We start from the raw sequence: 109098 nt of genomic DNA on the forward strand, positions 1-109098 counted from the left end.
TGCCCTTATTTACGCCTATCACAGGAATGTTATTGTATATAGACATTTTTCTAGAAGCTTGGAGGAAGTTTCCATCGCCTCCTATGATAATTGCAACATCTTTAGTTAGTGCAATTTCTTCTAAAGTCATCACACTTTCTACTTTAATACTTAAATCTTCCGCAGATTCTTTTTCAATTGTTACAATAAAACCAAGTTTTGTCAGTTTATGATATAGACTTTCGATCATTTCACTTACTGTCTTTTTGTAATGTTTTCCAATTATAGCTACTTTCTTAAACGCTAAAGGTTTAGACATTTTTAAACTTGTTATCAAACAATCTTATGTAATCTATGATTATAACAGTAAAAATTATATTAATGAATTTAAAGATTAGTGGATTTCCTACAGAATAGAATATAAAGTTACTAATATAAAGAAAATTAAATCTCTTTGTCTTATGGCAGAAAAGAAATTTTTAACAAGCATTATAATCCCCGTAAAGGAAGAATCTGAAGGTTTAGATATATTATTCTCAAGACTTCTACCAATATTAGATGAATTACCAACTAACTATGAATTGGTTTTTGTAAACGATGGTAGTACAGACAATACTTTAGAGCTACTAATAGAAAAACAAAAATCTATACCTCAAATTAAGATAATTGATTTATCTAGAAACTTTGGTAAAGAGTCAGCTTTATATGCAGGTTTTGCGAACTGTAATGGTGATGCAGCTATATCTATAGATGCGGACCTACAAGATCCTCCAGAGTTAATATTAGAAATGGTACATTATTGGCTAGAAGGATATGAAGTTGTAACAGCTGTAAGAGAAAATAGAGATACTGATTCTTTAATGAAAAAGAGGTCAGCTGGGGTCTTTTATAAATTAATTAACAAAATCAGTGATGATACTAAACTCACTCCAAATGCTGGAGATTATAGATTATTAAATCGTGCTGCTATTAATGCCTTTCTAGAGTTAAAAGAAAAAGTTAGATTTAATAAAGGACTACTTAGCTGGATAGGTTTTAAAGAAAAAATTATCTATCATGCAAGAGAAGATCGTGCCGCAGGCAAAACAAAATGGAATTATTGGAAATTATTTAAATTCTCTATAGATGGAATCACTAGCTTTAGTAAAACACCTTTAGAAGTATGGTCATACTTAGGGGTTATAATTGCCATATCAGGTTTTTTATATGGCTCATTTATCGTCTTTAAGTCTATACTTTTTGGTGTCAATGTCCCAGGATATCCCTCTATAATAACTTTCTTATTATTTTTTAGCGGCCTACAAATGATCGGAATTGGTATGCTAGGTCAATATATAGGAAGAATATTTATTGAAACCAAACAAAGACCTCTATATATAATAAGAAAGATCTATGATGCTAGTGATGAGAAATATAATAATCATCAAAATAATATAGCATAAAACAAATCTATATTTTACACCTTAAAAGCTGCAACTTTTTCGATAACAAAGCAGACAAAACTTAAATATAAAGTTATAATTATCGTTAATTCTCTTTTTAATAAAAACTCACTGGAGCTTTTATGAAACAAACAACTCTTTTACTTATTCTAGATGGATGGGGGTATAGTGAAAGCGACTATTTTAATGCTATCAGAAATGCTAACACTCCAAATTGGGACAGCATATGGGAAACTTATCCCAAAACTTTACTAAATGCTTCTAGTCTAGATGTTGGATTACCAAAGGGACAAATGGGTAACTCTGAGGTTGGGCATGTAAATATTGGATCTGGACGAATAGTTTATCAAGAGCTTACCAAAATAGATAAAGCTATTGAGGATGGCTCTTTTGAAAAAAATGAAGCTCTCTGTAAAGCAATGGATGATGTTGTTAAAAATGGCTCAAACTTACACTTAATGGGTCTACTTTCTCCAGGCGGGGTTCATTCTCACGAAGAGCATATTTTTGCAGCAATAAAGATGGCAAAAGATAAAGGTGTTAAAAGAGTATTTTTGCATGCCTTCTTAGATGGTAGAGACATGCCTCCCAAATCAGCAAAAGAATCTATTGAAAAAGCTGACAAATTACTTCAAAAATTAGATTTAGGGTATATTGCTACAGTATCTGGCAGGTATTATGCTATGGACAGAGATAATCGTTGGTCTCGTGTTGAAATTGCATACGATGCTATAGTAAATGGTAACTCCGAATTTATTTGTGACTCAGCAATCGATGCTTTAGAACAATCATATTTAAGAGATCAAACTGATGAATTTGTAATTCCAACCTGCATAATAAAAAATGATGAATTAGTAAATATAACTGATGGTGATAGTGTTATATTTATGAATTTTAGAGCCGACAGAGCAAGAGAAATAAGTCATGCTTTTGTAGATCCTGAATTCTCTGGTTTTGATAGAGAAAAGCATCTAAACATAAATTTTACTACCCTCACACAATATGATGCGAAATTAAATTGCTCCGTAGCGTTTCCTCCCGAGCAGCCACAAAACACTCTTGGCGAAATACTTGCTAAAAATCACAAGACTCAATTGAGAATTGCTGAAACTGAAAAATATCCACATGTGACATTCTTCTTTAATGGTGGTAAAGAAAATGAATTTGAAGGGGAAGATAGAATTTTAATTCCTTCGCCTAAAGTCGCAACATATGATTTACAACCTGAAATGTCTGCTCCAGAAGTTACAGATAAATTAGTAGGCGCTATTAATAGTGGCAAATATGACTGTATAGTTTGTAATTATGCAAACTCTGATATGGTAGGCCATACTGGAAATTATGAGGCAACTATTAAAGCTATCGAATATTTAGATAAATGTATCGGAAGACTTAAAGATACTATATTAGATAATGGTGGAAATATGTTTATTACAGCAGATCATGGAAATGCTGATATGATGGTTAATCCAAAAACTCACAAACCTCATACAGCACATACCACTAATCTTGTACCATTTGTATATGTAGGTAGTAAAAAAGCTGAAGTAAACTTAGAACATGGAAAGCTTTCAGATATCGCTCCAACAATCTTAACTGTTATGAACTTAGATACCCCTAAGGAAATGACTGGCACTCCAATTTTTAAATTTTCAAAATAGGTAATTTTATGTTAGATGCAAAATATGTAAAAGATAACCTGCAAGAGGTTGCAGAAAAATTAGCTACTCGTGGTTATATACTTGATATAAAAAAATTCCAAAAACTCGAAGAGAAAAGAAAAGTCCTTCAAGAAAAAACTCAAGAGCTTCAAGAACAAAGAAATGCAATTTCTAAGGAAATTGGCAAAAGAAAAGCTAAAGGCAAAGATGCTAGTGATATTTTCAAAAAAGTTGGACAAATTAATGAAGAATTAAAAACTGTAGAGAAGAAGCTAAAAGAGTTATTAGATTCTATCAATGATTTAATGCTTGAAATGCCTAATTTACCTGCAAATGATGTTGCTATTGGTAAAGATGAAAGTGAAAATGTTGAAGTTAGAAAATGGGGAACGCCTCGTCAATTTCATTCAGAAGCTCCTGCTAAAGATCATGCTGACTTAGGTGAAGCTCTAGGAATGATTGATTTTCAGTCTGCTGCAAAAATTACAGGTAGCCGATTTGTTGTTATGAAAAATAAAATAGCTAGATTACATCGTGCGCTAATCCAGTTCATGCTTGATACTCATATAGAAAAACATGGATATGAAGAGCTATATGTACCATACATGGTTAATAATGACAGTTTATATGGAACAGGACAGCTTCCTAAATTTGCTGAAGATTTATTCAAATTACAAGGTGAATTTGAGTATAGTTTAATTCCTACTGCTGAAGTTCCTGTGACAAACTTAGTACGAGATGAAATCTTAGAAACAAGCTCTTTACCTTTACATTATACAGCCCACACTCCTTGTTTTAGAAGTGAAGCAGGTTCTTACGGTAGAGATACTAAAGGTATGATAAGACAACATCAATTTGAAAAGGTTGAGTTAATTCATATTACAACTGCTGAAACTGGAGAGGAATCTTTAGAACTATTAACAAATCATGCTGAAAGAATATTACAAAAACTAGAACTACCATACCGTGTAGTTAAATTATGTACTGGAGATATGGGTTTTAGTGCAAAAAAAACCTATGACTTAGAAGTATGGTTACCATCACAAAATACTTATAGAGAAATTTCTTCTTGTAGTTGGTGTGGTGATTTCCAAGCGCGTAGAATGAAGGCTAGACATAAAAATAAAGATATGAAAAAACCTGAGCTAGTTCACACACTAAATGGTTCCGGACTAGCTGTTGGTAGAACCTTATTAGCTATTATTGAAAACTATCAACAAGAAGATGGTTCAATCATGATACCTCAAGCACTTGTAAAATATATGGGAGGAATATCAGTTATAAAATAGACTGATACTTTAAAATGTTTAAATTAATAATATATTTGAAGCAATTCTTATATAGACTAAAAGCAAAACTATGGTTTAAACCTACAGCATATTGTTTACTTGCTATATTAGGAGTTTCTATATGCTACTTTCTTCAAGAGTTTAAGATATTTAATTTATATCCTAAAAGAGTCACAGCAGAAACAGTTACTACCCTTCTTTCAATAATAAATACTAGCATGTTAGTTGTAGTAACTTTTGCTGTTGGCTCTATGATTTCTGCTTATACTTCTGCAAGCAAATCTGGTACACCACGAGTTCTAACCTTACTACTTCAAGACAATATTTCAAAAAAAGCGACTTCTAGCTTTATTGGAGCTTTTATTTTTGGGATAGTTGCAACAATAGGTGTTAAGTCAAATTCCTTCAACCATTCAGGTATCTTCTTGATTTTTGTTTTAACTATTGGTGTTATTGGTTGGGTAATTTTCACCTTTATCTTATGGATTGATAGCATTGCTAGACTTGGACAAATTAAAATATTACCAATAATAACTGAAAAGCAAGCCAAATCAACAATCGAGAATTATATTAAAAATCCTTACAAAAGTTGTCATATATTAGTTAAAGACAAAATACCTGAAAATGCTATACCTATATATTCTAAAACTTATGGATTTTTAACTGATATAGATTTTGCTGCTTTGAATAAGCTTTGTGAAGATAAGGATACTAATATATATATAGTAAAGAGCATAGGATCTCACTTAACTGTATTAGATAAAATTGCTTATGTAGAAACCACAAAAAATCTTAAAGGTAATGATTTAGATGAACTCTTGAATAGATTCATTCTATCTGATGAAAGAATTTTTTCTAATGACCCTATATTTTGCCTTGAACTTCTAGATGAAATAGCTGGTAAAGCTTTGTCTCCTGGAATTAATGACCCAAGAACAGCTATTTATGTAATAGATTCTTCTACTAGATTAATTGATTACTTACTAAAAAATAATAAAGAAAATAGTGAGATAATCTATAACAAAATCTTTATGACTGAAATCCCATTAGAAAAATTCATCAAAAGCAGTTTTGAATTTATTAGAATTTATGGAAGCAATAATCTTCTAGTTAGTAAGAAATTACAAGCAAGCCTTCTACACATATATCAACAAGCCTCACTAGAGTCAGATAAAAAAATTATTCTAGAATATACAGATAATTGCTATAGCCAGGCCTTAAATGAACTTAAACAAGGTTTTGAACAATTAGAGTTTAAGAATTATAGAAATTCCATTACACCAACCAAATAACTATTTTTATTTCCTTTTGCTCGAACACTGTTAAAATACTTCTGAGAGATGAGGAGATTTAATATGTCGTTTTATTCAATTAGAAATGAACTTCTAGAACATTACAAATCAGAAGTTGAACTTAAATATAAAATGCTGAATGGACTTTTTTTAGGATTACCTCTTGATAAAGAACATTATGCAAATTCAAAACTAGAAGCTTTTTCAAATTTTTGTAAAACTGAATTAGCAAATGGTAAAAACTCAATAGAGATTGTTGAAAATTCATTTTCAGAATTATCTGAAGAGGAAAAGCTTAAAATCTTTATCAAATTTATTCGATTTATAGAAAGACAAATAGTTCTAATAGATGCTCTTGAAGAGGCTGCTTATGCAAAAACACATGATTTAAATGGCGAGTACAGCATAACTAGATTAATAAGAGAAGTTGAACAAAACAAAAAACAAAATACCTTTTCAAAAGAGCTAAAAGAATATAAAGCTCGATTAGTACTTACTGCTCACCCAACACAATTCTATGCAAAACTTGTATTACCTATTATTAATGATCTAAAAAAAGCAATCATCGAGAATGATATAAACAAAGTACGTGATATCTTCTTACAAATGGGAAAAACCAAGTTTAGTAATAAAACTAAACCTTCTCCAGAAAATGAAGCTAAATCTATAATTTGGTATTTAAAATATGTTTTTTACAATACTATACCCAAAGTCCAGCACAAATTAACAGATGATTATACAAACATTGAAATAGGTTTTTGGCCAGGTGGAGATAGAGATGGAAACCCTTTCGTTACAGCTTCAATAACTAAGAATGTTTCATCTCATTTAAGAAAAAGTATTTTTAATTGTTACAATAAAGATTTAAAAAAATTAATTAAAAAGCTTACTTTTGATAAAGTTCATGAAGATCTTGTAAAAATCAGAAAGCGATTAAAAACTGATAAATATAAAACAGTTGAGCAATTTATAAATGCTTTGAATAAAATTAAAGAAACTATAGAAACTCAATACGACTCATTATTTATTAGTAAGCTTAACAACCTTATTTTAAAAGCTAAAATATTTGGTTTTCATTTTGCAAAATTAGATATTCGTCAAAATGCTAAAATACATCACGAATTTTTCACTGAAATATTTAGAAAAAATTATAAGTTAGACTATAGTAAATTAACTAATGATGAGAAGATTGAAGCTTTAATAAAATTATGTAAAGAAAAAACTCTTAATGAATTAAAAATAAGCAGTAGTTTAGCTAAAGAACTAATTGCAACTATTGAGGCTATCCAATCAATACAAGAGCAAAATAGCTATCAAGCTATTGAAAGATATATTATAAGTAATGCCGACTCTACTATTAGTATCTTAGAAGTACTAGCTTTATTTAAATTATTCAATAAAGGCACCAAAAACAAAAAAATAAGAATTGAGGTTGTTCCTTTATTTGAAACAATGGATGATCTAGAAAACTCAACTACTATTATTGATGAGCTGCTTAAAATAAAACTTTATAGAGATAATTTATCTGTTTGGAAAAACACTCAAACTATTATGTTAGGATTTTCTGATGGAACTAAAGATGGTGGCTATTTTATGGCTAATTGGTCTATACTTGAAGCTAAAAAATCGCTTAGCGAATATTTTAAATCCAAAGGAATAAAACCTATCTTCTTTGATGGCAGAGGCGGCCCCCCTTCTCGTGGTGGTGGAGATATGTTCTTGTTTTATAAAGGTTTATCAAATGTAGTTTCAAACCATGATGTACAAGTAACGATTCAGGGGCAAAGCATATCCTCTAAGTTTGGGAACTCAGATACAGCACAATATAACTTAGAACAAATATTAACTTCTGGGTTATACGGTAAACTTAATTTACATAATGCTCAAAAGTTAAACGCTACAGAAAATAAGCTTATAACTGATATAGGTAAACTTTCATTTGATGCTTACTCAAAACTAAAAAACCATCAAAAATTTATGGGTTACTTAACAGAAATAACCCCTTTAAAATATATTAGTGATATGAATATTGGTTCACGCCCTGCCAAAAGAAATTCTGGGCAAGATATAAAATTTGATGATTTACGAGCAATTCCTTATGGTACATCTTGGATGCAGATGAAGCAAAATATTCTTGCCTTCTATGGATTAGGAACTGCTATTGATACGTTAGCGAAAGAAGATCAAACAAACCTAGATATTCTAAAAAGAATATATAATCGTTCATTAATTATTAAAGGTATTTTTGATAATGCTCTGCAAAGCATTGGTCAAACCAATTTTGATTTAACTAAACATATAAGCAAAGATAATGAATATAGCGACTTTTGGAAAGAGCTGCATAATGAATACACTTTAGCCAAAAAATATTTATTTTCTATTACAAATAAAGATGAATCTTTTTTACATCCAAATCCTGTAAAAGAAAAGTCTATTCAAATGAGGGATGATATAACCTTACCTCTTGGAATTTTGCAACAATATGCCCTTAACTGCTTAAGAAACGATCCAAACCACCGTTTTGCAGAACTACTAAAGACTATAATAAAGAAATCTCTAGCCGCAAATATTAATGCAAATCAAAACTCTATATAAGCTTTTTATTCTTATATTCGTGTAATGTTGATAAAATTATTAAAACTCTAAAATTAAAAAGAAAAATCTTGATCAAACGTATACTAAATAATCATATACTTTCAAAATCTTTACTCACCATGTTTGTTCAGGCCTTAGGGCAAGGCTGTGCATTTATTACAGCTATACTTTTAGCTAGAAGTATCTCTATGACAGATTATGGATACTATATATTTGGTATTACTCTTGCAACTATATTAGCAGTAATTGCAACTATGGGGGCTGGTGGTATTTTAGCACGAACTTGGGGAAGATCTGATAAACAAGGCTTTGAAAGAGATCAGGAAACTTTTGAGACACATAACTGGTATTTTAAAAGAGGTTTTACAATAATAATCATCACTATGGCTCTTGCTATCCTATATGGTTATTTTGAAGATAACTTTAATTATATTGAACTCTATGCTTTAGCCTTTGCTATACCTTTCTTTATGGCAAATATTTTACAGTCCTTTTTTGTAGCTAAAAGATTGGTAGTTTTTGCCAACCTTATTCAATTAGGATTACGAATCTTAATGTTAATATCAATCTCAGCTTTCTTAGCTCTAAGTCTTCAAAATGTAACCTCCTTAGTTGCTTCGATGTTTATACTAATGTTTTTTTATATATTCATTATATGGTCAAAGCAAATAGTGAAGTTTAACTTTAAGAGCCTAAAGCCAATAGGAAGTAATATGTCTTTTGCCTTAATGCAATGGGGACTATTATTGCTTTCTCAAGTAGATATATTAATATTAAAAGGTATATCCTCTGCTCAGGATATAGCGATATTTGGTGTCGCATTACAACTAAGTGCTCTAGTAGCTTTTGTTTTAAATGCAGTCAACTCAAACGTACTCTCACATATAGCTGACGATTATAAAAACTGTCCTAGAGAAGAGTTTCAAAAGAGAGTTACATCATATACTAAGATTATATTTTTCTTATCACTCATAGCTATAATTGGGTTACTAATTTTTGGCTACCCAATAACTTTATTGTATGGAAGCAAATATATTCCATCATATTATGTTTTCTGTATATTAATGATAGGCCAATTAATAAATATTTTATCTGGATGTGTTGCTACTATTTTAAATATGGCTGGTTTTGAGAAAAATACTTGCGTGGCTTTTTATATCGCTCTAACTATAAATGTAATTTTAGGTATAATCCTGACAAATTTTTATGGAATATACGGCTTAGCAATAGCATCTTCAATTTCTATGGCATATTGGAATATGCATTTATTGATTGAGGTAATGTTAAAGATTAAAGTAAACCCCACTATTATAAAGGGGCTAAATAGATTTATAAAATAAAATTAAAAACCGCCATTATCTACTGTTTGCTTAGTAGACTGTCCAGCCTTTTCTAAAGTGTTACCTGCAGCATTTCCTACATCTTGAGTTTTATTTTCTGCAGCATTCCCTACATCTGTTGCTGTATCTTTAGTAGCATCCCATGCATCTGTAGTTGTATCTTTTGTAGCATCCCATGCATTTGAACTTGTATCTTTAGTAGCATCCCACGCATCTGAACCTTTATCTTTAGCAACACCCCAAACATTTGATGCCGAGTTTTTAGTAGCTCCCCATGCATTAGATGCTGTATCTTTAGTAGCTCCCCAAACATTTGATGCAGACTCTTTAGTAGCTCCCCATGTATCACTAGCATCTGCATTTACAAACAATGGCAAACTTATAACACAACAAACACCAGCTAATACTAACTTTTTAGTTTTACTCATACTACATACTCCTATTGCTTATATGCTATATATTTTATCATATTACTAATAACTGGATTAAGCTTATTTTTATATAATACTATCTTTCAACATTTTGTATTTTGAATGCTATAATTTAGCAGTAGTGGAATTAAACCTATATAAGATCAATTTTTGAGAGATAGATGTCTACAGATATATCAAAAGAAAATAAAAAAACTGCTAGTTCATGGTTAAGACACATATCAAAACCAGCTAAAAAATGGATAAATTTAACTGTATTAATAAGTTTTACAAGTGGTTTATTATTAATTGGTCAACTATATTTATTAGCACATATTTCTTATGAAGCTTATATTAAACAACACACACTAAATCAGCTTATTAACTATTTTATAGGAATAATAATTATTGTTATTTTAAGAGCTATACTTAGTTGGGCTAAGGAGATTGTAAGTTATAAAGCTGCTTCAATAGTGAAAAAGCAACTTAGAGAAGACCTTATAGAACATATAAATAAATTAGGTCCAATAAAAATATCTAAAATGTCTAGTGCTGAGCTTACGAGTACTGTCATGGAACAAGTTGAAGGATTAACAGGATTTTTAACAAAATTTTTACCACAAATAACCCTTTCTGGACTTATGCCGTTAGCTATCTTAGTTTTCATTTTTCCTCAAAGTATAGTCTGTGGTGTAATACTATTAATATGTGCTCCTTTAATTCCTTTATTTATGATAATTGTTGGTTTAGGTGCAGAGTCAGAAAGCCAAAAACATTTTAAAACCCTGGCTAGAATGAGCAGCACTTTTCTAGATACTTTGAGAGGATTAACAACTTTAAAACTTTTTGGAAAAAGTAAATCACAAAGCCAAAAAATATTCGAAGCTTCTGATGTATATCGTATAAGAACCATGAAAGTTCTAAGAATTGCTTTTTTATCTTCAGGCATCTTAGAAATGTTCTCTGCAGCCTCTATTGCTATTGTTGCAGTATATTTAGGTATGGGATTCATTAATGCTGGAGAAAATAATAATATTTGGTGGGCTCTGAATAACATGACGCTACAAGGAGCTTTATTTATATTACTATTAGCTCCAGAGTTTTTTATGCCTCTTAGAGAACTTAGCACTCACTATCATGCGAAAGCAGAAGCTATAGGTGCAGCTCTAGAAATTGCAAAAGTCTTTGAAATAACAGCTATGGATAATAATAAAAAAACTCCCATAGCAGATTCTATTAATAAAATTACCATAAAAGATTTAGAGGTTATGTATGATGATAAAACTGCCCTAGACAAAATCAGCATATCAATAAAAGATAAAGAAAAAGTCGCTATCGTTGGTGCAAGTGGTGCTGGCAAAACAACATTAATAAATACAATCCTTGGATTTATAGATTATGAAGGATCAATTAATATTAATGATAAACAAGAGCTAAGAGAGATAGATGAAAAATCTTGGCTAAAAAATATTTCTTGGCTTGGACAAAATGCGACTTTATTTAAAGGTTCTATAAAAGATAACTTACTAATAGCAAATAAAAATGCCTCTGATGAAGACCTAAATAGCGCTTTAGAAAAAGCTAACCTTCTAGCTTTTATAAACTCTTTGCCTTTAGGAATAAATACTGAAATTGGAGAGCAAAATATAGGTTTATCAGGAGGGCAAGCTCAAAGACTAGCCTTAGCTAGAGCATATTTAAAACAACATCAATTACTTATATTAGATGAGCCAACAGCTAGTCTTGATAAAGAAAGTGAAGGAAAAATTATTAACTCTTTAAAAGATTCTTGGCAAGAGAAAACTGTGATAATCCTGACTCATAAATTAAGCTTCTTAAATTGTGTTGATAATATTATCGTGCTCGATGAAGGAAAGATTATACAACAAGGATCATTTAATGATCTTGTAAATGATCAAGATGGAGCATTTTATGGTTTTTATAAAAATGAGGTGACCGAATGAAAAACCTTTTACCTTTTATAAAACTTTTCAGAAATCAGTCTCAGTGGATGTTATTTGGGACATTGCTTGCTTGGTCAGCTATACTGATGGGGATTGGACTGATGTCTCTATCTGGCTGGTTTATTTCATACACAGGCTATTTAGCAACTACAAGTTATGCTGTTGCATCAACATTTAATTTCTTTTATCCTGCTGCTGGGGTCAGAACATTTTCTCTAGGTAGAATCGTCTCTCGTTATGGTGAAAGAGTTTTTACTCATGAAGCAACTTTTAAGATTCTTTCTGACATAAGAGTATGGTTTTACAAAAAACTTGAACCCTTAGCGCCTTCTCACCTACTCAAGTATAAAAGTGGAGATCTCCTAGGTAGACTTGTAAATGATGTTGCAGCATTAGACAATCTATATGTAAGGATCATTTCTCCTACTATAGTTTTTATTTTAGCTTGTTTATCTATTTCTATTTTATTTTGCTTTTTCAGTATTAAACTAGCTTTGACAACTCTAATCCTAAGCCTAATAACTGGCTTTGGGACACCATTCATAAGTGACCTATTAGCTCGTAAAAAATCTCAGCAATTAAATGAAAATAGTTCAGCTCTAAAAACTCAAGTAGTTGAGCATATATCTTCTTTAGCTGAACTTAAAATTTTTGATTTAGATGGTTATCACTTTAATAAAATTAAAGAGCAAAACTCTGAACTTATAAATAGTGAAATAAAGCTAAGTACAGTCTCTGGTACTGGTGCAGCCATTATGACTTTTTGTCTAGGTTTTATAATAATAGTTACTACAATGATAGCTGTATCGCTAGTTGAAAGTGGTCTTTTAAACGGAGCATTTATAGCCTTAATATTTTTGGGAATTCTTGCGTTATTTGAGTCAATTATGCCTCTTCCATTAGCTTATCAATATTTAGGAAAAACGATATCTGCTGCGAAAAGAATACTTAAAATAACAAACTCTAAACCTGACATCATTTTCGATAATTCAAATTATATTCAATTAGAATCTTATGATATAAGCTTTAAAGATGTAGATTTTGGATACACTAATGACAATTTAATTTTAAAAGATTTTAATTTAGAAATAGAAGATCAACAAAAAATAGCCTTATTCGCACCTACAGGATCAGGAAAATCTACAATAGTAAATTTACTAGCTAGATTTTGGGATATCAATAAGGGCTTTTTAACTATTTGTGAGCACTCTATAAAAGATTTTAGTGAGAGTCAACTTAGAGATATGATGACCATAATAAATCAATCTCCTCATATATTTAATGGAGGTATTAGAGAAAATTTACTATTAGCAAATGATAAAGCAACTGATGAACAATTATGGAATGCTTTAGAAAAAGTATATATGAAAGATTATGTCCTATCACTTAAAAATGGTTTAGATACATGGACTGGTGAGTATGGTAAACACCTTTCTGGAGGACAACAAAAAAGGATAGCGTTAGCTAGAGCATTTTTAAGAGAGTCTCCAATTTTGATTATGGATGAACCAACAGAGGGCTTAGATAAAGAAACAGAAGTAAAAGTTTTTGAAAATATTAAAACTCTAATGCAAAATAAGACTGTCATATTTATAACTCATAATAAGAATTTACTTAAAAATTTTGATATAATTATTAAGCTTTAATCTAATAAAACTGTAAAATGAGTCATATAAAATATAGAAAAGATATCGATGGCTTACGAGCTTTAGCTATTATTCCAGTGATCTTATTTCATTTAGACATTAGCTGGATTCGAGGAGGCTTCTTAGGTGTTGACATTTTCTTTGTAATATCGGGATATCTTATTTCTTCAATTATTCTTAGAGATCTTAAAACAGGTACTTTTTCTATTAAGAATTTCTACCTTAGAAGAATACGAAGAATATCTCCAGCGCTAATAACAGTTCTTTTAGTTTCTTCTATTTTCGCATGGATAGTTCTTTTACCACAAGATCTTCTAACGTATGCAAAATCAGTAATAAGCACTATTCTATCTGTTTCAAACTTATTCTTTTTTTACACTCTAAATTTTGGATACTTTAGTTCTGACTCAAATGTTATACCTTTACTACATACTTGGTCTCTTGGTATTGAAGAGCAGTTTTATTTTTTTTGGCCTATAATACTTATTATAGTTTTCAAATTTAAATTAAATTCAAGTAAAAAACTTTTCTTTATTTGCTTATCTCTTTTAATCATTTCTCTTATTTTATATTTCTTTTCTGATGCTCAATACTATTACTTTCCTCTAACAAGAGCTTTTGAGTTATTATTTGGTTGTCTTATTGCAATAATAATCAATTTAGGCAAACCCAAATTTCCTAAAAATGAGAAAACAAATAGTTTTTTTAGTTTCATCTGTTTTCTTTTTATAATAATTTCATTATTTGCAGATGTGAAGTATGGTAGTGTTTGGCCAGTTATTATATGTATAGGCACCGCAGGATTTATATATCTAGGAGCCAATCAAAAATATTTCTCCTTTTGCCATAGAATATTTTCAAATAGAGTCCTCGTATCAATAGGACTTATTTCATATTCATTATACTTATGGCACTGGCCTATTATTGCTTTTATTAACTACCTTAGTATTGAGAAAGCTATCTTAGTTGACATAGTTATTATTTTTCTAACTTTTTTATTAGCCATACTCACATACTTTTTTGTGGAGAAACCTTTCAGATATCGGAAGTCATCTTTATTTAAGTCTTTTAACCTACTAATAATTTTACCTTTACTATTGTGCGGCCTTTTCTTTATTACTATAAAAGAATATCCAAATGCCGTTTTTAACAATACGAACACATCAAGCACTTCAGATCCGAATAGTTTAGATAAGATGATTAATTGCTGGAATAGAACTCCTTTAGAATTAACAAAAGAAGATATAGAAAAATGTGTAAATAATAAAAAAACTGATGTAGTTCTATTTGGAGATTCTCATGCTATGGCAAGTAGCCACATGGTTAATATTTGGTTAAGGCAACGCGATCTCTCTGGCGTAATATTTGGAACAGATGCTCTTAATACTGTCAATGGAATGTACAATCAAAATATAAAGCAAAAAATTCAAAATATAATAGACATTACTCACCCCAAATATATTATTTTTGCTGGATGGTGGACTTATTATACTAAGGATACTATGAATGGATTTAACGGTTTAGAAGAAGCCATCAAAACCTCCTTAAACAATAATATAAAAACTTTATTAATTCTTGATGCTCCATCTTTATTTGAAAAGAAACCCTATTGTAGTGAACTTAAATTATCAAAAATTCTTAATATTAATTGCGATATGCCATATAAAAATGTGATCAATGAGCAAAAGGAATCACTGGAACAAATAAAAAAAATAAAGAAAGACTTTCCTTCTTTAGAGATAATCGATATAAAAAAAATTACTTGTGATAAAAGTACTTGCTTTAGTGCTATAGAAAATAATCCAATATATCTAGATAATACTAAAATGAAATGGAATTATCATAATTGCCACCTGAATACTTTTGGATCACAAATAATAGGCAAATTATATATGGAAAAATATGGTAACCCATTAAACTAATAAAATATGAGCAATATAAAATATAGAAAAGATATTGATGGTTTAAGAGCTCTTGCTGTTATAGCTGTTATCCTATATCACCTAGATATTTCGTGGATTAGAGCAGGCTTCCTTGGCGTAGATATTTTCTTTGTGATATCTGGCTTTCTAATAACTTCTATTATAATTAGAGACTTAAATAATAACTGTTTCTCTATTAAAAATTTCTATCTTAGAAGAATCAAAAGAATTTTACCCGCTCTATTAATTGTACTTATAACAACAACATTCTTCGCTTGGCTTATTCTATTGCCTGAGGATCTATATAGCTATGCTCAATCACTTGTTTCCGCTATAGCTTCATTTTCTAATATCTTTTTCTTTGCAACTCTAAAATTTGGATATTTTAGTTCCGATTCAACTATTATCCCTTTATTACATACATGGTCTTTAGGCATAGAAGAACAATTCTATATCTTTTGGCCTATCATCCTCATAGTAGCTTTTAAATTTAATATAAAATCTAATAAACAAATATTTATTATTTCTAGCATATTATTAATCTCATCTTTAATTGCTTTCTTATCAATAAAAAATCAAATATTCTATTACTTCCCTTTTACTAGAGCTTTCGAATTATTATTTGGGTGTTCATTAGCAATTCTAATGAATTCAAGTAATATTAGATCTGAACCAGAAAAAAAATCTCTTTTCCTTAATATACTCGCTCTAACCTTACTAATTATCCCTCTTTTTGCAGATGTCCATTATGCAAGTTTATGGCCTGCTATAATATGTCTAGGTACTACACTATTTATATATCTAGGAAATAGTAGCCAGCCATCTCCTATTCATAAAGTATTTTCTTATAAAATATTTGTCTATACTGGGCTTATATCATATTCATTATACTTATGGCACTGGCCCATTATTGCTTTTATTAACTACCTCAGTATTGAAAAAACTATCTTAGTTGACATAATTATTATTTTTCTAACTTTTATATTAGCAACACTTACATATCATTTTATAGAAAAACCTTTTAGACAGAAAAAATACTCATTCAATAAAGCCCTTTCTTTTCTTTTCATTATCCCCCTTATTATTGCTTGTATATTATTATTTATAATCTCAAAATATCCTAAAATTGGATATAATTACGCAATTTCAGGATACTATACTGTCAGACAAGCAGTTACTTCGTATGGATATATTGGTGACTATAATTTCAATATAACTAATTGTAGAAACTCTAACCCAAATAGCATAAATATAAATAAAACTGAAATTTCTAATTGTATAAAAAATAAAAAACATTTTGATGTTGTGTTGTTTGGAGATTCTCATGCTGCTGCTTTTACTCCTATGGTATCTTCATGGACAAAACCATTAAATTTGTCTACAGTTTCTTTTGGTGAATCACAGGATAAAATTCAAGATCTTATATATAAAAAAGATATTGAACAAAGCATACAAAATATTATAGATTTAACACATCCTAAAATATTTATTTTTGCTGGATGGTGGTCCTCATATACAAAAAATACAACTGACACCATAAAATACCTTAATAAAGCCGTAAAAAAAGTGACTGAGAATAATATCCCTACACTAATAATCCTTGATTCTGCACCAATATTTGATAAAAAGCCAAATTGTGGAATGACGCGAATAACCTCATTATTGAATCAAGAGTGCTTTAACAATCTAGATTTAGTTAAAAAAGATCAAAAAGAATCTATTAAAGAGATTAACAATATAGCCCAAAAAAATAGCTTAGTAAAAACTATTGATATAAATAAAATTATCTGTGATGATAAAAAATGTTATTTATCTATAGATAATAAAATATTATATAGTGATAACGCTAAAATGACCTGGGGAATATATAACTCTCATCTCACTAATTATGGTTCTATGCTAGTTGGCAAATTATATATGGAAAAATATGGTAACCCATTAAACTAATAAAATATGAGCAATATAAAATATAGAAAAGATATTGATGGTTTAAGAGCTCTTGCTGTTATAGCTGTTATCCTATATCACCTAGATATTTCGTGGATTAGAGCAGGCTTCCTTGGCGTAGATATTTTCTTTGTGATATCTGGCTTTCTAATAACTTCTATTATAATTAGAGACTTAAATAATAACTGTTTCTCTATTAAAAATTTCTATCTTAGAAGAATCAAAAGAATTTTACCCGCTCTATTAATTGTACTTATAACAACAACATTCTTCGCTTGGCTTATTCTATTGCCTGAGGATCTATATAGCTATGCTCAATCACTTGTTTCCGCTATAGCTTCATTTTCTAATATCTTTTTCTTTGCAACTCTAAAATTTGGATATTTTAGTTCCGATTCAACTATTATCCCTTTATTACATACATGGTCTTTAGGCATAGAAGAACAATTCTATATCTTTTGGCCTATCATCCTCATAGTAGCTTTTAAATTTAATATAAAATCTAATAAACAAATATTTATTATTTCTAGCATATTATTAATCTCATCTTTAATTGCTTTCTTATCAATAAAAAATCAAATATTCTATTACTTCCCTTTTACTAGAGCTTTCGAATTATTATTTGGGTGTTCATTAGCAATTCTAATGAATTCAAGTAATATTAGATCTGAACCAGAAAAAAAATCTCTTTTCCTTAATATACTCGCTCTAACCTTACTAATTATCCCTCTTTTTGCAGATGTCCATTATGCAAGTTTATGGCCTGCTATAATATGTCTAGGTACTACACTATTTATATATCTAGGAAATAGTAGCCAGCCATCTCCTATTCATAAAGTATTTTCTTATAAAATATTTGTCTATACTGGGCTTATATCATATTCATTATACTTATGGCACTGGCCCATTATTGCTTTTATTAACTACCTCAGTATTGAAAAAACTATCTTAGTTGACATAATTATTATTTTTCTAACTTTTATATTAGCAACACTTACATATCATTTTATAGAAAAACCTTTTAGACAGAAAAAATACTCATTCAATAAAGCCCTTTCTTTTCTTTTCATTATCCCTCTTATTATTGCCTGTATTAATCTTTTTATATGCAGTCAGCAATCCCAATTAGATTATAAGATAGGATCTCTAGATCAGAAAATTATAAACCGTACAAAAGATCTCAATCATTCTGTTTTCTATTGTGAAGATAAAGTGTTTAATAAAGATGGAAGTATTAATCCAATTTTATTAAAAACCTGCTCACATAACAAAGAGATAGATATTGTCCTTTTTGGCGACTCTCATGCTAGAGCTATCTCTCAAATGATAAGATTATGGAGTGAAGATAAAAAATTATCTTTGCTTGAAATAGATAATAATGCTTTGTCGATCCTTGATGATGTTTATACAGAAAGATTTATAGATAAAGACTTATACCCAATAATAGATAATATAAAACCAAAAATCTTTATTTTTGCTGGTTTCTGGAAAACTTATACCAACTGGAAAGGCGACAACAAATTTAGCTATATTGAAAAAAGTATAGAAATATTACATAAAAAAGGAATTGAGCCAATTATTGTTCTAGATTTTCCTTCTCTTCTAAAAAATAAACCTACATGTGGCTTTAAAGATTTCGACTTAAAGAATAATAAACCTCTAGGCTGTATAAATAAACTTGATAAAATCTTAGATGATCAAAAAGAAAGTTTAGAAGAAATTAATAAATTGAAACAAAAATATTCATTTTTAAAAATAATAGACACAACGAAAATCATTTGTCCTGATAAAAAGTGTAAAAATGTATTAGATGGTAAGATTATTTATATGAACAATGATAATGGAAACAGTCATTTAAACTATATAGGAGATCTTCTTGTAGGAAAAATTTATCTAAAAAATGAAGGAAATCCTTTATAAAAAAAGGTTCATAAGGTCAGAAATATGTTAAAAAAAATACTATGTATTATTTCTTTAATACTTTTTTTATCTGTAACTAGTTTTGCTCAAGAAAATAAGTTTTTAAGAGAAAGTCCTATAAATAATCCTACTTACGATACTCCACCTAAAGAAAATAGCATAGGCACCATTCTAATGACACCAATAACAATTGCGGGTATCGCTGTTGCATCTGTAGTGATGATACCTGTTGGTTCTCTTACTGGTTTTTTTGGTGGCGCTGTCATGTCGCCCATGATTTTTGATAATGGAGACTACATAAGTGACAGAGAAATAGTAAGGGTATTTGAGATCCCTGCAGCTGCAGGAGGATTAGCTATGGGAGGAGCAATTTATATGACTGGTAAGCTTCCTGTTGAAACAGCTAAAAGTCTTGGAGAATCTGCTCAAGAAAATGGTTATATGGTTTAATAATGCAGTTAACAGATAATAAAATACGCTGCCAATGGTGCAATAAATCCCAACTATACCAAGACTACCATGATAATGAGTGGGGAACTCCTAATTATGATGATAACTACTTATTTCAAACTCTAATTTTAGAAACTATGCAAGCCGGCTTAAGCTGGTATACCGTGCTTCAAAAAAGAGAAAATTACCGCAAACACATTTTTTCATACTCAATTAAGCAAATATCTAATTTTGATAATGATAAGAAAGCAGAGCTCTTGCAAAATGAAGGCTTAATAAGACATAAACTTAAAATTGAATCGATAATTAATAATGCCCAAGCATTTTTAGAAATACAAAAGAATTATGGAAGTTTCTCTAACTATATATGGAGCTTCACAGATAAAAAAATTATAAAAAATGAGCTAAATACAATTAAAGAAATCGCCAATAAAACAGAGCTATCCGATCAAATCTCAAAAGACTTAAAGAAGAAAGGTTTTAAGTTTGTTGGAAGTGTTACTATCTATGCCTATCTTCAAGCTATTGGCATAGTAAATGATCATATAAAAAGCTGTTGGAAATATTAAATCCTATAAATTTAATATATTTATATTATATTATTTATAAATATACAAATTATCCATTTTTATCAAATATGACTAAAAAACAAAAAGGTGTACTACGTGGGATGGCAATAGGCTCATCTATCTCTATTGCTATCATATTAGTAGGGGTATATGTAAATATACTTTCAAATATTGATAATTCATTAACAATCGCTTTTAAAGCTCTCTTATTACCTGCCTTATTTTTGATGATTTCTATAGGTAGACTTGCTGGTCATCGTTTCTTTACACCAGAAGATATAGATGGTGGAGGTTTATCTGTAGGTTCTGAAAAAGCAAAAGTTCTTCAATCATTATTACAAAATACTCTAGAGCAGTTTTGTTTAGCATTAGCAGCTTATACTTCTTGGGCTGTAATCATGCCTAGCGATACTCTATCTGTGATTATTTATGCTGCAATTATGTTTGCTATTGGAAGAATCTTATTCTTTAATGGATATAATAAAGGCGCTCCGTCTAGAGCATTAGGATTTACCTTAACTTTTTATCCATCAGTTTTTATGTTATTAGGAACTGTTTTTTATAGTATAGTTAGTATTTTTATGTAAAAACTACATATCTTTTTTTACTTCTTCTGAAAGCTTTTCATGAACATTTCCTGTTGGATGCAAATTATCAAAAAATACATATTTTGCTAGATTTTTCTTACAATCACTAGTTTTATCATATTTCAACACAAAATTTAATTTATCTGCAGATAATGGAATATCTATACAAGGCTTATCAGAAATATAACTTTTATCATCAATCAAGTTATTTAAGAAAGTATAGAAATCAACTAGCTTAATATCTACTCCTTGATCTGAATATTTTTCAACAACCTTCTCTATTTGTGTATTAAGTTCTACTACTTTTTCATGTATTTCTTGCTTTTTTTCCTTATCTGATTTACTAAACATTGGTGCTTTACTTACATCAGGAATATTCAGATATATGATATGCTTAGCATCCTTTTCTTTTATTAAAGTATCAATAGCTTTATCTACATTTTTTGGAACATCTATATATTTTTTTTCACGTTCCATAATGTCATTTCCACCTATAAGCATTACATATAGCGTCTTATTAGGATCATATTTTTTATCTTTTTTAACGAAGTTATCTACTTGTTGTAAAAAATTAGTTGTTAGCTTATAGATCACTTCATCATTATACTTTACATTCTGATAACCATCAGAACTATAAGCCCCTCCATATGCATAATCTAAGAACTTACAGTCTTTATCAGAACTATATGAGCACAAATATTCTGCCCATGTGCGATCATTAGAAAATCTTCCTTTATACCAAGTATCTTTATCAGGAATATTTTCTAAAGATTTTTTATAAAGATTACCGTTGTCTGTCAGACTATCACCAAATGCTATTACTGTTGAATAATCTGGTTTTCCAAATGCATAGCTCTTACCATAACAAAAGCATATAAATACTAAAGCTAAAATCAGCTTAACTTGCTTTAACATATAATTAGATACTCACTAATGCTACAACTTCAATTTCAATTTTCACATCTTTTGGTAGTCTTGCAACTTCAACACAAGATCTAGCTGGAAAATTTCCATCAAAAAAAGATTTATAAACTTCATCAATAATAGCAAACTCTGTCATATCCTTTATAAAAATAGTAGTTTTTACAACCTCTTGTAAACTTGAACCTGCTGCTTTTAATACAGCTTCTAAATTTTCCATAACTTGTTTAGTTTGCTCTTTTATACACTCTCCTACTAAAGTTCCATCAGGTTTAAGACCTATCTGTCCAGATGTATAAACAAAATTACCAACTTTTATAGCTTGCTCATAAGCTCCTAAAGCCTTAGGTGCATTTTCTGTACTTATTTTTTGTTTTTTCATTATATATTCCTCGCAATTTTATAAGTTGGATCTGTCTCTTCAAATTCACAGTACGGTCCAGCATTCTTTAATACTTGACGGCAATCTTCACTCAAGTGTCTTAAAGTCACCTTCTTACCTAAATCTAAATATTTTTTTGTAACATCGTCAATAGCTTCTGCACCAGATATGTCCATAACTCTAGAGTTTGCAAAATCTAATATTATATTTTCAGGATCATACTTAATATCAAATAAATTTTTAAATGATGACGTTGATCCGAAAAAGAGTGGTCCAAAAAACTCATAAGCCTTAGTATTATCATCCTCTCTATGAGTCCTACTCTTAACTTGTGAGCTTTTCCATGCAAAAACTAAAGCAGAAATTATAACTCCGGAAATAACAGCTATAGCTAAATCGGCAAATACTGTAATTATAGTAACAGCAACGAGTACAAACTTATCAGAATTTGGCATATAACGAATACGATTCATACTTTCCCATTCAAAAGTATTAATACACACCATAAACATAATACCTGCTAAAACTGCTACTGGAATTAATGATATATATTTTGAAAGTACTACTACAAATGTTATTAGTAAAATAGCTGCAGTTGCTGATGATAGTCTTCCTCTACCACCATTTGTAAAATTAATAATTGATTGCCCAATCATTGTACAACCAGCCATGCCACCAAAGAAACCACAGAAAACATTCCCTGTTCCTTGAGCTATACACTCTTGATTACCACTTCCTCTTTTACCATCCATTTCATCTAAAACTGATAATGTAAGCAGGGATTCTATTAATCCGACCAATGCCACAATAATTGAGTATGGTAAAACAGTAATAATAGAGCTCCATGTCAAATGTACATGGGGTATAGAAAATGAAGGTAACGAACCAGAGATGTCTGCTAAGTCACCAACATTTTTTGTAGGTAATTTAAATGCCAAAACCACCACTGTTATTATAACTATAGCAACAAGCCCAGCTGGTATCTTATCTGTAAACTTCGGAAAAAAATACACAATAAGCATAGTTATCAGCACTAAAACATACATATATGCTCCTTCATTATAGAATAAAGGGACCTGTGCTAATGCTATTACTATTGCTAAACCATTTACAAAACCATACATTGCTGGTTGAGGAACTAAGCGTATTAACTTACCAAGCTTAAACACTCCTATAGTAATTTGAATAATTCCAGCCAATATAGTACATAATAAAATATATTGTAAAATATATGAGCTTAATTGATCTGATACTGTTAAGCTCTGTAGCATTTCTGGTGATAAGCTATTTTTTATGCTAACCCCCAGCCCTATTAAAACTACTGCCACTGCACCAGTAGCTCCTGAAATCATACCAGCTTTACCACCGATTAAAGCTGTAACTAAGCCTAATATAAAAGCTGTATATAAACCGACAGTTGGTGAAACACCAGCCATAATAGAGAATGCTATAGCCTCAGGTATCAAAGCAATAGCTACAACAATTCCAGATAAAACATCACTTTTAATATTTCTTCCAATAAAAGTATTTTTATAATCGAGCACGATTATTTTCCTTAACACACAAATTTGGATATAGGTTAGCACAAAAGCGCAAAGTATTTAAGTAAGCTCAAATGGCTATTAGATTGTATTTTTATATCTTTTTAACGCAACAAATGATACAACCACCATAAATATGAGAAGTGGATATATGCTACTTAAAATATCAAAGAGCCCTCCTCCTTTAAGTAATATTTCTCTAACAATATTTAAATAGTGAGTTAATGGAAGAATATTACCTACAACCTGTGCCCACTCAGGCATTCCATCAAAAGGGAACATAAATCCAGATAATAAAATTGACGGCAAGAAAAAGAAAAACGTCATTTGCATTGCTTGTAGCTGAGTTGCAGCAACTGTCGAAAAGGTTATGCCAACAAGTAGATTTGCCACAATAAAAGGAAAAGTTGCTATAAGCAATAAAGTTATACTTCCAAGTATTGTTATTCCAAATATTACTTTGGCAAACAAAATAATAAGCAATAACTGTATATAACCGACAACTATATATGGCGTAATTTTACCTAAAATTATTTCTAATGATGTTACAGGAGTAGCTAATAAAGATTCCATTGTGCCATATTCTTTTTCTCTAGTTATTACTAAAGATGTCACCATTACCATAGTCATAGTTAAGATAACTCCTGCTAATGCTGGTACAATATTATTTTGAGTCTTATTCTCAGGATTATATTTATTATGAACAACAAAATTAAATGGTTCTTTACTTACTGATGTTTGTGACTGAGTAGCAAAATAATTATTATATATGCCTTTTAACTTTCCAATAGCCTCCATTGCAGCTGCACTTGAAGTAGGATTAGCGCCATCTGTAATTATAAGAATATCTGGAGTCTCTCCTCTATAAACTTTTTTTGTGAAATTATGTGGGATTTCTATTATAAACTGCACTCGTCCTTTTCTCATCAAAGTCATTGCGTCATCGAGAGAAAGATTCTGATACTTCATGTCAAAATAGTTTGTGTTATTTATTTTTTCAACAAGAAAGTTAGTTTGTAACGTTCTATCAAAATCTATTAATGCTGTGCTTAAATGTTTTGGGTTCATATTTATGGCAAATCCAAAAAGTATCATTTGGATTAATGGGATCCCCAATACCAAACCAATAGTAACTCTATCTCTAAGCATATGAATTACTTCTTTAAGTAAAATTGCATAATATCTATTAATATCAAAATACTTCATGCAAAGTTATCCTTCTGACTACTCATAAGATAAATAAAAGCATCCTCAAGAGAAGTATCTATTTCTTGCCATTCAAATTCTTTATACTGAGACGCTATTGGAGATATATCTACATCTTTTTTAATACTTAAATGTGCACTACTTCCAAACATTGAGATCTGCTCAACATCTGGATGCTCTTGCAACTCTGCTATTAATTTATAAACGCCTTTACCAACTATATTATAAGTTTTGATGTTACATCCAGAAATAATGTCTTTTTGTGTGCCACTTGAAAGTAGCTTACCATATGCAATATATGACAGTTTATTACATCTTTCAGCTTCATCCATATAGTGTGTAGAAACTAATGTAGTTATTCCTCTACTTGATAATCCTGATATATAGTCCCAAAACTCTCTTCTAGCCTTTGGATCAACACCCGCTGTAGGCTCATCTAACAATAGCAACTTAGGATCATGTATCGTTGCAACACCTAAAGCTAACCTTTGCTTCCATCCACCTGATAATTCATAGGCTTTTTGATTTGCTCTAGCTTTGCCAATTTGTAGATTATCCATAGTTCTTTCTACAGCTTCTTTGATATTTTTTAAGCTATGAAGTCTTGCAAAAATTTTTAAGTTTTCTCTAACTGTTAAGTCTGGATAGAGAGTAAATTTTTGTGTCATATAGCCAACTTGTTGCTTAATAGCACCTGAGTGAGTTCCTATATCATAACCAAGACAAGTCCCTTCTCCTTTTGTTATCGGAAGAAGTCCGCAAACCATTCTTATAGAAGTAGTTTTTCCTGAGCCATTAGGACCTAAAAAACCATATATATCACCTTTCTGAACTTGAAGATCAATATTATCAACTACTGTTTTTTCACCATAAACTTTAGTTAAATTCTTAACATCAATTATGAGCTCTTTTTCAGCATCCATTACAATGTCACTCTCACAGGCTCACCAATATGAATAGTCGACTCTTCTTGCGAATATTTTACTCTGGCCTTAACTTCAAAAGAAATTTCTGAATCAGAATTTATTCCATATAGCAAAGGAGGTGTGTATTCTGCTTTTTGAGATATGTAAAAAATATCTGCTGACACAATAGAATTATTTGTAGTTTTTATTTCTATCTTTTGATTTAAATGAACTTTGTTCAAATCTTCTTTTGAAACATAAAATACAACATAAACATCGTCCGGATTAATCATAGACATCACTGGGCTATATGCCCTAACCATTTCTCCTTTATGAAAAAATATTTGATAGATATATCCTTTTTCTAATGCTTTAACATTTGCTGAATTTATTTTATTCTCTAAATAAGAGGAGTTACTATAAATAGCCTTTGACATAGAGTCAATCGCAGATATTAGATCCTCTCTTGCTGGCATATTGTTAATAGTTTGCATGATGTTTAAAGCTTTTACTTGATTCTGTGATTTTATATATTGACTATATGCTTGTTCATATTCTCTTTTTGAAGTACTTGCAAACTCTAATAAGCCCTCTTGTCTTTCATACTCTAATTTCGCTGTTTCTAATGCAGCCTCAGCAGTAGCTATATCTGTAGTTGTTTTTGCAATATACGGTTCTGTCTTACCTTTTGAGAAATTTTCTTTTAATGCTAGTGCCGCTTGATAAAGAAAATCATTTGATCCTAATAAAATTTGATTATTTGCTGAATCTATAGAAAATAAAGGAGTTTCTTTGCTAACATACTGTCCTTCATCAACATTAATATCCAAAACTCTACCACTTTCATCTGATGAAATATATCTAACATTAGTGCTTATATAACCTGGAATAACTTTACTTTTAGAACTAAAACCAAAAACAAACAAAAATATAACAATGATGAATATTGATATTAAAATAATGATTTTACTTTTTTTATTTTTACTAAAATCCATCTGTCTCTAAGATAAAGAGTTTATATTTCTATTATAAAAAATACATAAAAATAAAAAAACAATATCCGCTATCAATTAGTAAAATTAATTGCGATATTATAAAAACTAAACTAGACTTTCTCTAATACTAAGTTTTGCAAAATATTTATGCTTAGAAATCTATTAAAGCCTGCTCAGGCTATAGCTCCCCTAGAACATAGTGAAATTATCAAAAAATATCCTCGTTGGCGCTTAAGAATGTTTTTAGTTGCCTATATTGGTTATTTCACTTACTATTTTGGTCGTAGTAGCTTTGATGTTTCAAAGCAATATATAACTACCCTCACCCCAGATCAACTAGGTCTAATAGGTGCAGCTTTAGGAGTTGCATATGGTCTTAGTAAGTTTTTTATGGGCAATGTTTCCGATAGAAGTAATGCTAAATATTTCTTGGCTTTAGGTTTATTTATTACCGGTCTGCTTAACTTACTTATACCATCATTTCTAAGTGCTGGTGTACTTGTAATGTTTGTAATAATGCTACTAAATGGCTGGGCCCAAGGAATGGGCTGGCCAGCATGTGCTAGGATTATGACACATTGGTTTTGTGACAATGAGCGTGGTACAAAAATGGGTATCTGGAATACAGCCCACAATGTAGGCGCTGGCTTTCTAGCTATTGCTGTAGTGCCTATTGGACTTTTTATATTTAATAATAATTGGCATGGACTTTTTTATGTGGCTGGTACTCTATGTATTTTTGTAGCGATATTAATAGTAATCTTCGGCGCAGATACGCCACAATCAGTTGGTTTGCCTTCAATTGAAAAATACAGATCAAATGATCTTAATTCTGACTATCATGAGAAAGATTTTAGTGCTAAAGAAATATTCTTCGAGCATGTATTAAACAACAAATGGATTTGGACTATAGCTATAGCAAATGCTTTTGTATACTGTGCTAGATATGGCTTACTTAGCTGGTCAACATATTATCTAGTACAAGTAAAACATATGTCTACAGCTACTGGACTATGGGGATTTGCTTTATTTGAACTACCTGCAATTCCAGGAACAATCTTAATAGGTTGGATAACAGATAGGTTTTTTAATAGTCGTAGAGCACCTGTTGGCGTTATATGTATGATTTTATTTATTGCTGTTTTATTTGTTTACTGGCAAAGTGATACAGCATGGTTATCATTACTATGTCTATCTCTTATGGGTGTATTCATATATGGGCCTGTGGCCCTAATTGGAATATTAGCTTTAGACTTAGTACCTAAAAAAGCAGCTGGAACAGCCGCTGGATTTACAGGCTTATTCGGTTATTTCATTGGTACTGTTGGTGCCCAAGCAGTTATTGGCATAATAGCTACATATATGGGATGGAATGCGGTATTTATTTTCTTAATTTCATCAAGTGCCATAGCTACTGTACTGCTGATTTTCTGCTGGAATCTAAATCATAAAGACAAAAAATAATGAAGTTTCATCTAAAAAAAACTATATCCCTAGCTCTAATATTAGGTATAGTTTCTCTTTCTTATGCTTCATATCAGTCGGGAGGATATTTACCAGAAAATGAAGTAGTAAATACAACATCAATTATTGGTCTACCTCCTTCAAACAATTCTATTGCTTTTTTGAATGACAAAGCTATATCTGAAGCAACATTTAGTCTAGATAAAAACTCTCAAGAATATATTAAAGCTATACATGATGCTTCAAATGATAGTGACATTCATATAGCTGACTTTAGTAAAGCTTTTGGTCAAAAATTAAGTAAAGAAGATACCCCAGCAATTTATAATCTTTTACAAAAAGCTATTGTTGATGCTAATAACGCAAAAAATATTGATAAAGATTACTATAAAAGGAAAAGACCTTTTATATTTTTTGATAAAAATCCTTGTGACCTTTCAGAGGATCCAAGTAGCTACTCTTACCCATCAGGTCATACCACTAGGGCTTGGACATATGGACTTATTCTAACTGAATTAAAGCCACAAAATGCTATAGAAATATTAAAAGTTGCAAATGGTAAAGGTCAGAGTAGAGTCATTTGTGGAGTGCACTGGCAAAGTGATATAGAAGCTGCAAAAATGGTCGCAACTATTAATTTCACTATTTTACAAACTAATGAACAGTTTAAAAAAGATTTTAAGAATGCTCAAAAAGAAACTTCTAAAAGATAAAGGAGAATATATGTTAAAAAAATCCATAATTACAATCTTACTTGCTGGTAGTATATCAAGCTCTTTTGCTGATGTAATAGATATTTATGCGCACCGTGGATTGCGTCCATTAGCACCAGAAAATAGCTTACCAGCTTATACTCAAGCAATGCGTATTGGTGTAGATGTCATAGATATGGATATAAATATGACTAAAGATAAAGTTTTAGTTGTAACACATGATTTAACACTAAATCCAGATCTTACTAAAGACAAAGACGGAAGTTGGATAGCTGAGAAAACGCCTATTAAAGATCTAACTCTGGCAGAGCTACAGCAATACACTGTTGGATATATTAAACCTGATACAGCCACTGCTGGAATGTACCCTAACCATACAGGCATGGATAACGTCCACATGCCAACTCTAGAATCAGTTATTAACTATGTTAAGTCACATGTTGGTACCCGAGTACGCTTACAAATAGAAATTAAAACTAATCCATACGATCCAGCAACTAGCTGGTCAGCTCAAGAAATGGCTGAAGCTCTAAACAAACTACTAATTAAAACTGACTCTACAGATATGGTTGAGGTTCAATCATTTGAATGGCAAGCTTTAGTTGATTTACAAAAATTAAATCCAAGAGTAAAAACTGCCTATCTTACTGATCATACAACCGAACCTATGAATGCTGAAAGTGATAAGAAAATGTCTGACTATGCAAAATGGACTGCCCCTTTAAATCCAGCTGATTATAATTATGACTACCCTACTATGGTGAAAAAATTAGGTGGGACATTCTGGGAACCTTATGAAAAAGATTTAACGAAAGAAGATGTTAAGCATGCACATGAGCTAGGCATAAAAGTTGTAACTTGGGGCTGGACAGAAGATGCTGGAACGGATTTTAACTATAAAACAATCAATAATCTTATCGACTGGAAAGTTGATGGAATAATCACAGATAGGCCAGATATACTTAGAGGAATAGAAGCATCTAAAGGATTAGATCTACCGCCTGCTTATCCTACTTTGCCTTATCCAGAAAAATATTAATATACAAATAATTCATTTCTACAAATCATCTTTTTTAATACTTTAAAAAAACAATATACCAAAACTTAATTATAATTTTTTAAACAACCATGAATTTTCATTTTTATCAAATTTAGGCCAGCATGTTGCTGTATTTTGCAATGATTTAAAATCTACAATACCATATTTATGAATTCTCCATTTTCCATCAATTTTATGGAGTTCTGACTCGTTTTCAACAAACATCCAAGTAGCTGCACCATCGATATTTATAGGAATAATTTCTATTGCATGATATATAGCTTTATCCAGTGATTCATTTATTTCAACCTCTTGGTTAGTATAATGATGCAATGCCCAATCAATATTTTGTGAAAAAGCGGCTAGCTCTTCTGATACAGTCTCTGCACCAGGTCCCCACTTACCAAAAGGAAACTCCATAAAACCATCTTTAGTAAATAAAGTTTTATAAAAATTACTAGCATCTTCTTTTGAAGCAGTCATTTCACAACGATCAAACCATCTACCAGCAGTTGCTATTACTTTCTTAACTGTTTCTATATCTTCTAGTCTTTGAATTCTTTTTTCTAAACTCATTACTATACTCCTTTTACTTATTTTATTTTTTATATCTAAATCATATATTATTCTAACTAATCTTCTTAGAATATTTTTTAATACTCTGCACAATTATTGTAGTTAATTTTGGCACTTCTCATAATAAAGTATAAATCACATTCACCCAAGTATCGCGAGATATAGTACCTAGCTGAAAAGCTATTATCTTGTTTAAGTTTGTATCCTTTTATAATTATAAATATCATAGTAATGGTCAGTTGGATTTATTAAATTATGAATATTAATTTATATTCGGAAGTAACCTTCTCAGACAAAACCGAAAAGTTTCTTAAAAAGAAATCTAAACTAGTGCTTTGACAAATAAGTCTTTTTACATTAAATTCTATTAATCATTTTAAAGCTTATAGATTGCTAATTTTAGCACTCCATAAAAATTACTTTTATTTTACTATGAAAAGAAATGAAGATTTCATGTGGTCACTTAGCTTGTATGGCACAGCTATTGGTGCAGGCGTGCTATTTTTACCTATTCAAACAGGAATTTCAGGAATCGTCCCTATACTTGTAGTATTAGTTTTTATCTTTCCAATGGTTTTTTTATCACACAGAGCATTATGTAGATTTGTTATATCAAACCCAAATACTAACTCTGACATTACTGTAGTTGCAGATGATTATTTTGGTAAAATTGGTGGAATAATTTTCAATATTCTATATTTGTTTGCTATCTTACCAATACTATTGGTATATAGCGTTGGGATAACAAATACTCTAGCGAATTTTTTTCAATATCAACTCCACTATGATATACACAATAGGTTTCTTTTAAGCTTTTTTACCATATTATCATTAACTTTTATCATTAACTTTGGACAGAAATTTATTATTCGTGTCATGAGTTTTCTTGTTTTTCCTTTTATCATTGCCCTACTAATACTCTCATTATGGATGATTCCATATTGGGATATGGGAATACTACGTAATAGTTTTGAGTATAATCATACTTTCTCTGGAGTTTTATTAGCTATATGGATAATTATGCCGATATTAATATTTTCATTTAATCATTCACCTATCATCTCTTCTTTAGCTGTTTATACAAAAAAAAGGTATAAACAAGATGCCGATATAAAAGCATCTAGGATAATAGCTTTTAGTAATATTTTAATGATTATCACAGTAGTTATTTTTGTAATTAGCTCTATGTTGACTCTATCACCTGATGACCTAATGAAAGCAAAAGAAGAAAATATCTCTATCTTATCTTACCTTGCCAGCCATTTTGATAATTACTCTTTAGACTATATAGCTCCATTAGTTGCATTAGTTGCTATGAGTAAATCTTTCTTTGGCCATTATTTAGGTTCAAAAGAAGGTATTGATGGAATAGTTTATAAAATCTCAAAAAATTCAATTAGTCAAAAGACTATAAAACCAATTACTCTATCAATAGTATTTATATCATGCTGGCTTGTAGCTTATTTAAATCCAAATATATTAGATATGATATCTAGTATTGGAGGCCTTGTTTTAGCCATAATTCTATTCATTATGCCTATTTATAGCATCTATAAAATCAAATATCTAAAACAGTATAAAAACCCATTAGGAGATATTTTCATACTCTTTGTTGGTATCGTTGCACTATCATCTGCAATCTATGTTTTACTATAGTTCTCAAAGGTATAAATCCATTATCTTGTTTTAAGCTTGTATCTACCCATAATTACCAATATTATTACTAATGTGTCAGTTAGATTTAATTAAGCAATGGCTATTAATTTATATTCGGAAAATGACTTTCTTAGACAAAACCAAAAGATTTCTCATAAAGAATACTTTTCAAATTTCAGAAGAGATTATGCTCGTGTAGTACATTCATCATCATTTAGAAGGTTACAATCAAAAACTCAAATCTTTCCAAACTTTGAAAGTGACTTCTTTAGAAATCGTCTAACACATTCTTTAGAGGTAGCACAAATTGCTAAGTCTATAGCTGTGCGATTAAATGCTGAGCATAATTTAAACATTGATTATGACTTGATTGAAACAGCTGCTCTTTGTCATGACATCGGCCATCCGCCTTTTGGACATAATGGCGAAGTTGCCCTTAATAAAAAGATGCAAGATTACGGTGGCTTTGAAAGTAATGCCCAAACACTTAGACTAATATCCCATACGGCAAAAAAGGATTTATTAAACAAACAAAATTTTGGTCTTAACTTAACTTATCGTACTCTTGCAGCAACAATAAAATATGACTCACTTATTCCAAGTAATGAGCCTGTAATCAAAGTTACAAAAGGATACTATCAAGAAGAAGCTAGATTAGTAACGGATATAAAACAAAAACTGTTAGAACCACATAATATAGATCCTAAAGAAATAAAGACTTTCAAAACTATCGAATGCTATATTATGGATGTAGCTGATGATATAGCCTATTCAACTTATGATGTTGAAGATGCTTTAAAAGGTGGTTTTGTTGATCCATTATCAATGGCAAGTATTGATAATCAATTAATAGAAAGAATACAAAAAGCTACAGAGTCTAAATTAGCTTTATCAAAAGAAGAAATAAGAGATATTCTAAAAAATATTTTTATTGGATATATGGATTTTGGTAAAGACCCAAGAGAGATATATCAAGATTCAAAAAGGATAGCTAATAACAGTTACCTAAGAACAAAAGTTACTTCAAAACTTGTAAATGATTGTATTTCAAATATAAAAATTGATATTAATCAAAAAGCTCCTTTATTATCTCGCGTGTATCTAAGTGATGAGACTGAGAAACAAGTTGAAGTACTGAAAAAATATATCCTTTTCAAAGTTATAACCTCACCTAAGCTAAATATTCTAAGGTATAGAGGACGTGAAATAATTTCTGAAATTTTTGATATATTAATAACCTCAGAACTTCATTCTAGTCTTCTACCAGATGATATTGGCGCTATTTTCCATGCTGCCGATACAGATCAACAAAAAGCCCGGATCATAAGTGACTATATCTCAAGTATGACAGACAGATACATTATAGAACTCTATAATCAGTTTAAATCTGATCCTTCAGCAATGATTTTTAAACCATTTTCTTAAGATTTTTTATTATAAACTCTATCTAAATAAACTGCTGCTGCACCAAAAACCTGAAAATCTCCATCTGAACTAGACCACTCTAGCTTAAGTTTCTTAGGCGATTGAGTATATGCAAAAGATCTAATTTCTTCCCACATTTCATTTTCAAAATACTCTCTTGCGGATATTATCGATCCAGCTAATATAATTGCCTCTGGATCTATAGTATACATAATGGACTTTATAGCATTACCTAAATGCTTACCAAATTGCTTATATATTTCTATAGCATCTGTATCATTGTTTTTAGCTCTCTTAAAAAGTTCAGCTCCATCAATACCTATTTTCTTTATAAAGAATTGACCACTACAATAATCTTCTAAGATTCCATCTAAATACGGTAACATCCCAAACTCTCCAGAGCCACAGTTAGAGTCTTGTAGTAGCGTACCATTATTAATGATTCCTCCACCAATACCTGTTCCTATAGTGATACCCACAAAGTTTAGATATTCTTTCCCTTTACCATACAACCTTTCGCCTATAGCAAAACAATTTGCATCATTATCTATATAAACAGGGACTTTAAACTCTTCTTCTAAAATCTTTTTTAGATGAACTTCTTTCCAAGATTTTATATTTTGAACATCATATATAGTGCCAGTTTTTCTATCTACTACACTAGGTATTCCTACGCCAATGCCTTCGACATCATCAGAAAAAACATTAGCTATAGTTTCCTTAATAACTTTAATGACTGATTGGGCGTCATATTCACCAGCTGCTGGAATTTTATTTAATGAGGTTTTGAGAAGTGTCGTCCCGATGACTTTTCCCGCATTTATTTTGGTTCCACCAATATCAACACCTATTATTACTTTATTTTGGATTTCAGTTTGCTCAAATATATTCATATTACCTACTTATTAAATAATTCTTTCAACTTCACAGTTTTATTATTTACTAATGGTTTTGCAGTTATCACTACATATAATAGAAATATTATTGTCAAATAGACAAAGCAAATACCTATTCTTAATCCAAATATATCTCCCATACTACCTACAACTAGTGGAACTATTGCCCCACCGATAATCCCTGTACAAAATATTCCTGAGATTGTTCCATGATGAGATTTTAATGAGTTCATACCTAATGAGAAAACTCCTCCATACATGACAGAAGTTAAAAATCCACATATAGGGAAAAATACTAACGCAAAGGTTGCAGATCCAAATAGTGCAAGCCCTAAAGATATCAATTGCAGAGTTAAAAATACTTTGAGGATATTTCTAACATCATATAGCTTCAATAAAACTATACCTAAAATACCTCCAACACATTGCATAATCCAGAATAATGCTACAGTCGTATTACCATATGTTTCCGTATTTAACCCATGATAATCACTTAAAAATTTAGAAATCCAGACACTAATACCTTGCTCTTGGCCAACATATGCAAATATAGCTAAGAAATATATTAAAACTACCTTATTTTTCAAAAGGCTTAATACTGTTGAAAATCCTTCAAGCTTTTCATCATCTTTAAGCTTAACTTCAGGGAATTTTATAAAGCCAATAAATATTACCAATAAAAACATTACTATTGCATTAAACCAATATATAGACACCCAACTAAAATTTGTTCCTATTAGTTTAGTGAAGAATAATAAGAAATAATTACTATCGCCATTATATGGTAGGTTTATAACTAAATATGATAATACGAATGGACTTACAAAAGATGCACTACCAAAGAACACTTGTTGTAATACTGAGAAAAATGAATAATTTTCCTCTCCACCAGCAACTCTTAATAAAGGCCAAAAAGCTACTTGTAATATTGCTGCAGCAGTGCCCACTGTAAATAAACTTATTAAATAAGTCATATAGCTAACTTTAAGACAAAATAATATAGAACCTAAAGAACCTAAAAAGAATGCAAATAGAATCATCTTCTTACTACCATATCTCTCTAGCATATACCCCGCTGGAATAGAAATAATATAAGCTATAAAAAATGCAAAAGGTAAAACCCCTGCTTGGGAAAGTGTTAGATGAAGATCTTGCGTAGCATCAGGGATTATTGGTCCTAGAATATTTGTAACAAATGATACTGCAAAAAAGCCAAGCATCACCACCCATACTATAAGATAATTCTTTTTCATAAGCTCTCTTAATTGTTATATAGCAGCTTTTCTACTAACTACTAAACCAAACATAGATATAACAATTGTAGCAACAATTAACAACATTGGGATAAAAATTGAGCCTGTCATGTTAATTAATAACATTGACACTAGAGGAATAGGTGAAGAAAAAATTAGATATCCAAAGTTATATGAAATACCTAGACCTCTGCACTTATAGCTAGGTTTAAACATATTAACAATAATGACATTATACGTAGGAGCTATGAACCCTAAAATTATTGAGATAGCAATAAATGGTCCAAATACATTATTTGCTTCTAATAAATTTTTATAGAATATAGGAACTATTGCTAATGTAATTATCAACAATAAAGCCATCATTTTCTTCTTTGATACATAGTCACTTATAAACCCTCCAATAATACAGCTTACTGTCATTACTATAGAGCCTATTAAAAGTAACTCAGATATATCTACACTTGCATTAACATATTCTTTATAGAAAGCTGGGAGAAACATATATAGTTGAGTCATCATCATCGCAACTGATGAAACTAAAGCGATACCTATAAAAATTCTTTTAAGAAATACTCCTATTTCTTCTTTTACTTCAGAACTCTTGTCAACTAAGAAGTCATAACTATCTGTAACACCCTTTCTTAGGAAATATATAAAAAATGTAAAAACTGCCCCTAATAAAAATGCAATTCTCCATCCATACTCTGCCACAAATTCAGAAGAAGTAAATTTAGTCATAATGAAGAAAACTAGAGTTGTCATCATAATACCTAAACTAAGACAGCTAAAAACAATACCCGTAACTAAACCTTGTCGATTTGGAAAGCTCTCCGTAGAATAAGTCACTGCAATAGGAATTTCAGCACCTATTGCAATACCTTGAATACATCTAAAAACCACAAAAAATACTGTTGCCCAAACACCAATTTCATTAACACTCGGTAATAATGCCATTCCTAATGTAGATATAAATAATAAGATTATTGTTACTCTTAAAACAGCAATTCGGCTATATTTATCCCCAAAATATCCAAAGAAAATAGCTCCAAAAGGCTTAACAAAATAGCTACCTGCAAATACTAAAAAAACCATTAGAGTATTAGTCACAGAATTAGAAAAATCAAAAAACCTAGAGCCTATAACACTTGCAAATATTGCATATATTGCAAAATCATAATACTCAAATGCTCCACCAAGACTAGCAAAGAGAACTTTTTTATAGTTATTCATCAACTTGATTTAAAAAAAATAGTTTACATTTAATGATAATTATAAAACTAATATTTTTCTAAAGAAACTATTTTAGAAACAAGATAATTGTTATAAATAATCTAATTTACATATGCTTGTGATAATTCTAATATCTCAACTGTATAAGCATATTTTTCAATTTCTAGCTTATTAGAGTCTAATATTTTTCTTACTTCTTCTTTAATATCTAATGCTATTTCTTTCAACAAATCTTCGGTCCGTCCAGATAATACTTTAATTGTTAAACCAATTAATTCTTTTTCTTGAGAGTTTGCCACTAAACAATAATCATATTTATAATATCTATTTTTAAAAGTCTCTATTTTTGTCGGTAATCTTTCTAACAAAATAGACTGGCTTCGATTTAATATATGCTTTGCTATATTAGTATCAAAAGAGTTTGGTATTTCTAATATAATATGAGGCATTATAACTCCTATTTTAAATATCTTTTTAATGGTATTGCTAAAGAAATAGTCCTAATAATATAAAAACCCAACATAGCTAACCATAACCCATAATTTCCTAAAAATGAAAATATATAAACTAAAATCATATAGAAAAACATTGATATAATCATAGCATTTCGCATAGCTCTAGTCTTCAACATCCCTACAAACACACCATCTATCCAAAAACTAAACGCTGCAAATATAGGAAGTAATATTGAAAAAATAATATATTTATTGATCTCACTTATTACAGCTGGAATAGATGTAAACATATTTATAATTACATTACTAAATATTGTATAACTTATAGAGAAAATAATGCTTATAACCATACACTGAACTAAAGTTTTTACTATGATCTCTTTCAATTTCTCTCTGTCTTGTCTTATATAAGATTCTCCTATCAGGGTTTCTGTTGTATTGGCTAAAGCATCTAAAATCATTGCAATAAAAACTGCTATCTCAACCAAAATAGCATTTGCTGCTAATGTATTTTTACCATAGTAACTAGAAAATATATAAAAAGAATTAAAGCTTACTAAAAGACAAAATGAACGGATAAAAATATTACTATTTACTTTTAAAAATGGAAGATAGCTTTCGATATTTAAAAACTCAAATTTACTAAATATTAATATAAGCCCTATACTTTTTGATTTCAAAAAACATATAGCAGAAATTAAGAGTATTAATAACAATAAGCCCTGTGAAATCAGCATTGAATAAGCTATTCCTTTTAAACCCATAGCTAGGATATTTATAAAGAAACAACTTAATAAAATACCTAGCATAGTACTCAAAAGTGATGAGACAAAAACTATTTTTGTTTTTTGTATCCCTATAAAAAAACCTAATAGCACATAATTCAATAATGCAAAAACAACACTATATATCGCTATATTATAGAACTCCTTTAATAAGAGTAAGACACTATCATCTGTATTTATTATTGAGATTGCCACCTTATAGATTAAACTCTTAAATATAAGTATTACAAGGGCCAATGATAAAGCTACAATAATTGCTCTAATTAGCAATTCGGCTATTAGCTCAAAATTTCTTTTACCTAAACTTTGAGCAATTAAACCTGTCATACTCATTCTAAAAAAAGTGAAGAGAAAGCATATGAGATTTACTATTGCTACTCCTAATGCAACAGCTGCAAGATAATCACTATTATTTAAATGGCCTATCAACGCCGTATTCACGATTCCAAATAAAGGAACTGTAATGTTGGAAATTACTAAAGGAATTGATAAAAAGAGTATTTTTTTATGCATTTGTATAAACTTTAAGCTAATGCATAACTAAGAAATGGAGATATTGCTAACATAACTCCGACAAATAAAATAAAATATAAACTCTTAGATTTATAACAATGAAGTGCTGGTATTTTATAAACCAAATAAACTGGTATAAAGCAACCTACTAAACAATAAATAGGTCCAGTTAAAGGAACTAAGAAATACACATTAAATTTAAAAATAACTGATAGCCAAATCATCATAAACATTATGATATTAGCTATAAAGTTTGTTTGTGTGTAATTACTTTCTACTTTAACTAGTTTAAATATTTTATATAGAATCCCTCTTAAAGATTCACTCATACCCGCTAAGATACTAAGAAAAGAAGTTAGTATTGCACATATATTTATAATAATTCCACATATATAAAGCATAAGATTAGAGTTATGAGTTTTATCTAAAATAACAAATACAGATTGATTTGTCTTAGAAGCTTCTACAGCTAAATCATGTGGTAAAACTAAAGCAAAAGAAAGTATAAAAAAACCTACAATAGCTAATAGAATATAGAAACTAAATTTCATTGTTGAAACAGCTTTTAGTTTAGCTAGTTCAGGATTGTTTTTATATTTTAATCTATAACTAATAACCATAGGGCTTATAGATCCCATAAATAATATAGCTGTTAAGGCAAATGGAATCATAACTATAGTTTTAGGCATTATTTGATTACTTTCTGGAATATATGTAATATTTTCTAAGCTCCATAAAGGTATCATTACTAAGCTAGTCACAACTATTGCTAATAATAAAACTATTACTAAAAAGCTTGAAACCCTAACAAGTAATTTTTGGCTCTTAATACCTATATAGACCATTATTAATATTAAGAAAAAACTATATATTATATTACTATCTAGATTTGGATTTGACGTTAGTCCAAAAATATGAAGATATGATGCTAATGATTCAGTTACGACTTCAGCATATATAATTGTCCAAATCACCATCATTAGAAAATAAACTATACTTAAGAAGCTTCCCCATTTAGCACCTAAATAGTCAGTTATAACTTCACTATAAACTTTAGGTTCTTTATTTGCACATAGTGTTTCGATATAAATCTTTTGAACTAAATAAGTACCTGGAAAAGCTATAATCGCAGCAAGTAAAAAGATAAAGAGCCCCACTACTCCTATACTAACAGGAGTGAGTACAATTCCAGCTCCAACAGCCATACCAAAACTGATAACTATCCAGCCGAAATCAAATTTATCTATTTTTTTTAATATTTGAACCATGAAACTAGTATTTAAAAAAACCTTAAAACTAACTATAACAAAAATAAGTTTAAGGGGATAGATATGTACTTATGAATACATATCTATTTTAAGAAGAAAGAAAGAAAGGAAGGAATATTAGATTTTTTTCCAGACTTGGCCAGAACCACTATTTTGTGCAGGGTTATTACCTTGAGTCCACCAGTTTGCTCTGTATTTTTGGCCATTATAAGTTACTGTATCTCCAGTATTATACACTTGGCCACTACTCCATGGTCCACCAGCTACTAGAGGAGTTTCCCATGGTCCACCATTTGCTGGGTTATCACCTTGAGTCCACCATTTAGCAGTATACTCTTTACCACTATAAGTTACCTTATCTCCACCATAGTAAACTGTATTAGAGTCCCATGTCCCATTGCTTGGCGCAGGTGTCGGAGCTGGCGTTGGCGCAGGTGTCGGAGCTGGCGTTGGCGCAGGTGTCGGAGCCGGTGTCGGAGCCGGTGTTGGAGCTGGTGTTGGAGCTGGTGTCGGAGCTGGTGTTGGAGCTGGTGTCGGAGCTGGCGTCGGAGCCGGAGCTGAACCTACATTTTGCCATGCATATTGGCCATAGATTCCAACCGGATTATAAGCTGCATTTGAACACCACCCACCTTCTGTACACTTATAATTATTACCATCAGAAGCTCTAACAATATCACCAGTAGCATATGTATTTCCTGCAACATAATCAGGATTATTACCACTAGGGGCTGGAGTTGGAGCCGGTGTTGGCGTTGGAGTTGGAGCCGGTGTTGGCGTTGGAGTTGGCTCTTCTTCATCACCTACGTTAGCAGTTGGAAGATTAGCATTACAATTATAAAGAGAATTATTATCCAATTTGAAAGCTTTACATGTTGCTTGTAAAACTTCACTAGGCGTCGGCCAATTGCTATCCCAATACCCCATATAATCTCTATCATATCTTTGATCTTTATAAAGATCCCACATGATCATACCTACTGATCTGCCAGACTGTGCTTCAGAATTTAAAATACTTGTCATCTGATCTTTTGAAAGTGGTAAATCATTACCAGATCCTTTAACAGGATAAGCTGGCTGACCAACCTCAAAACCAAACTGAATCTTTCTATTTAGGCTAAATGTTCCTGGAGTAATACTTTGGTTTTGTAACTTAGTAGGAGTATCAGAAGATGCCCCTAAGTAATGGTAATACTCATCCATATAGTATTTAACTTGGGCTGCTAATGTATAAGAGCCATTTAAATACTGACCATCATTTTTAGATAAATCATAACTCATAACAGATAATGCATCTAAATCTTGTGCCACACTCTTATCTTTTGCAGCAACATTATATACTAAGCCTTTCAAGTTACCATAATACCAAGGCCCACCATCTTGAAGGTGATTTTTTGAACTCCATGTAAGTACATTTGTAGGTACAGCACCAACAGCTGGTAAAGCTGCTGAAAGTTTAAGATTTGGATTAATTTTTTCAATCTTATCATGAACAACTTTGATTATAGCCGCAAATTTATCTACTGTTTCTGGCATTGCTCCAGGATTTCCAGTATCAATAGTACCTTGAACTTTACCATTAACATTTTTAAGCTGATTAGATATACCCATATCAGCCATCAAGTCTTGATATTGTTGATAAGTAATATTACCATCTTGAACAAAATCTTTTATTTGCCATTTATTATTTAAAAGTTTTGATAAAGAGTAACTATTTAAATCAGCATGCCAGAATTCTTCATAGTCAAGATCGATACCAGAAGCCCCTAAATCATTAGCCAATTTAACTAAGTTTTCATAAGCCTTATCTGCTTGTTGAGATGATGCTGGATCCTCAAACTCCCCTCTCTTATAATTTTCAAAGGCAGTTCCTTGAGTATTTTCAGGAATTGGATTAGGGAAAGTATCATACAACCCATCATCTGGACCACACATATTAGCTCTAGGAGTTTGTTGACCTAAAGCTGTTAAAGATTGAGTATATAAAGCCGGATCACAACTGAAGTTCCAACCACCAACAGCAATATATACATGAACACCTGCTGCCTCTAACTGAGATACAATAGCTTTAAGTTTTTGGAAGTCAGCTTTTGCTTTTGGATCATTCTGTGCTGCTGTTATTTGAGAACTTGATGCATTACGATCAATAAAATAACCAAATAAACCTGTTCCTGCTAAACTACCTGATTGATAGTAAAATAAACTAGGCTGAACAAACGATAATATAATTTTATTGAAGTTTGCACCTTGATCTGTAATTTCATCTGCTAAAATTTGTAATCTATCTAGTGAAGCCCATTTAGAACCACTGTCACTATCACCTAAGTAATAAGCTGTCACTAATGGTTGTTTTGCTTCATTTAATTCAGCAGCAGTTACTGCATTTGCAGCACTTATCCCACCAAATAAAGTAGCAGCTAACGCGACACTAAGCCTTTTTAATTTCATAAAACCCTCTCTTTGTGATTTTGTATCTTAAACTAATTTATAAGTATTTTATTTATCCTATTTCTAGCTGAATTTTATATTAAATGATTAAATTTAAATAGAAATTATACAGCAGAATATTAAATATTTATAAATATATATTAATTTAAAATTAACCAAATTGTCAAGTAGAGAACCTATTAAATTATTTACTATTTAGTCCCAAATATCTTATCGCCAGCATCCCCTAATCCTGGAATAATATATTTCTTTTCATTTAAATGGCTATCTATAGAAGCTGTATACAATTCAACATCTGGGTGAGCTCTTTCTAAGGCTTGCATCCCCTCTGGCGCCGAAACTAAAGTTATTATTTTTATACTTTTTGAACCTGCTTTTTTAAGTAAATCTATTGTTGCAATCATAGACCCTCCTGTTGCTAGCATAGGATCAACTATCAAAGCCGTTCTTTGATCAAGCTTGTCACATAGTTTAGAAAAATATGGTACTGGTTCAGCAGTTTCTTCATTACGATACATTCCCACCATACTTACTTTTGCAGCGGGAATATGTTCAAAGACTCCATCCATCATACCTAATCCAGCTCTTAAGATAGGAACTACTGTAAGTTTTTTACCTTTGATCTGTTTTATTTTAATTTCATCACCATTCCAAGCAACAATTTTAGTATCCTCAAGCTCAAAACTTTCAGAAACTTCATAGGTTAGTAAGCTTGCTATTTCCTGCGTAAGTCTTCTAAACTCTTGTGTACTTATATCTTTAGCTCGCATTAGTCCAATTTTATGCTGTACCATTGGATGTTTAACTTCTACAATTTTCATCTCAGATTTCTTCTTAAAAGTATTTTTACTATAAGAATTTTAGCAAATATATATATAAATCAGTAGATTATACTAATAATCCTTTAGACAAATTGTTTTTTTATCTTCATAATGTATTGTGAGAAATGAGAAAAAATGAGAAATTATGAGAAGCCTAGCTAATATATCAGAGGCTAATATATATGACTCTGTAAATTATATATCCTCTACAACAGATCAAGATTCATCAGCTCTAATTGCATTAGAAGCTAATGACTATCTTATTAAATCTAATAATAAAGATTTTGATTTGATTAAAACTCAGCTTAAAAACACAAGGAGTTTATACCAGAACAACCTTATTTCTGATCTAGATTATAAGAAATACAAGAACTATTACGAAATAGCTTGGCTAAAAAAAAGAATTAATGATTATAATGAATATTTTTCATCAAACTATAAAGATACGGAGAAAATATCTATTGCAATAGATGAAATAAAAAAATCTTGTCAGAATAAAACTATACTAAAACTACCCTACAAATATCTTAAAAAAATTACAACCCTCATAAATACATTGCAAAATGTTATAGAGAGATCATCAGACTTACAAAAGTCTAAACTCTTATACAAGCTTAACAAGCTAGTAAACAATCATCTTTCTAAAACTATTGCTTACAATGATATTTTACAAAAGCAAAGTATAACAGTTAATATAAGTCCAATAAATTCAGATTTTACTTTAAAGAATATTGATTTTTCTTCCACTGAAAACAAAAAAATCTTTAATGAAAAAAAACTAACTTTAAAAAATTTACATATTAAAAACTTAAAAATAAAAGAATCTTTATATGGACTGGAAGGAGCAATACATTTCCAACTAGTCTATCCAAATAACCATCCTGACTTTGAATTTCTACTAAATGCTAGCCAACCTATTTTATTAGATATACAAATAAAAGATACCTTTAATTTTCTGAAAAAAGATTCTAAAACTGATCGACATGAAAGGCTAACTCGTTTTGTTGTAATAGGAAATGTAACCGATCTCGTAGATATTGAAGAAAAATATGAATTTAGCATCTTTTCTCTCAATGGAGATAAGACAACAACAAATATGAAAGAATTTAAAATAGAGTTTAATGATCCTTTAAAATCACTATGGAGCCTACACAAGCCCATATATGTGGATGTTAAAAAAACTCTAGATGATGTAATTAAAGATAATTTCTTTTTTGAAAAACTAATCACTTTAGATACAAATAAAAGTGAAAATTTAAAAAATAGATTACCTCAGATATTTGTATCTACAATAAATAGAAACTTTTATGACTTTTTTATCGAACAATTACAAATTAATAAATGTGTAATCAAATACTTTTGTGATAAAAAAACTGGAAAAATAACTTACTATATTGTTGATAAAATTGATGATTCACTTAAAAAAAGTATAGCTAATACAGATGAAGAGTTAGAGCAAAAACTCTCTTCTTATGATATAAATAGCTTTAAAAATCAAAAACTTCTTCAACAAGAACTTATTTTTTATATAAAACAAAATGGAATTACTCCTGATATTACTTTAAATGGTAATAGAAAAATTACCAAATCTAATAATAACTCTTCGAAACCCTTTTCATCAGTATATGAAGATATTATAAATCCTACATTTTATCATCAACATGAAGAGCCTGATGAAAATAAAGAACAAGATTATTCTTATGTTCTTAAACTTAGTACAAAGAACACCCTTCCTTTTATTGATAGCGATATTAGCTTATCTAGCCTTCAAGCTGACGATCATATGCTTGGATCAAAGAATCTTAAAAATTTTTATATAAGTGAACGAACTATTGAATTTAAGAGAAGCCAATACGCTACACAAAAACTCTATGAAGATTTAAATGATTTTCACTATAAGTCTGATTCAGATTCAGACACTTATGAGAAAATTATCTTTTGTAGCTATCCTAGCCTAACTCACCAAGAATCTATAACATACAACCTATTAGACTATAAAGAATTGAGAGCTGAGTACCCTTATTTCAAACCTTTTGAATCATTAAATATAATTGGTAAAGTTACCATTGGTGATAATGTTAATAAAGATTCAAAAAAAGCTTATAAGTTTTTCAAAAACTTTAAATCTGAGGAAAGCTCTTTTTCAGAGTTTCAAGAAAATGGTGAAAAAGGCACACCAACGATATTTAATAGTAAACTTCAATTATTTTATGCAATAGAAATACCTAAAGAAATATTAGGTCCAAAATGCTCTGAAAAGCCTATTTTATATATGCCATCTAAAATAAATGTAAATTCAGCAAACAACCAATTTATGCCTTTACGGAATGACGATATAGTTATATCTCAGCTCCAATCAGTAGATACATGTGAAATTACCCAAATAATTTCTAATACTGCAATATCTACAGATAAAGCTCAGAAACAACTGTTACAAAGACAATTATTAGGAGCAAAAGAAAATTGCGAAATTGCCTACACACAAGCTAATGATGATGAAACTTACTCCGTAATTCAAGAAAATGAAAAAAATGAGAGTTCTTTTTTTATAAACAATAAAAATGGAATTTTCTTAAAATATAAAGCAAAAGGAAACTAATATGAACTTTATAATAGAATACCCTCTAATTACTCTATTAATAATACTTATATTTGTAGTAGGACTGTTCTTTGCCATAGCCTTTTTAAAGAAGATAATGTCTCGTCCTAAAAAACAACAATCTATTTCTACCAACATAATAAAAACGGCTAGAAAACTTATAAAAAGAAATGGTATAAAAAATAAATTAAGTGGATTATACATATTTTATGGAGATTTTTCCTCAGCAAAAGACTATTTGAATAAACTTAAACCTAATGCAAATATCTTAAACTATAATGATTTTACTTATATTGCTATTGACAGAACAAAAACAACGGTATTAGTAAATCATGATAATATATCTAATATAAGAGTATTAAAAAATAAGCTTAACCTTCAATACTTCAAGCTTAATGTATGTTTTAACATCTCAGGCCATAATTATTACGAAGAGAATTATCTAAAAGAGATTTGTAAAATATTCCCAAGACAAGAGTTTAAAACTTTAGTTATATCCTTTTATAGTAATGAATCATTAGAAAGTATTGATTCTTTTAATCAAGCCATAGGAAAAGATAACACCTTTAAACTAACTAAAGATCCTAATATAGATCATAAAGCTCTTAAAAATCTTGCTTCAAAAGTTCTAAACAACAAAGATATAACTACTAAAAAATATTTCAATATAGTAACTCTTAATAATATTGGGAAAACTATCTCAAATATATATCCAGAACTAAAAGCTGTTGATAAAGAGATTTATTTATATTTTGACTTGAATAAACCAAATAACGTGGCGATTAAAACAAGTATTAGTATCATTAGGTCCCCAAGATCTATGATAATCAATCTGATTTCATTGGCTTTTGCTTCTGTTTTTATTATAAATATTTTGCAAGACCTTAACTTAAAGCCAAAAATCACATTTAAAGATACTCAAGACGCTTCTAACGAAGACCTAACGTCGCTTTCAAATAAATTTAAAGATAGGTTAGATGGTGATGTCATATTAAGTAGCATCTACCCTAGCAATATAAAATATCATTATATTAATAAGCAATATGCTGATATTGCTGTAAGTCGCATTATTACAAAGAATTTTAATGAAACTACTGACTTATCAGATATTACGGCATATTTAATATTTTTTGAGTATATGGACAATAACTACATAAACAACAATACTAAAAATATTGTTAAAGTTATTAGTAGCTTGACCTCCATGTCAGAAGAGCAGTTAATGGCTGTAATAAAATACACTAGCCCTTCTGTTAAGCAAGATGTAATGAATAGTGTTTTACAAAGAGTTAATAAGCTGTATGATAGTGGTTTGATTCAAGTAGATCCAAAATCAAAGGATTATTTAACTACTAAAGGTTTCAACATAGAATACTTAGGACTATCAGATACACAAAGAACAAAGTTTATAAACCAAATTTACACAAGATATTTATATAGATGCACAATTGATAGTGTTATACCAGAAATGACAAAAAACTTTGTTCTTCCTACAGTTGTAAGCAACGTATTCTCAATTTATCATAAAAATTATAACCTAGCATCAAAAAGCTTATGTAACTCTACATTCATTGACTCAATGACAAAGAACATATCAGTTGTTTTAAGAGAAAGCGAGTCTAAACAAAACTTTACAAGTTTCAATTCTATGTTAAAAAATATTACTCACGTAGTATCGTCATTAGAAGAAAATAATGCAAACATACAATCTGAAAATAAGGATGCTTCACATAAGATAACCGTTTCTCTAATAAATTACGTTTTAAATAACATTGTAAACTCAACATATAACCGTGAAGAACTTCCTTTAACTGATCATGTGGAAAAAGAATTATATATGAGATTTACACCTAACTTTTACAGTAAAGAGATATTGATATCTCCTATTTATTCAAAAGAATATGTAAGAGACAATATAATTACTTTAAATAAAAGGTTCGACAAATTAATAACTAATTTAAAAGATAATTATGATATTAATCCTGATTTTATAGCTTCTATATATAAAAACTCTGTACAACATTATGAGACAAATTATATACAAGCATATAATAATATTATTGATGATCTAAATGCAGATAATAATTTTGAACAACAGATAAACAGTAAGGAAAGCTTAACCCTTTACTTATCTGTCATGACTTCAAAAGACTCGTCTTTTAATAATCTGATAAAGTTTTACCATGATAATACTGACTTAATACCTGATAAAGAAGATATTGAAAAAGGAAAAGATACTAAAAAAGATAAAAATGGCAAAGAAACGATATATGGTAAACTAACTGACTATTTTAAAGGTAAAAAGAAAGAAAATGAGTTTCCTTTATACTCAGTGATTGATAAAAGCTTTGATGAAAATAATACTTATCTTGATTCAAAATCTTATCAAGATTATAAGCAAATATTTAGTCAACTTGGGGGGCTCATTAAAGAAGAAGGATACACAAAGACATATAAAGAATTAGATAAAGGCTATAAACCTCTAGAAAAAGTATATTCAGAGCTTTCTTCTATTAATAACACAGATAATAACAGCCTATATCGCTTATTGAAAACTCACTTAGATGTGGCAGTTAAAGCGATAAAGATAATAGCAATAAATGATGCTATTACCAATTTAGATAATGCTGTAAGTCTGGAATATAATTTTATGAATAATCAATTCCCTTTAAATTACAATAGTGACAAAGTTATATCTAATGAGGTTCTTACAAAGCAATTAGATACTTCTGGTTATGTGTATACACAGATGAAAATTTATCTAGAGCCTCTACTTACTTATAATAAAGATACTGATCAGTGGGATAGTGTTGATCTAACTACCCCTAAACAACGAAGTTATGTAGAAAAATTTAATAAAGTTTATAAATTAAATAAATTTCTATGGGATGATAAAGGTAATCCAAAATCTATTGATTTTAAATTAATACCTATATCAAATGAAGCTAATGATTATACCTTCTTTAGTTTAATACTAGATAAAGAAAGTTTTATAAATTCTTTAAACATAGATTATTCTCATGGTATGAAGATACCATACAAATGGAACTCAAATGAGCCTACAACATTAATTATAAAGTTTAAAAATGGAACTACAGCTCAGAAAAGTTATACGGGAGACTGGTCTATACTTAAAGCTATTAAAGATGCTCAATGCAATGACCAAAATATTTGCACATGGACTCTTCAATATGAAGGAAGAAACTACTCTATTAGCTTCAAAGTAGAATCAGAATTTCTCAAAACACTAGGTTGGCAAAGAAAGGAGGAATCTTAATATGATGAAATATTTATCAAAAATATTTTTAATAGGAATTACAGTTCTTGGATTAAGTAGCTGTGCAAGTAGTGGTCTATATATTGATAACAATGTTCCTAAATCTAAAATTGTTTTAGAAGAGAATCCAGATCAGAATACTTTTTATGCTGATACTTACGAGTCTGTAAGCCAGAGAATATATGATACAAATGTGAAAGTCATAAATCTTCAAGATGGAGAGAATGACTTCCCTCTAAATAAAGACTCTAAGGAATATGCTGTATATTTCATATTACCAATAACAGATAACAACAAATTACAAAATTGGAAATTCTTAATAGATCCTACAGATAGTAACGAATTTACTATAGATAATGGAAATGTAACTAAAGACTAATAAGGAGATGCCATGTCGCATGCAGACCATCTTTTTAACCTTGAGGACAAAGGGTTATATATAGATATAAAAGACCAGGATAAAGGCTGCTCGACCAAACTAGAATCCGATGGCAAAATGACTACTAAAGTTACTGATACCATCGAATCAACAGCAGATAAGCAAATTTTAGCTAATGTCAAAGATTCTAAAATGTCTATAACAGAAAAAGAAATAGTCTTAGCAACTAAGAATGCTAGTATCATGCTAACAAATGACAAAATTATCCTAAAAATAGGCAACTCAACTATAACTATGCAAGACTCTAGCATTTCTATTGAATCCACAACTATAAATGTAAAAAGCTCTGCTGGAATCAATATAGAAGCTGGTCAAGATGTAGGAGTTAAGGGTTTAAATAATAATATTAAAGCTAGTGTAGCAACCAATGTAGAAGGTACAACAGTTAATATAAAAGGCAATGCTACAGCTAGTATTAAAGGAAGCGCAGCTACTATGGTGGGTTAATAATGTATAATGAATTACCAAAGAATCTAGAAAACTTATATATAAATATATCTCTTTATTATAAGCAAGAGTCTGGATTTGTATTGGGTAAACTAAATGACAATATTAATTATATAGATTCATTTTGTACAAAAGAAATTACTAGAAAAATTGATATCTATAACCTTGCATTCATTATCGAAGAAATAAAGTATTCAACAAATTATTTACTATCTTCTGAAGCAATTATATATAGCAAATTAATTGAAGATAATTTAGCTAAAATTGAAGCAATTAAAGATTATGACGACCTATATCAATCTTTAAAAATCTTAAAAATTCAACTATCTAAATACAAAACCATTTTAAGTAATGACTTCTCTAAAAAACTTAATGACCTAGAAAATAAAAATCCAAAAGAAACAATTTCTGACTTAAAATCACGTATTCCTCCTGATAATACTCTTCAGCTAAAGAACAAAGATATATTAATTGACTTATATATAAAAACCTTTAAGCATCCTGAAAGCCAACAATTAATTCAGAAATACAAAGATTTTTTTTCTGAAATTAAGAGTTTTACTAAAACACAACAAAATGTGAGCGAGTTTATACCATTAAATAAAAATCGAATTTTAAGCTTATTACGACTTGCTTATTTTATTAAGAATGGTGCTAATATAAGCAAGCCAATTTCTAGTACTGACTCTTTATTACTAAAAGCTTTTTTACCCTATGAACAAGATTTGTTAAACTTAGAGTTATTAAATAACTATTTAAATCTAACGACTTCAGATATATCTCTTAAAAATCTTTTTAATGAAAATAGTGATTTTATAAAAGAACTTAAGGATACTATAGATTTTGGCATATTCTCCTCCTCACAGTACTTTTCAGACTTTAAAATAAGCAATATATTTTTCCCTGAAAATAATATAGCTCAAAATGATAAATTGAATAACTTAGATGAGCTTATAAGTAGAACGCATGAGCTACCAAATTTACTTTTAGATATAAATACTCTTTACAAAAAATTAAATACTCAAAATGAAATATATCATAATTGCTTTATTGAGATAGAAAATGAAAGTAATATAGAGAAGCTACTTAAAAACTCTCCTGCAAAAATATTAAGTGATCTTGCAAACAAATATTTTTCTCTTCTATTAGATATAGCAACAAGTATAAATATTGCTCTTGCAAAAAGAGACTTTAACTTACTTGAACCTTTTATACAGTTTGAAAGCTACTTCGAAAATATATGCCAAGAGGTTTCTGTGAATTCATCTTTCAATAGCAATAATACCCTTAAATACTATATATCATCACTAAATAAAACTACTCCGCAAATTAATCAAAAGTATAGTACATTTTTAAGAAAAGAAGATAACTTAGTAGAGGAACTATCAAATAATATTATCTCTGATGATATATATAAAATGGAGCTCTTCTTAGCAAAAGCAAATAGCTTCCAAACCTATAAAGAAATAACCACTAAAGAACAACAATCTAATAAAGAAAAGTTTGATGTCGAAAAAAGTCTAAAAACTATAGATAAAGATATAGATAATAATAAGATAGAAAGCGCTAATACTACTGCAAAAAGACTAACTATCTACCTATTAAAGAATGCTTATTATAATGTGCCTAAATTAATATCAATACGAAACTTACCACCCTCTTCAAATAAGGTTTTTTCAATAATGCAGAATATATCTAATGACAATACTGTAATTAAAAACCTTATTAATAAACAAAACTTATATTGGAGTACCTAAAATGTTAAATACAAATCTTTTAGAAAACTCATTACAAAAGTTAAGCGAATTACAGCAAGATTGGGGTAGTAGTAAGGATTCTATAGATAACTTAATTTCAGAATTAAATAGTATAAAAAGTTTTTTATCACCTACTAAGCTTAACATTTCAAGTAGCGCCTCTACACTTACTCCTAGTATGACTGCCATGATAAAATGCTCATTTAGTATAGCACCAGGAACTTATTTAAGTATTAGAGTTAAAACATTAGCTGGAAGCTTACCTAGCTCTAATATAACAGATTCAAAACTTGGTGTTAATGTATTACCTTTTGCGGGCTGTACAAATCCAGCAAACCCGACAATGAACCCTTTTGTGTTCCCGTGGGTATGTATCCCAATGCTTACTCCTTTTATACCCACAAATCCAACAACGTTATTAGAGAATGCCCCCATAACAACGATAAATAGCAAGGCAATGTGTACATTTGCACCTGGAGGCATAGTTAGTTTTATTAATAGTGGGCAAATCAATGCTAAAACATCATGAGAGAAATATAATGGATAAATCAGCTGAAAAAGATTTAACTACAACTGAAGCTATTATACTTAAAAAAGCTTTTGATAGAATTGGCGAGGAAATAAAAGAAGATTTTGATAATAGAATATCTGACTATAGTAATAGCTTACTCTTTAAATATTATAGTAGCTTTTACTACTTCCTGCCTAAACTATATTTATTAGAGATAAAAGACAAGGGACATAATGGATATTATATTCCGCCACAAGAGTATTTTTTTATAGAAGATAAAAGAAATGCTAAAACTCTAACTTATACTACAAAATCAGAAACTGTCATTGCGCCTATAAGCAAAATTAAAACTATAAAAAATAATGATATTATAAATGTTTCACTAACTTTTGAGAATCATTTCGAATATGACTATCTAACTCTCTGGCTAGATCCTAACTTATGTGATGAAAACCCTTTTTTTGCAGCATATTTATTCAATCAAATCCTACAAAGTAATAAAAACGATGCTTTTGCTAGAATACAATTTACAAATGATACTTATGCAACTAAAGATATAACAATTGAAGCTGTAAACTTAGAATTAAAGCCTACTGAAAACATTATATTAAATTTATATGCTCCTAGCTGCATATATGGATTTAATGTAAAAATAAAAGATCTTTTTAAATATAAATCTAATACTGTAGAGAAGATAGACCTTAGTTTCAAAATCTTAACTGATAACTATAATCAAGAAAAAATTTCATCTTTATTCAAAGTAAACTTAATACCTATATTCAATAGCTTTTATGACTATTCTCATGCGACATTTGCTGCCATGAATTTATCTGAAAGCAAATTAAGACATCCCGAAATAGAGGATGCTTATGCAACAGATGTAATATCAATATATGAAAACAATAAGCTTTGTGATTTCAATGGCTATTACTTTAGTGGACAAAATGAATATTATTTTAACTCTAATAAACAAGCCCTTAACTATAATATAGTCTTTCCTCAGCTTGATAGAAATCTTTATGAAACCAAGATTCATACTTACTCAGCATGGTCTCAATTGACTAAAGTTTCAGATCTTATAGAAATCAATTCAAATGCTATTACATCAATAAATTGTAAAATATCTCCTTTAATCATAAGAAATGAGATTCAGAATTATAATCAGAATGCTGATTCAATATATAATATGATAGATATGCTAGTATCTGGCAATATTTACACAAAAACAACTTTTGTGGCTATAGCAAGGCTTTTAAAAGCTCATGATCACTATATATCATTATTAGTCGACTTATTACAAGACTTACACTTAGATACTCTAACCAATGAACTAATATTAACACCAAGTAAGAGGTATAACGATGAACATAAATACTTTCTACAATACTTTACTGAAATCATATGCAAATTCATTAATCAAAACACTTTTAGCTTTGTAAGAAAAGTTATATTAAACACAGCAGGTAGGTAATAAAAATGTCAGATTTAAAAGAAATAGAAATCATTCTAGAAATCATTAAGAAAACAGAAGACGTTATTAATAGTGAGAGTTATGATAATGAGCAAATTGCTTATTATCGAAATGATGTAAGAAAGCATGTTTTTTTCTTACAAGAAGAACTAATGGAAAAATACAGCGATATCATTTGTAAATATATAATATTTCCAGTTCTTGCCTATGTAGATGAGAAAATGATGTTAATCCGTGAAAAATCAAATAGAAATATCCAATGGGAACTTCTCCATTTAGAGTATTATGGAAGAAAAGATGGTGGTGAATATGTTTTTGAAATAATAGATAATATTACTTCAGACAATATATACCCTGAAACATGCTATCAAGTTATGTCTTTAATTCTACATAGCGAGTTTTATGGTCAATATTATGATAATCCTTATAACCATGAATTCCTAACTTACAAAAAGGATGTTGATAAATTTTTAAAAAATTTTACAAATAATTCTTTGGTTTTTATAGATAGCTCATCTGATAAATATATACCCACACAAAAAAGAAATAGAAATTTTCTAAAATATTTTTTAAGAGTAGGGATTCCTTTAGGCCTATTCGGTATAAGTGTATTAGTATTTTTAAACTGATTATTTTGGAGACGCCTTATGAGTGAACTTATAAATATTCTAGAAGACTCTTCTATAAATACTTTAGAAAGAATAAATCCAGTAAATAATTTACAGCTCTATGCTAAGTATGAAAATGCTGAGTACCAGGCTTTCTTGACAAAATTAATTGAAAATGTTGAAGACTCCAACAATATAGATATCTATAGTTTGTTTATAGCATTAAACTCAGAAATATGTCTAAATCTAGATAATCTTAACTCTATCCCAGACATTATAAACAAATATCTTATTTTTGTAGAAAATAACTTTGAAAATATCTCTCCTAAAGATAGCTCTCAAAAAAATGAATTATCTGAAAAAGGGATTAATTTATTCATTTCAGTAATAGATAGTAACTTTTCTGAGATATCTAATAACTTAGAGATATCAAACTCCTTTATAGAATTAGTTATCAAAGATATAGAAAGCCTAATAAGTTTTTTTGAAAGTAATTCGATTAAATACAATAAAACACTAAAGCAACAGCTTATTAGTACTTTAAAAAAAGTTGAAGCTTCTATAGTAACCGACACCTCTGAAGAGGATAACAGTAAAACTATAGAACCATCTAAAAAGAAAAATCTAAGAAATAAAGCGGATAGCAAGAGACAACTTAATTCGTCACAAAATCAAAACTTCCGCTCTCATAAATGGTTAACGTTAATAGAAAAAATTGAGGTTTTAAAAGAACTAATAGAAAATGAGAGAATATTTGAGACATCTATAGTTTATGATGATATCCAAAATCTACTAGTAAACTTTGATCCAAAAGAGTATTTTCCAGAGATATTTTTCCCTCTTTATAAGAAGGTAGCTCCTTATATTAAGGATATACACAAAAATATAGACCTTTACTCTAGCAGCATTCAATGGAGCATTGCTAAAAAAATGTACAATATTGATTATAATGAATTCTTAGAAAATTATGAAAAAATGCCTGAAAATAAACTTATAAATACTCCTTTGGCAGAAAGTCATTTTTATGGTACATCATCAGAAGCACAAGACTACTCTAAAGAAGAAAATAGAATTTTAAGTGATGAGGAAGCCTATAAAGAAGATATTAGTATAAATAATAAACCTTCATCTAAAAATAAAGAACTCTCCACTAAATTTAAACAATCTAATCAAGAGTATCTAGATAATAATGAAAATAATGTTGATGAAGATAGTTATTCTTATAATGATGAAGGTTATAATAGTAAGGAAGAAAGTGAGGAAGATTTGAACAAGCTATTTGATTTTTAATAACCCATGTACGCAGAGCCTATAAATTTAGATCAATTAAAAAAAGTTATAGAAAAAATTTCTATAAATAACTTATTGCATATACTTATTTATCATGGAATTGATATAAAAGATATAAAACTGATTCCTATATTAAAAAATAGTGTACCAGATTCTACCATATTAGGGATCTCATCAAATCGTGAAAGAATATATATAAAAATAAATGTATTTAAAATAAATATATTTTCTTCATTGGAAAGTAAATATCAACAATATATAAAAAATGGAAATACACAAGCTATAAATACTTTAGAATATGGTATACAAGCTTTACTTTATAGGTATGTTTTTGGTACTAAAAGCTTTCAATATCTTTTACAACAAAATGTATACAAAAAGATACCTCCTCTCTCTACAGTAAATGGCATTATAAATAGCTTATATAAACTATTTGCTGAAGACTTCTGCACTATTATTAGCTATGAAAAGAAATTTATTAATATTAAAAGAGAAGTTGCTACAGTAGGGCCAGGTAATATAGGTAGTATTTTCTTAGGTGGCTTTATACCCTCATTTGTTTACTTGATAAAAGTAAATATTATTTTCCTTAATCAGAATAGTAAAAATAAAAACATTTTGAACATAGAAGCAACAATAAAGAACTTTCATAAAAATATAAAGAATGATTTCATAGATATAATCCTTGTAGCTTCAATAGAGATGCCTAAAGAAGATATAATTTATCTTGGAGATTATAACTTAAGAAGCTAATATTTTTTAGGTGAATGCAATAAAGAACTCAAAATTTTGACTCTCAGGAAAGGCAGAAAATACGGCACTTCGGTCTGCTAAAACAAAATCCCACTCTGATCCTTTTTTAATCTCATATAGAGTATCTAAATTATTAAGACTTATAGCAAAGTTAGTCATAGAAGTATCCACTTCTTCGAGCTTAAGTCCTGATAGAGAAAGAGTAACAATACTCTTATTCCTACTAATACTTGTTATTCTAATAACATTTTTGTTATCAAATCTCGCATTATTAGGCGCATCATGTTTTCTCTTAATAACAAAATAATGTCTTTTTGCCACAAAAAACTCATCAGGAAAGTCTTCACAAATATACTTCTGACCTTGCAAATGAAATTGTACAAAATTACTAATCTTTTTATGTTTACATATATCAAAAAGTTTTTCTATTAATAATCTAAACTTACTAATTGGTTTATAAAAATCATATATAATATGTTGAATATTCTCTGCTCCATCATCAGTACTAACCTGCATCAAACTATAAATATCATGAATAATATTAAAAATATGTAAAGGATTTACATTTATCCTGTTTTTTTCAGAAAAACGTAACTCCCTATCTAATCTAGTTATTAGAAAACTTAAATATATCGAAGCATACGGTCTAGATATTGAAAAAACAAATTTATTAAAGGCTTTTAGTTCCGCCACTAATCTATTCATATTTAAAAAAAGATTATCCATCAAATAATGATCTAGTGTTAATAATGGAAAATCATAATCTACAGCTTCTAATTGACCATTATTAGACTTAAACAATGCTATTTGAATACTATATTTTACATTATAATCACGTTCTACGGATAGAGACAAATGATTAGTTATATATTTATTACCTTCTTTTTCCTTAACTTTTTCACTAATATTTAAAAAAAGAGGAATTGCGGCAGCTAACTCCTCATCTTTAACTTGAACAGATAAAGGATATGTTTTATCAAATAAAACTAAGCTTTTATCCTCTATGTAAAGCTTTAGCTCTTTAACAAGAATTAGCCCAGAACTTAGGCTCTCCATATCTAAATCGAAGCTAACTATACCCTGACGAAGATTAGATGGGAGAAAATTTGCATATGCAGCCTTCTCAGCTAGTGTAGTATCAGATTTATCTAAAACTTTACTATCTAATCTTAGGCCGTCTTCCCAATACAATCTTTCTAGAAACATTTTAGAATCCTTACTAACTAATAACTTAAGCAGATGCTGCAATATAACCTATTTTAGCTACACCTTTATCTGTACTAGCAGCGCTACATACAGGTAAACTTCCCTTATCAGTTGTAAGTCCATCAATAGATATAATATGATATCTCATACCATCTTTAGAAACACCCATAAGCTCTGTTGGCTCTATACTAATACTAAAAGCATCCGCACTTATAGGGTATAACTCAAGGTTAGATATATCTATTGTGATTCCCCATTTATCATCTGTTTTATACTCTTGCTTTTTATTAGAGCTTCCCAACTTAATTTTCATATCAGTAGCTCCTGCTTTTAAAATATCAGAAACTTTTTCCTGTATTTTTACTCGCGTACTAGAGTTTATTAAAGTTCCTAAAACAATACTTATAGTTGGATTTATAGAACCGGGAGTAATAGTTAAAGATATTACACTAGCTGCGGCCGTAGCATCATCAGCTTTAGTAACATCATCACCACCCTCAATAGCTACTATTTTTTTATCTACTTTTTCTCCTGCTATCTCTAATGAATCAATAAATATTCTAGGATTAGGATGCGAGCCTATACAAGCTGTTGTCCCAGTTCTCACAGATATTGTTTGACCACTTGTTACAGTTTGTCTTGATATTATCTCACTCATAATTATCTCTCCTCATTTCTTTATTTATGATGCAGCTTGACCAAATAGCTCTGGCTCAAGCCTAGTGTCTATAGTCATTGTAGTATCCATTCCCTCAAACTGAATATGAGGAATTACATTAACTTTACATGAATACCAGCCTGGCTTGCCAGGTATAGGCTTAACTTCTATAGACACATTTCTAAACGGATATCTGGCCATCTCTAGTGGCGTCGGTTGATATACCGTTGTTACAAATTCTGATATCCAATCAGAAAGTATTCCCTGGATTTCTTCTGCTCCAACTACGCTACCAATCTTATCCCTAATAACACACTTAATAAAATGTGAAATCCTTGATATACATAGAGTGTATGAAAGATTTGCTATTAGCCTTGAGTTTGCGGAATCAAAATCATCGACAAATTCCTCAACCTTCTTAGTTGAGTTTATGCTAAAAAAGCAAGCATTACTTGTTCCCTTTTCTCCAACAAATGGAATAAGTCCTATATTTGCTAAAGAAAGTTCCATATAGTCTGCAAATAAAACATTTAAAGGTGCTTTTGTTTCTAGAACGCCTTTATTATCATAAACACAAGAAGTTAGGTTCCTGACATACCCTCCACTTTCAACACCTCTTATAAACTGAAACCATCTTGTTTTATCATATGATCTCATCATGTTTTTAACTACGTGTATAGATGAAGGTCCCCACAAATAGCTGTTATTGTCTTGATAATCAACAAATTCATTGAAACCTTTCATAAGCTTTGATTGTACTGGATTATTCTCAGGATTATATGGTTGGCGAAGCATAAAATCTCCAACCGTTAAACCAATATAAGCAGCAACATCTAGGTTCCTAAAGTCATTCCATTCTTTATATTTAGGGTGCTCCAGAAGAGTCTCAAAACTCTTTATTTGAGTTATCTCAGATAGGTCTTCAACTCCAAAGAAAGATTTGTCAATTGATGCTACAAATGGTGCATGAGAATTTTTCGCCACCATTCCCATTCCTGTTAACCATGTAATATCATCCGTAGAGTTATTAAAATCATAAAGTCCTAATATAGCACCATATGGCTCTCCACCATATTGATCAAACTCAGAAACATAAACTTTCTTGAAGAAATCACTACTAGAAATATCATAAAGATTTCTCTCAAAATCATACTGAAGTTCTTCTTTTTTTACATCAAGGATACTGACTTCAACCATGTCATAGTCACCTTGACATACTTCTTGAACCTGTAACCATTCTTTCTCTAAAGCTTTAAATTCATCATTTGAAATGATTGCATTTACTTGTAAGTCTATGAGTTTATCTATAACTGATATAACTTTCTGTACATACTTTTGATTATAATTATTAATATCTTGATTATTCGCTAACACTAGCGAAAGAGCCATTAAGTTTCTAGCATTATAGTTTTCTGATAAAGAAAGTACTTTTGAAGCATCATCAGAAACGTTAAAATCAATATTTTGGAGAACTGTACTAACTTCTCCAGAACTCCCAAAATTACTTAAAAGCTCTTCTGTAAGGCTTACATTATTATCTGACATAGTATTCTCCTCTTATCTCTTACTTGTCTTATTTATCTTCTTTTTCTATACTTCCGATCTCCTTATCTTCAGAATCCTTTATAGAATAATTTGCTAATGCTGGAATTTTCTTTTTTAAAGCATCTAGTTCTTCCTTATTAGAAAAAACATTATCTATAACTCTTTTTAAATTTCTATTGTTATCTATATCTTTAGCAAATGAAGTCAAGATTTCTTTCATTTCTAGCAAAGCTTTAATTTCTGGAACTTTTTTTGCCACAGCATCAGGCTTAAAATCTTTAAGTCCTTGTAATGTATAATTAACTTTTAAATTACTCGGCTGCTTAGATACAAAATTAGGAACCTCAAAGTCAAAAGAAACTTTCATATCCTCAAGAGTTCTATCTACTCCGTTCTTGATTCTTCTTACTTCTCTATCTGCTAATTCCTTTTTAGCATCATCAGATCTTCCTTTTGACAAGTCACCAACTACCAATACTCTGTACGGAAGCTCTTTTTTCTTCAGAACCCCATCAACATTAGTTTCATAATTGATCATTAACCTAGAATTAGGAATTTTATTTTTAGCCATCTCTTTTCTCCTCTTATTATTTCTTATCTATATCTCATCTCTCATTAATGAATCTAACGCAAGATCTAGAATAGTGCAACATCATTTATGCCTTTTTTCTATAATTTTTTTTAAAAAAATTACTCCTATATATTGATTATAGGCCTTAATCTATGATTTAAATCCACCTTGTTATTTTTTGGAACATTTAACAATAACTCAAGGCAAATCGTTCCTTTTTCATTTGTTTGAGCTAACTCCAACTTTAATGATGCTTCAGCACTAGCTAGTTTATCTATAACCTTAGAAACACTAGGGACTCCTGTTAATGGAAAGCACCCTGGGATATTTATTTCATTTGGTACTAATGGAAGTGGAAGACCATGTTTAATGTTTAAATCCCCTTTTATTGGATTAAACGTTAAGCCAATTGGAAAAGTAACTGAATCGCTATTTTTATTTGCAGATGGCTTAAGAACTCTAAATCCAATATAAGCATTACCTACAATATCTTTCTTTGATTTAACAGCTTCTTTTATTGAAGCTGGTATTTTAGCTAAAATATTAGTAATTTCAGCTTCATTAATATTTATAGTTTTAGATTTATTAGTTACACAATTGATTACTTTCTCCAAATCACTATGTATTTTTAATAATTCAGAACAATCCCATATTGTCTCTAAAAATATAGAGTCCACACCCAAATTTTCATAGTTAAACAATATTTCAATTATTGTATCACTACTCTTCTTATTTTCAGTATCTTCCCCTATATGCTTTGAAAGGAGATTTAGAAACTGATCAATAGGTAAAGCTACATTAGAAGCATAGTCACCAAACTCCTTAGCAGCTAGAACACACTCTGATAACATACAGTACAACTCAAAAGTATTCTCTGAAGAATAATTTGTCTCTTCACTTACTGACGCCACCTCTTCTAAAAAAAGCTTTGCATGTGTTTCCGTTGCTATTCTTATAACATTTATTAGTTTTAAATGAGATTCTGAAATTGTGACATCATTCAATTTATTATTAATACCCAATAGCTTTATTTTTTCTAAAAGCGTAACAACTTTTTTATTTATACTATTATTCAAAAGGATACACTCTCTAACAGCCTTTAGAATAACATCATTATCTTCAACGGTAGCTAAAGAATCTTTATTTCTTGCAAGCTCCTTTGAGCATTTTGAAAGGGTTGATAGATATGTTTTAAATTCAGTCACGAGCAAATCATCCAATTTTCTTAAACGATCCTCTATCCAAGATCTAAAACTTTTATAATCTCTATTAAATATGTCATAGAAGGTTTTTTTAGCAAAATTTCTATCACTATCAAACTTAAGGTTATTAAAAATATTAGAGTAATCATTTAGTACAAAATTTATCCATTCGCGCATACATTTAAGATTTCTCTTTTTATACTCAGCATATTCTGCCCTATCTTCTTTTGTAACCCTATACAAGTCTTCATTTCCCTTAAGAGCGTTAAGGGTAACTGCCACACTAAAGTCGTATATTGCATAGGAGCTAGTTTTTTCCAGATCTAATTTGTTGAAAATTGAGAAAAAGTCAATATTATACTTATCATATAAATTATCTGCTTTAAGAAATAAGCTTTTAATTTTACTTATAGGAATACTTGAGCCTATAGTTAAACTACTTAGATTTTGATCAAAAATAGGATTACTACCACTCAAGTTCCATGCTCCATTAAAAGATATATAACCAGCTGAGTTTCTTTCAGTTGCGACAAAATAGCAATCCTTTTCCATTAGCTGATCTACATCATCTTTATCTTTTTTTTCATTAGAACCAATATTTAAATCTGTATAAAGAAATTTAGAAACCTTTTCTTTATCTCCTTTAAATTCTTGTATTTCTCCATTTTTAATATAATTGACAAAGCTGAATTGCTTATAAACAAAATCTGCTTCATCACTATTTATATTTATAGATTCATCCATAGGAATAATTGTCTCAGAACTCATTTGTTGATCATCAAGCTGAAACGAAGGATCAGCAATATTCACACCATAGTTGAGACCCTTATTCTTTAAAGACTCCGAACTTCCAGTCAATGCTGTTATAAAATCAATTTCATCACTTTTATCATGTATTTTCTCATTCTTAACAAATACATCAACATAATCAGCCATATCATTACGGTAAGATTTAAGTAAACTAGTTTTTTCACCACTATTTATCACATTATTTTCAGTTATTGATTTAAGCTTACCTGATGTTTTATATTGGTTCTGGAAAACCTTTCCTAAAGAATCAGTTGCAGATGAAAAATTTCTTTTTCCAGTAACTTGTGGATTAAATTTAGTACTAAATGGCAACGATATACTAATCGTTTTTGTAGATGATGCCCCTCCCATTCTATACAGCCCTAGAGTAACTGCAAGCTTAACATCAACATCTCCTATAAGATTAACCACCTCAGGAATATGCATCACTGGAAATTTGTTACTTTCCTCAACTTTTTCCTTATACCATTCTAAAACTTTTTGGTAATTATCAATATTAGATAAATCTTCTGAAATTTCTTTAGGCTTAGTACTTATTTTTGCGGATGTTTCCAATATCTTTAAGCCATATACCTTATCTGTCTTACTCTCCTTATAAAAAGGATATTTAAATATATCAGCTTCTCTATACTCTGACTCTTTCTTAAAAGTGGCAACTCCTTTACCTTTTAAGCTATCTATAACAACCTTCAACCTTGTTCTTTCTCTATAGCTTAATTGTAACTGTTTATTAAAAAAAGTAGCTTCAATATCAGGATAAGAATATTCCCTTGCTAAAACATTACTATTCTCAGAATCTGTAAAGATAAGATATTTATATTCATCACCAATATAATAATTGCTCTGATCTTGAAACATCTTCTTTCCAAGCTTTTTTTTATCTTCATTATCTGTTATCAAGGCATCATAATTTGATTTTTTATACACTGGACTAGCAACTAATGTTTTAACATGCTTACTATACATTGCGCTTATAAGTCTTGCGTCAAGGTATGATTTAGCAAACCCTCCATCCTCACTACTTATATCACAAACTTTACTACCTCCAATAGCTGCTTTAAATCCAGCAGCAGCATCTGCTTCTATAGTATGATCAACTATCAATGCAGGTATCTTTAAATAGACTGGGAACAAACTCATATTTCCAGAATTCGTAGCTAGAGTACTCCACAAAAGGATAGTCCCTTTTCCTTTAAAAGATCTTGCATAGTGTAAATTAAAATTAGTATAAGCTTCAGCCTTAAACTTAAGTTTATCGTTAATTTTGGCAGCATCATCACCAAATATTTTATCGAGAGTAGAACTTACCTTAGCACCCACTTTTGCAGATGCGCTCCAGTAATCTGTCTTAAAAGCTAGTGAACCACCACCAATAAAGCTAGACATTTCATCCTTAGAAAAAAATTTGAAAACATCAGCAACCTTTACGGTATTCCACAAACGAATCCTTTTTGATAGCATATCATCAGCACTTTTACTTGCAAATAATCGCTTTTCTTCAGCATAGGTTCCCGTATATTTATAATCTTTATATATAGTTTCAATTAATTTTTTGCGAGCATTTTCAATACCGCTAGTATATGCTTCCTTTGTTGATAATTTTGACTCAAGAATAATCTCATCTTCAATATACATATTCCTGGCACTTTCATTAAAAAGCTTTTCTTTAACCATCCCTTTAATTTTCTGGGTGTTTGAAAGCTTACCTAAATCTATAATTAGATTACTATCCATATCATAGACTTTTTCAAATTCTACACTTGCCTCTTTAATTCTCTCAAGATCCTTGGTAAAAGCTTTACTATAAGACTCACTATACGTTGCACCATCAATACGCTCCCAAAACTTATTTGGTAGTTTGGTATCTAACATCTTATTTATTTTAGATATGAGCTTATCATTTTCTTTAACTAAGTTTTCGCCATCTTTCATAAAAACACCTCTTCTTTTTTTAGATTATCAGTGTTGTATAAAAGACCACATATCTGATCTCATATACTCCTCACTTCATAATTTTTCTTCTCTCTCCTTTACTATCCCATATATTTTTTGCAATTCAACACATTCCATAGCTCTTTTTTAATTTTTTTTAAAAAAATCAACTTTTTCGCACCACAAAAAATGAAAAACAGGTATTCAAAAATAAGAGCATGTACGCCATGTAAACATTTTCCTGTATTTCTAATTCTTAATATACTAACTGTGAGATAAAAGATATTAGGAGAAAACATAAGTGGAAAAATCATATGATTATATTAGATTCACATCACTTGATAATATAAAAGATGCAATAAACCAAGGAGTAGACTCTTTTGTTGGCTTATATAAAATACAAGACAATAAAAATGCTGTTAGCTCAACTCTAGGAAACATTGCGATAAATACTAAATCTTTATTTAACCGTGACACCAAATTCGTTCACACAAATGAGCTTAAACATTCCGAGTTTGAAAAAGCTAATAGAATAAAAGCTCAGCTTAAATTATGTATGACTCCCGATGAAATAAATAAAGAACCTAAAGTAGGTACACCACTAATAAAATTCCTAAATGAGCTTGGAAATAAGTTCTTAGAAGTTAGAAATAGAAAAGGGCATAATAGTGGTAGTGGGTATATAAGCTCTCCCTACGGTTTTATAGTGCTATCTATTTTTCATAATGCCTGTATAGTTGTCAAGCAAAAGAGGGATCAAATAGAAGCAATTGAAAGACTTGAAGATGCTCCTTATGGATTACATACCCAATTACAAATAAAATCATCTCTATTTTATGATCCTACTGAGTTAATTAAATATTACTTAACTCCAGATACAAGGCATAAATCTGTTATAGATATTTTATATTATATTGTAGGTACCGCCTTAAGAAGTCTAATAAACGATGAGTATAGAAAAAACCTTTTGCTAAAAAAAGATACCCTTAATAGCCATGTGACAGCTGAAGACCTTGAGGTTCCAGATAAAGTTGCTGCTATTTTATGTGGTAATGGACGTTTTAATGATGAAGCTGACATTTTCTTTAGCAGTGAGGAAAAAGAAAAATATACAAAACTATTTGATACTATAAAAAATAATCATTTTAAATTTAAGTCACTCAAAAAAGATCCTAAAGACATACAAGTGGAAGATAATACATCTGATAAAATTAAAGAAGTTTTCAATTATACAAAAATATTCTTATCTAATACACAAGCATTGTCTGAGGGCTTAGAAGCATACAACCTAAAGTATGAATTAAATACTGGTAACCTAAGTGCAGGACGAGCTACAGCAAATATGATGGGAGAGCAAGCATACATGTTTGGTACTGGTACTGGAAGGACAGCTTTAAGTAATGAATTAACTAACTTAATGGGAGGAACTACTCCTACAGGCACGCTAGCCGCATTACAAATAGCTTTCCCACCATCTATCATAGCCGTACTAGCAGGTAACATCATTAACAAATTAATAGCAGTATCTTTTCAAACAAAAGGCTATGGCGTCATACATCGTCATGGCATTACTGGCCAAACAAGGTCATTTTTGCTTAAAACATACTTATCCTACGTCACAATTTTCATAAAAAACCAATATAGTTTTTTATTTAAGCAATTAGAAAATCTAAATGATCTAGATAATATAGTCTTGTTCTCACAAAATGAAGACGTTAAAACAGCAAATAGCAACTATATGAAAATAAAAGAAAGATTTGAAATACAAGAAAGGTTTTTCAGACAATTGAACACTAAAGATGATAGTAGCATAAGAGATGAGGATACTGTTGTCAGGGCTAATTCTTTTAATGGTCAAAGAGATATTAATCAAATGGTTACTGACCCCAAAGGCCAAGCAAAAGATCGAATGAATGAAACAAAAATTCAAATGAATGAAGCAAAAAGTAATTTAGTGGACAAAGCTATTCTCTCCTGCCTAAATATTATTATACGTGCCGAATCAGAAATTATGAAAGGCTATACAGACTCAATAAAAGTACTTCCTAATAAAAAAGAAAAAGGTAGTCTTGCTTTTTATCTTTCTATGTTTGCATCACAGAGTGGTCACTATGAAGGAAATGAAAATTATAATAACGTTAAAATTGGTGATGGAAATGAAGAAATAAATATTAACAGTAAGGTCGATGGTTTCCAAAAGTTTGGAAAAAATCAGCAACAAATTGACAGCTGGAGTAGAAATAAATTAAAAACAATTGTTAAAAATTAATCTGTCCAAGTATTACCTTTTCTTTAGCACCTGTTGCTGATGGAATATTATTATAAATTTTATGAAGCGTTTCATTACCTAACACAGCAAAAGCTACAGCTTCTTTAGCATCACTATTCTCACCAATATCTTCAAATATTTTGACCTTTGCTAATAATTTATTTCTCATATAGTTTATAAGAAACTTATTATAAGCCCCTCCTCCAGTAAATATTATTTCATCAAGTTTATATTTACTTTCAACAAAGTTTTTATATGCTTCTAAAATTGTTTCTGCTGTAAAAATAGTTAAAGTATGTACGATATCATACCTATCATTATTCTTATATTTTTCTAAAATAGAGTCCGTGTAATCTATCCCAAAAAGCTCTCTACCTGTAGACTTTGGGGGTAATCTTTTAAAATATGGATTTCCTAAAAGCTCTTCTAACATTGCTGAGATAATCTTACCTTTTGCTGCTATATTTCCATCTTCATCAAATGGTTTTCCGAATAAAACTTCTACAGCTCTATTTATCATCATATTACCAGGACCGGTATCAAACGCTATAATATCATTGACACTGCCACCTTTGGGAATAACTGTAGTATTAGCAATTCCACCTATATTATGTAAAGCTCTAGTTTTATTTTCATCTCTATATAGTAAATAATCTACATAAGGTACTAATGGTGCACCATCACCACCAGCAGCAATATCTCCACATCTAAAGTTAGAAACTACTGTAGTTTTACACTCATAGGCAATAGTAGCAGCATCTCCTAACTGTAATGATGATTTTACAAAATTACCCTCATCTTTATTTTGATGATAAATCGTCTGCCCATGATTTGCTATAAAGTTAACATCCTCAAGTGAAATACTCGCCTCTTTACACATTAGCTTTACAGCTCTAGCATATTCTTTACCAAGCTTAAAATTTAAACTACACAACAACTTTGAATTACTTTTTGAAATATCTAAAGCATCTTTTATATCTTCTAATACATTTTCAGAATACTTATAAGTTTTAAAATCTATCAACTTTATATCAGTATCTGTTGAAAATCCTCTTATTTTACACAAAGCAACGTCTATACCATCTAAAGAAGTTCCAGACATTAATCCTATACAATATTTATAATCATTCATAAAAAAAGATTTTTAAAAAGGTTAAGCTAAGTATATCTTAATAAAGATAAAAGAATGAAGATGTAGACGCCTATTTTATACTAATATATACATCCGTAACTTTAGGATCTTTCATATTTTCATAAACCTCATAACTAGGATTTTCTTTATTATATTTATAAATAGCTGCTTTACCATGGCATCTAACCATTCCGTATTTCCAAGCATTTCCTAAAAACTTCCAGTTTCCTATATGTCTAATTTTCAAAGCTTTTATAACCGGACTTTCACCCTTATAAATATCTTCTACTACTTGCATGCTTTCACAACCATTAAAACTAACTGCAGTTGTAAAATTAAATTCCATAGTTTTCATATTTGTTGAGTGATATATACTGAAAAATTTTGCGCTCTCTAGATTCTTCTCTCCAACAAATTCTTTAAGTTTTTCAAAATTCCTAGTCATTTCACCAGGTAAATATTTAAGTAAACAATTTTCTGTTTTTATACCAATAAAACTTTGCCCACCAAACTCAGCCGTTCCTGAATTCTCTATTTTAGAGTTCACTTTACCAACTTCAATTAAGGCTTTTAGCATTTTCAATCCTCTATCTAAATCACTTATTATCATATTAATAAAGATTTTCTTAAAGAATATTAAGAAAATTGGCAACTTCGTTTTCATATGCCAAAAAACCCTCGTTGCATTAGGTTCTGAATGGAATGTAATCAAAGATTTCGCTTTAGATTTGAAAGGTTTAAAAAATCTAAGTTCATAAAAAAAACCATGATCTACTTTTTTCGTCAACTCGATTTCACCTTCGCCAGTATATTTACTAGACCAACTCATGATACTACCAATTTCCTTACCATCTTTACTAATATGGTTTTCAGTATTTTCATCAAGTATTTTCCAAGGTGAAAACTCTTTCCATTTATTAAAGTCACCTATAATCTTCCTAACATCTTCTAGCTCAGCATTTATATCTATTGATGTATTTACATTAACTGTAAACTTTAAAAAATTCATACTACATCCTTTTATAGCTTTATAAAAATTAATAAAAATCTATCATTAAAGTTCTATTTTCTTATTTAAAAAATAACCTCTTATTAAGAGGATCACACAAATAACACAAAACAATGTATAAAAATGCAAAAATATAGCTTCCGATGGTATTATTTTTGCTTCATATAAGTTTATTGTAACTAATAATAAACTCCCAATTGCTAAAAATATAAATGATACTCTATAAAGTAAGGCTGCTAAAACTAATCCATACATGCATACAATATCATTAATCACAAATAAGCTAGACAAAGTAGCATTAGTTTCAAAATTAGCTTTAGTAAAATTAAAATCTACTAAACCAAGAATACTATAAGCAATAACAATAATTAATAATATAAAAATAGCATCTCTAAAATAGACATATTTTCTATTCTTAGAATTATTAATACTATTAACAGTTTTTTGAAATATTGCATATCCTAAAATAGCTATACATAGATATAGTATATTTATAGTTATTGCATAAGTATTATATCCCTCAGGGACAGCTGAAGAGCCTATATTTACAACCTCTCTTATAAGGGGTGCCATATAAGCAATTATTAAACATCCCCACGCTATTTTCTTTCTATTTGTTAAAAGTAAAATAAAAAATAATGTAAATAAATTTTCAATTATAAAAGGTAAATATATAAAAGATGTCCGTATCACTTTAATGCCCCAGAAACTTCTAATCGTTACTACTCATCATTAGTCATCTTTATATCTAAATGCTTAATATATGCTCGTGTCATAATAAACATAATAGCTATTGTGAAACACATACTTATAGCAGTAACTCCCATATAAACACCATTAAAAATATTATGATTCACTAATGCACTATAATAAAAATCTGAGAAACATCCAAATGCAAATAATAAAAAGCCTTCTAGTCTCTTAAACATAAAAAGTACTAAACTTGCCATATCTATTAAAACAAATATAACACCTATCCTCATATTACTCCACATAAAGCTTAAAGCCATTGGGTGCATAAAATAGTTATATAATAGAAATATAAAGGAAGAAGCAATAAGTACTCCTACTAGAAAAAGCCAACTACTTTGTTTAGGTTTGTAATCAACTTTAACATAAAGAATAAAAGCTATTATATTTAAAACAAGGTAGAAACCTATATCGCTTACCACTCCAAAAACATTTACCATGCCGATTTGATTATATTGAAAAGCTGATGCCACAATAATATATCTTATATTCCCTAGCAAATAAAAAAACCAAGCAGATGCTCGGAAATTGCTTATTTTTAAAGCAAACAGGACTAAAAAAAATCCTGAAATTAGATTTGATATTAGAAATAGTTTATATGTAAGCATATGAATAAATTATTAAAAATTATTAAAGAAATATTAATTTATCTAAAAAATAAAGTATACCTTTATAGTATATTTTGTTTAAAATTCATTAAATATCTAGCATAAGTCTTTAACATAATTAAAATAAATATTATTGATAAAGTACTATCTATAATACTAATTGATATCTGGACCTTACCAATTGAATCAACTAAGCTATCAAGCTGATAGAAAATAAAAATAAATTTATAATAAAAATCTGAAAAACAGCTAATTGCAAAAAGTAAAAACCCTTCAACTCTTTTAAAAAGAAGTAATATTAAGCCTGTAATATCAATAAATGAAAATAATAAAGCTATTTTCGCATTATCCCACATATAGTACAAAGCATTAGAGTTAACTAAATATAAATATGTTAATAATAGAATCGATGATGATATAAAAATTATAACTAGAAAAATCCAGCTACTTTTTTTAGGTATAAGTTTAAGTTTTAAATAAATCATAAACCCTACAATATTTAAGACTGTATAAAGCCCAACATCACCAACTGCGGAGGTGAAACAATCAGAGTTGCCAAAATAATAGTACAGAAGGCTTGTAGCAACAACATATCTAACATTCGCCAATAAATAAAAAGTCCAAGCAGAAGTCTTAAAATCTCTTATTTTTAGAACGAATAAAAGAATAAAAAGTTGAGAGATTATATTTGATACAGAATATAATTCAAAATTCATAGACAACTATCTCTTCAAGATGATCTTTTATATTACTTATAACAAAAACACTTAAACTTATCTAGAATATTCTTAACAATCTGGGATTCTGCTAAATATAAAGCAAAGATTATTAATACCATCGCTACTAACTGTAATTTAGTTAAGAATTCTCCTAAGAATATCATTGAGAATATTAATGCAAAAACTGGTTCAGATAACTCCATCAATTGCGCTTTATTTGATGATATATACTCTAATGCCTTAGTTGTAAAATAAAATCCTAAGATAGTTGGGAAAATTGCTAATATTAAGATATCTGCCAAACCACCACTACTTGGTATCACAGGATCTGAATAAAGTAAAAATGGTATCATCAGAAATAAACAACCAAACAATAATAGTAAGCACAAGAATGGAACAGTTGCTTTCATTTTAAAAAGTCTGGATAAAACTAAATATCCTCCATATCCAACTCCACTCATAAAAGCTATCATACAGCCTTGAACACTAACCTCTCCACCAATATCAGTTAGAAGAAATATCCCAATAAGCGCTAGAATAAGAGCCCCTATGCTAGTAATGCCTAACTTATCTTTTAACAAAATTGCACTAAGAATTGCTGAAGTTATTACCGACCCTACCATCAATAAAAGAACCACTTCCGAAACTTTCATATATTGATATGCACAAGTCTCAAAGAAATATAATACAAACAAACCTAAAAAAGCACATATTGCTATAGGTACTGGATTTCTAAGTAACTCTCTAAACTCTCTTCTCATTTTAGCATTTGACATACATATGAAATATAAAATAAAAAAAGCAACTACACATTTATAAAATGAAGCCTGATAATAATCAAAATCCATTTGAAACAAATTTTTTACAAAAACACCTACAGAACCATTAACTATTGAAGCTGAAATTGCAAAAAAGCTACCGATTATCGCCTTTCTGCCTCGCAAAATTCCTCCTACATTTATTCTAGGATTAGTGAACCATCTACTAATCTATAAATTTTATCCATTTTCTTAGCAAGATCTTCATCATGAGTAACTACTACAAAACTAGTCTTATACTCCTCACTTAATTCTTGCATTAATCTAAAAATATTTTCTGATCTTGTTGAGTCTAAATTTCCAGTAGGCTCATCTGCTAATATACAATTTGGCTTTGTAACCAAAGCTCTAGCAATTGCCACTCTCTGTCTTTCACCACCAGAAAGTTCAGACGGCTTATGATTTTCTCTCTTCTCAAGACCCACTTTTTCTAAAATTTCTTTTGCTAATTTTAACGCATCAGCTTTTTTGTATTTTTTAGTTATTGCTAGTGGAATCATTACATTTTCTAAAGCTGTAAATTCTGGTAACAAATGGTGTAACTGATAAATAAAACCCAAATGCTCATTCCTCATCTTCGCCCTTTTATTTGGAGATAGATTGTCAAACCTTTTATCCATCAAAAAGACTTCTCCATATGTTGCCTTATCTAATCCACCAAGTACATTTAGTAAAGTAGTTTTACCGGATCCAGACAAACCTAAAATAGCAACCTTTTCACCTTCATTAATATCTAAATTAATATCTTTTAATATTGAGATATTATTTTTAAATTCAGAATAATCCTTACTAATATTCTTACAACTAATAACCACTTTACTCATATCTTAAAGCCTCCACAGGTTGTACTCTAGAAGCACTCCACGCAGGATAAAGTGTTGCAAAGAAACTTAAAATAACAGATGCAATCATCACTTTTAGAACATCCGACCACATTAAAGTCGAAGGGATATAATCAATCATATAAACACTTGCACTAATTAATTGTTGTCCAAGCACTTTTTGAATAAAATTAACGATCTCGGTCGCATAAGTAGCTAACCCAATACCTAGAACAACTCCTATCAAAGTTCCAATAAGACCTATAATAAATCCTTGATAAATAAATACCGCCAATATCTGTTTAGATGACATCCCCATAGTTCTTAAAATAGCTATATCACTTCTTTTATCTGTAACTACCATTACCAATGAGGACAATAAATTAAATACCGCCACCATAATGATTAAAAGTAAAATGAAAAACATCATAGTTTTTTCCATTTTTAAAGCATCAAAGAAAGATCTATTTTCATCTGTCCAATCTTTTGCCATATAATACGGTGAAAGTAAGCTAGTATTTAAAGCATATTTTAATGAAGGCGCATCATAAACATTCTTCATAGCTAACTGTAAACTAGTTACTTTATCTCCCATTTGGAAAAGTTTCTGAGCATTTTGAAGATTTATAAATGCATAATATGCATCGTACTGATAGCTAACTGAGAAAATACCTGTAACAGTAAATTGCTTTATCCGTGGCATCATCCCAGCTGGAGTTAGATTAACCTGTGGAACAATTAGAGTGACTTTATCACCCACTATCACACCCAGACTATCAGCTAAAGCTTTACCAAGAACAACGTTATAGCCTTCATTTTTATCTAATGAATCTAAACTGCCATGAATAATATTATCAGCTATTGGTAAAACTTTAACTTCCTCTTTTGGTGATATCCCTTGAATCTGCACAAATGCTGTTGTACTTCCTCTTTCATTAGATGTTAAAAGACCCTGTGAACTAATAAGAGGAGCGGCTGCTGTAACTTGATCAGTTTTCTTTTCTATATCCTTAGCTAAGTTTTCCCAATTATTTAATTTTCCACCTACTTCATAAACTTTTACAGGTGGAACCATCATTAAAATTTTACTTTTAATTTGATCATCAAAACCATTCATAACTGACATAACTGTAATAAGAACAGCAACACCTAATGATATTCCCAAAAATGAGATTGCAGAAATTATAGAAATAAATCTATTTCTCTTTTTTGCACGAATATATCGCAAACCTATAAATAAAGGTAAATTTCTAAACATTAGTTGAATATAAATCATAAAGATGACTAGTATGATAACATATGGGAAAATTAAAAACAGTTTAAAGACTTTTAACTTTATTGAAAAGTGCTGACGATTACTTACTTTCACCTGGCGAATGCCAGACTATCATCAGCGTTAACCCGTTTCACTTCTGAGTTCGGAATGGAATCAGGTGGTTCCAGGTTGCTATTATCGTCAGCAGCTACAATGATACTCTTATAAGATAGGATGTCAACTATTGTTTCTTTAAAAAGAAATTTTTATACCTTGTTCTATATTTTGCCTAATATTATTAACAAATTCATAGATAGAAAATTTTTGACCCAATGTATCAAAAGTTGCTTCAACATCCTCACAATCAACTTTTATTTCTAAAAGCTTACTGCCACAGTTTTGATTTTTATTTATATTCACTTTCAATGCCTGTAAAGATTTCTGTAACTGATTGGTATCAACCTCAGAGCTTTTAATCTCCAATTTAACTTTAGAAAAGCTTTGATCAACATATTGTTTTATAGGTAAGACCTTATCAACGTTTAGCTTATTTCTATCACGTTGAATATCACGACTAATTTTGCCCTCTACTACTACAATGTCATCAACATTTATATTGTCTTTAACTGATGCGAAGATATCCTCACTAATCAGACAGTCTGCTCTATCAAACTCATCATCTATATTAAGAATATAAAGAATTCTACCCTGCTTAGTTTTTCTTCTGATCGCAGGAGTTATCATACTAGCAATAATTCTGACAGAATTACCGTCCATACTTGGATGTTGAATTTTCTCAAGATTGCTAAAGCTCACATAATTACGCCAATGATTTTCCTCATCAATAATATGACCAGAAAAATACATCCCTAAAGCTTTTTTCTCATTGATTAAGAGTTCTTTCAGATCCCACTCTTGTTGTAGGCACTCTTTTTCTAAATCTTTATCAGTATCATGCTCCTGCTCTGTAAACCCAAATAGATCATCCTGTCCAGCTTCTGTCATATCATTTACATAACTAGCATTTTTAATAGCAGTTTGGATTGAGTTAAAAGCTGTAGCTCTATTTGTAGATATTGATTTAACCGCTCCTGCAAAACATAATGCTTCTAGTGACTTTTTATTAACTTTTCTTATATCTACTCTACGACACAAATCAAAAATAGAACGGAATTTACCATCTTTCTCACGCTCATTGAGAATACTTTTTATTGCTTCTGTACCAAGACCTTTTATCACACCAAGACCCAAGAGAATCCTACTCTGACCAACAGCTTTACAATCATAAGAGCTTCTATTTATATCTGGTGACTCTACTGTAATCCCCATATCTTTACAGTCTAGGATAAACTTAACTATCTGATCAGTATTACCCATATCCCCAGACATGAGTGATGCCATGTACTCATCAGGATAACGAGCTTTAAGCCATGCCGTTTGATAAGCAATTAAAGCATAAGCTGCAGCATGAGATTTGTTAAAACCATACCCAGCAAATGCTTCCATCTGGTCAAATATCTCATCAGCAAGTCCTGCCTCGATATTATGATACTTTTCTGCACCCTCTTTAAAGATTTTTCTTTGTTGCTCCATCTCTTCAGGTTTCTTTTTACCCATTGCTCGACGAAGCAAATCTGCAGCACCTAATGTGTAGCCAGCTAGTATCTGAGCCATTTGCATAACCTGCTCCTGATAAACTGGGATACCGTAAGTTTCTTGTAAAACCTCTTCTAATAAAGGATGTAAGTATATTGTCTGTTTTCTACCATGTTTTCTATCTACGAAAGTAGGAATATTCTCCATAGGACCTGGTCGATACAAGGCAACTAAGGCAATAATCTCTTCAAAATTACTAGTTCTAAGATCTTTGACAATCTCTCTCATACCCTGTGATTCAAGCTGAAATATTCCAGTAGTATTACCTTTCTGTAAAAGCTCAAATGTTTTTTTATCATCTAGCGGAATATCTGAAATATCCAAAGGTTTCTCATCTTTAGACTTTTTAGCATTAATACTTTTTACAGTATTATTTATAACTGTTAAGTTTTTTAGACCTAGAAAGTCGAATTTAACAAGACCCACATCTTCAACATCGCCTTTGTCAAACTGAGTAACTATATCACCATCTTTATCTTCACAATAAATTGGTGCAAAATCAGAGATAACTGTCGGCGATATAACAATACCAGCAGCATGTTTACCTAAGCTTCTTGGCAATCCTTCAAGTTTTTGAGCTTTTTCTACTACTTCAGCAACATCTTCATCTATTTGCATTTCCTCGTACAAAGGCTCTCCTTCATGAAGAATTTTCTTAAATGTAGTACCTGGAGTTTCTGGAATAAGCTTAGCTATCCTATCTCCAAAACCAAAACTCTGTCCCAGAACACGCACTACATCTCGGACAACACCTTTTGCAGCCATTGTTCCATAAGTAATTATTTGTCCTACGCTTTCTTTACCATATTTCTGCTCAACGTATTTAATAACCCGATCTCTTCCCTCGATACAGAAATCAATATCAAAATCAGGCATTGATACCCTTTCAGGATTCAGAAATCTCTCAAAAAGCAATCCATAAGGTAATGGATCTAAATCTGTAATTAGAAGTGAATATGCGACAAGTGAACCAGCACCAGAACCACGCCCTGGACCAACTGGAATATCATTTTCTTTTGCCCAACGTATAAAGTCCTCAACTATTAAGAAATAACCAGGAAAGCCCATGTCACAAATTATATCGATCTCCATTTGTAATCTAGCTTTATACTTTTCAATAGTTTTCTCTTTATCCTCTTCAGATAAACCTTCTGTAATTTTCTCTAATCTTTTGTCTAAACCTTTATAACTTATGACTGAAAAGTATTCTCTTTCAGTCATACCATCTGGTATATCAACAGTTGGTAGACAAGGTTTTCCTAATTCAAAAGTTACATTACATCTTCTTGCTATAGCTAAAGTGTTTTCAACCACTACAGGTACAGCACTAAAATTTTTATGCATTTCTTCAGATGATTTTAGATACTGCTCTCTAGTGAACTTTGAAACTCTTCTTTCATCTAAGATAGTTGTTTTCTCGTTAATGCAAGCTCTTATTTCATGGATATCATAATCTTCTTGCTCCATGAAAACCGTGCAGTTAGTTGCTACAACTATTAACTGATGTTTACTTGCAAGCTCTAAAATCCCTGAGTTATACAAAGACTCATTTTCAAAACCTAATTTATGAATTTCTAAAACAAAATTATCTTTGCCAAAAATATCTAAATAACTTTGAAGGACTTCTTCAATTTTAGATTCTTGTTGTTGCAAAATAGCTTTACCAAGTTCTCCGTTTATCCCACCGGATAAACATATAATTTCTGATAAGTTATTCTTACTTAACCATTCTTTAGGGATAACTGGAACACCAGATGCACCTCTTTCAGCTTTTTGATAAGCAGCTGAGATTAGCTTTACAATATTTTGATAACCGATATTTGTTTCTGCTAAAAGGACTAAGTCACTAACACCAAATTCGGTATCAACTTTTAGCTCGACACCAAATATAGGTTTAACTCCAGTCTTTAAAGCTTCTTTATAAAACTTAACAGCAGAAAAAAGATTACAAACATCTGTCAATGCTAATGCAACAATGTCTTTCTCTTTAGCAGCATTAAAAAGATCAGAAATTCTAACAGTACTATCGACTACAGAATAGCCTGTATGAACTCTAAGATGAGAAATCATAAATCAGAAAATTTTTTAATTATAAAAATATTCTTAAATCTTACTATAATTTAGCTACAAAATCATATATCAGACAAAAACAAATTAACCATAAATTCATACATAAAGAAAAACTTGCAGATTAAATAAATAGCATAACTATAACTAGATCAAACAATTTGCATTAAATTTACTTATTTTCTGATATTAACTTTTCTAAATCTGAATAATATTGAATATCTTTAAGCTGTGTATTTGCCCTTGAGTTTACAGCCCATTGAGCATAACAACTCCCTGAAGGAGTACACTTACCCGCTACACCAAACTCATCCACTAGCCTAAACTGATTAGTTATATCTTGTAAATTATTTAATCTATCTGCTGTGGTATTGTATAAAACTCCCTCTTTTCTACTATCTAAATCAGAATTACCATACTGAGTGTTGCACGCTTTCTCAAAAGCATTAGTAGGCATACACCCTCTCACATTAAAATAGCCCCATGCATACTTTTGAATTCCTTCTACAAACCACCATGCATGAGTTGTATGGAAATCTCCTTTAACTTCGTCAAAGTAATTATCTATATTAAAACCTTGTGGTACTTTATAAGTTATTACTTCTAACTTGTAGCTGTATAAATGGAATGACCTTAGTTTATTATTAATAGACTCTATCATTTGAAGAGTCTTATATATCCCTTCCGTTGTCTCTGGAACATCTATAAATAAAGATATATTTCCTCTGATATAGTCATGTTTTACAGCTATCCACTCTTCTGCAGAACCAGTTTTAAACATATAAGCCAAAGAATCATTAACCTGATTAAAATATTTCTGCTGAGTTGCTTTGTCTTCTTCACCAGAACCTGGACTACCTGACCCTAAACCACCTATTATTAAATAATTTGTTCCCACCTTATCTATATAAGGTTTAAACATATCTTGCCATTGCTTACCTATACTACTCCACATATATCCTGTAGCTAATAATCTATCTGTTTTTGGAAAATACGAGCCAGAATACTCTGCATCACTCTTTTTATCACTGGGCTTATAATCAAAATTATATCCACCCAAATTATCTGAATAGCTAATACCTGATACATCAAATTTCTCACCATGATATTGCTGTTCGAGCTTCTGCTCTATTTTCTCTTTAACTTCAGGATATCCCTGTATCCAATCTATAAATCCACAATATCCCATCGCAGGTATTGCTAATGTTGTTGCTAGCAGTAGTTTTCTTAGCTTCATTTTTTATTCTCGCTTCCTAAAAATCACAAATAAAATTGAACGCAACATGTAAAAATTTACTATTCAATCTCTAAATTCAAAAGTATCAAATTATGAAACCTTTTCCTAGCAAGAAAAAAGCTTATAGACATTTAGTTAAGAAATTAATTAAGATGAAAAAGATATTTGACTAATAATTTAACTATTATTGTTTGCCACTCCAAACGATATCAAGCTCTTTTGCAGCTTTAACATCATCCAGGCGACGAACTGGTAAATTATAAGGAGCTTTTTTTAGATAATTTGGATCTTTTGCAGCAATGTCTCTTATTTCAATCATTGCTTGTATAAATTTCTCCATACTATCTATAGTTTCTGTCTCTGTTGGTTCAATCAGCAAACATTCTGGCACTAATAATGGGAAATACATAGTTGGCGCATGTACTCCTCTGTCTATTAAGCACTTAGCGAAGTCTGTTGCTGTGACTCCATACTTTTGCAGCTCTGGTTTTAGAGTAATTATAAACTCGTGAGAAGCCCTTCTTTCTGGATAAGCCAGAGTAAAACCCTCATCTCTAAGTCTAGCCATCATATAGTTTGCATTTAGAGTAGCCATTTCAGAAGCTCTAGATAAACCATCCCCACCTAATAAAGCTGCATAAACATATGCTCTTATAAGAACCCCAACATTTCCACCAAATGCCGAAAGTTTTCCTATTGTTTCTGGCACATCTTTATCTTCTAGCCATACATATTTATTTTCTTTTTTACCGACCACAGGAATTGGTAAGAATTTCTTAAGCTTGTCATTAACAGCAACTGGTCCAGCACCTGGTCCACCACCACCGTGAGGTGTCGCAAAAGTTTTATGCAAATTCATGTGAAGGACATCAAACCCCATATCACCAGGTCTTACTTTACCCATAATTGCATTAAGATTCGCACCATCATAGTATAAAAGTCCACCAGCTTTATGAACCATATTAGCTATAGTTTTTATCTCTCTCTCAAACACTCCAACTGTCGAAGGATTAGTTAGCATGATACCTGCTGTCTTAGGACCAAGAACTTTCTCTAAAGCTTCTATATCAATATCACCACATTTTTTTGTAGGTATCTCAATCACCTTAAGCCCACAAACTTTAGCAGTTGCTGGGTTTGTACCATGAGCAGCATCTGGAACTATAATCTCATCACGCTCATAGTCACCTCTAGAGTGGTGATATGCTTTAATCATAGCAACCCCAGCGAACTCTCCTTGAGCTCCAGCCATAGGTGCTAATGATACGCCAGTCATACCAGTTAAGTTTTTAATAACTTCTTGCAAATCGTATAGACAAGCTAATACACCTTGAGAATTCTCAACACTTCCATATGGATGTTTATTTAAAAACTCTGATAAAGAAGCAAACTTATGCGCAGCTCTAGGGTTATACTTCATAGTACAAGAACCTAGAGGGTAGAAATTTGTATCTATACAAAAATTTTTACGAGACAACTGTGTATAGTGTCTAACCACATCTAGCTCTGCTTGCTCTGGTAATAGTGGAGCTTTACTTCTCAACATATCCTTAGGAATATCTGAAACATCACCTCTTTTATTTGGCATTAACGGCTTGGAGTTTATTCCTTTAATCTTTTCAAAAATAACCATTCTCAATCTCCTAAACCTTAGCTAAAACTTCTTTCGCTGCTTGTACATACGTATCATGATCACTTTCATCATGTATTTCCGTAGAGCAAATCATTATGGAATTTTTTAATTCTGGATCATATTCACTTAAATAGTAGCCAGCCTCTATATTTTTGTCTGCCATTTGCTTAACAAACTCTCTTACGTCTATAGGTAAATCTAAAACTACTTCATTAAAAAAAGGATTATTAAATCTAATATTAATACCTTTTATCTCAGTTAACTTCTGTGCAAGATTCTTAGTATTCTCATGAGATTTACTAGCTACTCTATATAAACCCTCAGGACCAAGCAAGCTCATATATATAGTCGCTGCTGTTACCATTAAACCTTGATTCGTACATATATTAGATGTAGCTTTTGCTCTTCTAATATGTTGTTCTCTTGCTTGTAATGTTAAGCAAAATCCCTCTTTACCATCCATATCTATAGTTCGTCCAACGATTCTGCCAGGCATTTGTCTAACATGACTCATCTTACAAGCCATAAAACCAAAATATGGACCTCCTGAAGATAGAGGGATGCCTAAAGGTTGACCCTCACCACATACGATATCTGCACCATTATCACCCCACTCACCAGGTGATTTTAATATAGCTAAAGACATAGGATTCGTTACAGCTATCACTAAAGCTTCTCTACCATGAGCCCAATTTGTTAGAGCATCAACATTTGGAATTTGTCCCAAGAAATTTGGACTTTGGATAACTACAGCAGCGTAATTATCATTATATTTATCTAGAGTTTCTAAATCTGTCTTACCTTTTTCAGAATCTAGTTTTACAATATCTATTTCCACTTCCTGATGTTTTGTAACAGATTTTAAAACATCAACATAAGCAGGGTGTAGTGCATCTACTACTAAAATTTTTAAAGATTTAGCTTTTTTATTAGACCTTATAGCCATCAAAACAGACTCAGCTAAAGCAGTCGCCCCATCATACATTGAAGCATTCGATGCCTCCATACCTGTCAAAGAAGCTATCATTGTCTGATATTCATATATCAATTGAAGATTTCCTTGAGAAGCCTCCGCTTGATAAGGAGTATAAGCTGTATAATACTCACCTCTACTAACAACATCCCATATAGCTGAAGGTATATAATGATGATACGCTCCTGCTCCAATAAAATTTATCATCTCTTTATTTTCAGAAGCTCTATTTTTCATTATCCTAGCAAGCTTAATCTCGCTAATTCCATCTGGAATATTTTTCAAAGAATCAATTCTTAATGCGTCTGGAATTTCATCAAAGAGAGCCTCAACTGAATTAACTCCAATGATATTCAGCATTTTATTTATTTGTTCATCTGTATGTGGAATAAATGACATAAGCTCTCCTAATTAAGGCTTAAATTATTTGGAATTTTAAAGATAAATTTTAGTTATTACTCTTCAATACATGCTGAATATTCTTCAGCACTAAGCAAACCTTCAACTTCTGCTTGATCTGATATTTTTAGCTTAAATAACCAGCCACTTTCAAAAGGAGATTTATTAATTTGCTCTGGACTATCAACCAAATCTTCATTAACTTCTAACACTTCTCCACCAACTGGAGCATAAACATCAGAAGCCGCTTTTACTGATTCAACAACACAAGCATCATCACCCATCTCTAAAGTATCGCCTACCTCAGGTAGTTCAACATACACCAAGTCACCTAAAAGAGATTGTGCATACTCTGTAATTCCAACAGTTGCTACATCACCCTCTACTTTTACCCACTCGTGTGTTTTTACGTACTTTAAATTATTAGGGATATTTTCCATAGTTTTTAGTCTCCTAAATATACTTACAAAGTTAAATTAATGATTTTCCATTCTTTACGAATTTTGGTTTGACGATCTCTACAGGTAAATGCTTGTCTCTTATAACAACCTGAGGATTATTAGCTTCTTTGGGAACATATGCTAGAGCAATAGAATACTTAAGTGTAGGAGAAAAGCTTCCACTTGTTATAAATCCAACCCCACCATTATCAAATACTATTTGCTGACCAGCTCTTAAAACACCTTTGGATTTAAGCACAACTCCAACCCATTTAGTATCTACACCTTCTGCTTTTCTTTTAAGAACAGCTGATTTACCAATAAAATCTCTATTCTCATCCTTTAAATCAACACTCCAACCCAAACCTCTATCTAACGGAGAGGTTGAAGTATTCATATCTGAGCCATAAAGATGCATTCCAGCTTCTAGTCTAAGAGTATCTCTAGCTCCTAATCCACAAGGGTTAGCCCCATTTGCAACTAAATCATTCCAAAATGATACAGCTTCATCTCTTGGCACAGCTATTTCAAAGCCATCTTCGCCAGTATATCCCGTCCTTGCAAACATCCATTCATCATGGAATAAAAAGTTAAATGGATTTAAAGATAAAACTCTCTCTGATACGGCTTTATCTAAAGTTTTTGATAAAACTTCTGAAGCTTTTGGACCTTGCACTGCGATAATTGCCAAATTTTCTTTAGGTGTTATTTCAACATCATAGCCACTTGAATTTTGCTTAATCCACTCAAAATCACTAGCTCTATTACCTGCATTAATAACCAATCTAAAAAAATTATCATTAATTTTATAAACTATAAGATCATCAACAATACCACCATCTGCATTTAGCATACAGCCATATTGAGCTTCATTAGCTTGCACTTTATTTATATGATTTGCTAATAGGTATCTTAAAAAATCAGATGTATCTTTTCCCACAATATCTAAAGCGAGCATATGTGATACATCAAATATCCCACAAGCTTCTCTTACTGAGTTATGTTCTGCTATTTGTGATCCGTAGTTAATTGGCATTTCCCAACCTGAGAAATCAACCATCTTAGCACCACTTGAAACATGAGTATCATGAAGAACAGTTTTAAGCATAGTTTAGAAAAAAGTAAAGTGCTTATATGAAAGAATTTATATAATAGAGACTTAATTTGCAATCGCTTTTTTAGCGCAACTGCGAATTAGAAGGATTAACCATGTAAACTAATTTTTTCCATTTTTTGATCAATGTTTATCTCAGAATCTCTTAAAGAAACAAACAAATTCAAGTAGATAACAGATAATATAATTACAAGAATATGATCATATGGGAAAGGAATAAAATTTGCCTTAACAGAATATGAAATCAATAATAATAGCCCTAAGTAGCTAATAAACATGAAAGCATCTATTTTTGCTTTTCCATATTGCTTAACCATTGTAAACTGATAAATTATCAATAAAATTAAAGATAACACAAATAAACCTACTAGATTACTTAATCCTGACCAGTAAACAAATAGTGTACATCCTATAAACCCTAAATATCCAAATAACGCATATGCTTTTAATCTAAACTTCCTCTCTCCATGTGGTTTAATCTTTCTAAAAACCATTAATGATACAGGCCCAGATAAACAGATTAGCATTACAAGAGTAGATAAAAAATTTACAAGCTCTGCCCAAGTTGGTGCTGGAACTAAAAATAACAGAGCTATAAAAAAGTTAATCCACAAGGCTACAATAGGGGCATCATTCTTATTTAATTTCTCAAGCTTCTTCCAAGAAAACGTAGTTCCAACAGTTTGCAATATTCTTGCTGTTACAGCTGTATAAACATTAGCTGTACCAAGTGGAGAAACAACCGCATCGACAAAAAGTATTACAAATAGGTAATTTAAACCAAGCAAACTTAAAATACCTAATAATGGAGCTGTAGCATTAAAAACTTTACTAGTATCACCATCTAAACAAAACATATATATCATAGTTAATAGGATATACATTACTAAACCTATTAGAACTGGTGCTATTACTGATAATGGTAATGCTATGCGGGGATTTTTAGCATCCGCTGCCAAAATTAAACCATTTTGAAAACCCGTAAAAGCAAATGCCACTCCAGACGAAGTAATAGCAAACAAAATATTACTAAAATTAAAAGGTGTATTGCTATAATGAGCTGTTACATTATCAACTTTTCCACAGGTTACTATCACAAAAATAGCGATAGTTAGAGGTAATATTATTTTACAAATACTTACTCCAGCATTCGCATTAGCCACTCTTTTAACATGAGAAGAATTAAACATAGTCAAAATTATCATTATCAAAAATGATAATATCAAACCATATAAAGAAAGCGTTACCGTCCCAGCATTATTGTTTATCAAGCTTGGAAACCAAAATGCTATATACTGTGTTGCTCCTTGAGCTTCAATTGGTAAATATACAACATAGCTTAACCATCCTATAATTATCATCATGAACCCTAAGCTTTTTGAGTGTGTAATATCAAAAAACCTCATAAAGCCACCTCTGATAGTTATAAATGTTACAACTTCAGCAAAAGTAAAGGCTATAAAAAGAATTAAAACAGCCGCTATAATCCAAGAAAGGATAGCCCAAACTCCGGCACCTTGGAACACATAGTAAGGAGAGAATAACCAACCAGTTCCTACCATCCCCCCCATAGACATTAACACCAAATGAAATGGTGATAGAGATTTTTTCGTTGTTTGCTCCTTCATAATACCCTCTTAAAATTATCAAAACTATTTATATATAACCACATATCAAATAGAAATACTAACCTTATAGTATTATATTAATTCAATATTTTTCATAAATTCTTTATAGTTTTATTGATACTATACAAAAAGTTTAATACAAGTTAATATGCTTATAACCTTATTCAAATTTAGTGAAACTTCATGCTTCTAATTGCAATATGTTTTATATTGACAGGAGTCCTTGTAGGATTATTATCTGGACTATTCGGACTTGGTGGAGGATTAACTGTAGTTCCTGTTATGATAATTTTCTTGTCTGCCTATGAACCTTCATATTCAGCTAACTTCATGCACATAGCTGTAGCAACCTCTCTTTTTGTAATGATATTTACATCTTTAATTAGCACCTATGCACACCATAAAGCTAAAAACATAGTCTGGAAAGTTGTTTTACCATTAAAGATTGGCGTTATAATTGGAACGATATTCGGAGCAATTGCTGCAACTTTCTTATCTAGTAAAATCTTAAAAATATTTTTTATATTTTTTCTTATATTCACTATACTCAAATGGGCATACAAGCTTTTTACCAATAAAAAAACTAGTAATATTATAGAATTTGATGAGCCAAAGAAAATATTAGCTGGAATATATGGCTTTATAACAGGCAGCATTGCTGTTCTTCTTGGCATCGGCTCTAGTGTTATGATTGTACCATTCCTTAAACATCGTAACTTTTCGATGTCTCAAGCTGCAGCAATAGCATCAGCAATAACACCTTTCATAGCTCTTTTTGGAGCAATCACCTATATTATTACAGGATATAACAATGTAAATATTCCTTCATATTGTTTTGGCTTTGTATATCTTCCAGCTGCTGTAGGGTTAATATTAGGAGCTCTTATTGGAGCACCTCTAGGAACATTATTATCAACAAAAATACCTTATAAAATACAAAATATAATTTATCTTGGATTCTTAATTTTAATCTTATTTATAATGATTTCTTAAAAGGAAAAATATTTTCAAGCAATTCATAGAATCTAAATATATGATATAATCAGCATTCTATTTTGCTCTTGCTAAAGTTCCTAATATGCTACACAAGCTAAAACTTTCAAGTATATTTTTACTTCTAAGCTTACCTTTAGCAACATATAGTTTTGATACAATCACAAGTAATTATTTAAATATCAATAACTTAGATGATGTAACCAAAAGTACATTTAAGCCTACCCCTTATATAAATATAAATGGTGGATGGGGACAACAAACTAATATGCCAAATGGTGGTGGAACTTTCCTTGCTAATATTGGTTACAGATTTGTTGAATCCTTTGCATTAGAGTTTGGTTATCAAACATTCATTGTTGATGCATACAACACAACTCAAGTTAATAATTACTTCTCAGGAGCAGGAAAATTTTATTATAAAATCAATAATTATGTGACAGCAGCTGTTGCTACAAGTGTTGGTATAAGCTACACAAATGTTAATAACATTAGCAACCAACAAAATGCGCCTGCAAGCTACTTAAGTACAAATAATCAAATAGGTGGTTTTGTAGCTTTCCCTGTTGGACTAATGTTCCCAATAAAATATGTCGATAATTTAAGTTTAAAAGTAGATTATATATACGCTTTATCTTTTAGTGGCGCTTCGCAAAACTTTGTTACTTCTGGATTACAATACTCATTTTAACTATTTTCTAAAACTTTGCTCTTTAGATAACTCAACATCTAAGAAGTCACTAAGCTTATACTTATCTTGTTTAAATACAAAATTATTATAAATAATCATATACACCAATATTTTACGAATATAATAACGTGTTTCTTTATATGGGACGTTCTCTATCCATTGAGGCGCTGGTAATTTTTTATCAGTTAACCACTTAGATACATTACCAGGACCTGCGTTATACGCAGCTAAACCTAAAATCACATTTTTATCAAATAATGTGTCTAAGAAGTATAAGTTTGCAGCTCCTAGATTAATATTGTTGTATGGGTTAAATATTAACTCATCCATCTTAGCAGCTTTATCACCTCTTAATCTAACTCTATATTTTTTAGTAATAAATTCAGCTGTTGGAATAGTCAATTGCATTAAACCTTTAGCGCCTGCCCAAGATCCTGCATCAACGTCAAATAAAGACTCTTTTCTCATTACAGAATATATTAGAGCCTTATCAACACCATACTTTTTAGATGCTTCATTAACATCTGATTCAAAAGCTGCCGGAAAAAGTAAAGGAATATTAGAGTAATCACCCAATACTGCCATATTAAATATTGCTGCATGATACATTTTATTAGACTCTGCCACTTGAGCTAAGTCTTCAATTTTTGATCTTTCTCCTGCCTTAAGCTTATTTCTAATAGACCACTTCCATACATTAGAAGAATCCTTATACTGATCTATTTCGAAAAGATCTATTGCCTGTTGAATTGCATCTTCTTTTGCTAAGTCTTTTAACTCTTGTTTAGAAAGTTTTTTAGGCTGAACATAACCAAAGTTATAAGGCTTACCTAACTCATCTGAAGCTAAGAATGAATAATAATCTAGCTTCTCTTTTGTCAGTTCTTCCAAAATAGGTTTAGCTTTAACTTCTTGCCCAGTTTTTTTATAACTATATGCCAACCAATATTTCCAAGCCTCATCAGATTTTAAGTTATCCGGAAGCTCTGCATATGTTTTAATGAACCCTGAATAATTATCATTATATAATTCAATTCTTAAGATCCATTCCCAAGCAACATCATTCAAATATTTAGGATCGACTCTTCTTAACCACTGTTTGGCTGCTGGTGATTGAGAGTGAGCAAAGCTAACAGCTATCATTGAAATACTTTCATGCTTAACTTTTGTATTAAGTAGCTGCTTATTATTTAAACTATCCCAAAGCTTTGCATATTCCTCATCATCTTTTTTAACAAGGTCTTTTGATATATCTAAAAAAACATCATTAAAACGTCTATATTTGTAATACTTAGCTATAAAATTATCTAAAGTCGATGGTTTTTTAGAAGCTTCTTGCCATGCTGAAATATAGTTAACATAATCATCATTATTTTTTACATATTGCTTTAATAACCATAGCGCATCACTAAATTTACCAGCAAAGGCTAAAGTATAAGCTTTTGTAACTACATAATCCTTATTCTTATCAGCTGAATTATCCCAATATTTTTGTATAACATTACACGCTTTTGGTAAATACGTTCTATCTTGCCACAATTTACCAAAATTATTTAATGCAGCTTTCTTATCTCCTAATTCATACTCAGATTCGTACTTCCAACACTTTCCAGAAATACCCAAATTTCCATCATAATATTTATTAAACAAATCCCACTGGTTGTTCTCTGCATAGTGTTCAGCTAATTTCTCTGATAATGGAGATATCCAATATTGATCTTTATATTTAGTATAAAAGTCTTGTATCGTATCTTGACTAAATAGCTTAGGATCACTAGCAATTTCTTTATATTTTAAATATGGATAAAGATCAGTATTTTTAAGCCTAGCCTTTATTTGATAATATGCATCATAATTCTTCTCATCTAACAGTTTCAAAGCTTTTTTATATAATTCTGTTTGATTATCCGTAAGTGCATTAGCAAAGCTTAAACTCGAAACAACAAATGCCCCAACCAATAGTACTCTTCTGAAAAACATAATCTTAAAAATAAAGTATTTTGATAAAATCTTAACATATAGACCAACTTCTTTACTATTTTTTTATAGATAAAAAGCGCTCTCTACTTTAGAATAAAGTTATAAGCTCTTCAAAGCTCAATAAGCATCTATGAAAAGGCAAGTAATTATAATTTTTAGTATCTGCTATATAAGCATATTTCTTTTTTATTTAATGTTAAATAAAAATAATGAATATAAATTTCTTATTCCATCAGCCTTACCTAAAATAACTACCAAGATCAATGTCCAAAATATTGACACTTTATCTGACAATATATATAACCATGCCTCTGCCATTACTGAGCTGAACAATAAACTTTTTGTAACGTGGTATTCTGGAACAGTAGAAACTTCACCGAATACAAAAATACTATTAGCCACAGCAGATAAAGTAAACAATCAATGGAGTTTTTTTGATAAAAGAGTAATAATGGATAAAGAAAAATATCAAGCTATTTCAAAAAAATACATACATCACTTAGGTAATCCAAGCATATTTTCTCAAGGCAATAGACTATGGCTATTTTTTACAACCTCATCTGGAGGCTGGGTAACCTCATCATTAAACATAATGTATTCGGATAATCAAGGTAAAACATGGAGCTCGCCTAAAGTTATTTTATCATCACCTATTTTAAACTATAGTTCTCTAACTAGAGGTGCTGGTGTGACTTTAAATAATAATAACTTTGCACTTCCAGTTTATAAAGAATTTAATAACCTTACTGGTAGATGGTTTATATTTGATAATAATGGTCAATTAATAGATATATCTGAAATGACAAAAAATGGTATGACTTTGCAACCAACAGTAGTACCTATATCAGATACTCATGCTCTTGCTTTTTATCGTGAAATGTATAGTCAAAAGAAAAAAATCTATTTTAATGAATCTTTTGATGGGGGAAAAAACTGGACAACAGGATACTTTACAAAGCTTAATAATCCTGGTGCAGGAATTGCTGCGGTAAAAGTAAAAAATGGAATCCTATTAGCATATAATGATTCCACTGAGAACAGACAAAACCTTAGCTTAGCCTATAAGAGTAATAATTCTGAAAAATGGCAGAATATATACACATTCGAAAATGAAGAAAGGCATGACCTTTCATATCCATTTCTACTTACTAGCGATAAAGATATATTTCTAACTTTTTCTGCCGGAGCTCCTGGTAAACTTAAGATCAAAGTGGTTGAAATTAAAGGAGAAAACATAAATGCTTAATTATTATGGCCTTTTAGCTACAAACCTATTCATAATTTATTTGATTACACGAATTTTAGGCTTCTTACCTAAAAAAAATTTGACTATTTCAGTTTTTATTTTATTTCTATTGTTTAATACTATAAATGTTGAAAGTAATGTTAATATTGCTGAAATAGTTTTCGGATTTATTGGATACCTTAGTATATCTTCCAGCTTATTATTAATAATACTAATTTTTAATAAATTGTATAGTTCTAACAAAACGACTTTTACCTACACAAGCATCGCTTTCTTAATGATATTAACTATATTTTATGTATCTTTCTTTATAAACTCATATACTTTATATGATATTGGTTTCACTCCATACATTATTCTATTTTTCATATTCACATATGGTTTAATTTTATTAAAAGTATCTAAAAACTTTATATTATTTAATTGTATTATTTTAATGTCTTGTGTAATCAGCTTTACAGAACTACTTCAATTAAACATTTGGAACTATTTAGTTGATCCATGTCTTCTTATAATTTGTATTATAGAGTTAGTTAGAAGTTTAGTAATAAGATTTAGAAATAAACAAAGTAATTTAGTAATTAAAACTTTCTAATCATAGACATAACAAAATCAGCCGATTTATCTGCTGCTTCTTTTGCAAAAATATCAAAGTTTTCTGGAGCTGTTCCATCCGCCGTATCAGAAATACTTCTTAATATTAAGCAGGGAACTCCAAACTCATTACACACTTGATTAACACTACCACCTTCCATCTCTAAAGCCTTCGCCCCAAACTCTTTGGTTATAAACGACTTTTTCTCAGTGCCATGTATAAACTGATCTCCAGTTGCAATAACGCCCGTATGAAAATTAATATCTCGTTCTTGAGCTATTTCCTGAGCTTTAACTAATAAACCTTTTGAAGTTGGAATGATAACATCAGCACTAGGTATTTTTCCATATGGATAACCAAAAGCTGTAATATCAACATCATGTTGGACAGTAGCCGTTGCAGCAATCACATCTCCGATTTCCAGATCACCTAATCCTCCAGCAACTCCTGTAAACAATAAAACTTCTGCATTAAACTTCTCTATCATTACAGTTGCTGTAAGCGCTGAAAAAACCTTACCTATCTTACTATGTGCAATGACTAAGTCATGTCCTTTATATTCAGCCAAATAGTATTTATTATTTGCATATTCTACAACCTCATATTCATCAAAATATTTAAGTAATGGCTTTATTTCTATTTCCATAGCCCCAAGTACTGCTATCTTCATTGCTTCTCCTCAATAATCACTTTACTTATATTTCTAAAACCTTTAGGAAGAAGTAATCCTCCACCACTAGTTTTATCAGTAAAATACTCTTCAAAATTTTTATTATTAATTCTCATAAACCTTTTTCCAGAATTAAGTACGACTTCTTCTTTATTAGAATCAAATAAACAAACAAATTTAACTTTTTCTTTTTTATCTACTTTAATTACACTTTTACCCTTTCCTTTCTTCATTATAGCAAAACTAGCATGATCCCTTACAGCAACACGCCCTTCACTTGTTACAAAAACAGCTTTTTGGCTTATATCACTGTAATCCACCAAACTAAAAGAGTCATCAACATCAAATATATTTTTCCCTGTACTCTTTGTTGATATTAAGTCATCTCCAGGAATAATAAATCCTTTGCCACTTAAACTAGTTACGAGAAATTGTGACTTTGATGATGCGAAACAAATCCCGACTATTTCATCTGCTTTATCTAATGGAATATATGTAGTTATATGCTCACCATAACCCCTTGCTGATGGGAATTTATCAACATACATTGAGTATGACTTACCAAATTTAGTGAAAAATACAGCTTTTACGTTGCTATAACCTGTAGCTGAAAGCTTGAATGAATCTTCTGGCTTATAACTTAAGCTTGAGACATCTAAATTATCTCCTTTAGCACACCTTACCCAACCAGCTTTTGATAAAACAACTGTGATTTTTTCAGAAGGCATAATATCTTTTTCTTCTAAGGCTTCTGACTTTTCAACTTCTATTATCTTAGATCTTCTAGAATCCCCAAATTCTTGGAGGATTTCTTTAAGTTCTTTTTTCATTAAATTTCTAAATTTAATATCACTATTTAGATATCCTTCGAGCGTTTCTTTTTCCTTTTCTAACTCTTTTTGCTCTTTATTTATTTCGATTTCTTCTATTTTAGCAAGCTTTCTTAATCTAATGTTTAAAATTGCTTCTGCTTGAATCTCAGATAATTTAAATCTATTTTGCAACTCTATACTTGGTTCATCAAAGTTTCTAATAATAGATATAACTTCATCAATATTAAGAAACGCTATCAATAAACCCTCCAAAATATGAAGTCTATCGTTAACTTTAGATAAGCTTTCTTCTAATCTTCTTCTAAGAGTAATTCTCCTATACTCTAACCACTCTTGTAATATTTCTAATAAATTTTTAACTCTAGGTCTATTATCTAAACCAATCATATTCATATTAACTCTAAAGCTTTTCTCAAGATCTGTAGTCGCCAAAAGGTGCCCGATAAGTTTTTGCATATTCTTCTTTACAGTTCCAGAATATAAAACTATCTTTACAGGTTCTTTATCATCTGATTCATCTTGAATGTTCTTTATCCATGTAATTTTTTGCGACTTTAACTGGTTTGCTATTTGCTCCATTACACTAGAGCTTGAAACCTGATGTGGTAACTTAGTTATTATAATATTTCCATTATTATCAAAATGATATACTGCTTGTTGCTTAATTGAGCCACTTCCTGTTGCATATATCTCCCTAATCTCTTCTCTTGAGTTTATAATATTTGCTCCACCTGGATAATCTGGAGCTTCAACCAATTCTAAAACATCTTCTAAGTTTGCTTTGGGATTGGATATTACATATAAACAAGCATTTAAAATTTCAGATATATTATGAGGAGGAATATAAGTAGACATCCCAACTGCGATACCCATAGCACCATTTAATAAAATATTTGGCACCTGTGCTGGTAAAAGCTTAGGCTCCTCTAATGTTCCATCAAAATTTTTAACCCAATCTACCGTCCCTTTCTTAAGCTCATCTAATAGCAATATTGCATATTTAGAAAGTCTAGATTCCGTGTATCTCATTGCAGCAAATGACTTAGGATCATCTATAGAACCCCAGTTACCTTGACCATCAATAAATGGATATCTATATGAAAAATCTTGCGCCATTAAAACCATCGCCTCATAACAAGCACTATCCCCATGAGGATGATATTTACCCAAAACATCACCAACTGTACGAGCTGACTTCTTATATTTTGATAAATGGCTAAGTCCAATTTCTGACATTGCAAAAATTATCCGCCTCTGAACTGGTTTTAAACCATCAGATATATGTGGTAATGCCCTGTCTAAGATTACATACATTGAATAATTCAAATAAGCCTGTTCAGAGAATTCTCCAACCGTTTGCTGTTCTTCCAAACTAGATAATAGATCCATGAAAGTATTTTTATATGATAGATATATTTAGGCTAAATTATAACTTAACTGAATTGATGATTCTATAAACTTATTGAGGGCTATTTTGTAGTTGATGATATTCCATAGTTTCAAGCTCTTTAGAAAGTACGAATTTATTTCGTTTTAGGAAATTTAATGTTTTAAATATATTTGCAAACCCTGATAAAATCCATGTTTTTGTTGCATAGTCATAAGTAGTTTTAGCTTGCAGATATTTACTAGTTCCTCTTCTACATTCCTGAGTTAAATAATCAGTAGCTGGAAACTTTATTATAATATGTCCCCTTTTATCATATACAGCGACTTTTGCATAATTTGATAAAGACATCAATTGCTCTCTTGGAGATTTAAAATCATCCCATGACAATACATTCTTACTGAGACTCTCTTTTTCAAAACTTTTTACTGATTTAGCCTGAAAGTCTTGCTTAAGCTGATAGCTTTCATCTTTAAGTCCATTAAACTTTTCTAAAAGCTCATTATATCTTTTATTTAAAGTCAATATTGAGACTTCTAAACTATCATTTTTGCTCAATAACACTGCGGTCTTATCTTTATATTTTCTTGTAGCTTTATTTATCTCTTCTTGTATAAGGTTATTTAGATCACTTCTTAAGGAAAATATAAAATTACTATCTTTGATTTCGTACTTTTCTAAACTTCTACTCAAAAGCTCTAAGAATTCATCTTTAACTTGCTTAATCTCCGACGACTCTGTTTCTTCTAATGCTTTTTGTATAGCTGAGTCTTGGTTTTCTTTGAATAAAGATATTTTTTCAACTAAATCAATAATTGAAACTTCTCTACCAATAAGCTTTCTAACTTTATCAACTGTAACCTCTTCTCTTTGTGATTTTAATAATTCACACTTTTCGTTGACAATTGATTGAGCTACTTTTTCAGCCATGCTAAACCTTTTCTTCTTCTCTTAATGTAAGAACTTCATAGCCATCTTTAGTTACTAAAATAGTATGTTCCCATTGAGCAGATAAAGATCTATCTTTAGTTACAGCTGTCCACCCATCTTTCAAAATAGACACCGCCTTCTTCCCAATATTTATCATAGGTTCAATTGTAAAAATCATACCTTCTTTTATTTCCGCACCAGTACCAGCCTCACCAGAATGCATCACATGAGGAGCCTCATGAAAATCTTTACCTATACCGTGCCCACAGAAAGCCTCTACTATAGAATAACCAAACTGTTTAGCATGCTTCTCTATAACTGCACCTATATCTCCAAAATGCGCCCCTGGTTTTACAATTTCTATTCCTTTCCATAAACACTCATGTGTGACTTTAACAAGCTTTTCAGCCATTATTGATGTTTCACCAATAATAAACATTTTACTTGTATCTCCATGATAACCATCTTTTTTGACTGTAACATCTATATTAAGAATATCACCTTTCTTTAGTTTCTTTTCTGATGGTATCCCATGACACACTACATGGTTAATAGATGTACAAATTGATTTTGGAAAGCCATGATAGTTTAAAGGTGCTGGATAAGCATCTTGCTTAGTTATAATATAGTCATGACAAATATTATCAAGCTCCTCTGTCGTCACGCCCTCTTTAACATATGGCGTAATCATTTCTAAAACTTCCGCGGCTAACTTTCCAGCCATACGCATTTTTTCAATCTCTTCAGGAGTTTTTATAATTATTCCACTCATTATAATTAATCCAATTTTATATTATTCTTCGAAAATTACTTAGGACACATTATAAACCATAGCTTATATAATAGATAGTTGTTGTAAAAAGCTACTAAACTATTACAATTTTCAGTAAATCTAGAAAAAAATACTCCAATGAAAATAAAACAAGCTCAAATAGAAGTTAAGAAAATTCTAGGCGAAATAGAACATCCACGATTAGCTAGTTTCATTGCTCTAACTGAAGAGGTTGGTGAAGTTGCGAATGAAATAATGAAAAAAGAAATTTATGAAGAAAAGACTGACATAACTGATCTTAAAAATGAAATATGCGATGTTTTTTTATGTCTGCTAGAATTAGCTAATGTTTATAACATTGATCTTGAACAAGAGTTTACTAAAAAGCTGAAGAATATAGAGTGTCGAGCTAAAGAGTGGAAAAACATTAAAGATTTGCTACAAATTAAACGAGAAAAATTAAATTAATCTAATTTATAGACAAATATCTATCTTTTTATTTCTTTTTTGATTATCATCTACAACGTGAGGATTTGAAAATAACGAATGTTAAATTTTCTTATTTGCCTTTTATATAAAATTGTTTCAGTTTTAATATTTAAGTCTCTTTAAGCAAATTACTATATCCTATCCTACCGGACAATGTTATTGTTGTCTGAATGAAATTAAATAAATAAATAGTGAGTAAATAATAATGAGTAATAAAATACAAGGAACAGTAAAGTTCTTCAATAATCAAAAAGGTTTTGGATTTATTAGCCCTAGCAATGGTGGCAAAGATGTATTTATACATATATCAAAGTTAGACAAAGTTGGCGGTACTTTAAGTGAAGGTCAAAAAGTGTCTTTTGAAACTAAAGAAGGCATGAAAGGCCCTGAAGCTATTAATGTTGAGGCGTTATAATGCCTAGTATTAGAGTTGATGATCGCAAACCTTTTGATCTAACTTTAAGAAAGTTTAAACATGCTTGTGAAAAAGCAGGTATAAGACAAGAGTTAAGAGAAAGACAGCATTACGTCAAACCTACAGAAAAGAGAAAAATTGCTAAAAGGCTTGCTGTAAAAAGAGCAAAAATTGCTACTAGAAATGCTTTCTTATCTAAATACTAATAGTCCAATCTAAATTTTCTTATAATTCTTATTACATAAAATTATAAACTTTATTGTTTTATAGTTATTCCAAACCTATACAAATATTATTCATTACTAATAAATAGTTTGATAGAAAAATAATATAACAACTATTTTAGCCATTGCTCTCTATTTAACTGATACAAGAATTTGCCTTCTTTATCTGTATCTATCTTTAGGGCGCCTAGCTTTTCAACTGCCTTTTGAGATCTATAATTATACTCCCAAACATCAAAAAGAACTTTATCTAAATATTGAAAAGAATAATCTAACATAAGTTTTTTTATAGATCTATTAATGCCTGAACCCCAATATTCTGCTGAAATAAAAGTATAACCTATCTTTACAGACTGATCTTTTGGATCATATGTATAGAACCTTGTTGAACCCATTATTTGATTCTTTTTAAGGTCAATTATTACGAAGCACCCTTCTTTATTTGCTAATCCAACATCAAAATATTTCTGGAACACATCGGGCTTCCATCTCTCATCAAAATGTTGCTCCCAGATTTTTGGATCAGATGCTACTTTATATAAATCTGCAAAATGCTCTTTTTTCATTTGAGTAAGTCGGACATACTCACTGCTTAAACTTATCTTGAAATTCATATTTTACTATTCCAAAATTTCAATTCCCAAGTTGACAAGGTCTTATTATATTTTTCAGCAATAACTTTTTTTGCTTTTTTAATCACATCGTTATATTTTTCTATTTTTTCAAGCTGTGTCCACTTTATATCAAAACATCTATCTTTAGAGATTCTTTTTAACTCCCCAAGTACTATCCCATCTAATGGACAATGAGGAGGTTCTTTTATTTCACCCAAACACCATAAGTACTTTAGGTATAAATTAAGAACCTTTTGTGATACTCCTATACAAAAGCCTTTGTTTACTATCAATCTATCTTTAAATTTGTTAGTTGTTTCACTTGATATTGTTTTAATTAATTCAAAGTGATTTTTTTCATCTAACTCAATACTATCTTTTTGATAATCAGAGATATGACCATCTATAATTTTTTTAACGAACAGTTTAATTTTTAAACGTTCCTTTTCGCCAATTTTCCCCTCTTGGTAAGTATTAGACCTCTGAAGTCCTCCTTTCCAAGCAAGATTAAAGAGCTCCGATAACAGAAAATCTTTTTTCAACTCTTCTTCATCTACGTTCTCAATATCCATATTACTCAACCGTAACAGATTTAGCTAAGTTTCTAGGTTGATCAACATCAGTACCTTTGATTATTGCTACATGATAGGAAAGAAGCTGCAAAGGAATAGTAAATACTATTGGAGCATTAAAGTCATCACCACCATCTAAATCAAGCATTATACTATTTTCAAAATTAACTTTACTTTTTATTGCCTTATCAACAAATAGTATAAGCTTTCCGCCTCTGGCATATACTTCTTGCAGATTTGACAAAGTTTTATCTAAAAGCTCATCATTTGGAACTACTGCTACTATTGGCATATTTTTATCAACTAAAGCAAGTGGTCCATGCTTCAACTCTCCAGAAGGATATGCTTCAGCATGAATATAAGATATTTCTTTAAGTTTTAATGCTCCTTCTACAGCTATAGGGAACTGAAGACCTCTACCTAAGAAAATGGTATGTTCTTTATCAGAAAAATATTCACTTATTGCATCAATTTCAGCATCTAGTTTCAAAGCACCCAAAGCAAGAGCTCTTGTTTTTTTAAGTTCTTCAAGATGCTTACCTATCTGAGTATCTGACATAGTTCTTTTGGTCTTTGCTAAAACAAAAGTAAATATTGCTAAAGCGACTAATTGTGTAGTAAAAGCTTTAGTTGATGCAACTCCTATCTCAACACCAGCCTTTGTCATAAAAGCAATGTCTGACTCTCTAACTAAAGAGCTATTTGGCACATTACAAATACACATACTACCTAAATAGTTTTGTTTCTTACTTTTTCTTAAAGACTCTAACGTATCAGCTGTTTCACCAGATTGAGATATACTCAAAAACAAAGATCCATCAACTACGACATTATCTCTATATCTAATCTCACTTGCTATCTCAACACTACATGAAACTTTAGCATACTTCTCTAGCCAATATTTAGCAGTCATACCTGCATTATAACTAGTTCCACACGCAACTATACAAATATGCTTTGCTTTCTCTAAAAGTTCTAAAGCCCTGTCATTAAAGTTTTCTAAATATAGCTCTCCGTTTTGATCAAGGTTTGCATTTATTGTGTTTGATATTGCTTCTGGCTGCTCATATATTTCTTTAAGCATATAATGCTTATATCCATCCTTTGAAGTACTTGAAGAAGCATAGTTATACTCTTCTATTTCAATACTTTTTCTTGAACCTTTTTTATTATAAACTTCAAAAGACTCTTTAGATACTATAGCAATATCACCCTCATCCAGATATGCAAATTTATTTGTTACAGGAAGTAATGATAATGCATCTGAAGATACAAAATTTTCATCAATACCAACCCCAATAACTAAAGGAGAGCCTGATCTAACTACTACAAGCTTATCTTGAAATTTTTCAGAGATAATAGCTAATGCATAAGCTCCTTTTAACATCGCAGTTATTTGACTAATATTTTCGACTATTGTTTTATTGTCATTCCACTCTCTATCCAAAAGATGTGCTACTACCTCTGTATCAGTATCAGATTTAAAAGCATACCTATCTTTGATCAAAGATTTTTTTAGCTCTTCAAAATTTTCTATCACACCATTATGAACAATACAAAACTTATCAGATGCATGAGGATGAGAGTTTTCTTTCGATGGTTTACCATGAGTTGCCCATCTTGTATGGGCTATGCCTATAAAGCCTCCAAAATCAGTCAGACTTTCTACAGATTTTTCTAACTCAACAACCTTACCAACTTCTTTACAAATATCTATCTTATAATTATTCATAACAGCTAAACCTGCTGAATCATAACCTCTATACTCTAGTTTTTTTAGACCTTCAATTAATATCTTTGTAACATTTCTTGTCGAATTAGCGCCAACAATACCACACATGTCTTCACTCTCTTATTTTTCAATTTTTTTAACAGGCCTAACCCAACTATCTATAAGTTTTTGCTTAGCTCTAGATATAGCTAATTGATCATCTGCGACATCTTTAACAATTGTAGACCCTGCTCCGACAGTAGCGCCTTGACCAACCGTGACTGGTGCAACAAGTTGAGAATCAGATCCAATAAATGCATGTGATTTAATAATTGTCTTATGCTTATTAGCGCCATCATAGTTACATGTGATAACTCCAGCACCTATATTACATTTTTCACCAATTTCACTATCTCCAAGATATGTTAGGTGTGATGCTTTTGATCCTTTACCTAAATAAGTATTTTTAGTTTCAACAAAGTTTCCTATAACAGCTTCTGACTGAATATCACAACCTGGTCTTACCCTTGCAAAAGGACCCACTATAGCATTCTCTCTTATAATAGAACCATCAACCATAGTATTAGCTTTAATTTTTGCCCCACTCTCTATAGTGCAGTTCTTCAGTATACAATTTGCACCAACTACAACATTATTACCAACTACAACTTTACCTTTGATAATTACATTTATATCAAACCAACAGTCTTTACCAACAGTCAATTCGCCCCTAATATCAAATCGTGCAGGATCAGCAATACTAACTCCCTGAGACATTATGAGATGAGCTTGATTCTGTTGCCAAACTCTTTCTAGACTAGCTAATTGCGCCCTATCATTTACACCTAAAATCTCAAACTCTTCGATAGGATGACTGACATGTATAGCAACATCATCTCTTTTAGCAAACCTTACAATGTCTGTTAAATAATATTCTTTCTGAGCATTCTCTGCTTTAATTTGAGGTAACCATTGAGCTAGAAATTTTTCATTAACACAGTATATACCCGTATTAATTTCTTTAATTTGCTTTTGAATTTCTAAAGCATCTTTTTCTTCAACAATTTCTGAAACTTTACCAAACTTATCACGAATAATCCTTCCTAAACCAGTTGGATCTTTCACAAATGCTGTTAAAACACCAAGATCTGCCGCATGAGTTTTTAATAAATCATTCAACACTTCAACTGATATTAGTGGCACATCTCCATATAAAATTAAAACCTTATCATTTTTATTTACATGTGGTAAACATTGCAATACTGCATGACCTGTACCGAGCTGCTCTTTTTGATATACAAAAGTGACTTTTTTGTCTTCTAAGCATTGTTCTAATTGCTCACGCAAATGACCAGTTACAACAATTATATTATCTGCTTTTAGCTCCTCTACTGTATCTACAACATGTCTAATAAGTGGCTTACCAGCTAGCGTTTGTAAAACCTTTGGCTTATTAGAGTTCATTCGAGAACCTTTACCAGCTGCTAAAATTATTACAGATAAACTCATAAAATCTCCTTAACCTCTACTTTGACAGCTTTTCAGACAAAACTGTAATTATTTGATAGTGATCTTCTAGCATTCTATCACACATATTATTTAAAATAATATCTAAAGGAACCCATTTTAATGCCTTTGCATCATCTTGAGCTTTTGTTGCTGGTAACTCTGATAAACCTTGAAAAACAAATAAGCTTACATGAGTAATAGTTCTTCCTCTTACCGAACGAGCTGGATAATCAAAAACATAAGTACCTTGCCTTGCTAAAGCTAGTTGATCTCTTGTTAAATCTATAGCTGTTTCTTCATAAAGCTCTCTTATTACCCCTGCTTCTATAAATTCATCATTATCTAAAAACCCTCCAGGCAATGCCCATAAATCTTTACCAGGATGATTTTTTCTCTGAACAAGAAGTACATTATTATTTATAATAACTAATGCATCTGTAGTAACTAAGACTGGTTTATATGGTGCTGTAGACCATAACTTTTTATATGCCTCAACATATTCATACTCGTCTTTTAAGAAAATATATTGTTTAGTTTTTAAAAAACTATTCAAAAAACCATACGTTCCAACACTTGAAAAACTACTTACCATATAATCTTTTAGTATATAGCCTTTATAAAAACTCTCTCTGAAATTAGTAGCATTATAATTTTTATAATTATCTACAGAAATATACTCCCATTCTGGAAAACTTTTTAAATAATAACTTGTATCATCTTTTTTATGTCCAACTATAGCTACTGTACTATTTAAATTAGTATATTTATTAACATTATCTCTTAGATGCTGTTCCCACTTCTCTTCTTGGTAAAAATAGTCAGCCAAGTGCTCTATATTAACTCTTGATATATCTATATTTGCTACTTCTAAATCAGATATTATCATTTGTTTTCGTTGTTCAAATGAAAAAGGATTTTTTATATTTGGAGCACCAAATGAACTTCCAACATTTATGATTATTTTATTACTATGAACTAAAGCTTCTTTTATATTATGTAAATGTCCTACATGGAATGGTTGAAACCTTCCAATAAAAACTGAAAGATCATATTTTTTCATAATACCCTCTAGTTAATTTCATCCACTTTAGCATCACTATTATAAATTTCATTATTATCTGGCGCTGTTGGTTGTATATTATTTATTTCTGAAGCAGAAGGTTTTGAAGCATCTGTACTACCACTATTATCAATTGATTTATTATATGAATCTAATTGGAAAGAATGTAACTTATCCTTCTTACCTAATCCAAGACCTCCTGATAATCCACCTAAACCAGATTTACTAGACTTATCATTTATTTGTGATGTTTGAATTTCATCAGCTTCTGCTTGTAAATCAACATTACTCTCATCAAGCTCTTTATTATTCAAACTCTTTCTTATATCTGACAGAAGCTTTGAACTTTCAGTGATATTATCATCTGCTATAGTCTCACCATCACCACTTAAGACAACACTCATACTAACAAGGCTTGATAAATTATCAACTTTCCTAGCTTTAATTATGTATATAACGTCTTTTTTTAGAGCTTTTACTTTAATTAAATACCCTGAGAGCAACTGTTTTTCAGTAGACATTACTTCATACTCATCTGGTTGAGCATGAAAATAATCATCTAATAATTTAAGAGTCACACTTAATGGCTCTCTAAATACTAACTTCATATTATTTTTATCATCATAAACAACACTAATTGCAACTTTATATGTCTGTGCTCTAATAATTTTTGCCATATTATATGTGGCAGCAAAACTAGGTGGTAGCATATCTCTTTCTGCCTCAGCAACTTGTGATGAAGGAAACTCATTATCTCCATCAGGCATAGTAAATCTAGGCTTAATATCATCGCCATTTAATCCGGCAGGAACTTTTAATGGAGGGCTTTCTATAACTTTTCTACGCGCATAATCATATTTTCTATTTCGAAAAGGGGTTCCCTCTATAGTATCTGTCAAATTTTCATAACTAAAATCTGACTCAACACCATCTCCCGCACAACCATGAAGCGCCATTAAAGGCAATAATAAGAGTAAATATTTTTTTATTTTCTTCATCTATTTACTAAACATAAATTACTTAGGCAACATTATAACATAGTGATATACTAATATCTTAGGCTACATAATATATATTTAAATTTTCTACTTAGGAGACTTTTTATGAAAGAAACCCTTTTTATCTTACTACAACAGCTATTACCTCAGGCAATTTTATCTAGAATCGTTGGGAAAATGGCTGATTGCAAAAATAAATTATTAAAAAATTACTTAATAAATTTAGCAATCAAAAAGTTTAATATTAACCTAGATGAAGCAAAAGATAATGATATAGATAACTATAAATCTTTTAATGAATTTTTTATTAGAGAACTAAAAGAAGGTATTAGACCATTAAATAATGATTCTAAAATAATTTCATCACCTGCAGATGGTTGTTTAACTCAATTTGGTCAAATAGTTGATGATACAATTATCCAAGCAAAGAACAAAAACTTTTCTTTAAAGGCTCTTATTGCTAATAGCTCAGAAACTGATTTTAAACAATTTGCAACAATTTATCTTTCACCAAGAGACTATCATAGAGTTCATATGCCTATAGATGGTACTCTAACTAAAATGGTTTACGTTCCTGGGAAATTATTCTCAGTAAATGAAACTACTGCTAATAATATAGATGGTCTTTTTGCAAAAAATGAAAGATTAGTTTGTTATTTTGATACCAAAATAGGTGAAGTAGCAGTAATCTTTGTTGGAGCTTTATTAGTCGCTGGCATTGAAACTGTATGGTATGGAAAAATCGCACCAAATTATTATTCATCTACTCAAACATGGTTATATGATAAAGAAAAATATAACTTAACTTTTAAAAAAGGAGAACAGTTGGGTTGGTTTAATTTCGGTTCAACTGTAATTATTTTATTACCACAGGACAAATCTAAACTTTCTTTCAACTTTTCTGAAGAAAGTTCTATTATAGTTAATCAAGATTTAGCTTTACTAGATTTATAAAATTTTAAATTATTTATCCAACTTCTACTAAAAATATTATTTTTTGTTATGTCGTTCTTTTTACATTGCTTGATATAATCTTGTTCTTTTTTCGTCGAAAGAATATCTTCCTTTCTCTTAATTCTTGGAATTAATTTTATATCAAATCTTTTTGCCCATTTTCTTATAGTTACATGTTTAAAACCAAGAAATTTCTCAGCATCATAGTAACTAAAACCTCTCTTCTTACAAACAAGAAGGATATCTTTTGCAGAACATTTAAATCTATTTCTTATTATCTGTTCAAAATTTCCTGAGTACTGATTTGCCATCCTGGCACCTCCTATACAACGGTTAAATTAACCACTCAAAAATCTCTGTCGCTTCAGTATTACCGTAAAAAAAATTTTTATCAAGCTTTTATACAGCAACACCACCAAGTTCACACCAAACCTGATATGATCTGATATAACTTCATTATATAAGGCTTAACTTTTACAGTCTTTATTCTTTTTTAAATACCTGCTATTCATTATTTTCAATTTACATCAAACCCTATTGATTAACTATAACGATTAGAGACAACGACTCTTTTTTGTTATAGTTTATAAATAAATATCATTGAGGAGTTTCTATGCTAAAACATATATTAAAACCAAGAAAAAAGAATATTGGAAATTTCCCTGTTAATAGATTACTTCCATCAGCAAAGCAAAAAATGATTGGGCCTTGGATATTTTTTGATCATTTTGGTCCAGTAGAGCTTTCAGAAAATAAAGCACTAGACATCCTTCCTCACCCACACATTAATCTTGTCACAGTAACATATCTATTTGATGGAGAGATTGTGCATAGAGATTCTATTGGAAGTTTTCAAACTATAAAGCCTGGTGATCTTAATTTAATGGTTGCAGGAAAAGGAATAACTCACTCTGAAAGAGAACCTCTAGAAATACGTAAAAATAAAAGATTAATGCACGGATTACAATTTTGGCTAGCTCTACCAAATGAGTTCGAAGAGATTGAACCGGCTTTCTTTCATTATTCAAAAGAGAACCTACCAACTTTTGAAGTCAATGATGCTCAAATAAAACTAATTATAGGAACAGCATGGAACAAGTCATCTCCTGTGAAAACCTACTGTGATACTTTATTTGCAAAGATAAATATATTAAAAGGTAATAGTCTAACATTACCAAATGAAGAAGAAATAGGAATATATGTTCTTTCAGGAGAGATAGTGATTAACCAAGAGAAAGTAACTCAACATTCTTTAGGGATCCTAGATAAAGAAAGTACACATATATTAGCAAGTACTGATTGTGATCTTCTTCTTATTGGAGGGGAAAATATTGGTAAAAGATTTATTGAATGGAACTTTGTGTCAGGTCGCTCTGAAAGAATTTCTCAAGCAAAAGATGATTGGAAAGCACAACGTTTTAATAAAGTTATTGGAGATGAAGGTGAATTTATTCCCTTACCTTAATTAATCTATTAAATAAACTTCACCTTTTACTAACTAATTACTATAATCTATTCAAAAACATTTTTATAAGAGAAATATGGATTTAAACCAACTACTCCTTACTCTTTTAATGGCAGGTATTCCTCTAATATTTGCTATCACACTACATGAAGCTGCTCATGCCTATATTGCTAAATTCCGTGGAGATATGACAGCATATAACCTTGGGCGAGTCACATTAAATCCAGTACCTCATATAGACTTAATAGGGACTATCATAGTACCGGGGCTACTTTTATTATCATCAATGACAGTTGGATTCCCTTTTATTTTTGGATGGGCGAAACCTGTTCCAATAAGTTATAATAATCTAAAAAAACCTAAATTTGACATGGCACTTGTTGCATTAGCTGGACCTCTAGCTAATTTTATTATGGCTGTAGCATGGGCACTTTTATATAAACATATAACTCTACATCCATATATACAACAAATGGCTCTTTATGGAATGATTATTAATGTTGTCCTAATGGTACTAAATTTACTGCCCATTCCCCCTCTTGATGGTAGCAGAATAGTCTCAGCGATCCTTCCTCCCGCAGCAGCCTATAAATACAATGGTATTGAAAGATATGGTTTTTTTATTTTATTAGCCTTAATAATAATTCCTTTTCAAGGGGGTAATTTATTATTTTTCATATTAAACCCTTTTATTAGTTTTACTCTACAAATTATCCAAGCTATTACTTTCTAAAATTTAATATTTACTATACTGCTATATTTAGTGATATTCTTCTAATTAATTAGTCCGATTTTAGATAAAGTATGATTAAAACTTTAAGTCAACAGCCAAAAGGCCTTTGGATTTTTTGTGGGGTGGAAATCTGGGAAAGATTTAGTTATTACGGCATGCGCGCCTTATTAATCCTTTATCTCACTAGTGAATTTTGGGGTATGAGTGATACTCAAGCATACTTAACCTATGGAAGCTATGTTGCTTTTGTATATATGACTCCCTTAATTGGTGGCTATATCTCTGATACCTTCCTAGGACATACTACTAGCGTAAAATATGGATGTATATTTATCATGATTGGTCATATTTTACTATCAACTCAGCAATCATTTTTCTGGGGGCTTGCCTTTGTTGTCGTTGGAACAGGTTTTTTTAAATCCTCTATGGCTACGAATATAGGCCGAAATTATAATAACTCAAATGATCATCTAAGAGATAGTGGGTACACATTATTTTATATGGCTGTAAATCTAGGTAGTGGTTTAGCTCTAATAGCTGTACCACTTATTGCAAAATACTTCAGTTGGCATGCTGGTTTTGCAACAGCTGCTTTTGGAATGGCTTTAGGATTATTAGTTCTATTTATTGGAGAAGCCAGAAAAATAATCCCAAAAGATCAGATCCTAGTATCTAAAAGAACTCATATAATAACTATTATTTCTGCATTAATAGCTGTTTGTATATTTCAATACCTAATATTTAATGCAAAAAATACCGCAAATGTTTTATATATAATGACTGCCATTGTATTTATTTATCTAATTTATAAGGCTATAAAAGGTGGTAAAGAATATACTATTCCTATTCTAGCTGTATTAAAAGTATCAATTATCGTTATGTTTTTTTGGATACTTTTTGAACAAACAGCAACTAGTGTTTTACTATTTACAGAAAGATTTGTTAATTTAAATATTTTCGGCTTTTCAATATCTGCTGCCAATACACATGTCTTTAACAGCTTATTTATTATAATTTTAGCTCCTTTCTTCGCTATTATATGGGGAAAGTGGAATATCAGTATTTTTAGAAAGATGGGAGCTGGACTAATAATAACAGGATTAGCAATGGGTGCTTTTACTATTAGTGCAAATCTAGCTATTAAAGGATTTTCTCCATCTCTTCTTTGGATAGTTTTAGGATATATGCTTATTACTATGGGAGAATTATGTTGCAGCCCAACAGGGTTAGCAGCTATAAGCAAAGTAGCTCCCGCTGATATAGTTGCTTTACTATTTGGAGTATGGGGAATTAAATCCTCTCTCAGTAATTATTTTGCTAGCTATATTGCTACTTTCACAGATGTCGGTAATATCAAAGATACTTCTTCAATAATTCAAGCTAAAGCTTATTACCATTTATTCTTTAACTTAACAATTACAGCTATAATAATAGGATTAATTATTCTCATAGTATCTAAACAATTAAAAAGACTTTATAACATTTAAGAGAATATTAATTAAAGCTTTGCATACTATATTTAGGCTCTAAAAATTCATAAATACCATCATCAGAACCCTCTCTACCTAAGCCTGACTCTTTAACTCCTCCAAAAGGTGCTGACTCAGTTGAAAGCACACCAAAATTAATTCCAATCATTCCTGCTTCTATAGCATTTCTAACTCTTTCTATTTGTTTAACATCATTACTGAAAAAATAACTTGCTAACCCATAAGGGGTATTATTTGCTCGAGTAATTGCCTCTTCTTCAGTTTTGAATGTATAAATACTTACTACAGGTCCAAAAACCTCTTCACAACTTGTTTGCATGTTATCAGTCATTCCATCAATAATTGTCGGCTCAAAGAAAGTACCTCCTAGCTCATGACTTTTTCCACCAAAAATCACTTTAGCTCCATTATCTAAAGCATTTTTAATATGAGCTTTAACCTTAGTAACTGCTTGATCATTTATTAATGGGCCGACTGTGATACCCTCTTCTAGACCATTGCCAATCTTTAATTTAGACACTTCATCAATAAGCGATTTTAAAAATTTAGGCTTTATATTTTCTTGAACAAATATTCTATTAGGAGCAATACATACTTGCCCAGCATTCCTAAATTTAGAAGCTAATAAAGCTTTAACAGCAATATCAATATCAGCTGTATCAAAGACTATAAAAGGTGCATTACCACCAAGTTCTAATGAAACTTTTTTAACATTTTCAGCAGATTGGGACATCAACAGCTTTCCTATACGAGTTGATCCTGTAAAAGTAATCTTCCTGATATCAATATTAGATGTCATTTCTTTACCTATTTCTTTAGAATCGCCACAAACTACTTGAAATAAATTTTTAGGAATACCTGCTTCTTCAGCAAGTATTTTAGCAGCTAACGCTGATAAAGGAGTAAGTTCAGAAGGTTTAACAACCACCGCACACCCTGCTGCAAATGCAGGAGCTATCTTTCTAGTAATCATAGCCAATGGAAAGTTCCATGGAGCTATCGCTGCTACAACACCAACAGGTTCATAAGTAACTTTTATTTCTGTATTTGGAAAAGGGCTACTAATTAATTTACCATCTATACGTTTAGCTTTTTCTGCATACCATTCAATAAAACCTGCACTATAATTAACCTCTGCTCTTGCTTCTAGCAAAGATTTACCACTTTCAAGAGTAATAATTTGAGCTAAATTATCGATATTTTGAATCAAAAGTTCATACCATTTTCTTAGAATTTTTGATTTCTCTTTTTGTAGAGATCCATTCCATTCCTTCTGTGTATTTTTAGCTTTTCTTATTGATTCTTTTATTTCTATATTGGTATTGTTAGCTATAGTTGCTAATTTATCTTTATTAGCTGGATTTAGAACTTCAAATCCTTCCTTTACATTAAATTTTTCAACAACTTTAGTTAATAAAATATTCATCTTTATATTCTCATTAATTATCACATATTTAAATTATACGCTTATATGATAAGAAACAAATTTATTTATAGAAAAAGTTAAAAAGCAAACACAAACAATAGTTTAAGAGCCTTAAAAACGAAGAAAGCCCCGCTAAGAATTACTTAGAGGGGCTTTAAATGGAAAAAGATGGCGACTACCTACTTTCACCTAGCGAATGCTAGACTATCATCGGCGTGTTATAGTTTCA

General features: G+C 30.3%; 91 protein-coding genes and 1 rRNA gene (1 of these 92 cut by a window edge). 41 read left to right on the top strand and 51 right to left on the bottom strand.

Annotated elements, in window-relative coordinates; translation table 11 throughout:
• A protein-coding gene (locus DNK87_RS03515; RefSeq protein ID WP_119330178.1) for an NAD(+)/NADH kinase crosses the window boundary here: on the bottom strand, window positions 1-298 show its beginning. 599 nt of this gene lie to the left of the window's left edge; the window shows 298 of its 897 coding nt (coding positions 1-298); its start codon is at window positions 296-298; the stop codon falls past the left edge of the window.
• 142 nt (window positions 299-440) lie between these two features.
• Between DNK87_RS03515 and DNK87_RS03520 the strand changes: the two genes are divergently transcribed.
• From DNK87_RS03520 to DNK87_RS03545, 6 genes are all read left to right on the top strand, one after another.
• A complete protein-coding gene (locus DNK87_RS03520; protein WP_119330177.1) occupies window positions 441-1421 on the top strand; it encodes a glycosyltransferase family 2 protein in 981 nt (326 codons plus the stop codon).
• Between the two features lie 122 nt (window positions 1422-1543).
• Window positions 1544-3082, top strand: coding sequence for a 2,3-bisphosphoglycerate-independent phosphoglycerate mutase (gene gpmI / locus DNK87_RS03525; protein WP_119330176.1), 1539 nt, complete (start codon window positions 1544-1546; stop codon window positions 3080-3082).
• A gap of 8 nt (window positions 3083-3090) precedes the next feature.
• Complete coding sequence (gene serS / locus DNK87_RS03530) at window positions 3091-4371, top strand: serine--tRNA ligase (RefSeq protein ID WP_119330175.1); 1281 nt, start codon at window positions 3091-3093, stop codon at window positions 4369-4371.
• A 14-nt stretch (window positions 4372-4385) separates the two neighbouring features.
• Entirely contained in the window at window positions 4386-5663 is a 1278-nt protein-coding gene (locus tag DNK87_RS03535) for a DUF2254 domain-containing protein (RefSeq protein ID WP_119330174.1), read from the top strand.
• 63 nt (window positions 5664-5726) lie between these two features.
• The gene (locus DNK87_RS03540) at window positions 5727-8258 is read left to right on the top strand and encodes a phosphoenolpyruvate carboxylase (RefSeq protein WP_119330173.1); all 2532 of its coding nucleotides are present in this window, start codon (window positions 5727-5729) and stop codon (window positions 8256-8258) included.
• A gap of 68 nt (window positions 8259-8326) precedes the next feature.
• Complete coding sequence (locus DNK87_RS03545; RefSeq protein ID WP_119330172.1) at window positions 8327-9598, top strand: oligosaccharide flippase family protein; 1272 nt, start codon at window positions 8327-8329, stop codon at window positions 9596-9598.
• 2 nt (window positions 9599-9600) lie between these two features.
• On the opposite strand, the gene DNK87_RS03550 is transcribed toward DNK87_RS03545, so the two are convergent.
• Window positions 9601-10026, bottom strand: coding sequence for a hypothetical protein (locus DNK87_RS03550; RefSeq protein WP_119330171.1), 426 nt, complete (start codon window positions 10024-10026; stop codon window positions 9601-9603).
• Window positions 10027-10190: 164 nt separating this feature from the next.
• Here DNK87_RS03550 and cydD point away from each other — a divergent pair, with 164 nt between their 5' ends.
• From cydD to DNK87_RS03590, 8 genes are all read left to right on the top strand, one after another.
• Window positions 10191-11972, top strand: a complete 1782-nt coding sequence (cydD, locus tag DNK87_RS03555) for a heme ABC transporter permease/ATP-binding protein CydD (RefSeq protein ID WP_119330170.1) — start codon at window positions 10191-10193, stop codon at window positions 11970-11972.
• Window positions 11969-13618: a heme ABC transporter ATP-binding protein/permease CydC gene (cydC, locus tag DNK87_RS03560; protein WP_119330169.1), complete on the top strand. Its 1650-nt coding sequence runs from the start codon at window positions 11969-11971 to the stop codon at window positions 13616-13618. The genes cydD and cydC overlap by 4 nt, the downstream gene beginning before the upstream one ends.
• Before the next feature lie 17 nt (window positions 13619-13635).
• On the top strand, window positions 13636-15540 hold the full coding sequence (locus DNK87_RS03565; protein WP_159240202.1) for an acyltransferase family protein: 1905 nt from the start codon (window positions 13636-13638) through the stop codon (window positions 15538-15540).
• A 6-nt stretch (window positions 15541-15546) separates the two neighbouring features.
• Window positions 15547-17487, top strand: a complete 1941-nt coding sequence (locus tag DNK87_RS03570) for an acyltransferase family protein (protein WP_159240204.1) — start codon at window positions 15547-15549, stop codon at window positions 17485-17487.
• Between the two features lie 6 nt (window positions 17488-17493).
• Window positions 17494-19407, top strand: a complete 1914-nt coding sequence (locus tag DNK87_RS03575; RefSeq protein ID WP_159240206.1) for an acyltransferase family protein — start codon at window positions 17494-17496, stop codon at window positions 19405-19407.
• 24 nt (window positions 19408-19431) lie between these two features.
• A complete protein-coding gene (locus tag DNK87_RS03580) occupies window positions 19432-19857 on the top strand; it encodes a hypothetical protein (protein WP_119331296.1) in 426 nt (141 codons plus the stop codon).
• A gap of 2 nt (window positions 19858-19859) precedes the next feature.
• On the top strand, window positions 19860-20426 hold the full coding sequence (locus tag DNK87_RS03585; protein WP_119331295.1) for a DNA-3-methyladenine glycosylase I: 567 nt from the start codon (window positions 19860-19862) through the stop codon (window positions 20424-20426).
• A gap of 68 nt (window positions 20427-20494) precedes the next feature.
• Window positions 20495-21013, top strand: a complete 519-nt coding sequence (locus DNK87_RS03590) for an MAPEG family protein (RefSeq protein WP_119331304.1) — start codon at window positions 20495-20497, stop codon at window positions 21011-21013.
• 3 nt (window positions 21014-21016) lie between these two features.
• Here DNK87_RS03590 and DNK87_RS03595 read toward each other — a convergent pair whose 3' ends face one another.
• The 6 genes from DNK87_RS03595 to DNK87_RS03620 all read right to left on the bottom strand — a co-directional run bounded on the left by DNK87_RS03595 (window position 21017) and on the right by DNK87_RS03620 (window position 26963).
• Window positions 21017-21928, bottom strand: coding sequence for an SGNH/GDSL hydrolase family protein (locus tag DNK87_RS03595; protein WP_119331294.1), 912 nt, complete (start codon window positions 21926-21928; stop codon window positions 21017-21019).
• Window positions 21929-21932: 4 nt separating this feature from the next.
• On the bottom strand, window positions 21933-22316 hold the full coding sequence (locus tag DNK87_RS03600) for a RidA family protein (RefSeq protein WP_119331293.1): 384 nt from the start codon (window positions 22314-22316) through the stop codon (window positions 21933-21935).
• Window positions 22316-23860 carry a SulP family inorganic anion transporter gene (locus DNK87_RS03605; protein ID WP_119331292.1) on the bottom strand — a complete coding sequence of 515 codons (1545 nt, stop codon included), beginning with the start codon at window positions 23858-23860 and terminating at the stop codon, window positions 22316-22318. Before DNK87_RS03605 ends, DNK87_RS03600 begins: the two co-directional genes overlap by 1 nt.
• A 78-nt stretch (window positions 23861-23938) precedes the next feature.
• The gene (locus tag DNK87_RS03610; protein WP_119331291.1) at window positions 23939-25063 is read right to left on the bottom strand and encodes an ABC transporter permease; all 1125 of its coding nucleotides are present in this window, start codon (window positions 25061-25063) and stop codon (window positions 23939-23941) included.
• Window positions 25060-25986 carry an ABC transporter ATP-binding protein gene (locus DNK87_RS03615; RefSeq protein WP_377654510.1) on the bottom strand — a complete coding sequence of 309 codons (927 nt, stop codon included), beginning with the start codon at window positions 25984-25986 and terminating at the stop codon, window positions 25060-25062. The genes DNK87_RS03610 and DNK87_RS03615 overlap by 4 nt, the downstream gene beginning before the upstream one ends.
• Window positions 25986-26963, bottom strand: a complete 978-nt coding sequence (locus DNK87_RS03620) for an HlyD family secretion protein (protein WP_119331289.1) — start codon at window positions 26961-26963, stop codon at window positions 25986-25988. The genes DNK87_RS03615 and DNK87_RS03620 overlap by 1 nt, the downstream gene beginning before the upstream one ends.
• Before the next feature lie 147 nt (window positions 26964-27110).
• Between DNK87_RS03620 and DNK87_RS03625 the strand changes: the two genes are divergently transcribed.
• Genes DNK87_RS03625 through DNK87_RS03635 form a run of 3 tightly spaced genes read left to right on the top strand, consistent with a single transcriptional unit; the run spans window position 27111 to window position 30179 of the window.
• Window positions 27111-28427, top strand: coding sequence for an MFS transporter (locus DNK87_RS03625; protein ID WP_119331288.1), 1317 nt, complete (start codon window positions 27111-27113; stop codon window positions 28425-28427).
• Window positions 28427-29140, top strand: coding sequence for an acid phosphatase (locus tag DNK87_RS03630; RefSeq protein ID WP_119331287.1), 714 nt, complete (start codon window positions 28427-28429; stop codon window positions 29138-29140). The genes DNK87_RS03625 and DNK87_RS03630 overlap by 1 nt, the downstream gene beginning before the upstream one ends.
• A 10-nt stretch (window positions 29141-29150) precedes the next feature.
• Window positions 29151-30179, top strand: coding sequence for a glycerophosphodiester phosphodiesterase (locus tag DNK87_RS03635; RefSeq protein WP_119331303.1), 1029 nt, complete (start codon window positions 29151-29153; stop codon window positions 30177-30179).
• Window positions 30180-30248: 69 nt separating this feature from the next.
• Here DNK87_RS03635 and DNK87_RS03640 read toward each other — a convergent pair whose 3' ends face one another.
• A complete protein-coding gene (locus tag DNK87_RS03640; protein ID WP_119331286.1) occupies window positions 30249-30755 on the bottom strand; it encodes a nuclear transport factor 2 family protein in 507 nt (168 codons plus the stop codon).
• Between the two features lie 432 nt (window positions 30756-31187).
• Here DNK87_RS03640 and DNK87_RS03645 point away from each other — a divergent pair, with 432 nt between their 5' ends.
• Together DNK87_RS03645 and dgt are read left to right on the top strand one after the other, a co-directional pair.
• Window positions 31188-32411, top strand: a complete 1224-nt coding sequence (locus tag DNK87_RS03645; RefSeq protein WP_119331285.1) for an aromatic amino acid transport family protein — start codon at window positions 31188-31190, stop codon at window positions 32409-32411.
• A gap of 96 nt (window positions 32412-32507) precedes the next feature.
• Window positions 32508-33836, top strand: coding sequence for a dGTP triphosphohydrolase (gene dgt, locus DNK87_RS03650; RefSeq protein WP_119331284.1), 1329 nt, complete (start codon window positions 32508-32510; stop codon window positions 33834-33836).
• On the opposite strand, the gene DNK87_RS03655 is transcribed toward dgt, so the two are convergent.
• The 8 genes from DNK87_RS03655 to upp all read right to left on the bottom strand — a co-directional run bounded on the left by DNK87_RS03655 (window position 33833) and on the right by upp (window position 43508).
• On the bottom strand, window positions 33833-34729 hold the full coding sequence (locus DNK87_RS03655) for an ROK family protein (protein ID WP_377654516.1): 897 nt from the start codon (window positions 34727-34729) through the stop codon (window positions 33833-33835). The genes dgt and DNK87_RS03655 overlap by 4 nt on opposite strands.
• Before the next feature lie 5 nt (window positions 34730-34734).
• Window positions 34735-35985: a sugar MFS transporter gene (locus DNK87_RS03660; RefSeq protein ID WP_119331283.1), complete on the bottom strand. Its 1251-nt coding sequence runs from the start codon at window positions 35983-35985 to the stop codon at window positions 34735-34737.
• Between the two features lie 15 nt (window positions 35986-36000).
• Window positions 36001-37218, bottom strand: coding sequence for an MFS transporter (locus DNK87_RS03665; RefSeq protein WP_119331282.1), 1218 nt, complete (start codon window positions 37216-37218; stop codon window positions 36001-36003).
• A gap of 101 nt (window positions 37219-37319) precedes the next feature.
• Window positions 37320-37667: a tautomerase family protein gene (locus tag DNK87_RS03670; RefSeq protein ID WP_119331281.1), complete on the bottom strand. Its 348-nt coding sequence runs from the start codon at window positions 37665-37667 to the stop codon at window positions 37320-37322.
• An 8-nt stretch (window positions 37668-37675) separates the two neighbouring features.
• Entirely contained in the window at window positions 37676-38971 is a 1296-nt protein-coding gene (locus DNK87_RS03675) for an MATE family efflux transporter (protein WP_119331280.1), read from the bottom strand.
• Between the two features lie 11 nt (window positions 38972-38982).
• Window positions 38983-40239, bottom strand: a complete 1257-nt coding sequence (locus tag DNK87_RS03680) for an amino acid permease (RefSeq protein WP_119331279.1) — start codon at window positions 40237-40239, stop codon at window positions 38983-38985.
• A 117-nt stretch (window positions 40240-40356) separates the two neighbouring features.
• Entirely contained in the window at window positions 40357-42687 is a 2331-nt protein-coding gene (locus DNK87_RS09025) for a carbohydrate-binding protein (RefSeq protein WP_119331278.1), read from the bottom strand.
• Window positions 42688-42878: 191 nt separating this feature from the next.
• Entirely contained in the window at window positions 42879-43508 is a 630-nt protein-coding gene (upp, locus tag DNK87_RS03695; RefSeq protein WP_119331277.1) for a uracil phosphoribosyltransferase, read from the bottom strand.
• Window positions 43509-43653: 145 nt separating this feature from the next.
• Between upp and DNK87_RS03700 the strand changes: the two genes are divergently transcribed.
• Genes DNK87_RS03700 through iglJ form a run of 10 tightly spaced genes read left to right on the top strand, consistent with a single transcriptional unit; the run spans window position 43654 to window position 56660 of the window.
• Entirely contained in the window at window positions 43654-46107 is a 2454-nt protein-coding gene (locus tag DNK87_RS03700) for a pathogenicity determinant protein PdpA1 (RefSeq protein ID WP_119331276.1), read from the top strand.
• Between the two features lies 1 nt (window position 46108).
• The gene (locus DNK87_RS03705) at window positions 46109-49384 is read left to right on the top strand and encodes a hypothetical protein (protein ID WP_119331275.1); all 3276 of its coding nucleotides are present in this window, start codon (window positions 46109-46111) and stop codon (window positions 49382-49384) included.
• Window position 49385: 1 nt separating this feature from the next.
• Window positions 49386-49763 carry a type VI secretion system lipoprotein IglE gene (gene iglE / locus DNK87_RS03710; RefSeq protein ID WP_119331274.1) on the top strand — a complete coding sequence of 126 codons (378 nt, stop codon included), beginning with the start codon at window positions 49386-49388 and terminating at the stop codon, window positions 49761-49763.
• Between the two features lie 12 nt (window positions 49764-49775).
• Window positions 49776-50270: a type VI secretion system tip protein TssI/VgrG gene (gene tssI / locus DNK87_RS03715; protein ID WP_119331273.1), complete on the top strand. Its 495-nt coding sequence runs from the start codon at window positions 49776-49778 to the stop codon at window positions 50268-50270.
• A gap of 2 nt (window positions 50271-50272) precedes the next feature.
• Entirely contained in the window at window positions 50273-52027 is a 1755-nt protein-coding gene (locus tag DNK87_RS03720) for a hypothetical protein (RefSeq protein ID WP_119331272.1), read from the top strand.
• 1 nt (window position 52028) lies between these two features.
• Window positions 52029-52556: a type VI secretion system PAAR-like protein IglG gene (gene iglG, locus DNK87_RS03725; protein WP_119331271.1), complete on the top strand. Its 528-nt coding sequence runs from the start codon at window positions 52029-52031 to the stop codon at window positions 52554-52556.
• A complete protein-coding gene (gene iglH, locus DNK87_RS03730) occupies window positions 52540-54009 on the top strand; it encodes a type VI secretion system baseplate subunit TssF/IglH (RefSeq protein ID WP_244614599.1) in 1470 nt (489 codons plus the stop codon). Before iglG ends, iglH begins: the two co-directional genes overlap by 17 nt.
• A gap of 5 nt (window positions 54010-54014) precedes the next feature.
• Window positions 54015-54638 (top strand): DotU family type IV/VI secretion system protein, encoded by a 624-nt coding sequence (locus tag DNK87_RS03735; RefSeq protein ID WP_119331270.1) that lies wholly within the window; start codon window positions 54015-54017, stop codon window positions 54636-54638.
• 18 nt (window positions 54639-54656) lie between these two features.
• Window positions 54657-55907: a type VI secretion system protein IglI family protein gene (locus DNK87_RS03740; RefSeq protein ID WP_119331269.1), complete on the top strand. Its 1251-nt coding sequence runs from the start codon at window positions 54657-54659 to the stop codon at window positions 55905-55907.
• A 6-nt stretch (window positions 55908-55913) separates the two neighbouring features.
• On the top strand, window positions 55914-56660 hold the full coding sequence (gene iglJ / locus DNK87_RS03745) for a type VI secretion system baseplate protein IglJ (RefSeq protein WP_244614600.1): 747 nt from the start codon (window positions 55914-55916) through the stop codon (window positions 56658-56660).
• Window positions 56661-56666: 6 nt separating this feature from the next.
• Here the strand turns inward: iglJ and tssK are convergent, their stop codons facing one another.
• The 5 genes from tssK to DNK87_RS03770 form a co-directional block, all read right to left on the bottom strand.
• Window positions 56667-57866, bottom strand: a complete 1200-nt coding sequence (tssK, locus tag DNK87_RS03750; RefSeq protein ID WP_119331268.1) for a type VI secretion system baseplate subunit TssK — start codon at window positions 57864-57866, stop codon at window positions 56667-56669.
• 25 nt (window positions 57867-57891) lie between these two features.
• A complete protein-coding gene (gene iglC / locus DNK87_RS03755; RefSeq protein ID WP_162523379.1) occupies window positions 57892-58524 on the bottom strand; it encodes a type VI secretion system tube protein IglC in 633 nt (210 codons plus the stop codon).
• A gap of 24 nt (window positions 58525-58548) precedes the next feature.
• Complete coding sequence (tssC, locus tag DNK87_RS03760) at window positions 58549-60069, bottom strand: type VI secretion system contractile sheath large subunit (protein ID WP_119331266.1); 1521 nt, start codon at window positions 60067-60069, stop codon at window positions 58549-58551.
• A 28-nt stretch (window positions 60070-60097) separates the two neighbouring features.
• A complete protein-coding gene (gene tssB, locus DNK87_RS03765; protein ID WP_119331265.1) occupies window positions 60098-60640 on the bottom strand; it encodes a type VI secretion system contractile sheath small subunit in 543 nt (180 codons plus the stop codon).
• Between the two features lie 125 nt (window positions 60641-60765).
• Entirely contained in the window at window positions 60766-64584 is a 3819-nt protein-coding gene (locus tag DNK87_RS03770; protein ID WP_119331264.1) for a hypothetical protein, read from the bottom strand.
• Window positions 64585-64885: 301 nt separating this feature from the next.
• Here DNK87_RS03770 and DNK87_RS03775 point away from each other — a divergent pair, with 301 nt between their 5' ends.
• A complete protein-coding gene (locus DNK87_RS03775) occupies window positions 64886-66853 on the top strand; it encodes a hypothetical protein (protein ID WP_119331262.1) in 1968 nt (655 codons plus the stop codon).
• On the opposite strand, the gene anmK is transcribed toward DNK87_RS03775, so the two are convergent.
• The 16 genes from anmK to DNK87_RS03855 all read right to left on the bottom strand — a co-directional run bounded on the left by anmK (window position 66843) and on the right by DNK87_RS03855 (window position 85112).
• Complete coding sequence (anmK, locus tag DNK87_RS03780; RefSeq protein WP_119331261.1) at window positions 66843-67985, bottom strand: anhydro-N-acetylmuramic acid kinase AnmK; 1143 nt, start codon at window positions 67983-67985, stop codon at window positions 66843-66845. The genes DNK87_RS03775 and anmK overlap by 11 nt on opposite strands.
• Window positions 67986-68055: 70 nt before the next feature.
• Window positions 68056-68994, bottom strand: coding sequence for an SRPBCC family protein (locus DNK87_RS03785; RefSeq protein WP_119331260.1), 939 nt, complete (start codon window positions 68992-68994; stop codon window positions 68056-68058).
• A 45-nt stretch (window positions 68995-69039) separates the two neighbouring features.
• A complete protein-coding gene (locus DNK87_RS03790) occupies window positions 69040-69567 on the bottom strand; it encodes a hypothetical protein (RefSeq protein ID WP_119331259.1) in 528 nt (175 codons plus the stop codon).
• A 149-nt stretch (window positions 69568-69716) separates the two neighbouring features.
• Window positions 69717-70217 (bottom strand): hypothetical protein, encoded by a 501-nt coding sequence (locus tag DNK87_RS03795; protein ID WP_119331258.1) that lies wholly within the window; start codon window positions 70215-70217, stop codon window positions 69717-69719.
• 197 nt (window positions 70218-70414) lie between these two features.
• Entirely contained in the window at window positions 70415-71068 is a 654-nt protein-coding gene (locus tag DNK87_RS03800; RefSeq protein WP_119331257.1) for a hypothetical protein, read from the bottom strand.
• Between the two features lie 32 nt (window positions 71069-71100).
• Window positions 71101-72015, bottom strand: coding sequence for a DMT family transporter (locus tag DNK87_RS03805; protein WP_119331256.1), 915 nt, complete (start codon window positions 72013-72015; stop codon window positions 71101-71103).
• A gap of 14 nt (window positions 72016-72029) precedes the next feature.
• Window positions 72030-72713 carry a lipoprotein-releasing ABC transporter ATP-binding protein LolD gene (gene lolD / locus DNK87_RS03810; protein ID WP_119331255.1) on the bottom strand — a complete coding sequence of 228 codons (684 nt, stop codon included), beginning with the start codon at window positions 72711-72713 and terminating at the stop codon, window positions 72030-72032.
• On the bottom strand, window positions 72706-73968 hold the full coding sequence (locus DNK87_RS03815) for a lipoprotein-releasing ABC transporter permease subunit (RefSeq protein WP_119331299.1): 1263 nt from the start codon (window positions 73966-73968) through the stop codon (window positions 72706-72708). The genes lolD and DNK87_RS03815 overlap by 8 nt, the downstream gene beginning before the upstream one ends.
• 88 nt (window positions 73969-74056) lie before the next feature.
• A 5S ribosomal RNA gene (gene rrf, locus DNK87_RS03820) occupies window positions 74057-74171 on the bottom strand.
• Window positions 74172-74217: 46 nt separating this feature from the next.
• Complete coding sequence (gene dnaE / locus DNK87_RS03825) at window positions 74218-77691, bottom strand: DNA polymerase III subunit alpha (protein WP_119331254.1); 3474 nt, start codon at window positions 77689-77691, stop codon at window positions 74218-74220.
• 169 nt (window positions 77692-77860) lie between these two features.
• Window positions 77861-78925, bottom strand: a complete 1065-nt coding sequence (locus DNK87_RS03830; RefSeq protein ID WP_119331253.1) for a hypothetical protein — start codon at window positions 78923-78925, stop codon at window positions 77861-77863.
• A 184-nt stretch (window positions 78926-79109) separates the two neighbouring features.
• Window positions 79110-80558, bottom strand: a complete 1449-nt coding sequence (gcvPB, locus tag DNK87_RS03835; RefSeq protein WP_119331252.1) for an aminomethyl-transferring glycine dehydrogenase subunit GcvPB — start codon at window positions 80556-80558, stop codon at window positions 79110-79112.
• Between the two features lie 10 nt (window positions 80559-80568).
• A complete protein-coding gene (gcvPA, locus tag DNK87_RS03840; RefSeq protein WP_119331251.1) occupies window positions 80569-81930 on the bottom strand; it encodes an aminomethyl-transferring glycine dehydrogenase subunit GcvPA in 1362 nt (453 codons plus the stop codon).
• A gap of 56 nt (window positions 81931-81986) precedes the next feature.
• Window positions 81987-82370 (bottom strand): glycine cleavage system protein GcvH, encoded by a 384-nt coding sequence (gcvH, locus tag DNK87_RS03845; protein ID WP_071663777.1) that lies wholly within the window; start codon window positions 82368-82370, stop codon window positions 81987-81989.
• A gap of 31 nt (window positions 82371-82401) precedes the next feature.
• On the bottom strand, window positions 82402-83478 hold the full coding sequence (gcvT, locus tag DNK87_RS03850; protein WP_119331250.1) for a glycine cleavage system aminomethyltransferase GcvT: 1077 nt from the start codon (window positions 83476-83478) through the stop codon (window positions 82402-82404).
• A gap of 95 nt (window positions 83479-83573) precedes the next feature.
• Window positions 83574-85112: an APC family permease gene (locus DNK87_RS03855; RefSeq protein WP_119331249.1), complete on the bottom strand. Its 1539-nt coding sequence runs from the start codon at window positions 85110-85112 to the stop codon at window positions 83574-83576.
• Window positions 85113-85295: 183 nt separating this feature from the next.
• Between DNK87_RS03855 and DNK87_RS03860 the strand changes: the two genes are divergently transcribed.
• The gene (locus DNK87_RS03860) at window positions 85296-86105 is read left to right on the top strand and encodes a sulfite exporter TauE/SafE family protein (protein ID WP_119331248.1); all 810 of its coding nucleotides are present in this window, start codon (window positions 85296-85298) and stop codon (window positions 86103-86105) included.
• 85 nt (window positions 86106-86190) lie between these two features.
• Complete coding sequence (locus DNK87_RS03865; RefSeq protein ID WP_244614601.1) at window positions 86191-86796, top strand: hypothetical protein; 606 nt, start codon at window positions 86191-86193, stop codon at window positions 86794-86796.
• Here the strand turns inward: DNK87_RS03865 and DNK87_RS03870 are convergent, their stop codons facing one another.
• Window positions 86797-88776: a lytic transglycosylase domain-containing protein gene (locus DNK87_RS03870; protein WP_119331247.1), complete on the bottom strand. Its 1980-nt coding sequence runs from the start codon at window positions 88774-88776 to the stop codon at window positions 86797-86799. It abuts the gene before it with no gap.
• A gap of 193 nt (window positions 88777-88969) precedes the next feature.
• Between DNK87_RS03870 and DNK87_RS03875 the strand changes: the two genes are divergently transcribed.
• Complete coding sequence (locus tag DNK87_RS03875) at window positions 88970-90022, top strand: exo-alpha-sialidase (RefSeq protein ID WP_244614602.1); 1053 nt, start codon at window positions 88970-88972, stop codon at window positions 90020-90022.
• Entirely contained in the window at window positions 90015-90617 is a 603-nt protein-coding gene (locus DNK87_RS03880) for a hypothetical protein (protein ID WP_119331246.1), read from the top strand. Before DNK87_RS03875 ends, DNK87_RS03880 begins: the two co-directional genes overlap by 8 nt.
• On the opposite strand, the gene DNK87_RS03885 is transcribed toward DNK87_RS03880, so the two are convergent.
• The 4 genes from DNK87_RS03885 to map form a co-directional block, all read right to left on the bottom strand.
• Window positions 90604-91287, bottom strand: coding sequence for a 5'-methylthioadenosine/adenosylhomocysteine nucleosidase (locus DNK87_RS03885; protein ID WP_119331245.1), 684 nt, complete (start codon window positions 91285-91287; stop codon window positions 90604-90606). The genes DNK87_RS03880 and DNK87_RS03885 overlap by 14 nt on opposite strands.
• A complete protein-coding gene (parC, locus tag DNK87_RS03890) occupies window positions 91284-93509 on the bottom strand; it encodes a DNA topoisomerase IV subunit A (RefSeq protein WP_119331244.1) in 2226 nt (741 codons plus the stop codon). Before parC ends, DNK87_RS03885 begins: the two co-directional genes overlap by 4 nt.
• Before the next feature lie 70 nt (window positions 93510-93579).
• Window positions 93580-94437: a hypothetical protein gene (locus DNK87_RS03895; RefSeq protein ID WP_119331243.1), complete on the bottom strand. Its 858-nt coding sequence runs from the start codon at window positions 94435-94437 to the stop codon at window positions 93580-93582.
• A gap of 1 nt (window position 94438) precedes the next feature.
• Window positions 94439-95209, bottom strand: coding sequence for a type I methionyl aminopeptidase (gene map, locus DNK87_RS03900; protein WP_119331242.1), 771 nt, complete (start codon window positions 95207-95209; stop codon window positions 94439-94441).
• 138 nt (window positions 95210-95347) lie between these two features.
• Here map and DNK87_RS03905 point away from each other — a divergent pair, with 138 nt between their 5' ends.
• The 3 genes from DNK87_RS03905 (at window position 95348) to rpsU (ending at window position 96319) form a co-directional block, all read left to right on the top strand.
• On the top strand, window positions 95348-95677 hold the full coding sequence (locus DNK87_RS03905; protein ID WP_119331241.1) for a MazG nucleotide pyrophosphohydrolase domain-containing protein: 330 nt from the start codon (window positions 95348-95350) through the stop codon (window positions 95675-95677).
• 226 nt (window positions 95678-95903) lie between these two features.
• A complete protein-coding gene (locus DNK87_RS03910; protein ID WP_119331240.1) occupies window positions 95904-96113 on the top strand; it encodes a cold-shock protein in 210 nt (69 codons plus the stop codon).
• On the top strand, window positions 96113-96319 hold the full coding sequence (gene rpsU / locus DNK87_RS03915; protein ID WP_071663763.1) for a 30S ribosomal protein S21: 207 nt from the start codon (window positions 96113-96115) through the stop codon (window positions 96317-96319). The genes DNK87_RS03910 and rpsU overlap by 1 nt, the downstream gene beginning before the upstream one ends.
• Before the next feature lie 131 nt (window positions 96320-96450).
• Here the strand turns inward: rpsU and DNK87_RS03920 are convergent, their stop codons facing one another.
• Genes DNK87_RS03920 through DNK87_RS03945 form a run of 6 tightly spaced genes read right to left on the bottom strand, consistent with a single transcriptional unit; the run spans window position 96451 to window position 102801 of the window.
• Window positions 96451-96951, bottom strand: a complete 501-nt coding sequence (locus DNK87_RS03920) for a GNAT family N-acetyltransferase (protein WP_119331239.1) — start codon at window positions 96949-96951, stop codon at window positions 96451-96453.
• A complete protein-coding gene (locus DNK87_RS03925; protein ID WP_119331238.1) occupies window positions 96948-97523 on the bottom strand; it encodes a hypothetical protein in 576 nt (191 codons plus the stop codon). The genes DNK87_RS03920 and DNK87_RS03925 overlap by 4 nt, the downstream gene beginning before the upstream one ends.
• A gap of 1 nt (window position 97524) precedes the next feature.
• Complete coding sequence (gene glmS, locus DNK87_RS03930) at window positions 97525-99363, bottom strand: glutamine--fructose-6-phosphate transaminase (isomerizing) (RefSeq protein WP_119331237.1); 1839 nt, start codon at window positions 99361-99363, stop codon at window positions 97525-97527.
• Between the two features lie 12 nt (window positions 99364-99375).
• Window positions 99376-100743, bottom strand: a complete 1368-nt coding sequence (glmU, locus tag DNK87_RS03935; RefSeq protein WP_119331236.1) for a bifunctional UDP-N-acetylglucosamine diphosphorylase/glucosamine-1-phosphate N-acetyltransferase GlmU — start codon at window positions 100741-100743, stop codon at window positions 99376-99378.
• Window positions 100744-100759: 16 nt separating this feature from the next.
• Entirely contained in the window at window positions 100760-101803 is a 1044-nt protein-coding gene (locus DNK87_RS03940) for a bifunctional nicotinamide-nucleotide adenylyltransferase/Nudix hydroxylase (RefSeq protein WP_119331235.1), read from the bottom strand.
• Window positions 101804-101811: 8 nt separating this feature from the next.
• A complete protein-coding gene (locus tag DNK87_RS03945) occupies window positions 101812-102801 on the bottom strand; it encodes a hypothetical protein (RefSeq protein WP_119331234.1) in 990 nt (329 codons plus the stop codon).
• Between the two features lie 105 nt (window positions 102802-102906).
• Here DNK87_RS03945 and asd point away from each other — a divergent pair, with 105 nt between their 5' ends.
• Window positions 102907-103755, top strand: coding sequence for an archaetidylserine decarboxylase (gene asd, locus DNK87_RS03950; protein ID WP_119331233.1), 849 nt, complete (start codon window positions 102907-102909; stop codon window positions 103753-103755).
• Here asd and fevR read toward each other — a convergent pair.
• A complete protein-coding gene (gene fevR, locus DNK87_RS03955; protein WP_119331232.1) occupies window positions 103728-104066 on the bottom strand; it encodes a transcriptional regulator FevR in 339 nt (112 codons plus the stop codon). The genes asd and fevR overlap by 28 nt on opposite strands.
• A 302-nt stretch (window positions 104067-104368) precedes the next feature.
• Between fevR and DNK87_RS03960 the strand changes: the two genes are divergently transcribed.
• The 3 genes from DNK87_RS03960 (at window position 104369) to DNK87_RS03970 (ending at window position 107440) form a co-directional block, all read left to right on the top strand.
• Window positions 104369-105220 (top strand): pirin family protein, encoded by an 852-nt coding sequence (locus DNK87_RS03960; protein WP_119331231.1) that lies wholly within the window; start codon window positions 104369-104371, stop codon window positions 105218-105220.
• 76 nt (window positions 105221-105296) lie between these two features.
• Window positions 105297-105953, top strand: coding sequence for a site-2 protease family protein (locus DNK87_RS03965; RefSeq protein WP_119331230.1), 657 nt, complete (start codon window positions 105297-105299; stop codon window positions 105951-105953).
• Between the two features lie 71 nt (window positions 105954-106024).
• On the top strand, window positions 106025-107440 hold the full coding sequence (locus DNK87_RS03970) for a peptide MFS transporter (RefSeq protein WP_119331229.1): 1416 nt from the start codon (window positions 106025-106027) through the stop codon (window positions 107438-107440).
• 7 nt (window positions 107441-107447) lie between these two features.
• Here DNK87_RS03970 and DNK87_RS03975 read toward each other — a convergent pair whose 3' ends face one another.
• On the bottom strand, window positions 107448-108869 hold the full coding sequence (locus DNK87_RS03975) for an NAD-dependent succinate-semialdehyde dehydrogenase (RefSeq protein WP_119331228.1): 1422 nt from the start codon (window positions 108867-108869) through the stop codon (window positions 107448-107450).
• Window positions 108870-109098 lie beyond the last annotated feature (229 nt).

It is taken from the genome of Pseudofrancisella aestuarii, assembly GCF_003574475.2.
In the GTDB taxonomy this organism is placed as follows: domain Bacteria; phylum Pseudomonadota; class Gammaproteobacteria; order Francisellales; family Francisellaceae; genus Francisella; species Francisella aestuarii.

Excerpts from the sequence above, each read along its gene's own strand:
- glmS (WP_119331237.1), bottom strand. The coding sequence starts at position 99,363 with ATGTGTGGTATTGTTGGCGCTAATTCGACAAGAAATGTTACAAAGATA.
- anmK (WP_119331261.1), bottom strand. The coding sequence starts at position 67,985 with ATGAATGATTATAAATATTGTATAGGATTAATGTCTGGAACTTCTTTA.
- serS (WP_119330175.1), top strand. The coding sequence starts at position 3,091 with ATGTTAGATGCAAAATATGTAAAAGATAACCTGCAAGAGGTTGCAGAA.
- DNK87_RS03645 (WP_119331285.1), top strand. The coding sequence starts at position 31,188 with ATGAAAAGAAATGAAGATTTCATGTGGTCACTTAGCTTGTATGGCACA.
- DNK87_RS03720 (WP_119331272.1), top strand. The coding sequence starts at position 50,273 with ATGTATAATGAATTACCAAAGAATCTAGAAAACTTATATATAAATATA.
- DNK87_RS03665 (WP_119331282.1), bottom strand. The coding sequence starts at position 37,218 with ATGAATAACTATAAAAAAGTTCTCTTTGCTAGTCTTGGTGGAGCATTT.
- DNK87_RS03945 (WP_119331234.1), bottom strand. The coding sequence starts at position 102,801 with ATGAAGAAAATAAAAAAATATTTACTCTTATTATTGCCTTTAATGGCG.
- DNK87_RS03635 (WP_119331303.1), top strand. The coding sequence starts at position 29,151 with ATGTTAAAAAAATCCATAATTACAATCTTACTTGCTGGTAGTATATCA.
- DNK87_RS03940 (WP_119331235.1), bottom strand. The coding sequence starts at position 101,803 with ATGAAAAAATATGATCTTTCAGTTTTTATTGGAAGGTTTCAACCATTC.
- cydC (WP_119330169.1), top strand. The coding sequence starts at position 11,969 with ATGAAAAACCTTTTACCTTTTATAAAACTTTTCAGAAATCAGTCTCAG.
- gcvH (WP_071663777.1), bottom strand. The coding sequence starts at position 82,370 with ATGGAAAATATCCCTAATAATTTAAAGTACGTAAAAACACACGAGTGG.
- DNK87_RS03600 (WP_119331293.1), bottom strand. The coding sequence starts at position 22,316 with ATGAAAAAACAAAAAATAAGTACAGAAAATGCACCTAAGGCTTTAGGA.
- dnaE (WP_119331254.1), bottom strand. The coding sequence starts at position 77,691 with ATGATTTCTCATCTTAGAGTTCATACAGGCTATTCTGTAGTCGATAGT.
- lolD (WP_119331255.1), bottom strand. The coding sequence starts at position 72,713 with ATGAGTAAAGTGGTTATTAGTTGTAAGAATATTAGTAAGGATTATTCT.
- DNK87_RS03975 (WP_119331228.1), bottom strand. The coding sequence starts at position 108,869 with ATGAATATTTTATTAACTAAAGTTGTTGAAAAATTTAATGTAAAGGAA.
- parC (WP_119331244.1), bottom strand. The coding sequence starts at position 93,509 with ATGGATCTATTATCTAGTTTGGAAGAACAGCAAACGGTTGGAGAATTC.
- DNK87_RS03705 (WP_119331275.1), top strand. The coding sequence starts at position 46,109 with ATGAACTTTATAATAGAATACCCTCTAATTACTCTATTAATAATACTT.
- DNK87_RS03565 (WP_159240202.1), top strand. The coding sequence starts at position 13,636 with ATGAGTCATATAAAATATAGAAAAGATATCGATGGCTTACGAGCTTTA.
- DNK87_RS03910 (WP_119331240.1), top strand. The coding sequence starts at position 95,904 with ATGAGTAATAAAATACAAGGAACAGTAAAGTTCTTCAATAATCAAAAA.
- DNK87_RS03960 (WP_119331231.1), top strand. The coding sequence starts at position 104,369 with ATGCTAAAACATATATTAAAACCAAGAAAAAAGAATATTGGAAATTTC.
- tssK (WP_119331268.1), bottom strand. The coding sequence starts at position 57,866 with ATGTTTCTAGAAAGATTGTATTGGGAAGACGGCCTAAGATTAGATAGT.
- DNK87_RS03905 (WP_119331241.1), top strand. The coding sequence starts at position 95,348 with ATGAAAATAAAACAAGCTCAAATAGAAGTTAAGAAAATTCTAGGCGAA.
- DNK87_RS03640 (WP_119331286.1), bottom strand. The coding sequence starts at position 30,755 with ATGAGTTTAGAAAAAAGAATTCAAAGACTAGAAGATATAGAAACAGTT.
- DNK87_RS03700 (WP_119331276.1), top strand. The coding sequence starts at position 43,654 with ATGAGAAGCCTAGCTAATATATCAGAGGCTAATATATATGACTCTGTA.
- DNK87_RS03585 (WP_119331295.1), top strand. The coding sequence starts at position 19,860 with ATGCAGTTAACAGATAATAAAATACGCTGCCAATGGTGCAATAAATCC.
- DNK87_RS03625 (WP_119331288.1), top strand. The coding sequence starts at position 27,111 with ATGCTTAGAAATCTATTAAAGCCTGCTCAGGCTATAGCTCCCCTAGAA.
- glmU (WP_119331236.1), bottom strand. The coding sequence starts at position 100,743 with ATGAGTTTATCTGTAATAATTTTAGCAGCTGGTAAAGGTTCTCGAATG.
- tssC (WP_119331266.1), bottom strand. The coding sequence starts at position 60,069 with ATGTCAGATAATAATGTAAGCCTTACAGAAGAGCTTTTAAGTAATTTT.
- DNK87_RS03790 (WP_119331259.1), bottom strand. The coding sequence starts at position 69,567 with ATGGCACCCCTTATAAGAGAGGTTGTAAATATAGGCTCTTCAGCTGTC.
- gcvT (WP_119331250.1), bottom strand. The coding sequence starts at position 83,478 with ATGCTTAAAACTGTTCTTCATGATACTCATGTTTCAAGTGGTGCTAAG.
- DNK87_RS03575 (WP_159240206.1), top strand. The coding sequence starts at position 17,494 with ATGAGCAATATAAAATATAGAAAAGATATTGATGGTTTAAGAGCTCTT.
- DNK87_RS03925 (WP_119331238.1), bottom strand. The coding sequence starts at position 97,523 with ATGGATATTGAGAACGTAGATGAAGAAGAGTTGAAAAAAGATTTTCTG.
- DNK87_RS03855 (WP_119331249.1), bottom strand. The coding sequence starts at position 85,112 with ATGAAGGAGCAAACAACGAAAAAATCTCTATCACCATTTCATTTGGTG.
- DNK87_RS09025 (WP_119331278.1), bottom strand. The coding sequence starts at position 42,687 with ATGAAATTAAAAAGGCTTAGTGTCGCGTTAGCTGCTACTTTATTTGGT.
- iglC (WP_162523379.1), bottom strand. The coding sequence starts at position 58,524 with ATGAGTGAGATAATATCAAGACAAACTGTAACAAGTGGTCAAACAATA.
- DNK87_RS03875 (WP_244614602.1), top strand. The coding sequence starts at position 88,970 with ATGTTAAATAAAAATAATGAATATAAATTTCTTATTCCATCAGCCTTA.
- DNK87_RS03570 (WP_159240204.1), top strand. The coding sequence starts at position 15,547 with ATGAGCAATATAAAATATAGAAAAGATATTGATGGTTTAAGAGCTCTT.
- DNK87_RS03680 (WP_119331279.1), bottom strand. The coding sequence starts at position 40,239 with ATGGTTCAAATATTAAAAAAAATAGATAAATTTGATTTCGGCTGGATA.
- map (WP_119331242.1), bottom strand. The coding sequence starts at position 95,209 with ATGAGTGGAATAATTATAAAAACTCCTGAAGAGATTGAAAAAATGCGT.
- DNK87_RS03615 (WP_377654510.1), bottom strand. The coding sequence starts at position 25,986 with ATGGATGCTGAAAAAGAGCTCATAATTGATGTTAAGAATTTAACTAAA.
- DNK87_RS03880 (WP_119331246.1), top strand. The coding sequence starts at position 90,015 with ATGCTTAATTATTATGGCCTTTTAGCTACAAACCTATTCATAATTTAT.
- tssI (WP_119331273.1), top strand. The coding sequence starts at position 49,776 with ATGTCGCATGCAGACCATCTTTTTAACCTTGAGGACAAAGGGTTATAT.
- DNK87_RS03590 (WP_119331304.1), top strand. The coding sequence starts at position 20,495 with ATGACTAAAAAACAAAAAGGTGTACTACGTGGGATGGCAATAGGCTCA.
- DNK87_RS03740 (WP_119331269.1), top strand. The coding sequence starts at position 54,657 with ATGAGTGAACTTATAAATATTCTAGAAGACTCTTCTATAAATACTTTA.
- iglH (WP_244614599.1), top strand. The coding sequence starts at position 52,540 with ATGCTAAAACATCATGAGAGAAATATAATGGATAAATCAGCTGAAAAA.
- DNK87_RS03770 (WP_119331264.1), bottom strand. The coding sequence starts at position 64,584 with ATGAAAGATGGCGAAAACTTAGTTAAAGAAAATGATAAGCTCATATCT.
- iglE (WP_119331274.1), top strand. The coding sequence starts at position 49,386 with ATGATGAAATATTTATCAAAAATATTTTTAATAGGAATTACAGTTCTT.
- DNK87_RS03535 (WP_119330174.1), top strand. The coding sequence starts at position 4,386 with ATGTTTAAATTAATAATATATTTGAAGCAATTCTTATATAGACTAAAA.
- DNK87_RS03920 (WP_119331239.1), bottom strand. The coding sequence starts at position 96,951 with ATGAATTTCAAGATAAGTTTAAGCAGTGAGTATGTCCGACTTACTCAA.
- DNK87_RS03580 (WP_119331296.1), top strand. The coding sequence starts at position 19,432 with ATGTTAAAAAAAATACTATGTATTATTTCTTTAATACTTTTTTTATCT.
- fevR (WP_119331232.1), bottom strand. The coding sequence starts at position 104,066 with ATGGCAAATCAGTACTCAGGAAATTTTGAACAGATAATAAGAAATAGA.
- DNK87_RS03620 (WP_119331289.1), bottom strand. The coding sequence starts at position 26,963 with ATGGATTTTAGTAAAAATAAAAAAAGTAAAATCATTATTTTAATATCA.
- DNK87_RS03965 (WP_119331230.1), top strand. The coding sequence starts at position 105,297 with ATGGATTTAAACCAACTACTCCTTACTCTTTTAATGGCAGGTATTCCT.
- DNK87_RS03540 (WP_119330173.1), top strand. The coding sequence starts at position 5,727 with ATGTCGTTTTATTCAATTAGAAATGAACTTCTAGAACATTACAAATCA.
- DNK87_RS03660 (WP_119331283.1), bottom strand. The coding sequence starts at position 35,985 with ATGAAAAAGAATTATCTTATAGTATGGGTGGTGATGCTTGGCTTTTTT.
- DNK87_RS03550 (WP_119330171.1), bottom strand. The coding sequence starts at position 10,026 with ATGAGTAAAACTAAAAAGTTAGTATTAGCTGGTGTTTGTTGTGTTATA.
- DNK87_RS03595 (WP_119331294.1), bottom strand. The coding sequence starts at position 21,928 with ATGTTAAAGCAAGTTAAGCTGATTTTAGCTTTAGTATTTATATGCTTT.
- iglJ (WP_244614600.1), top strand. The coding sequence starts at position 55,914 with ATGTACGCAGAGCCTATAAATTTAGATCAATTAAAAAAAGTTATAGAA.
- DNK87_RS03675 (WP_119331280.1), bottom strand. The coding sequence starts at position 38,971 with ATGCATAAAAAAATACTCTTTTTATCAATTCCTTTAGTAATTTCCAAC.
- DNK87_RS03815 (WP_119331299.1), bottom strand. The coding sequence starts at position 73,968 with ATGTTTAGAAATTTACCTTTATTTATAGGTTTGCGATATATTCGTGCA.
- rpsU (WP_071663763.1), top strand. The coding sequence starts at position 96,113 with ATGCCTAGTATTAGAGTTGATGATCGCAAACCTTTTGATCTAACTTTA.
- DNK87_RS03870 (WP_119331247.1), bottom strand. The coding sequence starts at position 88,776 with ATGTTTTTCAGAAGAGTACTATTGGTTGGGGCATTTGTTGTTTCGAGT.
- dgt (WP_119331284.1), top strand. The coding sequence starts at position 32,508 with ATGGCTATTAATTTATATTCGGAAAATGACTTTCTTAGACAAAACCAA.
- iglG (WP_119331271.1), top strand. The coding sequence starts at position 52,029 with ATGTTAAATACAAATCTTTTAGAAAACTCATTACAAAAGTTAAGCGAA.
- DNK87_RS03865 (WP_244614601.1), top strand. The coding sequence starts at position 86,191 with ATGCTACACAAGCTAAAACTTTCAAGTATATTTTTACTTCTAAGCTTA.
- DNK87_RS03830 (WP_119331253.1), bottom strand. The coding sequence starts at position 78,925 with ATGAAGCTAAGAAAACTACTGCTAGCAACAACATTAGCAATACCTGCG.
- DNK87_RS03735 (WP_119331270.1), top strand. The coding sequence starts at position 54,015 with ATGTCAGATTTAAAAGAAATAGAAATCATTCTAGAAATCATTAAGAAA.
- DNK87_RS03785 (WP_119331260.1), bottom strand. The coding sequence starts at position 68,994 with ATGAATTTTTTAAAGTTTACAGTTAATGTAAATACATCAATAGATATA.
- DNK87_RS03655 (WP_377654516.1), bottom strand. The coding sequence starts at position 34,729 with ATGAATATATTTGAGCAAACTGAAATCCAAAATAAAGTAATAATAGGT.
- DNK87_RS03630 (WP_119331287.1), top strand. The coding sequence starts at position 28,427 with ATGAAGTTTCATCTAAAAAAAACTATATCCCTAGCTCTAATATTAGGT.
- cydD (WP_119330170.1), top strand. The coding sequence starts at position 10,191 with ATGTCTACAGATATATCAAAAGAAAATAAAAAAACTGCTAGTTCATGG.
- gcvPA (WP_119331251.1), bottom strand. The coding sequence starts at position 81,930 with ATGTCATTTATTCCACATACAGATGAACAAATAAATAAAATGCTGAAT.
- DNK87_RS03895 (WP_119331243.1), bottom strand. The coding sequence starts at position 94,437 with ATGGCTGAAAAAGTAGCTCAATCAATTGTCAACGAAAAGTGTGAATTA.
- tssB (WP_119331265.1), bottom strand. The coding sequence starts at position 60,640 with ATGGCTAAAAATAAAATTCCTAATTCTAGGTTAATGATCAATTATGAA.
- DNK87_RS03670 (WP_119331281.1), bottom strand. The coding sequence starts at position 37,667 with ATGCCTCATATTATATTAGAAATACCAAACTCTTTTGATACTAATATA.
- DNK87_RS03520 (WP_119330177.1), top strand. The coding sequence starts at position 441 with ATGGCAGAAAAGAAATTTTTAACAAGCATTATAATCCCCGTAAAGGAA.
- DNK87_RS03860 (WP_119331248.1), top strand. The coding sequence starts at position 85,296 with ATGCTTCTAATTGCAATATGTTTTATATTGACAGGAGTCCTTGTAGGA.
- upp (WP_119331277.1), bottom strand. The coding sequence starts at position 43,508 with ATGAAAATTGTAGAAGTTAAACATCCAATGGTACAGCATAAAATTGGA.
- DNK87_RS03970 (WP_119331229.1), top strand. The coding sequence starts at position 106,025 with ATGATTAAAACTTTAAGTCAACAGCCAAAAGGCCTTTGGATTTTTTGT.
- gpmI (WP_119330176.1), top strand. The coding sequence starts at position 1,544 with ATGAAACAAACAACTCTTTTACTTATTCTAGATGGATGGGGGTATAGT.
- DNK87_RS03610 (WP_119331291.1), bottom strand. The coding sequence starts at position 25,063 with ATGAAGTATTTTGATATTAATAGATATTATGCAATTTTACTTAAAGAA.
- gcvPB (WP_119331252.1), bottom strand. The coding sequence starts at position 80,558 with ATGGTTATTTTTGAAAAGATTAAAGGAATAAACTCCAAGCCGTTAATG.
- asd (WP_119331233.1), top strand. The coding sequence starts at position 102,907 with ATGAAAGAAACCCTTTTTATCTTACTACAACAGCTATTACCTCAGGCA.
- DNK87_RS03885 (WP_119331245.1), bottom strand. The coding sequence starts at position 91,287 with ATGAAGATAGCAGTACTTGGGGCTATGGAAATAGAAATAAAGCCATTA.
- DNK87_RS03800 (WP_119331257.1), bottom strand. The coding sequence starts at position 71,068 with ATGAATTTTGAATTATATTCTGTATCAAATATAATCTCTCAACTTTTT.